Genomic DNA, 113,734 nt, shown 5'->3' with positions numbered 1-113,734 from the left:
TCGCTGACAATGTCAACCCACTCAGTACTTGCCAAATGATTCTGCTCCACCATCGGGAAACCTTCTCGTCTAAGCGCTCTTTCGGCGCGTTTGCAGTTGTGGTGTAACTTACGGATTAATCGCTATCTGCGCAATAACTTGCTGATCATTAAGTGCGATAACGCTTAATGTCCCGTCTTCATACATGCCGTAGCTTGCCGGGTTACCGCCTTTAGGAATGCTGACAGACCCGGGGTTAAAGTGGTAAAACGCCCCGCGTTTTTCCGCCACCGGAATATGAGTATGACCATAAACCAGGACATCGCCAGCGGCGAGTGACGGCAGGTTATCCGGGCCGAACAGGTGCCCGTGGGTCAGGAACAAACGGCTGTTTTCCATCAACACCTGTTGCCAGGGAGCGGTGATGGGAAATTGCAGCAGCATCTGGTCAACTTCGCTGTCGCAGTTGCCGCGAACGGCGATAATGCGCGAGGCAAAATGATTAAGTTTTTCCGCCACCTGCGCGGGAGCATACCCTTCCGGCAACGCATTGCGTGGGCCGTGGTTTAACACATCGCCCAGGATCACCAGCCATTGCGCCCCGCTTTGGGCAAACAGAGATAACACGCGTTCGGTCGCGGGCAGCGATCCATGAATATCCGACGCAAACATCAGTTTCATCAGTTACTCCTCGGGAATTCAGACTGCCCCTATCATACCTCAAGCGCCCCGTCTTATCAGCCCGCGCGCTTAGCAGAGAGTGCCAGATAGCGCTGTACCGACGCGCGTTGCCACTGGAAGGTGGCGTAATCCACCAGCAGCTGTGGGACGTCATCGCCGTTAAGGATAAGGCGATTGAGCATCAGCGCCAGATCGGTGTCGGCAATACACCACTCGCCAAACAGGTTTGGGTTACCCTGTGACAGCAGCGATGACGCGGTATCAATCAGCTTCCGGGCGCTGGATAAGCCTTCTTCGCTGAGGGCGGGCTTTATGACGCCAGCGAACACCACGTCCGTGGAGCGTTCTGTGCGAATCGGCACCAGGTCGCTACGCAGCCACGCCTGGATCTGGCGGGCGCGGGCGCGCTTTTGCAGATCGTGAGGATAGATGCGTTCCCACTCTGGTGGGGCAAAGCGGTCTTCAAGGTACTCGTCAATCGCTGAGGATTCACTCAACTCAAAACCGTCAATCTCCAGCACAGGGACACGGCGGGTGAGCGCGTAGCCCTGCCACTGAGGCTTCAGATGTTCGCCGCTGTCCAGGTCAACGGTTTTCAGACTAAAAGTAAGCCCCTTTTCTGCCAGCGCCACATAAACGCTCATGACATAAGGAGAAAAAAAGTTCGCATCGGACCACAACGTTATTACAGGCTGGCTCATAACATCCTCTTCGGCTGATCGGTTTTCACTCAACATATAATCTCTTTGCCTCGCTGTCACTTGATGAAAACTCACGATTTACAACAAGCACCTATACTGATTTTTCATGGCAACACTATTCGCACTGACAGGAGTTGAGAATGATAGATCTCTATTATGCCCCCACCCCTAATGGCCATAAGATCACCCTCTTTCTTGAAGAAGCCGAACTGGACTACCGGATCATTCGCGTGGATATCAGCAAAGGCGATCAGTTCCGCCCCGTTTTTCTGGCCATCTCGCCCAACAATAAAATTCCGGCCATCATTGATAACCTGCCTTCTGACGGGGGCAAACCGTTAAGCCTGTTTGAGTCCGGAGAGATTTTGCTTTATTTGGCAGAGAAAACCGGCAAGCTCCTGAGCGGGGAGTTGCGCGAGCGTCATCACACGCTGCAATGGTTATTCTGGCAGTCGAGCGGCCTGGGGCCGATGCTGGGGCAGAATCATCACTTTACCGCCTATGCGCCGCAGACGATCCCTTACGCCATTGAGCGATATCAGGTCGAAACCCAGCGCCTGTACGGGGTACTGAACCGTCGGCTGGAAAAATCACCGTGGCTGGGAGGTGAGCATTACAGCATCGCAGATATCGCCTGCTGGCCGTGGATCAACACCCATGAACGCCACCGGATCGACCTGGCCACTTATCCGGCGGTGAACAACTGGTTTGAGCGCATCCGGACCCGCCCGGCAACCGAACGCGCCATGCAAAAAATCCATCAGATTTGAGCCTGTGCCCCGTTGGGTGCAGGTGTTCTCCTCATGTATGATGAGGTAAAAATACTGACACGGAGAAGACCTGCAATGTCCCAGCATGACGCTATTATTCGTATAAAAAACCTTCGCTTACGTACATTCATTGGTATCAAAGAGGAAGAGATCGCGAATCGCCAGGATATCGTGGTGAATGTCGTGATCCATTACCCGGCAGACAAGGCGCGCGCCAGCGAAGACATCAATGACGCGCTGAACTATCGCACGATCACCAAAAGCATCATCCAGTACGTTGAGAACAACCGTTTTGCGCTACTGGAAAAATTAACTCAGGATGTGCTCGACATCGCACGCGAACACCACTGGGTCACTTATGCTGAAGTGGAGATCGATAAACTTCACGCCCTGCGCTACGCCGACTCCGTCTCCATGACGTTAAGCTGGCAGCGCCAGGCGTAAACCTGGAGGTTGTATGAAGATCCTGCTCACCGGCGGTACGGGGCTGATTGGTCGCCATCTCATTCCACGTTTGCAGGCGTTGCATCACGACATTACCGTGGTCACGCGCAGCCCGGAGAAAGCGCGCCAGGTGCTGGGCACCGGCGTTGAGATCTGGAAAGGCCTGGCGGAACGGCAGGATCTGAACGGCTTTGACGCCGTCATCAACCTCGCAGGCGAGCCTATCGCTGATAAACGCTGGACCGAAGAGCAAAAACAGCGTTTATGCAGCAGCCGCTGGAACATGACTGAAAAGCTGGTTGAGCTGATTCGTAACAGCGAGATGCCGCCCTCGGTGCTGATTTCCGGCTCTGCAACAGGCTACTATGGCGATCTTGGTGAAGTGGTGGTGACCGAAGAAGAGCCGCCGCACAACGAGTTTACCCATAAACTCTGCGCCCAGTGGGAGCGCATTGCCTGCGGGGCGCAGAGCGATAACACCCGCGTCTGCCTGCTGCGCACCGGCGTGGTGCTTGCTCCGAAAGGCGGTATTCTCGGTAAAATGTTGCCGCCGTTTAAAATGGGGCTTGGCGGGCCCATCGGCAACGGTCGTCAGTATCTGGCGTGGATCCATATCGACGATATGGTCAACGGTATTCTCTGGCTGCTGGATAACGACCTGCGCGGGCCGTTTAACATGGTATCTCCCTACCCCGTACGTAATGAACAGTTTGCTCACGCCCTGGGTCATGCTCTGCATCGCCCGGCGGTACTGCGCGTACCTGCGACGGCGATTCGGCTGTTGATGGGCGAATCTTCGGTGCTGGTGCTGGGCGGCCAGCGCGCGCTGCCAAAACGGCTGGAAGCGGCCGGATTTACGTTCCGCTGGTATGACCTGGAAGAGGCGCTGGGGGATGTGGTGCAGTGAATATGTTAGAGTTATACGCCATCTCTGGATGATATGGCGTAACTATGGCAACCATCACCACAACCCGGCTTCACCTCACCCCTTTCGAACCTTCTGACTGGGCGTTCTTTCGCTCTCTGCGCGAAGACCCCAACATCATGCGCTATATGGCCGCTATCATGCCTGAAAAAGAGACGCGCCGCGTATTTGCCGCGCGCCTGATGGCGGAGCATGTCTTTGTGATCCGTCTGCATAACGACGTTACGCCGCTCGGGGATATCGGCCTGCAAATCAGTGCGGCGAACCGTGAAGAGGCGGATATTGGCTACACGGTTGTGCCTGACGCGCAGGGAAAAGGCATTGCCAGCGAGGCGCTGCGGGCGGTGTGTGAGTATGCATTTAACCAGACGGGCGTGAAGGCGATAAACGCGTACGTGCTGGCGGATAACGTTGGGTCGGTGCGGGTTCTTGAGAAAGCAGGTTTTGTGCGCACGCAGGTACTGGAGAAGGCGTACGAGATTAACGGCGTACGGTATGACGACTGGGTGTATCGGCTGGAGTGTGGTGCGGTCTGAATGCCGGGCGACACTGCGTTTGCCCGGCCTACGGTTTTTGTAGGCCCGGAAAGCGAAGCGCCACCGGGCAATTGGGCGGCTCTGGGGCTGATGCCCTCACCCCGTCCCTCTCCCACAGGGAGAGGGAGAAAGGCGAAAGATTACTTCAACGAGCCTTTCAGGAACTGCTGCAAACGCGGGCTTTGCGGGTTCGCCAGCACTTCGTCCGGATGCCCCTGCTCCTCAATCTTGCCCTGATGCAGGAAGATAACGTGGTTAGAAACGTTACGGGCGAAGCCCATCTCGTGCGTCACCACCACCATCGTTTTGCCCTCTTCCGCCAGCTTCTGCATGATGCGCAGCACTTCGCCAACGAGTTCCGGATCCAGCGCGGAAGTCGGTTCGTCAAACAGCAATACTTCCGGCTCCATCGCCAGCGCGCGGGCGATGGAAACACGCTGCTGCTGTCCCCCTGACAGGTGCACCGGATATTTGATCTGCTGCCGCTCGTCGATCCCCACTTTCGCCAGGTATTTCACCGCACGCTCGCGGGCTTCCTGCTTGCTTAAGCCGAGCACCTGAACCGGCGCTTCCATCACGTTCTCCAGCACCGTCATGTGGCTCCAGAGATTGAAGTGCTGGAATACCATTGTCAGACGCGTACGCAGCAGGCGCAGCTGATTTTTATCCGCCACTTTAAGCTGACCGTCTTTATCACGGACCATGTTGATGTTCTGTCCGCTCACCACAATCGATCCTTCGCTCGGCTTTTCGAGGAAGTTGATGCAGCGCAGGAAGGTACTTTTACCCGAACCTGATGAGCCGATAATACTGATCACGTCGCCCGCGTTAGCCTCCAGCGACACCCCTTTCAGCACTTCATGTTCGCCGTAGCGCTTGTGCAAATCAATTACGTTTAATTTGTTCTCAGCCATCATAAATTCTCAGTGCGTCGACGGTTTTATATGCTGCAACCAGCGTTTTTCAGCCTTACGGAACAGGCTGATCAGGACGTAAGAAATGATCAAATAGAGCACTGCCGCAATACCAAACGCCGTAAACGGCTGGTAGGTGGCAGAGTTAATATCGCGGGCAATCTTTAACAGATCCGGCACCGTGGCGGTAAACGCCAGTGCCGTCGAATGCAGCATTAAAATCACTTCGTTGCTGTAGGCCGGCAGCGCAATACGCAGCGCCGAAGGCAGAATAATACAGCGGTAGAGCTTCACGGACGAGAAGCCGTACGCGCGCGCCGCCTCGATCTCACCGTGCGGCACAGAACGGATGGCCCCGGCGAAGATCTCGGTGGTATAGGCGCAAGTATTGAGGGTCAGCGCCAGCACCGTACAGTTCAGACCGCTGCGGAAGAACGCGTTCAGCATCTCGGTGCCTTTCACGATCTCCAGCGTGTACATTCCGGAATAGAACACCAGCAGCTGCACGTACAGCGGAGTACCGCGAAACACGTAGGTGAACAGCCAGATCGGAAACTGGATAAATTTATTATTCGACACGCGGCCAATGGCGAGAAACACCGCCAGAATGCCGCCCATGACCACCGAGGAGATCAGCAGCCACAGCGTGATCGCCACGCCAGTAAAGCGGTAGCCATCCGTCCACAGCAGGGATTTCCAGTACTCCTGAATAATCTCAATCACAGGTCAGCCCTCTTCACACCCACGGAGTAGCGACGTTCGAGCAGAAGCAGCACACCATTGGAGACGGTCGTAAAGACCAGATAGATTACGCCGCAGACTACCGCAAAATAGAACGGTTCCCAGGTGCTTTTACCCGCCAGCTGCGTGGCCTTCACCACATCTTCCAGACCCAGCAGGGAGACCAGCGCCGTTGCCTTCAGAATAACCTGCCAGTTGTTACCGATGCCCGGCAGCGCGTAGCGCATCATGGCCGGGAACATGATCCGGCGAAACGTTTGTGAGGAGGTAAAACCGTAGGCGGTCGCCGCTTCAATGTGCCCTTTCGGCACGGCCATGTAAGCGCCGCGAAAGGTCTCAGTGAAATAAGCACCGTAGATAAAACCAAGGGTAATAATACCGGCCACCATCGGGTCGATATCGATCTGATCCATGCCGATAGCATCCGTGACGCCGTTAAGTGCGATTTGCAGGCCATAAAAGATCAGCAGCATCAGCACCAGGTCAGGCACGCCGCGAATCAGCGTGGTATAGCCTTCAAATATCAGCGCCAGCGGTCTGTTGGCGGATAACTTTGCCCCCGCGCCCGCCAGGCCTATCAGCACCGCCAGCACCACGGAGCTGATAGCCAGCTCAAGGGTGACAAGCGCGCCCTGTAAAATAACGCCAGAAAATCCGTACAGCATACCGCGTGCCCTGTCGTCTCGTGAGTGGTGGAACCGTGTCTTTTCCCCTCCCGCAACGGGAGGGGCCGCACGTTATCAGACGGGGCGATTAGCCGCCGTAAACATTAAAATCGAAGTACTTTTTCGCCAGCTTGTCGTAAGTGCCGTCCGCGCGCATCTCGGCGAACGCTTTGTTCAGGGCTTCACGCAGTTCGTTGTCTTCTTTCCGCAGGCCCATACCGGTACCAACGCCAAAGAGTTTTTCGTCCTTAATGGACGGACCCCCGAACTTGTAATCTTTACCCACAGGCTGTTTCAGGAAGCCTTCGCTTGCCGCCACTTCATCCTGGAATGCCGCGTCAATACGGCCTGCCGTCAGGTCTGCGTAGATGTTTTCCTGGCCCTGGTAAGAGACAATTTCAATCCCCTTTGGCGCCCAGTGCTCGTTACCGTAGGTTTCCTGCGTCGTACCCTGCAACACGCCCACGCGTTTGCCCTTCAGAGATTCAAGGGTTGGCTGAATGTCAGAGGATTTCGCCACCACCAGACGTGAGTCAGCCGCGTAGAGTTTGTCCGTGAAGGCAATCTCCTGCTGACGTTTTTCGGTGATAGACAGGGAGGACATGATCACGTCAATTTTTTTCGCTTTCAGGGACGGGATTAGCGCGTCCAGCGGGTTTTCAACGTAGGTACATTGCGCTTTAATGCGTTTGCACAGCTCGTTAGCCAGATCGATGTCAAAACCGACCAGTTCCCCCTTCGCATTTTTCGATTCGAAAGGCGCGTAGGTTGGGTCAGTCCCAATACGAATTTTCTGCGGAATGGCTGCGAATGCTGCGGTGGCGCTGGAAAAGGCCAGTACCAGAGAAAGTGACAACACCAGTTTTTTCATATCTGTCCTCAACAAACTGTCTAAATACGAGATTTTACGACTACGGGTTGCCGTTAATGTGCCATTAATCCCCTCACTCAGGCAAAGATTAATGCCTCTGAACGGGAATTTTTGCATTTAAAATGCTTAACTATGCACACGGCGGTCCAATATGGTGCATTGTTTGCACCATACTGGAACACTTCCCCTAAAGATGCACCACATCAGTGCATCCCGTTCAGGCATTAATTACCGTAGACGTTGAAATCAAAGTATTTCTTCGCCAGTTTGTCGTAGGTACCGTCTTTACGCAGCTCGTTAAACGCTTTGTCGAAGGCGGCTTTCAGCTCGGTATCATCCTTACGCAGGCCAATACCGGTGCCGTCGCCAAAGTATTTTTTATCTTTAACTGACGGGCCGGCAAAGGCGTACTCTTTACCCGCAGGCTGCTTCAGGAAGCCTTCGCTCGCGGCAACTTCATCCTGGAACGCGGCATCCAGACGGCCCGCCGCCAGGTCAGAGTAGATCAGATCCTGGTTCTGGTAGGCGACCACATCGACGCCCTTCTCGCGCCAGTTGGCGTTCGCGTAGCCTTCCTGGGTTGAGCCCTGAAGCACGCCAACATGCTTACCTTTCAGCGAGTCGATGGTCGGCTGGATTGGGGAACCTTTCGCGGCAATCAGACGTGAATCGGCAGCGTAGAGCTTCTCAGAGAAGGCGATCTCCTGCTGACGTTTTTCCGTGATGGAGAGAGAAGAGATAATAGCGTCGATTTTCTTGGCTTTCAGCGACGGGATCAGCGCGTCAAAGTCACTGCCCACCCATGTGCATTTCACTTCCATGCGTTTGCACATCTCATTTCCCAGATCGATATCAAACCCCACGAAGTCGCCTTTCGCATCCTTGGAGGAGAATGGCGCGTAGGTTGCGTCTGTACCGATACGAACTGTCTGTGGTAGCGCTGCATAGCTACTTGCTGCTGCACTCAAGCCCACGAGCAAAGACAGAGCCAGAACCGTCTTCTTCATACATTTACCCTCAAGAACCGTGATTTTATTATGGTTTACGTTGTGTGTTGTGTGTTGTGTTGCAGGCTGCTCTTGCAGGTCTTATGCCACATTGTCGTCGGGTTAAAACTACGACGTTAAATATGTTAATAAAACGTTGCGATACTGCCTTAATGGTGAAAGATAGCAGGTCTGCCGAACGAACCGGAAAGAGAAAAAGGGAAAAAGCGAATTAAATGTCGAGGATATGATCGCGGTTGCAGTTTTGCCCTGAAACAGGGCAAACAGTCATTTCATGCACCTTGCTTGTGCACAGCTTCACGCCCCCTGCCAGCGGGTAAAGAGATCTTCCGGCAGGTCTATATCGAACTGATCCAGCACGCGGTTAACGGTCTGGTTGATGACATCGTCCAGCGTTTGTGGACGATGATAGAACGCGGGGACCGGCGGCATTATCACAGCTCCCAGTTCGGCTGCCTGCGTCATTAAACGCAGATGTCCCAGGTGTAGCGGCGTTTCCCGCACGCAGAGCACCAGAGGACGACGCTCTTTCAGCACCACGTCCGCCGCACGCGTCACCAGCGTGTCGGTATAGCTGTTTACGATACCGGAGAGGGTTTTAATCGAACAGGGCAAAATAACCATGCCGGCCGTTTTAAACGAGCCCGAAGAGATGCTGGCGGCGATATCGCGGGCATCGTGGACAACATCAGCCAGCGCCTGAACGTCGCGCAGAGAGAGATCGGTTTCAAGAGAGAGGGTCTGACGCGCCGCCTGGCTCATCACCAGATGGGTTTCTACGCCAGCAACGTCACGCAGCACCTGTAACAGCCGGACGCCATAAATCGCGCCGCTGGCACCGCTGATCCCTACAATGAGTCGTTTCATGATTTTTGCCCTTGCTGATTTCAGGGCTGACTGTGCAGGATTTTACGGGGAGTTGCAAGTGAGGGCGAGCCCCCTCACTTGCCGGAGCATTAACCTTCGTTGTGCATCTCTAAGCTTTCGAGATCGTTTTGCAGCTGGACGGCTTTCGCATCGTCGTTACGCAGAGAATCAAGGTAGTCGAGATACTGCTGGTCTACGTCTTTTGTCACGTAGATCCCATTGAATACCGAGCATTCGAACTGCTGAATATCCGGGTTCTCGGCGCGCACCGCATCGATCAGATCGTTCAGATCCTGGAAAATCAGGCCATCGGCCCCGATGATCTGGCGAATCTCATCCACTTCTCGGCCATGCGCAATCAGCTCATTAGCGGTTGGCATATCAATGCCATACACGTTCGGGAAGCGAATTTCCGGCGCTGCGGAGGCGAGATATACTTTCTTCGCCCCGGCCTCACGCGCCATCTCGATGATCTGCTCAGACGTCGTGCCGCGCACAATGGAGTCGTCCACCAGCAGCACATTCTTGTCGCGGAACTCGGCACGGTTAGCGTTTAGCTTACGACGTACGGACTTACGACGCAGCTGCTGGCCCGGCATGATAAAGGTGCGGCCAACGTAGCGGTTTTTCACGAAGCCCTGACGGTACGGCTTGTCCAGAATACGGGCAATTTCCAGCGCGATATCACAAGAGGTTTCAGGGATTGGGATCACGACGTCGATGTCGAGATCGTCCCACTCGCGGGCAATCTTCTCGCCCAGCTTCGTCCCCATGTTGACGCGCGCGCTGTAAACGGAAATTTTGTCGATGAACGAGTCCGGACGCGCGAAGTAAACGTATTCGAACAGGCACGGGTTGCTCACCGGATTGTCGGCGCACTGGCGGGTAAACAGCTGGCCCTTCTCGGTGATGTAGACCGCTTCGCCTGGCGCGACATCACGCAGGAATTCGAAGCCCAGCGTGTCCAGCGCCACGCTTTCGGAGGCAACCATGTACTCGGAACGGCCATCGCCGAGGTCACGTTTGCCGAGCACCAGCGGGCGAATGCCATTTGGATCGCGGAAGGCCACCATGCCGTGACCGATAATCATCGCCACGCAAGCGTACGCGCCACGGATCTGGCGATTAGTCGCGGCAACGGCGGCAAAAATGTTGTCTGCTTCCAGCGGATAATGGCGGAAGTTATCCAGCTCGCTGGCAAAGATATTGAGCAGGATTTCAGAATCAGAGGTGGTATTAATGTGGCGACGTTTCTCTTCAAACAGCTTTTTACGCAGCTCGTGGGCATTGGTCAGATTGCCATTGTGGGCAAGCGTGATGCCATACGGGGAGTTAACGTAAAAAGGCTGAGCCTCAGAGGCGCTGGAACTGCCAGCAGTAGGATAACGAACGTGACCGATCCCCATATTACCTTGCAGACGCTGCATATGGCGGGCTTCAAACACATCGTTTACCAGGCCGTTCGCCTTGCGTAAACGGAAGCAGTTGTTTGCATCAATGGTGATGATACCCGCAGCATCCTGCCCACGGTGCTGAAGCACCGTTAACGCGTCATAAATCGACTGGTTTACCGGCATGAAACCGGCGATACCGACAATACCGCACATTCGTCTTTTCCTCGTTAAGCCACATCTCAGGGTTTATGCCCTGGGCAAGAAACTCGACGAGCTTTGCAGATAGTCAAAGAACCATCTGATGATGAAGCTGAACTCCGGAATGAGCTGCGATTTTTGCCAGTCTTCACTTTTGGAAAACCCGGTAAAGGTATCCAGGAAGAACAGGATCGCGGCCACAATCAGCACGCCTCGCAACGCGCCGAAACAGATGCCGAGCACCCTGTCCGTTCCTGACAGACCGGTTTTCTCGACCAGCTGACCTATCACGTAATTGACGATAGCGCCGACAATCAGCGTCGCGATAAACAGCACCGCGATGGCGATTCCGTTTCGGACCAGTTCATCTTCAAAGCCCGTGAACCAGACAGACAGGTAAGTGTAGTAATGACTGGCAACAAAGAAAGCACAACCCCAGGTTACCAGCGATAACGCTTCACGAACAAAGCCACGGATCAGGCTAACCAGACAGGAAAAACCAATCACCGCAATGATGGCGTAATCAATCCAGACCATATGTGTCCCACGATTAAACGCCCTGTCATCCAGTTCGGGGCGAATTCTAACAGAAAAAGAAAACGTTTGCGTAGGGATTTCCTTCCCACGCGTAAATAAAAAAGGCGCTGAAAAAATGCTCAACGCCACCGCACCTTTGACGTTTCTGTGAACGTCTGCCTCCCCCTCACCCCGGCCCTCTCCCTCAAGGGAGAGGGAGCAAACCATCCCCTCGCCCCTTTGGGGAGAGGGTTAGGGTGAGGGGGTAATTTCTGTCAGTTTGCGCTGTAGTTCATCACCACACCGCTCAGGCCGGAGATTTGCTTCAGCTCGCCAAGCGAACCTTTGAGCTTATCTTTAGACGCATCCGGCCCCACGAGGATACGGGTAATTTTACCCTGTACCGGCGTGGTGGGTGAAGTATAAACACGGTATCCCGCGCCGCGCAGTTTACTCACAATCTCATTGACCTTATCTGCATTTTTCAATGCACCGAGCTGAACGACATAGGCTTTGCCGGTAGGGGCCGCGTCCTGTTTCGCCGGCGGTGGCGTTTCTGAAGCGGCTGCCAGTTGCTCGGCCGCTTTATCCCGCTGCGGTTTCGGCTGCGGCTTCTCCACCGGTTTCGGCTTCTCAACAGGCTTAGGCTGTTCTACCGGCACCGGATCAATCTCGATGTTATTGTTCGTCGCCAGACGCGACGGGTCAAGAGACGGCGCGGCTGCATCACCTGCGCGCACCTCTTCCGCTGCGCCTTCAGGCGGCTGGGCTGGCAGCGCCTGCGTTGCCGCTGGCAGCATATCGGGCTCGTCGCGATCGCCCGGTTTGGGTACCAGCGGAATGGCCGCAAATTCATCCTGGTAATGCTTTTTCTGCCCGTCGAGCAATCCCGGGAGAATAATCACCCCGAGCGCGACCAGCACAATGGTTCCTGTTAAACGGTTCTGAAACTTACTCGCCACCGGTTCTCCCCGCGTCCATCACTTCCATGACATGTGCCACCGTGTGGAATGACCCACACACCAGCACGGTATCTTCTGGTTTAGCCTCCGCCATCGCGGCACGCCAGGCCGAAACCACACTGCTGTAGATTTCGCCTTTGCCGAGATGTTCCATCAACTGCTCAGCAGTCGCGCCGCGCGGCCCTTCCAGAGGAGCACAATACCAGCTATCGACCACACTCTCCATGCAGGCCAGCGTGCCGCCGATATCTTTATCATGAAGCATACCGATAACCGCCAGCACGCGCCCGGTTTTTGGTAACGATTTGAGACGTCCTGCGAGGTACGCCGCCGCATGCGGGTTATGTGCAACATCCAGAATCAGACGCGGTGACTCACTCACAATCTGAAAACGTCCCGGCAGCAGTGCGTTCTGAATGCCATCGCGGATTGCCTGCTCGCTCACCGCTAACCCGCTGGCGCGCAGGGCTGCCAGCGCAGTCGCCGCGTTAGGCTGTGGCACCTGCGGCAGCGGCAGATTCTCCAGCACGCCCTGCGCATCGCTGAAGCGCCAGCCGTTGTCCTGCACCTCATACTGCCAGTCCACGCCGCGACGCAGCAGACGAGCACCCTTCTCTTTCGCCACTTCAGCGATGGTATGTGGCATGTCCGGTTCGCCAACCACGGCAGGCTTATCGGCCCGGAAAATACCGGCCTTCTCACGGCCAATGCTTTCGCGGTCGGGCCCCAGCCAGTCGGTGTGATCCAGCGCGATGCTGGTGACGACGGCGACATCCGCATCTACCATATTTGTGGCATCCAGACGCCCGCCCAGCCCCACTTCCAGGATCACCACGTCCAGCTGCGCCTGCTTAAACAGCCACAGCGCCGACAGGGTGCCGTATTCGAAATAGGTTAATGAGGTATCGCCGCGCGCGGCTTCGATAGCGGCAAACGACGCCGTATGGGCCGATTCGGCCAGCTCGGTGTTTTGCACCCGCACGCGCTCGGTGTAGCGCACCAGGTGCGGCGAGCTGTAAACGCCTACCTTATAACCGGCGGCCATCAGGACAGATTCCAGCGTGCGGCAGGTGGTGCCTTTACCGTTAGTGCCGGCCACGGTAAACACGAAAGGCGCAGGTTTCAGCACGTCAAGGCGCGCGGCAACCTGGCTTACGCGCTCAAGGCCCATGTCGATAGTTTTACTGTGCAGGTTTTCCAGATAAGAAAGCCACGCGGCCAGGGGCGACGTGGCTTGAGGAATGCTTTTATTTTCCATGATGCCCGGTTGTCATTAACGGTTTAGAAAGCAAAAGGGCAGCGCCATTTGGCCCTGCCCTTTTCAGTTATCAGGCCTCGGGTTCCTGATCCGGTACCACCACGCCTTCGCGCGGCTCGTCCGGGCTCGGCGACGGCAGATTCATCAGCTTCGCCAGGACGCTTGCCAGTTTGAGGCGCATCTCCGGGCGGCGGACGATCATGTCGATAGCACCCTTCTCAATGAGGAACTCACTGCGCTGGAAGCCCGGCGGCAGTTTCTCACGTACGGTCTGCTCGATAACGCGAGGACCGGCAAAGCCGATCAGCGCTTTTGGCTCAGCGATGTTCAGGTCGCCCAGCATCGCGAAGCTTGCAGAAACGCCGCCCATGGTTGGGTCGGTCAGTACCGAGATGTACGGCAGACCACGCTCCTGCATTTTCGCCAGCGCGGCAGAGGTTTTCGCCATCTGCATCAGGGACATCAGCGCTTCCTGCATTCGTGCGCCACCGGAGGCAGAGAAGCAGATCAGCGGGCAGTTGTCTTCCAGCGCCTGCTCAACGGCACGCACGAAACGCGCACCAACAACAGAGCCCATTGAGCCGCCCATAAAGGCGAACTCAAACGCGGCGGCAACCACCGGCATCTCATGCAGGGTGCCTTTCATGACGATCAGCGCGTCTTTCTCGCCGGTCTCTTTCTGTGCAGAGGCCAGACGATCTTTGTATTTTTTGGAGTCGCGGAACTTAAGCACATCTTTTGGCTCCAGTTCGCTGCCCAGTTCTACCAGAGAACCTTCGTCCAGCAGGCTATGCAGGCGGTTGCGCGCCGACATACGCATATGGTGGTCACACTTCGGACACACCTCAAGATTGCGTTCCAGCTCTGCGCGATACAGAACCTGGCCGCAGCTATCACACTTCGTCCATACCCCTTCAGGAATGCTCGCTTTACGCGTTGGGGTAATGTTGCTTTTAATTCGTTCAATCCAGCTCATTGATAACCTTTCTGCCTGAACCTGGTCGTATGCCAGTTTTGCTGTAAGAGGCGAATAATGCCATTTTTGCCTCCAACAGACCATGAATGTTGCACATTAAAACATAACAGCCCGAAACTTTGGATAAAAAAGTGGTCGAACCGCCAGCGTGCATTTACTTCGCTTGTTTTGCCGCCGCGCGTTTGTGACGAATAATTTCGATCACACCCGGCAGAACGGAAAGCACAATAATCGCTACAATCAGTAACTTAAGGTTTTCCTGAACCACCGGCAGATCGCCAAACATGTAGCCCGCATAGGTAAACAGCAGTACCCACAGCAGCGCGCCCACCACGTTGTACATGGCAAAATGACGATAGGACATGTGACCCATTCCCGCCACAAACGGTGCAAATGTGCGCACAATAGGCACAAAACGGGCAAGGATAATGGTTTTACCGCCATGGCGCTCATAGAACGCATGGGTCTTATCTAAATAACTGCGGCGGAAAATCTTCGAGTCCGGATTACTGAACAACCGCTCGCCAAACACCCGCCCGATAGTGTAGTTGACCGCATCACCAATAATCGCGGCGATGATCATCAGGACGACCATCAGATGGACATTCAGGTCATTCGTTGGCAGTGCGGATAACGCGCCCGCCACGAACAGCAGTGAATCTCCCGGCAGGAACGGCGTAACCACAAGGCCGGTTTCACAGAACAGAATGAGGAACAGAATGGCGTATACCCAGACGCCGTACTGCGCGACCAGCTCCGCCAGGTGAACATCAATGTGCAGGATGAAATCAATCAGAAAACGTATTACGTCCATATTGTCTAAGCCCTAATTGCGCCTTTGTTTAGTCCGCTAAAAACAGCGGGCCCATTGGCGGTTTTGGCAGGTCGAACCGGTCCGGATAATCCACCGAAACCAGATACAGACCTTCCGCTTTCGCCGTTGCTGCCGCAAGCGTTCTGTCCTTCGCTGCCAGCAGTTCTGCAATCCAGCTCTCCGGCTGGTGTCCGGCGCCCACTTCCATCAGGCTGCCTACAATATTCCGCACCATATGATGTACAAAGGCATTGGCTTTGATATCCACCACCACATACGCGCCATAACGACTGACGTTAATGTGCATGACGTTACGCCACGGCGTACGGGACTGACACTGCACCGCACGAAACGACGTAAAATCATTCTCTCCAATCAGACACTGCGCCGCACGCTGCATACGTTCTGCATCCAGCGGTTCATAAAAATGCGTCACGCCCTGGCTTAACACCGCCGGGCGCAGGCGCTGGTTGTAGATGACATAACGGTAGCGCCGCGCCGTCGCGCTGAAACGCGCGTGAAAATCATCCGGCACAGCTTTCACCCAACGCACGGCAATGTCACCAGGCAAATTCGCATTTACACCCAGCGTCCAGGCCGCGTCTTTGCGCACGGCGGTGGTGTCAAAATGCACCACCTGCCCCGTGCCGTGAACGCCGGCATCGGTGCGGCCCGCACAGAAGACGCTTATCGGTTCATTCGCCACCTGAGAGAGCGCTTTCTCCAGCTTCTCCTGGACGCTGCGCACCTCATTCTGCCGCTGCCAGCCATAGTATTTACTGCCATCGTATTCAATGCCGAGGGCAATTCTGTGGACCGGCTTTTGTTCCACATCTGACATCAGTACAGATACTCCTGCACCAGTTTTTCCGCGATTTTGACCGCCATCAGCGCGCCGCCAAAACGCACGTTGTCGGCAACGGACCAGAACTGCACCTGCTCAGGCATACCGTAATCGTTACGCACGCAGCCCACAGAGAGATGCGCGCTGCCGGTAGCGTCGCCCACCTGCGTCGGGAATTCGCTCTCTTCGGACAGGATAAGGTCCTCACCGCGGCCAAACGCGTCGCGGGCTTCTTCAGCCGCCAGCGGACGCAGGGCTTCAAACCCGACCATCTGCGCGTGGCCGTAAAAGACCGGAGACTGCACGACGTTCGCGGAGATCATCAGACCGTCATCCTGCAGAATTTTGCGTGCTTCATCGACGATACGACGCTCTTCCCGCACCGAACCTTCACGATCCGGCAGCAGCGGCAGCATGTTGAACGCCAGCTGGCGGCCAAAGAAATCATCTTCGTCGATCGGGATACCGTTCAGCAGCTTCGCGCTCTGCCCTGCCAGTGCGTCTACGGCTTTTTTGCCGTTAGCGGAGGCTGACAGCAGGCTGGTCACGGAAATACGCGACAGGCCACCGTCGTCGATCAGCGGCTTCAGCGCGGTCAGCAGCTGGCTGGTGAGGCTGTTCGGTACTGCAATGATATTGCGGTTGCGGTAGTCAGCCAGCACAAACGGGTTGACGTCCGGCACCACCAACGGCACATCCGGCTCCAGGGAGAACAGACCGCTCAGGTCGATCACCAGACAGCCTGAATTGGTCGCTTCTTCAATGTAGGATGCCGTGGCTTCCGCACCTGCGGCAAAAAACGCCAGCTGAGCCTGTGTCCAGTCAAACGCGGCGGCATCCTGCACCATCACGGATTTCCCGCCGAAACGCAGATGTTCTCCTGCGCTGTCGGTACGCGCCAGCGCGTAAATGTCGCCCACCGGGAACTCACGCTCAGCAAGGGTTTCAAGCAGGGCTTCGCCCACGGCGCCAGTGGCACCCAAAATGGCAATGTTCCAGCCTTCAGACATGGTGGTTTACTCCAGAAATAAAAAAGCGTCCCTGCCGGAATATCCGACAGGGAGCATTAAGAAGACATTAACGTGCCGGGTGGTGAACGGCGTTAAATCCCAGCTGATGCAGCAGCGCCGCCGCGGGGGCGTCATCGCACATCACATACAGGGAGGACCACTCGCGGCGCTCAAGGTAATTTTTGCGCAGCTTGTCAAACTCACCCGGAATACCCGCCACTTTACGCAGCAGCGCGTCATCGCGGCGCACATCATACACCAAATGCACCAGTCTTTTCAGCGTTGCCTCATCCAGCGGTCCATGAAGGGTAATGCGACCAAATTCCGGGGCGGGCAGCAGCGTATCCAGCGCTACCTGCTGCGGATGGCCGATAAAGGCGCTGTAAGCCTCAAACACCTGGGTTGTACCACGCGCTTTGCCTTCAAGGGTATAACCCGCGATATGTGCGGTACCCACGTCCACCTTATTCAGCAATGCGACGTTGAGATCCGGCTCTGGCTCCCAGACGTCCAGTACGACGCTAAGATCTTGTCCCTCATCGAGACATGTCAGCAGCGCCGCGTTATCCACCACCGGTCCCCGGCAGGCATTTATCAGAATAGTGCCAGCCTTCAGACGGCGGATCAGCTTTTCGTCGGCCAGGTGCAGAGTCTTGTACGGCCCTTCTTTAAAGAGCGGCGTATGGAAGGTGATGACGTCGCACTCGTCGACCAGCTCATCCAGCGTGCGGAAATCGCCCTCATCGCCGTTATCCTTACGCGGCGGATCGCACAGCAGAGTGCGGATGCCCCAGGCTTCCAGACGCTTTTGCAGACGTCCGCCCACGTTGCCCACACCCACAATCCCGACGGTGCGGTCTTTCAGCGCAAAACCATCGCGCTCGGCCAGCATCAATAGCGAGGAGAATACATATTCCACGACGGCAATGGCGTTACAGCCTGGTGCCGCGGAAAAACCAATCCCCGCCTGCTTAAGCCACTGGTCATCCACATGATCGGTCCCGGCCGTTGCCGTCCCGACAAATTTAACCCCTTTGCCGGTGAGCAGCGCCTCATTTACTTTGGTCACCGAGCGCACCATCAGTGCGTCTGCATCGTCCAGTTCGCTGACCGGAATCGGGCGGCCAGGAACAGCCTTAACCTCACCCAGGCGGCTGAACAGCTCACGGGCGTAAGGCATATTTTCATCAACGAGGATTTTCACGTCTGAGTACCTGTTTGAGAGGAAGTAAACCTGCCAAGTGTGCCATAATCTCGCCGCCGGGCATATATCTCCGCCCGGTTACGCAGAGTTTGACTTTAAGGATTTTTGACGATGCAGCCCATTTCAGGTACGCCTCCGCGCCCTCCGGGTGAAGGCCCCGTAACGCCCAACACGCCAGGCGAACAACCGCTCTCCACGCAGCAACGCACCGTACTGGAGCGTCTTATCACGCGTCTTATTGCGTTGACCTCACAGCAAAACGCAGAGGTATGGGCCGGCGTTAAGCACGATTTGGGCGTCAGAAACGATGCGCCGCTACAGTCGCGCCATTTCCCTGCCGCCGAACAAAACCTGAACCAGCGTCTTACCAGCGCACAGCAGCAACATACTACCCGCCAGATTATCTCGCAGCTGACCGAGCTGTTGGGCCAGGGGAATAATCGTCAGGCGGTGAGTGATTTTATCCGTCAGCAATACGGTCATACCGCCCTGAGCCAGCTTTCGCCGGAACAGCTGAAAACCGTGTTGACCCTGCTGCAAAGCAATCAGCTTTCTATCCCGCAGCCGCAACAGCGCCCGTCTACAGAGCGGCCATTACAGCCTGCGGAGCATAATACGCTCAAGCAGATGGTCACTAAGCTGGCTGCCGCCACCGGCGAACCGACAAAGCTTATCTGGCAATCCATGCTGGAACTTTCCGGTGTGAAAGCGGGCGAGATGATCCCGGCAAAACAGTTTACCCATCTGGTCACCTGGCTCCAGGCGCGTCAGACGCTCAGCACCCAGAGCGCTCCGACCCTGCACAGCGTACAGGCGGCACTGAAACAACCGCTGGAACCGCACGAGTTCGATATGATCCGGGATTACGCCCAGCAGAGCTGGCAGGCGACACCGCAAACCGTGCTGACCACCGCGCAGGTACAGGATTTACTGAATCAGATCTTCGTTCGCCGCGCCGAGCGGGAAGGCGGCGTGCCGGAGGTAAGAAACATTCAGCCGATCTACAACCCGCTGTTTGCCCCCGTTGTTGACACGTTCAAGACGCTTTCTGCCCGTCCGGGATTGATGTTTATCGCGTTGCTGATTGCGCTGGCGATTTTCTGGCTGGTTGCTTAAAACTGCCGGGTAGCGGCTACGCCTTACCCGGCCTACGGTTCGCGCGGTTGTAGGCCCGGTAAGCGGAGCGCCACCGGGCAAAAACTACGACCTGCGAAACGCCACCAGCGTCACCACAATCCCCACTACCGCTGACACCGCACCGGCGAGAAATACGGAAGGATAGCCAAACGACGTTGCAAGCAGCCCCGCCAGCGGCCCGGTGATGCCGTAAGAGATATCCTGAAACGCCGCATAGCCGCCCAGCGCCGTGCCGCGCACCTGCGGAGCCACGCGCTTCACCACTTCAACGCCCAGCGCCGGGAAGATCAGCGAACAGCCGCAGCCGGTTAACGCTGCACCCAGCAGCGCAACGGATGCGGACGGCGCCTGCCAGAGCAGTACCAGACCCGCGGTCTCAATGACCAGTGACGCCACCGCCACCTTCACGCCGCCAAAGCGATCCGGCATCCAGCCAAACAGCACGCGCATCAATACAAACGCGCCGCCAAAAGCCGTCAGCGTAAAGCCCGCCATCGCCCAGCCGCGGCTCATGAAATAGAGGGAGACGAAGGTACCGATAACCGCAAAGCCCACTCCCTGAAGCGCCAGCCCAAGCCCCGGTTGCCAGATTTGCCCCACCACGCTCCACAGCGAAGGACGCTCGCCTTTATGGGCGGGCACCTTGCGCACCGAACCGTTAAACGCCCACGCCAGCAGCGGTAATACCATGGTGGTGCCTGCCAGCGCCGCAAAACCAAACTGGCTGTGGATCAGCAGCCCCAGTGGTGCGCCTGCCGCCAGCGCGCCGTAAATCGCCATCCCGTTCCAGGACATCACTTTTCCGGAACGCGCAGGTCCCACCAGCCCCATTCCCCATGTCAGGGTGCCGGTCAGCAGCTGGCTTTCGCCAAAGCCGAGGATCAGGCGCCCCGCCACCAGCAGCGCGAATTTATACGCTGCATCTATCGGCAACAGCGCCGCCAGCAGCCAGGCTCCCCCCGCCAGCCCGCAGGCAAACATGCCCTGCAACGCCGAGCGTTTTGCGCCGTGCTGATCCGCCAGGCGACCGGCGTAGCCCCGGGTTAAAACCGTCGCTAAAAACTGAATGCCCACCGCAATACCGACCATGGTGTTGCCATAGCCCAGCTCCTGGTGAACGAACAAGGGGATCACCGGCAGCGGCAGACCAACGGTCATGTAGGTCAGAAACACCGCAAAGGCGATGCGGAAAAGGGAAAGGTTCCCGGAAGGAGCGCTCTTCTCAGGGGTAACAGCCGTCATGCATAACTCCGTGTTCAGGCATAAAAAAAGGGAGCCGCGTGGCTCCCTTCTACTATATCTTCAAACGCTTACGCTTTCAGCTTACGCATCACCAGCGTGGCGTTGGTGCCGCCGAAACCGAAGCTATTGGACATAACGGTCGTCAGCTCACGTTCGGTGGTTTCGGTCACGATGTTCAGGCCAGCCGCCTGCTCGTCCATCTCGTCGATGTTGATGCTTGGCGCGATAAAGCCGTTTTCCAGCATCAGCAGAGAGTAGATCGCTTCCTGCACGCCCGCCGCACCCAGAGAGTGACCGGTCATGGCTTTGGTTGCAGAGATAGCCGGACTGTTGTCGCCGAACACTTCACGGATCGCACCCAGCTCTTTCACGTCACCTACCGGCGTTGAGGTGCCGTGGGAGTTCAGGTAGTCGATTGGGGTATCAACGCCGTGCATCGCCATCTTCATGCAGCGCACCGCGCCTTCGCCGGATGGAGCAACCATGTCAGCGCCGTCAGACGTTGCGCCGTAGCCCACGATCTCAGCGTAGATGTGCGCGCCACGCGCCAGAGCGTGTTCCAGCTCTTCAACCACAACCATACCGCCGCCGCCAGCGATAACAAAACCGTCGCGGTGTGCATCATAGGTACGGGATGCTTTGTCTGGCGTTTCGTTGTATTTGGTGGACAGTGCGCCCATCGCGTCGAACTCACAGGCCATTTCCCAGCCCAGCTCTTCGCCGCCGCCAGCAAATACGATGTCCTGTTTGCCCAGCTGGATCTGCTCAACCGCATTACCGATACAGTGTGCGGAGGTCGCACATGCAGAGCTGATGGAGTAGTTCACACCGTGGATTTTGAACGGCGTTGCCAGGCACGCGGAAACCGCTGAACCCATGGCTTTGGTCACAACATATGGACCGACCGCTTTCAGGCCGCGCGGGCTGCGCATGGCGTCAGCACCGAACACCTGAGCTTTAGAGGAACCGCCGGAGCCTGCAATCAGGCCCACGCGTGGGTTGTTCTGGTAAGCGTCTTCGCTCAGACCAGAATCCTTGATCGCTTCCTGCATGGAAAGATAGGCGTAGATAGAGGCATCGTTCATGAAACGAACCACTTTACGGTCAATTAAACCGGTGGTATCCAGTTTAACGTTACCCCATACGTGGCTACGCATTCCAGAATCTTTAAACTCTTCAGAGAAAGTGATCCCGGAGCGTCCTTCACGCAGAGATGCCAGGACTTCCTGCTGGTTATTACCGATGCTGGAAACGATGCCCAGGCCAGTAATCACTGCACGTTTCATTCAATACCTCTGTAAGTCGCACTATAAAAAGTTTCGAGTCGCACAATAGCGTACACTTGTACGCCGAACAAGTCCGATCAGCGATTTTCTGTGGAAATTTGCACCGATGGGCTCACATCGCTAAGATCGTGCCACTGCCTGTCGGACGAGTAACTTACGTGAAACAAAACGCCATACAACCTGCCAACCTCGAATTCAACGCTGAGGGTACACCTGTTTCCCGAGATTTTGATGACGTCTACTTTTCTAATGATAACGGACTGGAAGAGACGCGCTATGTCTTCCTCGAAGGAAATCATCTCAGCACCCGCTTCCCTGAGCATCCGCGCAGCCTGTTTGTCGTCGCGGAGAGCGGTTTCGGCACCGGGCTGAATTTTTTGACCCTCTGGCAGGCCTTCGACCAGTTTCGCGCTGCACACCCCGAGGCTACCTTACAAAGATTACATTTCATCAGTTTCGAAAAATTTCCGCTTACCGCACACGATCTGCGGCTTGCCCATCAGCGCTGGCCGGAGCTTGCCCACTGGGCGGAACAGCTTCAGGCCCAGTGGCCACCGGCTATCGGCGGCTGTCATCGTCTGATTCTGGACGACGGACGCGTCACGCTCGACCTGTGGCTTGGCGACATTAACGACCTGACCGATAAGCTCGATGACTCAATGCATCAGAAAGTGGACGCCTGGTTCCTGGACGGTTTTGCGCCCGCCAAAAACCCTGACATGTGGAGTCCGCACCTGTTCAGCGCAATGGCACGTCTGGCACGCCCGGGCGCGACGCTTGCCACCTTCACCTCGGCGGGCTTTGTCCGCCGTGGGTTGCAGGAGGCGGGGTTTACCATGCGGAAAACCAAAGGCTTTGGCCGCAAACGCGACATGCTAGTGGGGGTGATGGAACACGATCTGGCGATCCCGGCACAGGCACCCTGGTTTGCTCGCCGCCCCAGTGCGTCGCGTGAGGTCGCCATTGTGGGCGGAGGTATTGCCAGCGCCCTGCTCTCACTGGCTCTGCTGCACCGTGGCTGGCAGGTGACGCTCTACTGCGCTGACGAGGCACCGGCGATGGGTGCATCAGGCAACCGTCAGGGCGCGCTTTATCCCTTATTAAGTTCACACGATCCCGCACTGTTCCAGTTCTTCCCGGCTGCGTTTACGTTTGCTCGTCGCCTTTACGATAGCCTGCCGGTTGCGTTCGACCACGACTGGTGCGGTGTGACGCAGTTGGGCTGGGATGAGAAGAGCCAACAGAAAATCACCCAAATGCTGTCGCTGGGGCTGCCGGAAACCATCGCCCATGCAGTGACGGCTCAGCAGGTTGCTGAGACCGCTGGCGTCGACACCGGCTGCGGGGGTATTCAGTATCCACTCGGCGGCTGGCTGTGTCCGGCTGAACTGACTTCTGCGGCGATAGCCCTCGGGCAGTCGCGTGGGTTGACAGTGCATTATGCCCATAAGGTTCAATCGCTAAGCCGCACTGCGCACTGGGAACTGCGTTTTGCTGACGGCAAAGCGTCGCAGCATGCCAGCGTTGTACTGGCCAACGGACATCACATCACTCAGTATACCCAGACAGCGTCATTGCCGGTTTATCCAGTCGGCGGCCAGGTGAGCCATATCCCGACCGCGCCCGAACTGAGCAAACTGCGTCAGGTGCTGTGTTACGACGGCTACGCGACGCCGCAAAATCCGTCCAACGGCCATCACTGCATCGGTGCCAGCTATCATCGCGGTGAAACAGATATGCAGTACAGCGAAGCGGATCAGCAGCAAAACCGCCAGCGCCTGCTCGACTGTTTCCCGAATGCGTCGTGGGCGAAAGAGGTTGATGTCAGTGAGGGTCAGGCGCGCTGCGGCGTACGCTGCGCGACCCGCGATCACCTGCCGATGGCGGGAAACGTGCCGGACTATGACGCCACGCTTGAAGTCTATCAGGATCTTGCAGACAACAAAGAAGCGGCGGTAAGTGCGCCCGTTTATCCGGAACTGTTTATGTTGGGTGGCTTAGGCTCGCGGGGATTATGCTCCGCGCCATTGCTGGCTGAAGTGCTAGCCGCGCAAATGAGCGATGAGCCGGTTCCGCTGGACAGGGTAACGCTCGCGGGGCTTAATCCGAACCGACTGTGGGTGCGGAAATTGCTGAAGGGGAAAAGGGTTAAGTAGGGTGCGGTCTGGTGCCCTCACCCTGGCCCTCTCCCCAAAAGGGAGAGGGAAGAGAAGGCGGCAACTTAGCGTTTAGCCTGCTGGAACAAATTGTCCCACATGCCCAGCACTAAAGACTGGTCTCGTGGAGACAGTTCCCCGGCCAGAATGGCTTTTTCAAGGCTGCGAGTAACTTCCGCGTGAACGGCGTCGGCAGAGTGATCGTCCCCGGCTTCCAGCGCGGCTACCGCCAGCGTCAGGTGACCACGCAGATAACCGCTGGCGAACAGCTCATCATCGCTGGCGTGTTCCACCATGTCATCAATTAACGCCAGAATGCGTGATTCAAATTCTGCGATCATCTTCTTTCCTCTGTTATAAATCTTCCGGCCACGGGAAGCATTCCGCCGTGATCTCCGGCGTATGGTAATAATTTTGTAAAGCCTCGATCAGGCGTGCCGGACGTTCCGGGATGCCTTTCTCAAGATATTCCATCACCTGCGCATGCACGCGGCGCTGGAAGACGATACGGTCTGGCTCGAAGTCGCCTTCAAGGTTGTCACAGCTGACGTTGAACGGGAAACCCGCCGCCACGCAGAACAGCCACTCCAGCGCCTGCGGTTTCACCTCCACATCTTCGAACTGCCCCTGGGTGGCGGCGTCGCGCCCGTCCGGGCAGTACCAGTAACCAAAGTCCACCACCTCGCGACGCGCTTTCCCCGCGATGCACCAGTGCGAAATCTCGTGCAAACCGCTGGCGTAAAAGCCGTGGGCAAAGACGATGCGGTTGTATGAAACCTGGTCATCAGCAGGAAGATAGATCGGTTCGTCGTCGCCTTTAATCAGACGGGTATTAAAATCATCAGCAAAACAGCTGTCGAAGATCTCAATCAGCTGTTCGTATTTATGCGTACTGTTCATTAGTTCATCCCCAACCAGGTGAGGATCTCCTGTCCATGGCTGTCATAAAGAAGTTTGGCGCTCATCACCGCCGAGACGACAACAATCATCGGGCGGATCAGCTTTTGCCCTTTGCTTAATACCAGACGCGAGCCTGCGCGCGCGCCCAAAAACTGCCCCGCCATCATCACAAATCCGGTAGCCCAGATAACCTTGCCGCCAATGATAAACAGCAGCAGACCGCCAACGTTGGAGGTTGCGTTGAGGACTTTGGCGTGGGCGGTGGATTTGGCGAGGTTGAACCCGGCCAGCGTCACGAATGCCAGCGCGTAAAACGAGCCTGCCCCCGGACCAAAGAAGCCGTCGTAAAAACCGACGCAGCCACCGGCAATCAGCGCAAACGGCAGGCCGTGCAGTCGCCGCGCCCGGTCTTCCTCGCCGAGCTTTGGCATCAGTAAGAAATAGAGGCCAATACAGATAACCAGAATCGGCAGGATCTGGCGCAGAATGTCGGACTGTACGTGCTGGACCAGCAGCGCGCCCGCCGTCGAGCCAATAAACGTCATCAGGATATTGAGCTTCTGATCGGCGAGATTCACTACTTTGCGCCGAACAAAGTAGAGCGATGAGGAGAGCGAACCGCCGCATGCCTGGAGTTTGTTGGTGGCAAGCGCCTGGGCAGGGCTCATGCCTGCCGCCAGCAGCGCCGGAACGGTGAGCAACCCGCCACCGCCCGCCAGGGCATCGATAAATCCGGCTAACATCGCAACAAAAAAGAGCACCGCCAGCAGCAGCGGTGACACCATAAACAGATCGACGAAATTATCCATTAAAGTACATGCTCATCCAGTAGCGCCTGGCAGGAAGGCGGCAACGGAGGCGGTGTCTTCTTCTCAGGCTTAGAGGTTCCAGGCTTGGCCGGTTCAAACCAGCTTTGCAGTTCGTAACCACAACCATCGCCAGGCGGTGGCAGCGGCTGATCTTCACATTCCAGGCTGTTCGCCGGGCAGCGCAGGCGAACATGCATATGCGCCCGGTGCTGGAACCACGGGCGCACTTTACGCAGCCAGTCGCGATCCGTTCCCGCATCCAGGCAAAGCTGCTGCTTGATGGCCGGGTTAACAAAGATCCGTGTGACGTCGTTATCCTCTGCCGCCAGCTTAATCATGCTGGAAATTTCCGGCGACCAGCGCGAGGCGACGACCCGTTTACCGTCGGCCGAGACCAGATCCAGCGCCTGCGGTTTCAGCAGCTGCGCTGAGCTCCAGCGCGTTTTCGGCAGTTGCAGGAAGATGTCCACATCCAGTCCGGTCTGGTGGCTGGCGTGACCGCCGTTGAAGCGACCACCTGCAGGCATCCCCATATCGCCAATCAGCATCGTCCCCAGCCCCAGGTTATGCACCTGGTTGCCAAGACGCTGAATAAACAGCACCAGGTCAGGATGGCCGAAGTAACGGCGCTGGTCGGTGCGCATCACCTGATAGGTGTCCGACTGCAGCGGAAGTTCCTGCGCGCCGACGATACACCCGTTGGAGAAAGCGCCAATGGACTGCGCGCTTCCCGCTACCGGGTGGGTGATTTTCTGCCACGGCGTGGCGGCCAGGCTTGCTCCACTGGCCAGCAGCGCCAGCAGAGCGATTGCGGTTTTTTTCATAGTTACCAGCGTGGAATGGTGGTCGTCACATCCGCATTCTGCGCCCGCTGGCGCAGGAAGTGATCCATCAGCACGATCGCCAGCATCGCTTCTGCGATCGGTACCGCGCGGATCCCCACGCATGGATCGTGCCGCCCTTTGGTGATCATCTCTACTTCATCGCCTGAGCGGTTAATCGTGTGGCCCGGCACGGTAATGCTGGACGTTGGCTTCAGCGCGATATTGGCAATAATTTGCTGCCCGCTGCTGATGCCGCCCAGAATGCCGCCCGCATGGTTGCTCTGGAAACCCGCCTTCGTGATTTCGTCGCGGTTCTGGCTGCCGCGAAGCTTAACCACGTCAAAACCGTCGCCGATTTCAACGCCTTTCACCGCGTTGATGCTCATCAGCGCGTGGGCGATGTCAGCGTCGAGGCGGTCAAATACCGGCTCACCCCAGCCAGCCGGCACACCGTCGGCCACCACGGTGACTTTCGCACCAATGGAGTCGCCCTCTTTTTTCAGGCCACGCATCAGCTCGTCCAGCGCGTCCAGCTTGTCGGCATCGGCGCAGAAGAACGGGTTAAGTTCTACCTGATCCCAGTCTTTGATTGCCAGCGGAATGTCGCCCATCTGGGTCAGACAGCCGCGGATAACGATGCCGAATTTCTGCTGGAGATATTTTTTGGCAATCGCACCTGCCGCCACGCGCATCGCGGTTTCACGCGCGGAAGAACGTCCGCCGCCGCGATAGTCGCGAAAGCCATATTTTTGTTCGTAGGTATAGTCGGCGTGGCCCGGACGGAAGACGTCTTTAATCGCGCCGTAGTCCTGGGAGCGCTGATCGGTGTTTTCAATCAGCAGACCAATGCTGGTCCCGGTGGTACGGCCTTCAAAAACGCCGGAGAGAATTTTGACCTGGTCCGGCTCGCGACGCTGCGTGGTGTAGCGAGAGGTACCCGGACGACGGCGGTCAAGGTCATGCTGTAAATCGGCTTCGGTCAGTTCGATGCCTGGCGGGACGCCATCAACGATACAACCCAATGCCAGACCGTGCGACTCGCCAAAGGTGGTCACACGGAATACCTGTCCAATACTGTTTCCTGCCATCACGGCTCCGATGTTGTTGTTTGTGTTTGAGCGTTGTGAAACGGGCCGAAGCCCGCTGGATTAATCTTTGTAAATGCTGAAGTATTCGCGTGCATCAAGCAGTTGCGTTTTGGTCAGCATAAAGACGCCGTCACCGCCGTTGTCGAACTCAAGCCAGGTGAACGGCACATCCGGGTACTGCTCTATCAGATGTACCATGCTGTTACCCACTTCACAAATCAGAACGCCATCCTCGGTCAGATAATCCGGCGCGCAGGCCAGGATGCGGCGGGTCAGCTTCAGCCCGTCAGAGCCTGACGCCAGGCCCAGCTCCGGCTCGTGACGGTACTCGTTCGGCAGATCGGACATGTCTTCGGCATCCACGTACGGTGGATTGGTGACGATCAGGTCGTATTGCAGCGTCGGCAGGTCGCGGAACAGGTCAGAGCGGATAGGCGTGACGTGATGGATCAGGCCGTGCTCTTCAATGTTATGTTCGGTGACGGCCAGCGCGTCGGTGGAGATATCGACGGCGTCCACTTCCGCTTCCGGGAAGGCGTACGCGCAGGCAATCGCGATGCAGCCGCTGCCGGTGCACATATCAAGTATGTGCAGCGGCTGATGGTTAATCAGGCCGTCAAAGTGGTTGTTGATCAGCTCGCCAATCGGCGAACGCGGCACCAGCACACGCTCATCAACATAGAACTCATGGCCGCAGAACCAGGCTTTGTTGGTCAGGTAAGCCACCGGAATACGCTCGTTCACGCGACGGATCACGCGCTCAACGATGCGGTGTTTTTCACTGGAGGTCAGGCGCGCGGTGCGCATGTCTTCCGGAATATCCAGCGGCAGGTAGAGTGACGGCAGCACCAGCTGGACGGCCTCATCCCACGGGTTATCGGTGCCGTGTCCGTACCAGATATTGGCGGCGCTGAAGCGGCTAACCGACCAGCGCAACATGTCCTGTATGGTATGCAGCTCGTTTACTGCTTCATCGACAAAAATTTTATCCACTCTTTCCTCCAGGGCATGCTCGCATAATTTTCGGCGGCTAGTTTGCCATGAAGACGGCGATAAATCAGCAATGACGCGTGTCGCTTGAGGTTAAAAAATGCGTTTAGTCGGGTACACTATCGGAAATACGAGATGAGAATGACGAATGAAAAAGAAAACATCGCTCAGCGAGGAGGATCAGGCTCTCTTCCGTCAGCTGATGACCGGGACGCGTAAAATCACGCACGACACCATTGTCCATCGCCCACAGCGTAAAAAAATCAGCGAGGTTCCGGTCAAACGGTTGCTCCAGGAGCAGGCCGATAACAGCCACTATTTTTCAGATGAGTTTCAGCCGCTGCTAAATACGCAGGGCGCGGTGAAATACGTGCGCGAAGACGTTAGCCATTTTGAACTGAAAAAATTACGCCGGGGAGATTACTCGCCGGAGCTGTTCCTCGATCTGCACGGGTTGACCCAGATGCAGGCGAAGCAGGAGCTGGGGGCGTTGATCGCGGCGTGCCGACGCGAGCATGTTTTTTGCGCCTGCGTGATGCACGGTCACGGCAAACATATTCTCAAACAACAGACGCCGCTGTGGCTGGCTCAGCATCCGCACGTAATGGCTTTTCATCAGGCACCAAAAGAGTACGGCGGAGATGCCGCATTGCTGGTGTTGATTGAAGTTGAGGAGTGGCAGCCGCCAGAGTTGCCCTGACAGGATGGCGGGAGGCACGCGGCACCCCGCCATATCGCACGTCACGTCAGATGGCTTTAGCCATCTTCAGGTTGCACGGACTCATTTGCCAGTTAAAGACCCCTTTGCCGGTTTCGTCGAGGGTGACGTTGGCAATGGCGGACGTTGTGAACATTGGTGGCGTTTCGCCCGGGCACAGCTCAGATACCAGATAGCCGACCAGCGGCAGGTGGGAAATGACCAGTGCGGAAGCGACACCTTCGTTGCACAGCGCCTGAAGGTAAGCACTGACAAGGCCAACATCGCCACACGGCGTGAGTTCAGGGAGAACATCCACACTGGATGGCAGGTTCATACACTCCCCTACCACATCCAGCGTCTGTTCTGCCCGCAGGAACGGACTCACCAGAACGCGTTCAATGTCCACTTTTTGACCTTTAAGCCATGTCGCCATCTGACGGGATTCGTCGCAGCCACAGACGGTTAAAGGACGTACTGAGTCACTGGCGGCATCGAGTGCCGCGTCGCCGTGACGCATGATAAAAACTTGCATATTGCACCGCTTTTGTTAACCAGAATCACCGGCGTTAACTACCCGCGATTAATGCTCTGAGGTAGAAAACCCGATGGCCGGGCATTGTGCCTGATCCATTCGGTGAATGAAACGCTGTTTTTTACCTCAATGGCGTAAGTATAGTCAATCTCTGTTTACAATTTCGCCAGAACAGGTTCCATCACCTCAGGATTTACCCTTCTTTGACTTCAGTTTACGCAATCAGTTTCCCTTGCGGGCCAGAATGTCTGACGCCGTTCCGCCATCTGCAATAATTCGTCACAAGGTGTAAACCGTGGACCGTATTGCGAGGCCAGACGTTGCAGGATCGCAACCACTTCACCCGCCCCGAGGGTATCCATATACCGGAACGGGCCGCCAAGGAATGGCGGAAAACCGATACCAAACACGGCACCGATGTCGCCGTCGCGCGCGCTTTTGATCACCTGCTCACCAAAGCAGCGCGCCGCTTCATTGAGCATCATCATCACGCAGCGCTCAGCACACTGAACCGCCGACAGTTTTCCCTGACCCGTGACAGGAATAAGCGCATAAACCGAAGGGTCGACCTGTTTCTTGCTTTTACGCCCTTTCGCGGCGTAAAGATAGAAACCGCGTTCATTTTTTCTGCCTTTGCGATCGTCCTTCAAAATTGCGGAAACAAAGTTTGCAGGCGGCGCAAAACGATCGCCATAAGCCGCTTCCAGCACAGGGATAATTTTAGTCCCCGTATCAATTCCTACCTCATCCAAAAGTTGGATTGGGCCGACGGGGAAACCAAACTTCACCAGGGCGTCATCGACGTGCTCAATTTTCTCCCCTTCCGTCAGCAACCGCATCGCTTCGTTAATATACGGCGCCAGAATGCGGTTGACGTAGAAGCCGGCTTTGTCCGCGACCACAACAGGAGTTTTGCCCTGTTTTTTCGCCAGCTTCACCACGGTGGCAATAGTTTGCGGGCTGGTTGTGGCATGAGGGATAACCTCCACCAGCGGCATTTTTTCGACAGGACTGAAATAGTGCAGCCCTATCACCTGCTCCGGGCGCATGGCTTTCGCCGCGATGTCGCCGATCGGCAAAGACGAGGTGTTTGACGCGAAAATGGTGTGCGGCGCGCAATGCTGTTCAACGTCCGCTACCATCTGCTGCTTAAGGGCCAGATCTTCGAACACGGCTTCAATCACCAGATCGCGGTGTGCAAACCCACTGTAGTCGGTGGCGCCAGTGATCATCGCGAGGGTTTTATCGCGATCGCTGGCCTTGATATGGCGGCGTTTCACTTTGCGATCAAGGTTCTGCCAGCTGTACTGCAACGCGTGGTTGATACCCTTTGGGTTGATATCTTTGATACGTACGGGCAATTTGCCTTTGCTGGCGGTGACAAACGCGATGCCGCCGCCCATCAGCCCACCACCCAGAACCCCAACGGCGCGCAGCGGAGCCGGTTCAGCTTCACTGCCCGGATCTTTTTTAACCTCCGTGCTGGCAAAGAAAATGCCGCGCAGCGCCTGCGACTGCGGCGTCATCGCCAGCTCGCCAAACGCTTTCGCTTCCGCGGCATAACCGCTGCTGCTGCCCTGGGATAAACCGGTTTCAATCACCTTCAGAATGCGCGTCCCTGCCGGATAATTCCCTCTGGTTTTTTGCTCGGTTTTTTTACCCACCATATTAAACAGCAGCGTGCGCCCCAGCGGCCCGGCGAGGATACGCTCACGCACCGGCAGGGGGCGTTTCGCCTGACGACCTTTCAGCGCCCGCTCAACGGCAGCCTCAAGCAAGATTGCGTGCGGAACGACCTCATCAACCAGACCCGCCTTTAACGCCTGACGGGCGCGCAGCTGTTTACCGGTTAAAATCATCTCCAGCGCAGTACTGACGCCCACCAGCCGCGGCAAGCGCTGCGTGCCACCTGAACCGGGCAGCAATCCAAGCTGTACTTCAGGCAGTCCGAGTACGGTTTTCGCATCGTCGGTACAGATGCGACTGTGGCAGGCCAGCGCCAGCTCAAGCCCGCCGCCCAGGCAAGCCCCGTGGATCGCAGCGACAACGGGTATCGACAGCGCATGGATCTCCGCCATCACCTGCTGCCCCTGACGCGCCAGATCTTCTGCTTCCTGAGCGCTTGTCGCCCGGGCAATCATGTTGATATCGGCCCCGGCAATAAAGTTATCCGGCTTTGCCGAGATAAATACCAGGCCACGTATCGCTTTGTTTTCGCGGATCTGTCTGAGCATTGCACGCACCTGAACGCCGAACTCCGCCTTCAGGGTATTCATCTTTTCGTCGGGCACATCAATGGTGATAACGGCCACGTTATCAAGGCGAACAGCAAGGTTAAATGCAGATGTCGTTTCCATTATTCAGCCTCCAGAACCATTGCTGCGCCCAGACCGCCCGCCGCACAGGCGGTAACGAGGCCAAAACCGCCGCCACGGCGACGCAGTTCGTGCAACGTCTGGGTGATCATTCTCGCCCCGGTCGCTGCAAACGGATGACCGTAAGCAATGGAGCCACCCAGCACATTGAATTTACTTTGATCCACTTCGCCTGTGGCATGTGCGCGGCCCAGCACGTCGCGGGCAAAACGTTCGCTCGCCATAAGCTGCACGTTTGCCAGCGTTTGTGCGGCAAAGGCTTCGTGCATATCAATTAGCGTGAGATCGGAGAGCGTTAGCCCCGCGCGCTCCAGCGCCAGCGGCGTGGACCAGGCCGGTCCGAGCAGCATGTCCTGCCAGACATCGATGGCGGTAAAGGCGTAGCTGCGCAAATAGCCCAGCGGTGTAATACCCAGCTCTTTCGCCCGGGATTCCGTCATCAGGATCACGGCGGCGGCACCGTCCGTCAGCGGCGTACTGTTAGCCGCCGTAACGGTGCCATGTTTACGGTCAAAGGCCGGGCGCAGTTTTGCGTAATCTGCCAGGGTTGAGGTGCCGCGAACGTTGTTATCTTCCGCGAGCGGTTCCCGGTAAGGCGGTACATAGGCGGTCATCACTTCGTTGGTCAGTTTGCCCTCCGACCAGGCTTTCGCTGCCAGCTGATGCGAGCGATGCGCCAGCGCATCCTGCTGTTCGCGGGTAATACCATAGGTTTTTGCCATCTGCTCGGCTGTATCGCCCATGCGCAGGCCGGTGGAGTATTCAGCAACGGCAGGTGGCACAGGCATGAGGTCGCGCAGGCGTAAACGCGAGAAGAGTTTAAGCTTTGCACCGGTAGTGCGAGCTTTGTTGGCATCCACCAGAATGCGGGCCAGCTGTTTGCTGACGCCGATGGGCAGCACGGAGGAGGAATCAGCGCCGCCGGCAATTCCCGCGCGAATGGTCCCCGCCATCAGGCTTTCCGCCACGTTCGCCACCGCCTGGAAACTAGTAGCGCAGGCGCGGCTGACGCTGTAGGCGTCGGTATGAACATTCATGCCGGTACCCAGCACGATTTCACGCGCGATATTGGGTGCTTCCGGCATCTGTACCACCTGGCCGAAAACCAGTTGCTCAATAACCTCTGGCGGGATCTCGCTGCGAGCCAGCATCTCCCCCACCACCATTTTTCCCAGATCGACAGCCGGTATACCGTGAAACGCGGTTGCCTGACGTGCAAACGGCGTACGTAACCCGCTGACAATGGCGATGCGGTCACCGTGTCGGGTGATAAGCGGTAATGCCTGACTCATAACACTCCCCTGTAAAAAAATTTTGCGCGCACATTAAGTGGTCTGACCTGATAATAGTCTTAACTATTTTTTTACATTGAGCCAATCGGGGAACCGAAAAATTGCGAGCTAAGGCACAGAGAAGAAAAAGAAAATGCCCAGGGTAAAAGCAAAACGGTAACCCGTAGGTTACCGTTTTTAGTGTTTGCGCCCTCTCCCGTGGGAGAGGGTTGGGGTGAGGGCACCAGACCGCAGGAATTAACGCAGGCCTAACTGGAAGATCAGCGTTTCTGCTTCGCAGGCGAACACAAAGTCGATATCCAGCTGCACGCCGCCTTCCACTTCCGTGAAGGTGGATTTGATTTCACACGGATCGGATTCGACTTCACGCGCGCGCTGGCTCAGCGCGGCCAGCGTCTCTTCCGCTTCAGCACGGTTAGGGAATACGCGGCTGTAAGAGGCGGTGCAATCGGTGTTGTCCATAATGGTGCCAACATCCATACAGCAGCAAACCGGGGTTTCATCAGCACTGCATTTACTCATAGCTCAATTTCCTCTGTATTCGCGCAGCGCGCGAGATAAACACGATGCGACTATTTTACGCCCCCGGACGAGCCCCCTCCAGCCGTTAATGGCGCAAAACCGGATAAGTGAGCAATATCACACTAAAAAATGATCTAAAACAAAATTCACCTTTTCGGATGAATCGTACTGGTCACAATTTTGCCAACCAGATCTCGTTTCATGAAACATGTTTGAAAATATTAATAAACAAACTTGCAACATCCCAGCTGGTCAGACCTATACTCTCGCCACTGGTCTGATTTGTATGTCATACCTCAGACCCTACACTTCGCGCTCCTGTTACGGTATGTAACAATTATTGAATAAAAATAACTCAATGAGGTTATGGTCATGAGCCAGAAAACCCTGTTCAAACAAACTGCTTTAGCAGTTGCAGTGGCAATCGTCTCAACGTCCGCCTGGTCAGCGGGCTTCCAGTTAAACGAATTTTCTTCCTCTGGCCTTGGCCGTGCGTATTCCGGGGAAGGTGCGATTGCCGATGACGCAGGCAACGCAAGCCGTAACCCGGCGCTTATCATGATGTTTGATCGCCCTACCTTCTCTGCCGGTGCGGTTTACATCGATCCTGATGTCAACATTTCTGGCAAATCTCAGTATACCGGCGCAGATCTGAAGGCGGATAACATTGCACCAACGGCGTGGGTGCCTAACCTGCACTTTGTTGCGCCAATCAATGAACAGTTTGGTTGGGGTGCCTCTGTCACCTCTAACTATGGCCTGGCAACGGAGTTCAATAACAACTACCCGGCCGGGGAATACGGCGGTAAAACCGACCTGACGACCCTGAACCTTAACCTGAGCGGCGCATATCGTCTGAACGATAACTGGAGCTTTGGTCTGGGCTTTGATGCTGTCTACGCTGATGCAAAAATCGAGCGTTATTCCGGGGAGCAAACTGCTGCGCTGCCGAAAAACAGCAATAAAATTGCCAGCCTGAAAGGTGACGAGTGGGGTTACGGCTGGAACGCCGGTATCCTGTATGAACTGGATAAAAACAACCGCTGGGGTCTGACCTACCGCTCAGAAGTGAAGATTGACTTCGATGGCGATTACAAAAGCGGCATCCTGAGCCCAGTCAACGGTATGGTACCGGGCGCAGGCACCACCATTCCATGGGGTACCTCGAATCAAACCGTACCGGGTTCACTGTCACTGCATCTGCCAGAAATGTGGGAAGTGTCAGGTTATAACCGCGTTGCGCCGCAGTGGGCTATTCACTACAGCCTCGCGTATACCAGCTGGAGCCAGTTCCAGGAGCTGAAAGCCACCGGCAGCAACGGCCAGACGCTGTTCTATAAAGACGAAAGCTTCCACGATGCTTACCGTATCGCACTTGGTACGACCTATTATATGGATGACAACTGGACGTTCCGTACCGGCGTGGCATTTGATGACAGTCCGGTACCGGCAGATAAGCGTTCTATCTCCATTCCGGATCAGGACCGTTTCTGGGTAAGTGCGGGGGCAACCTACGCGTTCAACGAGAATGCCTCTATCGACGCGGGCGTGTCGTACATGCATGGACAGAAAGTGACCTTCCAGGAAGGCCCTTACGAGTTTACCTCTGAAGGTAAAGCCTGGCTGTTTGGTACCAACTTCAACTACGCGTTCTAATCCCAACACGATTAAAAAAGGTGAGCATCGCTCACCTTTTTTATTTATTCCGAATCGATATCTTTTAATTCGTTCTCGATGGCTTTCGCGTTCGGATTATCTTCCGGCTTCAGCTTACCGCCGTTGGCAATAAAGTCATGGTTCTGGAAATAGGCCTCGCGGACCATGATGTACGGATCGGAAGACTGACGCAGCAGACCGTCAGAGTCCAGCAGTTGCGCACGCGTTTCAATCCCTTCCACGGTCCATTTACCAATCGACAGCGGCCAGGTGAGCCATGACAGCACCGGATACAGCGTATCTACCATGTCGCCGCCATCATCACGCACGGTAAAGCTGCCGTAGAATGGCAGGTGCACATACGGCCCATAACCTACGCCATAATGCCCCAGTGTGCTGCCGAAACGATGCGGCTGTTCACGCTGTAATTTCGGGTTCGCCATGCCTGCGACATCTATTAAGCCGCCCATACCCAGCAGAGAGTTCAGGAAGAAACGGGTGAAATGCACCATCCCCTGATACGGGTCGCCCTGGAGGAAGTAGTTCACCATCACCGCTGGCTCTTCCAGGTTACTGGTAAAGTTGCTCAGCCCGTTACGCGCTGGCTGCGGAACGTAGTCACGCCATGCCACGGCAACCGGACGAACCAGATATGGATCCAGCACATTATAGTTAAAGTTGTACATTGAACGGTTAAATCCTTCGAGAGGATCGGAGCGTCCCGTTTGCTCGCCAGAGCTGGCGCAGCCCACAAGCATCGTTACGCCCAGCGCAAGCGCCGACAGCCGAAGCTTCATATATTTCTCCCTGTTCAATATGGCTATCGTTGAATGCCATCTGTGACGGAGCCTGTGAGGCTCCGCCTGAAACGTGCAAGTGATTGTAACAGCACGCTTACCGATGTCTACGAGGACAATGACGACCCGCTCGCGTCATCACGCTAATTTCAGCATAGCCTGTCTTTAAGAATTCGTTTCGCTGGCAATTTTATATTGGCTTTGAAAGAGATGTCTCACCTTTATTGCCATTTTCAGCAATTTAAGAGCTTCCCCACGGGCAAGGCGCCAAAAGCCGCTACGCTTAAATGAGCGATTACCCCGAAGGAGCAGTTATGAAAGATATTAACGAAGAAAAAATTGGCGAGAACAATGAGGAACATGAGATTGAAAGTGAGGAGAAAGACCGGGGAGAAGAGATAGAAGTCGATGAGGATCGCCTGCCGTCGCGCGCCATGGCCATTCATGAGCATATTCGCCAGGATGGCGAAAAGGAGATGGAGCGTGATGCAATGGCCCTGCTGTGGTCGGCCATCGCAGCCGGTCTGTCGATGGGTGCCTCTCTGCTCGCCAAAGGTATATTTCACGTTCAGCTGGAAGGCGTGCCGGGCGGTTTTTTGCTGGAGAATTTAGGCTACACGTTCGGCTTTATTATCGTCATTATGGCGCGACAGCAGCTTTTCACGGAGAACACCGTCACTGCCGTACTGCCCGTCATGCAAAATCCGACCCTTGGTAATTTTGGTTTACTGATGCGCCTGTGGAGCGTCGTGCTGCTGGGGAACCTGATCGGTACGGGCGTTGCAGCCTGGGCCTTCGAGTATATGCCAATCTTTGATGAACCGACCCGCGACGCATTCGTGAAGATTGGCATGGATGTAATGAAAAATACGCCGGTTGAAATGTTCTCTAATGCCATTATCTCCGGCTGGATCATCGCCACTATGGTCTGGATGTTCCCGTCAGCGGGCAGCGCGAAAATCGTGGTGATTATTCTAATGACCTGGCTTATCGCACTCGCCGATACCACGCACATTGTTGTCGGGACCGTTGAAATCCTTTATCTGGTATTTAACGGCACACTCCACTGGAGCGACTTTTTCTGGCCGTTCGCCCTGCCTACTCTCGCAGGCAACATTTGTGGCGGAACTTTTATCTTTGCACTGCTGAGCCATGCGCAAATCCGTAACGACATGTCCAACAAGCGTAAGGCCGAACTTAAGGCTCAGGAAAAAAAGGATAAAACTGCCGAAAAATCGGCGTGAACGGCGACTCTTTGACCAGTCAGGCGGCAATGCGCTTAACGAGAAGTGTAAATAACGCTATACTCTTGCCGCTTCGTCCCCTTAGTTAAATGGATATAACGAGCCCCTCCTAAGGGCTAGTTGCAGGTTCGATTCCTGCAGGGGACACTTTTAATTTCCCCCTATAATCCCTGATTTATCAATCCGCTTTGCAATTGCCGCTTTTTTAAGCAAAAACGAGTAATAGCTCATATTGTATAACGGTGCTACATTAAGCCGCCCACCCAAGTCAGCAATGGCCAGGCAACGTCGTAAAGAACGGTAAAGCCTGCAACCATGACCTCGTCCTACGGTCTCAATGGCACGTGGTATCGCGAAGTCTGCGCTACCTTCACAGGCTTTACAAAGGTTCCACTATTTTGTCTCAATCCAAATTTCAGCGGGCGTTTCTGCACCCGCGCTACTGGTTTACATGGTTCGGCCTTGGCGTACTTTGGCTGCTGGTCCAGCTTCCTTATCCCGTGATTCGCTTCCTGGGTTCGAAGCTCGGCAGCGCATCGCGTCACTTTCTTAAGCGTCGCGAGTCCATTGCCCGAAAAAATCTTGAACTTTGCTTTCCGCATTACAATGCGCAGCAGCGTGAAACGCTGATCGCTGAAAACTTTAAATCTATCGGTATGGCGTTGCTTGAAACCGGTATGGCCTGGTTCTGGCCAGACGAGCGTGTCCGTAAATGGTTTGACGTTGAAGGTCTGGATAACCTCAAACATGCCCAGATGCAAAAACGCGGCGTGATGGTTGTGGGTGTGCATTTTATGTCGCTTGAGCTGGGCGGCCGCGTTATGGGTCTTTGTCAGCCGATGATGGCAACCTATCGCCCGCATAACAGCGCACTGATGGAATGGGTACAAACGCGGGGCCGCATGCGTTCAAATAAGGCGATGATCAGCCGTAACAATCTGCGCGGTATGGTTGGCGCCCTGAAAAAAGGTGAAGCCGTCTGGTTTGCCCCGGACCAGGACTACGGCCCTAAAGGCAGCAGCTTTGCCCCTTTCTTTGCGGTTAAAGATGTCGCTACGACGAACGGTACCTTTGTGATTTCACGTCTCTCTGGCGCCTCGATGTTAACGGTGACCATGGTCAGAAAAGCGGATAAGTCAGGCTATCGTCTGCATATCTCACCGGAGATGGCGAACTATCCTGAGGATGAGAGTGAAGCCGCGACCTTTATCAATAAGGTGATTGAGTTTGAGATTATGCGAGCACCTGAGCAGTATCTGTGGATGCACCGCCGCTTTAAAACCCGCCCTCTGGGCGAAGCCTCACTTTATATCTAACCCCTTTCGAAGGTTAGTTTCGCTAAGAAACTAACCTTTTCAAGCACCTGTAATCGCAGTGCGTAACGGCTTTTTTCGACCGTCGCTCAACAGGCATTTATTGCGTACCGAAATCAAACTGTCGCCGTTCCACGACACTCGTAAGTATCGGAAATTATTTAAAAAAATGCCTCTTGTCACTCCTGAAATTTAGGCGTACATTAGCGCCGTCTGGCGACAGGAAAGCACAGAATTCAGAGCTGAAGTTAGCGACGTAACGGGATAATTCCGATTTCCCCTTTCGCATGATTTCAACTCTCTATACTCAGTTGGACTCTGTTTTTTTAATGCGTACCGGAAGATACGCGGAGCGATGAAACGTGAAATATTTCTTTATGGGCATTTCGGTTATTGTTTTAGTTTGGGCCGGAACGTTTGCTCTGATGATCTAGTTAAGAAAATGCAGTCAAAAAAACAGGCGCCGTTGGCGCCTGTTTTTTTGGTGTCCGTTACGACTCGGGTTGTTCCACGACGCTCTTAACTGCAAGCAGGCCATCCGCGCGGAACATGCTTTTAATCCCCCGCACAGCCTGACGGATACGGTCGCTGTTTTCGATCAGCGCGAAACGCACATGCGTGTCACCGTAGTCACCAAAGCCAATGCCTGGAGAAACGCAAACCTTCGCGTCCTGAAGCAGTTTTTTGGCAAATTCCAGAGATCCCATCGCCGCATACGGCTCGGGGATTTTCGCCCAGACGTACATGGAAGCTTTAGGCATTTCAACCATCCAGCCCGCTTCGTGAAGCCCTTTTACCAGCACATCACGGCGGCGTTTGTACTGGGCGGCAATATCAAGCACGCACTGCTGATCCCCTTCCAGCGCCGCGATGGCCGCGACCTGCAATGGCGTAAACGTACCATAGTCATGGTAACTTTTAATACGCGCCAGGGCGCTCACCAGCGTTTTGTTTCCCACCATAAATCCAATTCGCCAGCCCGCCATGTTGTAGCTTTTCGACAGGGTGAAAAACTCAACCGCCACATCACGGGCACCCGGTACCTGCATAATTGACGGCGCTTTCCAGCCATCATAAACGATATCAGCATAGGCGAGATCGTGTACCACCAGCACGTCGTAACGCTTAGCCAGCGCGACCACTTTCTCAAAGAATTCGAGTTCGACGCATTGTGCCGTTGGGTTGGACGGGAAACCGAGGATCATCATTTTCGGCTTCGGATAGCTTTCACGAATCGCCCGTTCCAGCTCGTTGAAGAAGTCGACGCCTTCCACCAGTGGGACAGAACGCACCTGCGCGCCAGCAATCACCGCCCCATAAATATGAATTGGGTAGCTCGGATTCGGCACCAGGACTGTATCGCCGTGATCGAGCGTCGCCAGCATCAGGTGGGCCAGCCCCTCTTTGGAGCCAATGGTCACAATCGCTTCGCTTTCAGGATCGATATCCACCTGATAACGATCCTGATACCAGCGGGAGATCGCCCGACGCAAGCGTGGAATGCCGCGTGAGGTTGAATACCCATGGGTATCGGGACGCTGGGCAACTGTGCAGAGTTTCTCAACGATATGCGGCGGCGTTGGGCCGTCAGGGTTACCCATACTGAAATCGATAATGTCTTCACCGCGCCGACGCGCAGCCATTTTCAGTTCAGCAGTGATATTGAAAACATAAGGGGGGAGACGATCGATACGCGTAAAACGGCGTTCAGGACTGAATTCAGCCATAGATTCCTCAGAGTCACGTTAGCGCCCGGACCGTCCGAGCGACGCTGCCACCCGTGTGGCATGCTTAGAAAATAACCTGAAGAAAAAGACGCTGTCGAGGGGATAACGGCAAAACAATATATTGCGCTAAAACGGGAATGCGATTGCAGTGAAAAGCGGAACTCTTATCGTGATCAGGCAGTTTTAAGCGCTGCGATTTAACACAATATTTTCAGTATCGTTACCCGACGCTTCTCCCCAAACGAAAAAGCAGCGACTTTCAGTCAAAAGCCAGCAATCCCCTTTGAGAATTATGGTTTTTCCCCATTTGATAAATCTGATGGATAGCTGGTCATCTGGCCCTATGTTTTCTATCATAGATTTTTCCCGTTTTCCCAGGCCTGACCGTGCACGAAATCTTCAATATGCTCCTGGCGGTGTTCGACCGCGCGGCATTAATGCTGATCTGTCTCTTTTTCCTTATCCGCATCCGCTTGTTTCGCGAACTGTTGCATAAATCTGCCCACTCGCCAAAAGAGCTGCTGGCCGTTACGTTTATCTTTTCGATGTTTGCCCTGTTCAGCACCTGGTCCGGCGTGCCGGTAGAAGGCTCGCTGGTGAACGTGCGCATCATCGCCGTAATGTCAGGCGGGATCCTCTTTGGTCCCTGGGTCGGGATTATCACAGGCATTATCGCCGGCACCCATCGATACCTGATTGATATTGGCGGCGTGACGGCAGTCCCCTGCTTTATCACCAGCATTATTGCCGGGGTACTCTCCGGCTGGATTAACCGCAAAATCCCGAAAAAACAGCACTGGCGTGCGGGGATAATCGCGGGGATGGTCTGCGAAACGCTGACCATGATCCTGGTCGTCGTCTGGGCACCGACCACTGCGCTGGGGCTGGATATCGTCTCGAAGATCGGTATTCCGATGATCCTCGGTAGCGTCTGTATAGGCTTTATCGTGCTGCTGGTGCAAAGCGTGGAAGGCGAAAAAGAGGCCAGCGCCGCGCGTCAGGCGAAGCTGGCACTGGATATTGCCAACAAAACGCTGCCGCTTTTCCGACACGTTAACACCGAATCTTTACGTCAGGTTTGCGATATCATCCGCCGGGATATTCACGCCGATGCGGTCGCCATCACCAATATTGACCACGTGCTGGCCTATGTTGGCGTCGGTGAGCACAATTATCGCGACAGCGACGATACCATCAGCCCGACCACCAGACAGGCGATTAACTACGGAAAAATCATCATTAAAAACAATGATGAAGCCCACCGGACGCCAGAGATCCACTCAATGCTGGTGATCCCGCTGTGGGAAAAAGGCGTGGTCACGGGGACGCTGAAAATTTACTACTGCCATGCGCACCAAATCACCTCCTCGCTCCAGGAGATGGCGATTGGCCTGTCGCAGATTATCTCCACCCAACTCGAAGTTTCGCGTGCGGAGCAGTTGCGCGAGATGGCAAATAAGGCAGAGCTGCGTGCCCTGCAAAGCAAGATCAATCCCCATTTCCTGTTTAACGCGTTGAACGCTATCTCCTCTTCCATTCGTCTTAATCCGGATACCGCGCGGCAGCTGATTTTTAATCTGTCGCGCTATCTGCGCTACAACATTGAGTTAAAAGACGACGAGCAGATCGACATCAAAAAAGAGCTGTATCAAATCAAGGATTACATCGCGATTGAGCAGGCACGCTTTGGCGATAAGCTGACGGTCATTTACGATATTGATGAAGAGGTCAACTGCGTGATCCCAAGCCTGCTGATCCAGCCGCTGGTGGAAAACGCCATTGTTCACGGCATTCAGCCGTGTAAAGGAAAAGGCGTGGTCACGATTAGCGTGACGGAAAGCGGTAACCGCGTGCGAATCGCCGTGCGCGATACCGGACACGGCATCGATCCAAAAGTGATCGAGCGCGTCGAATCAAACGAAATGCCGGGAAATAAAATCGGGCTCCTGAACGTACACCACCGGGTCAAGCTGCTGTACGGTGACGGGCTGCACATTCACCGCCTTGAGCCGGGCACCGAGATTGCTTTTTATGTCCCGAACGAACGAACGCCCGTTAATGCCCCCATATCCTTGTTGCCGTAGGCCGGAGTAACAGATGAAAGTCATCATCGTAGAAGATGAAATTCTGGCTCAGCAGGAGTTGAGCTGGCTTATCAAAACCCACAGCCAGATGGAGATTGTTGGCTGTTTTGAGGATGGTCTGGACGTGCTGAAATTTTTGCAGCATAACCGGGTCGACGCGATTTTTCTCGATATTAATATTCCGTCTCTGGACGGCGTTCTGCTGGCGCAAAATATCAATCAGTTCGCCCATAAGCCGTTTATTGTGTTTGTCACCGCGTGGAAAGAGCATGCCGTGGAAGCCTTCGAGCTGGAGGCGTTTGACTATATTCTCAAGCCGTATCAGGAGTCACGTATTATCAGCATGCTGCATAAGCTGGAAGCCGCATGGCAGCAGCAGTCGCTGCCCACCAGTGCCAGTCCGGTAGCGCGTGAAAACGACACCATTAATCTGGTGAAGGACGAACGGATCATCGTCACGCCTGTCGACGATATTTACTATGCTGAAGCGCACGAAAAAATGACGTTTGTCTATACGCGGCGTGAGGCCTACGTAATGGCGATGAACATCACCGAATTTTGCAACAAACTCCCGTCAGCGCACTTCTTCCGCTGCCACCGCTCGTTCTGCGTCAATCTGAACAAGATCCGCGAGATCGAACCCTGGTTTAATAACACCTATATTTTGCGTCTAAAGGATCTGGATTTTCAGGTGCCGGTAAGCCGCAGCAGAGTGAAAGCGTTCCGCCAGCTCATGCACCTGTAGCGCGTTCCCTCTCCCGCAGGAGAGGGAGACGGATGTCAGAGGATCTGGCCAAGTACCTGACGCAGATGCGCCCCGGAGCCAAGCAAGCCCGGATTGTCGTGGACAATCAGGTAAACCGGAATGTCCTGCACGTAACTTTTGAAGCGGCCTTTGTCTTCAAAGCCACCACGGAAACCGGAGGCGGTAAAGAAATCGAGGAAGCGCGGCACGATCCCGCCCGCAATATAGACCCCGCCAAAGGTGCCGAGATTCAGGGCCAGGTTGCCGCCGAAACGCCCCATAATGACGCAGAACAACGACAAAGCACGACGGCAGTCAATACAGCTGTCGGCCAGCGCGCGTTCGGTCACATCTTTAGGCTGCAGATTTTCCGGCAGACGACCGTCTGATTTTACAATCGCCCGATACAGGTTCACCAGACCCGGACCAGAAAGCACGCGCTCGGCCGACACGTGACCAATCTCGGCGCGTAGCTCCTCAAGAATAATGCCCTCTTCTTCGCTGTTCGGCGCAAAATCCACGTGGCCGCCCTCACCCGGCAGGCTGACCCAGCGTTTGTCGACGTGGACCAGGTGCGCCACCCCCAGACCGGTTCCGGCACCGTAAACAGCAATGGGTTTGCCTTCAACCGGGGCCGTACCGCCGAACTGAATCAGATGCTCAGGTTTAAGCATTGGGATAGCCATGGAAACCGCAGTGAAATCGTTGATAATTTCAAGGTGCGAGAAGCCGAGGTTTTTCCGCATTTCGGCAATTGAAAAGGCCCACGTGTGGTTGGTCATCGCCACCCAGTCGCCGGTGATCGGACAGGCGATGGCGATACAACCGTCTTCAACGCTCACTTTATGCTCTTCAAGATAGACGCGAACTACCGCTTCCAGGCTTGGGTAATCCAGCCCTGAATAGGTTTTCGCCTGAGAAATTTCACCGCTGTTTACATCGCACAGGGCAAGGCGCGCGTTGGTGCCGCCTACATCACCTACCAAAGCATACTTTGTCATTCTTCTACTGCTCCGCTAAAGTCAGAATAAATCTTTGGGACACTGTAAATTCAAGGCGTGATAACAACAACGACCAGAAGGTGACTGCCCATGGATTATCGATCTTCGTCACATAATAACTTTACCGTTTCAGCACCTTTTGCACTATTGCCACAATGCTGATTGTGCAAAGTAACGTTAAGCCGTTTTGTACAAGGAAATCATCATGCTCCATCCGCGAGCCAGAACCATGCTGTTATTGGCTGTCCCGGCGCTAATTATTGGCGTAGCGTCGAGCCTGGTGCTCATCGTCGTCATGAAAGTAGCGGCAGTGCTGCAAACGATTTTATGGACCGCGCTGCCGGTTAAACTTGGCATCAGCACTGACTCGCCAGGGTGGATCATGATGATGCTGACCCTGACCGGAATTGCCGTAGGTCTGGTGATCCGCTATAGCCCGGGCCATGCCGGGCCGGACCCGGCACTGGAACCCTTGATTGGTGCGCCAGTATCTCCCTCTGCTCTGCCGGGGCTTGTTATCGCGCTGATTATCGGTCTTGCGGGCGGCGTAAGCCTCGGGCCTGAACATCCCATTATGGCGGTTAATATCGCGCTGGCGGTCTTTCTGGGAGCGCGTCTTTTCCCGCGCGTTGGCGCGCTGGACTGGACGATTCTGGCTTCCGCCGGTACCATCGGGGCACTGTTTGGTACCCCAATAGCGGCTGCGCTCATCTTTTCGCAAACGCTCAGCAGCGACAATGATGTGCCGCTGTGGGATAAACTCTTTGCGCCATTGATGGCCGCCGCAGCAGGGGCCCTCACGACCAGCCTGTTTTTCCATCCTCATTTTTCACTCCCCATCCCCCACTATGGCCAGATGCAACTCACCGATATTGTCAGCGGTGCCGTCGTCGTCGCGATAGCCATTGCGCTGGGAATGATCGCAGTGTGGTGTCTTCCGCGCCTGCATCGTCTGATGCACAGGCTGAAGCATCCGGTGCTGATTCTGGGTATGGGCGGTTTTATTCTGGGCGTTTTAGGCGCTATCGGCGGGACGGTTACGCTGTTTAAGGGTCTGGACGAGATGCAGCAGCTGGCCTTCAGCCAGGTCTTTGGCGTCTCCGATTATCTGCTGTTCGCGCTGGTAAAACTGGCGGCGCTGGTGATCGCTGCAGCCTGTGGTTTCCGGGGAGGACGGATCTTCCCGGCGGTATTTGTTGGCGTCGCGCTGGGGCTGATGCTGCATGAGCACGTCGACGCTGTCCCTGCGGCGATTACCGTCTCCTGCTCCATTCTGGGGCTGGTACTGGTGGTAACGCGCGATGCATGGCTGAGTCTGTTTATGGCGGCCGTTGTTGTGCCGGATACCACGCTTCTGCCGCTCCTTTGTATCGTGATATTGCCCGCCTGGCTCCTGCTGGCGGGCAAACCGATGTTGATGGCATGGCGAAACGACAGGTAATCAGGCGTTATTGCGCGCCTCCAGCGCTTTGGTCAGCGCGCTCAGCAGCGGCGGAATATCGGCTTTCGGCAGCATCACCTCGATCAGCGATAGTCGCTCGTGGTGTGCTACTTTATCCAGCACCTCAGCCAGTGTTTCCGCTTCGCTGACGCGCCAGCATTCTGCCTCTGGCGCCAGGCTCAGCGCCTGCGGGATCTGCGTCCAGTTCCAGAGGGCAATATCGTTATAGCGCTGCTCCGGCCCGTGGATGGCTCTCTCAACCGTGTATCCCTCGTTGTTAAGCACCAGAATAATCGGGCGCTGCTTGTCGCGCAGCATCGATCCCAGCTCCTGAATGGTCAACTGCGCGGCACCGTCACCCGTCAGGACAATCACGCGTCGGTTCGGACACGCTGTTTGCGCGCCAAACGCCGCCGCGAGCGTGTAGCCGATCGATCCCCAAAGCGGCTGGACGATAAAGTTCACGTCTGCCGGTAAACGCAAATCGATAGCGCCGAAAGCAGACGTCCCCTGATCAGCCAGAATAATGTCTCCGGGGCGAATAAACGTTTGCAGGGTACGCCAGAAGCTCTCCTGAGTCAGCGCCCCTTCGATAGTGGGGAAAGAAGAGCTGCTGTGATCAGATGGCGCTCGCGTATCACACACATGCGTTTTACACAGCGCTGTCAGCGTTTCAATGGCCTCCCTCATCGGGATACCCGTAAACCAGACGTCGCCGACGCGGGACGCGTGGGGCTGAACCTCTATCGTCTGATCTGGCGTCAGCTGGTGGGTAAACCCGGCTGTGAGCGTATCGGTAAAGCGCGTGCCAATGCACAGCACCGTATCAGCCCCCTCGATTGCCTCTTTGACCGCCGCGGCGCTCGCCGATCCGCTGTAGGTGCCATAAAAACCGCTCTGTCGTTCGTCAAAAATGCCCTTGCCCATCAGCATGGTGGCGTGTGCCATCGGCACCTCTTTCACCCACGTCTGAAGGGCCGCGCGCAAACCGTGGCGCAGCACCAGGAAGTCCGCTAACAGCGCGGTGCGTTTGCTCGTTAACAAACGCTTTTCGGCAGCCTCACGGAACGCTTGCATGCAGGCTGAATCGGCCGGTGCGGAGTTAAGAGTGAGAGCGCTTACAGGGGGCGTAGCGGCTTTTTTCGCCACATCGGCGGGCAGCATCAGGTAGCCCGGACGGCGCTCCCGCAGCATGGTGGTCAGGACTCTGTCAATTTCATAGCAGGCGTTTTGTTCGGTAAGCACCGCCTGTGCAACGGTGATGGGTTCGCTCATGTGGTAGAAATGGCGGAACTCGCCGTCGCCTAAGGTGTGGTGCAGTAACTCTCCTCGCTGCTGCGCCGCCATACCCGGAGCCCCCACAATATGGAGCACGGGGACATGTTCGGCAAAGCTGCCCGCCACACCGTTCATGGCGCTTAACTCCCCAACGCCGAAAGTCGTCAGGAGTGCGGCAAATCCCTTACAGCGGGCATAGCCGTCTGCGGCGTAAGACGCGTTCAGCTCGTTGGCGCAGCCCACCCAGCAGATGTCCGGGCTGTCTATCACATGGTCGAGAAACTGCAGGTTATAGTCGCCCGGCACGCCAAACAGATGATCGGCACCGCAATCTGTTAGTCGGTCCAGCAGGTAATCGGCGACGCAATAGGGGGTACGCATATTATAGGTGTCCTTCTGACGTTGACCTCACTCTGAGTATTAAATAAGCGTGAAGGGTGTCCAGAATTGGCGACATTCAGGGGCTGGAAAGAATGCTTTACGAAAAAAGCTGAGCTATGCTCATTTTCTTCAGGTTAGTGTAAACGCATACACTGATTTTTCTTTCCAGCGCCAGAGGTCTCGCTCATGGGTTATCAACCTGACAAAAATCGTTACCAGACAATGCAATATCGCCGCTGTGGACAAAGCGGCCTCAAGCTTCCCGCCATCTCGCTGGGGCTTTGGCATAATTTTGGCGACGCGACGCTGCTCGAAAACAGCCGTCAACTTTTACAGCGCGCCTTCGATTTGGGTATTACACATTTTGACCTTGCCAATAATTACGGCCCACCTCCTGGTTCAGCCGAACGCAACTTCGGGCGCATCCTGCAGGAGGATTTCCTGCCCTGGCGCGATGAGCTAATCATCTCCACCAAAGCGGGCTACACCATGTGGGACGGGCCTTACGGCGACTGGGGCTCGCGTAAATATCTGATTTCCAGCCTGGACCAGAGCCTCAGGCGTATGGGGCTGGAGTACGTTGATATCTTCTATCATCACCGCCCCGATCCACAAACGCCGCTGCGTGAAACGATGAAAGCGCTTGACCATGTGGTGCGCCAGGGCAAAGCACTGTACATCGGCCTGTCCAACTACCCGGCGGAACTGGCGCGGCAGGCGATTGAAATACTGGAGGATCTGGGCACGCCCTGTCTAATCCACCAGCCGAAGTACTCCATGTTTGAACGTGCGCCTGAAGAGGGGTTGCTGGACGTGTTGCAGCAAAATGGGGTGGGATGTATCCCCTTCTCTCCCCTGGCGGGCGGACAGTTGACCGATCGCTATCTGAACGGCATCCCGGCAGATTCTCGCGCAGCAAGCGGCAGTAAGTTCCTTAATCCGGAACAGGTCACCGACAAAAAGCTGGAAAAGGTACGCAAGCTGAATGCGCTGGCGGAAAAACGGGGGCAAAAGCTTTCGCAAATGGCACTGGCCTGGATCCTGCGCCACGATGCGGTGACATCCGTGCTCATCGGCGCAAGCAAGACCGGACAAATTGAAGATGCTGCAGGCATGCTTGAAAATCGTCATTTCTCCGCAGAAGAGCTGAAGACGATAGAAGCGATCCTGTCCAGTTCAGATTAAAAACACTTTTAGCAAAAAGTGCTCTCGTTCATGATTTAGGAGTTGAGGCGATGAAACGAATGTTTACCAACTCGTAAAATTGCGTTAACAGGTCGCACAGCGGCCCCGATCGTGAAGGAGAAAGAGTATGTTCAGGTCACTGATTCTTGCAGCGGTACTACTGGCTTCGGCCCCGCTGGTCGCCAATGCGGGCGAAATCACCCTGTTGCCATCGATTAAATTACAAATTGGCGATCGTGATGACTACGGCAGATACTGGGACGGTGGCTACTGGCGCGACCGTGACTACTGGCACCGACATTATGAGTGGCGTAAAAACCGCTGGTGGAAACACGATAACGGCTATCACCGTGGCTGGGATAAGCGTAAGGCCTACGAGCGCGGCTACCGCGAAGGCTGGAACGATCGTGACGACCGCCGTGGCGGCAGGGGTCACGGAAAAGGCAGAGGTCACGGTCACGGCCATCACCATTAACAGCAAAAAGGAGCCTCACGGCTCCTTTTTCTTTTACAGGCCTGCGGCTGTGCCTATCAGCAACCACATGTTTAACGCCACCACCACGACCACAATGGCCCACCCGGCGCGTTTCACCCACGTCGAATTCACCAGATCGCCCATCAGCGATTTGTTGCTGGTGAATATCAGGAGCGGCACCAGCGCCAGCGCAATACCGAAACTCAGCAGCACCTGACTCATCACCAGAATGCGGGTCGGATCCAGCCCCATCAGAATTACAATAAAGGAAGGCAGCATCGTTACCGAACGGCGAACCCACAGTGGAATATGGAAACGTACGAACCCTTGCATCACCACCTGCCCGGCCAGTGTCCCCACAACCGTAGAGGAAAGTCCCGCAGCAACCAGGCTTAAACCAAAAATAGTGGCAGCGGCATGGCTCAGCAACGGCTCCAGCGTCAGGTACGCCTGGTCGAGATCGGCAACCCCGGTATGCCCGTTAAAGTGAAACGCGGCGGCGGCAGTCGCCATCATCGCCAGATTCACAAATCCGGCAATGGTCATCGCAATTGCCACATCCCATTTCGAGGCGGAGTAGCGCTCTTTACTCGTCCCGCCGTGCAGATTTTGGGTTAAAGAAGAGTGCAGATAAATTACGTGCGGCATAATGGTCGCCCCCAGGACCCCGGCGGCCAGAAATACGGCTTCAGAGGTGGGTAACGACGGGATCACCATCCCTTTCGTCAACTGCACCAGATTCGGCTGGGAGAAAATCAACTCAACAATATAGGCGGCAGCGACGAACAGCAGCAGGCCGCCGATGACTTTCTCCAGCGGTTTTTGTCCCCGCCTCTGGAGCATCAAAATAAGGAACGTGGCGATACCGGTCAGCACGGCGCCCTGTAGCAGGGAGACGCCCAGAATAAGCTTAAAGCCGATCGCCGCCCCGATAAACTCGGCGAGATCGGTGGCCATGGCGATAATTTCCGCCTGGACCCAGTAAAACCATACCGCCGGACGCGGATAGTGATCGCGGATTTGCTCCGCCAGGTTTTTCCCGGTGGCAATACCCAGCTTCGCGGAAAGCATCTGAATCAGCATCGCCATCAGGTTGGCCCACACCACAACCCACAGCAGCTTATAGCCGAAACTGGCCCCGGCCTGAATATTGGTCGCAAAATTACCCGGATCGATGTAGCCAATCGCGGCAATGAATGCAGGTCCCATTAATGCGAACCGCAGCTTGCGTGCCGCCCTGCCGCTGCTACTCTCTACGCGACTATTCGTCATTTCTGCCTCTGGAAATATAGCCTGTGCTATGTTTTATGCTATCAAAATGAGAATGATTATCAAGTTCATTTGTAATGGTTAACATGATTACTCTGATAGCCAGGGACAATGGACAGGCAGGTGGAGCAAGGTCACAGAATGTGAAAATGCGCAGACATTTGTGAAGCGTAGCACACAAACTTAACTTTTCACTCATTTACCTAACATAACAAAAATGTATTGTTGATCACTATTTTTGAGACTCGTCACAGGATGTAACTATAGTGTGGGCTTGATCTCGTTTTCTTTGTGCTTGTTACATAGAATGTGCACGGAAATTAAACCTGCCTCATATTTGGAGCAAATATGGACCGCGTCCTTCATTTTGTCCTGGCACTCGTTGTCGTTACTGCACTCGCATTGCTGGTCAGCACTGACCGCAAAAATATTCGTATTCGCTATGTTGTCCAGCTGCTGGTCATTGAAGTTTTACTTGCGTGGTTCTTCCTGAACTCCAACGTAGGCCTCGGCTTCGTGAAAGGCTTCTCCGAAATGTTCGAAAAACTGCTCGGATTTGCCAACGACGGGACTAACTTTGTCTTTGGCAACATGAACGATCAGGGTTTGGCCTTCTTCTTCCTGAAAGTGCTCTGCCCTATCGTCTTCATCTCTGCCCTGATCGGGATCCTCCAGCACATTCGTGTTCTGCCGGTGGTTATCCGTGCAATCGGCTTCCTGTTATCGAAAGTTAATGGCATGGGCAAGCTGGAATCCTTTAACGCAGTCAGCTCGCTGATCCTGGGTCAGTCTGAGAACTTCATTGCGTATAAAGATATCCTCGGCAAGATGTCCCGTAACCGCATGTACACCATGGCGGCGACAGCAATGTCTACCGTTTCCATGTCTATCGTGGGCGCGTATATGACTATGCTGGAACCTAAATACGTGGTTGCAGCGCTGGTTCTGAATATGTTCAGCACCTTTATTGTTCTTTCGCTGATTAACCCGTACCGCGTGGATGCCAGCGAAGAGAACATTCAGATGTCAAACCTGCACGAGGGACAGAGCTTCTTCGAAATGCTGGGTGAATACATTCTGGCGGGTTTCAAGGTTGCGATTATCGTTGCCGCGATGCTGATTGGCTTTATCGCACTGATCGCTGCGCTGAACGCCCTGTTTGCGGCCGTACTTGGTATTTCGTTCCAGGGTATTCTGGGCTATATCTTCTACCCGGTCGCCTGGGTAATGGGTGTGCCCGCTCACGAAGCGTTGCAGGTGGGCAGTATCATGGCAACGAAACTGGTATCCAATGAATTCGTGGCGATGATGGATCTTCAGAAGATTGCCAGCACGCTCTCCCCGCGTGCGGAAGGGATCCTGTCCGTCTTCCTGGTCTCCTTCGCGAACTTCTCTTCCATCGGTATTATCGCTGGTGCGATTAAAGGCCTGAACGAAGAGCAAGGTAACGTCGTTTCTCGCTTTGGCCTGAAGCTGGTTTACGGTTCAACGCTGGTGAGCGTCCTGTCTGCCTCTATCGCAGCATTGGTGCTGTAATCCATACCGCTCAATGAAAACCGGGAGCCATCGCTCCCGGTTTTTTTATGTCTCCAGCGCCGTCAGGGGCAGTGGTTTACCAATCAAATAGCCCTGCAAATAATCAACGCCGTATCGCAGCAACATCTCGCGTTGTTCAGCCGATTCCACATATTCAGCCACCACACAAAGCGATTTCGTTTTTGCCATGTTGCAAATGGACTGCACGATCATCGCATCCATGCTGTCGGTGCAGATATCTTTCACGAAGCAGCCATCGATCTTAATGATATCGGCCTCCAGTCGCTTCAGGCGCTCAAAGTTGGCATAGCCGGTACCAAAGTCATCGATAGCAATGCGGAAGCCATAATCCCGCAGCTGCTGGATATTGTTGATGCTGCTTCCCGAGTCAGAGAAAGCCTGTTCCTCGGTGATCTCAATGACGATATCTTGCGGTGCAACGGCGTAGCGTTCAAAAAGCGCGATGATCTCAGCTGCAATCTCGTTCTGCATCAGCGTCAGCGGCATCAGATTAACGGAGAACCGCGTTCCGGCCCGTCCGGATGGATGACTGCGCATCCACATCAGCAATTTTTCCACCACGTTCAGGTCGAATCGGTGGCTCAGGTTGAACTGAGCAATCAGCGGAATAAAGCGGTCAGGGGTGATGATCTCACCATCACTTTCAAGACGCGAAAGGATTTCAAAGTACCCTTCTCCGCGCGCGTTGTGAATTGGCTGCGCGTAAAGATGGAGACCACCGATATCAAGGGCGCGTTTTATACGGGCCAGCATTAGCACCCTGTCAGTCGTATGACCAGAAACATCATCCAGACTGTTGGTTAACGCAAGGACGTTATGCCCGGAACAGGACTGCTCGGACAGCCAGCTCAACTGACCCAGCGTGTGATGCACGCTTTCTCCATTTGGCACTTCCCCCCAGGAGGCACCAAACTCAATGTCGAGCTCAGTCTTGTTCCAGATAATTTTACGGCTGTTCAGATGGTCAACCATAAATTGCAGACGTTCAGCCGTGCCCGGTCCCAGCAAGACCAACATCAGTTCACTGCCTGGTAACTGGAAGAGCTTCTCGTCTTTTTGCAATAACGGCTGCAGCGACGCGGTGATCATCTTTTTACAGTGCACGCGCATGAGGATGCCGTAGTGACGGCTCAGGAATTCCAGATTATCCAGACGCAAGCAGCAGACTTTGGCCTCAGGATGATGCTGTAGAAAAACTTCCAGCGCACGAATGTTAGGCAGACCGGTGAGCGGATCGGTAAGCGCCCTCTCCTGCCACCCCTGTTTCAGCCATTCACTTTTCTGATAGATCTGCGACATGTAAAGCAGGCAGATAGCGAAAGAGATGAGTACCGACAGAATAAAGGAGAGCGAGTGGCCCGATTCAACGCCATTGAGAAAATTATAATTATAGGTCAACAACATGAGCGCTGAGGCTGCCCAGAATAAAGAGATGAGCGCATAGCTCAAACGACCAATACCCAGGGTAAAAAGAATGAAAACGGTCGGCATCAAATAACCCGCAATAAACTGCGACTCAAAAGGCGCGCATAAAATAGCGATCATTGAGACCAACAGCATCAGCCACACAACGATAAATAACGCTTTTTTGTTGCAAAAGAGGGGCTTCACGCTTCGCCGCCAGAATGTTCGGGCATAGCGAGGATTAATAATCATTCTTAATGGATAATAGAACATCATGGTGAAAATCAGGGCGGCGCAAATCAGACTCTGAATATCGATAACGTTATAAATTGCAGAGCCTTCGCCGAAATAGGAGGAGATTGTTACCGGGAAATCAAATAAATACCCCGCCAGATACATCGATAATTTGATGCCCACAGGCACCATAAATCCGAGCCATAAAATACGTATACCAATGTACTTATTCGGCATGCTGTGGCGCCAGCGCTTGCCCAGCATCAAACGGATAACGCCACAGGCGGCGAAGACGGAAAACGTCTGACAACATAATAAAACGATAGATTGTAGCGGGGCTAAATCAAAGTAATAAGCATTAGTAACACTAAAACTTAGCAACAAAGGAATGATTGCCCGTCGTCCAAATAACAACACGATGGCGAGCATGGCGCTTAAGGGCAGCCACGCTAAATAAACATCATTTTCGTTAACGATAGCGCGCGGAGAGATATAACGGGAAAAGGGGATCGCAATCAGGCTTAGCGCCAGGGCAATCATAAATATTTTTACATTATTGTAAATTTTTCTATTCATTAATCCGGGTAATCTATTTAACCATCGTCTTATTGACCGGATCGATAATAAGTTTATTAATTGGACGAATCAAGTTTAGGTCTATTTATGGACTTATTTATTGATTTGGATTGAGGTGAGGTATAGAAAATGACGTTAATTGCAACAAAAACAGTCTAAATATTTTACAAGATATAAAAAACCCCCGTCTGACGACGAGGGTTTAAATTTTGGTGGAGCTAAGCGGGATCGAACCGCTGACCTCTTGCATGCCATGCAAGCGCTCTCCCAGCTGAGCTATAGCCCCACATGTTTCTTTACCTACCGTACTCTGTTGGGTTCAGAGTTTGGTGGAGCTAAGCGGGATCGAACCGCTGACCTCCTGCATGCCATGCAGGCGCTCTCCCAGCTGAGCTATAGCCCCATCGTAAAGCTGTCATGTTGACGGGCGGCATAATATGAATTCCGCCGCACAGTGTCAACGGCAAATTCAACCTCAGCCTTTCAACCGCCGAAAAATCATGCAAATGAATCACTTTGCGAGTCTGCTCGCAGCCAGGAGTTAAGCTTGTCACGTTTTCACGTAAAACGGTGCTATAAAATGAACCACTAATTAACCCCACAGATATTCAGGAAATTGTATGATCAAGGAACGAATGACGCCAGAAGAGTTAGCCCTGCTGACTGGCTATAGCCGACAGACCATCAATAAATGGGTACGCAAAGAGGGTTGGATTACATCGCCAAAACCAGGCGTTCAGGGCGGCAAGGCGCGTCTGGTACACGTCAATGAAAAAGTGCGCGACTTTATTCGCAGCGCACGCAGGGTAACAGAGTCGCCGGAAATGCCAGAAAAGGCGTACCACGAAGGCTCGCTTCACGCCCTGCTCCTGACGCTGGCGAATGAAATGACGCCGGATGAGCAAAAGCAGATGACATCTCTGTTACTGCGGGAAGGGATTACCGGATTGTTACAACGCTTAGGGATTCGCGACCAACGCTAATATGAAAAGATTACGCAGCAAAATGACCACGGAAGAGCTGGCGGACAGTCTGGGCGTCGCCCGACAAACCGTTAATCGCTGGATACGACAGAAAGGATGGAAAACGGAGGGTATCAACGGTGTAAAAGGCGGAAGAGCGAGGGTGATATGTATTGATGCGCACGTTAAGGAGCACATCATTAGCCTTCCCGCCATTCGTAACAGTCGGGCTGTTTACCATGTGGCAGAAAGCCCTTCACTCTATGGCGTGGCGACCTCATCCAGCCTGCTTCCACAAATTATCGACTCGCTGGAAAACATGACAACTGTCGAACAGGAACGTTTGCACAAGCTGCTCGCTCGCGAAGGTTTGCAGGGTTTTCTCACGCGTCTTGGTATTGCTGAATAACAGACATAAAAAACGGCAGGTTACCCTGCCGTTATTTGTATTTACGAGCATTACTGCTGGCTTTCGCGCTCAGCAATAAAGCCCAGCGCCTTGTTGATACGCGCAACGCTACGTGATTTGCCAATGGCGTGAACGGTCACGTCCAGCGCCGGAGACTGGCCTGCCCCCGTCACCGCAACGCGCAGCGGCATACCGACTTTACCCATGCCAATTTCCAGCTCATCAGCGGTTGCCTGAATCGCGTGGTGAACATTTTCTGCAGTCCATTCGGTAATGGCTTCGAGTTTATCTCGCACCACTTCCAGCGGCTGACGCGCAACCGGACGCAGGTGTTTCTTGGCCGCGTCGGCGTCGAACGCGTCAAACTCTTCATAGAAGTAACGGCAGCTCTCGGCGATCTCTTTCAGCGTTTTGCAACGCTCGCCAAGCAGCTTCACCAGATCCGCCAGTTCAGGGCCCGTACGGGTATCGATGTTTGCCTGCTCAATGTGCCATTGCAGATAAGTCGCCACATACTCTGGCTGCATGGTATTGATGTAGTGATGGTTCAGCCACAGCAGTTTGTCAGTGTTGAACGCGCTGGCTGATTTGCTTACCGAGTTCAGAGAGAAAAGCTCGATCATCTCTTCGCGGCTGAAGATCTCCTGGTCACCATGAGCCCAGCCCAGACGCACCAGATAGTTCAGTAGCGCTTCCGGCAGATAGCCGTCATCACGGTACTGCATCACGCTCACCGCGCCATGACGTTTGGACAGCTTTTTACCGTCGTCACCGTTGATCATCGATACGTGCGCATACACCGGTACAGGCGCGTTCAGCGCTTTCAGAATGTTGATCTGACGCGGGGTGTTATTGATATGGTCTTCACCACGGATCACGTGAGTGATTTCCATATCCCAGTCGTCCACAACCACGCAGAAGTTATAGGTTGGCGAGCCGTCAGTACGACGAATGATGAGGTCATCCAGCTCCTGGTTGCTGAATTCGATCGGGCCACGGATCTGGTCATCAAAGATAACAGAGCCATCCTGCGGGTTAGCAAAACGCACTACGCAAGGCTCATCAGCAGCATGCTCGCTGTGGTCATGACGGCAACGACCGTCATAACGCGGTTTTTCGCCTTTTGCCATTTGCTCTTCGCGCAGCGCATCCAGACGCTCCCTTGAGCAGTAGCACTTATAGGCCGTGCCTGCGACCAGCATCTCGTCAATTACGGCGTTATAGCGGTCAAAACGTTTGGTCTGGAAGTATGGGCCTTCGTCCCACTCCAGATTCAGCCAGTTCATCCCATCCATAATGGCTTCAATTGCTTCCGGCGTTGAGCGCTCCAGATCGGTGTCTTCAATACGCAGCACAAACTCACCTTTGTTGTGGCGTGCGAAAAGCCAGGAGTAGAGAGCGGTACGTGCACCACCGACATGCAGATAGCCTGTCGGGCTCGGCGCGAAGCGAGTTTTGATTTTCATGAAATGGCCTTACGTTATAAAGATGCCGGTAATCGGCAAATCCTGGGAAGAAAACAATGGGCAATATTCTATCACTGTGGGCCGATTCCTCAATGTCGATCACTTTATCCGGTTCGAGATTGCTGTTTTTGTTTAGAAATCATGCACCACAGTCCATTTTGCGATCGTTTTGACTAATTTTACGACGAACGAATAAAAACTTTAGAAAATGCGTTGACTCATTTTCAACTCTCCCTATAATGCGACTCCACACAGCGGGGGTGATTAGCTCAGTTGGTAGAGCATCTCCTTTACACGGAGGGGGTCGGCGGTTCGAGCCCGTCATCACCCACCATCTACTTCGATAGACTCGCAGTGTAGATAAGAATTGAGATTGGGCGATTAGCTCAGTTGGTAGAGCATCTCCTTTACACGGAGGGGGTCGGCGGTTCGAGCCCGTCATCGCCCACCATTCTCACCTTATCGTAGCAGTTCCGAAATGGGCGATTAGCTCAGTTGGTAGAGCATCTCCTTTACACGGAGGGGGTCGGCGGTTCGAGCCCGTCATCGCCCACCATTTCGGGTCGTTAGCTCAGTTGGTAGAGCAGTTGACTTTTAATCAATTGGTCGCAGGTTCGAATCCTGCACGACCCACCAATGTAAAAAAGCGCCCTAAAGGCGCTTTTTTGCTATCTGCGATATAGCACATCCCCATTACAGCCAAACCGCTTGTTTTACTCAAGCTCACGCCTTCTTTGCCGATACCTCTATTTTATGGCGAAAAGGATCTCAATATGACAACTCTTAAGTCCGTTTCTCTGTCGGCGATGGAAATCGGCAGCGTAGATAACAGCTCCGGCGGAAACGACATTGCTTCCCAGATCACCCGTCTGACCAAACAGATAACGAAAGTCACTCAGCAACTTAAAGAAGTCGCCATGGGTGATGCCACAGCGGAAGAAAAGCAAAAGCAGCAAGAATTGCTCGAATCTCAGCTGGCTATGTTGCAGGCACAGCTGGCGCAATTGCAGCGTCAGCAGGCAGAAGAGGCGATGCCAAAACAGGAAAGCGGTCAGGCCGTGGCGGAAGGCGTCAATAAACCCTCCGCAGAACATCAGATTGATATCTATATCTGATCATTGGTTTCGTTAAAAAGTGGATCGCGCGTGCGGGCCTCCATCAGACGCCTGGCCTGCATACGCACCACATCCCAGCAGGCATGAGCCGCGCCGGAAAGAGACCTGTTTTTACGGCGTACCAGCATCAGCTGGCGTTCAATACAGGGCAGGAAACGCTTCACCGTTAAACGACTTCCCTGCGGCAGTGGAAGCGCCAGCGCAGGCAGAACGCTGATCCCAATCCCCGCTTCGACCATGGGGAAGAGCGTGGCAGGATGCCCAATCTCCTGCACAATGGTTGCCTTTACGCCTTGTGCGGCCAGTGCGGCATCTATAAGCGGGCGGCTACCTGATGCATAATCCTGTAACACCAGGTTTGCCCCCTGTAAGGCTTGCCAGGCCACCTGCGACAGCGATGCCAGAGGATCATCATCGCGGCAGAGCAATAAAAAGGGTTCCGAGAGTACCACTTCACATTCCAGGTCGCTTACCGCTCCGGGATCGATAACAATCCCGAAATCCACATCCCCCTGACGAATACTCTCCAGTACCCACTGCTGCGGCCTGTCGTGCAAAACAAAATCGATATCCGGATAGCGGTGATTACTTTCAGCGATGCACTGGGGAATAAGATGCGCCGAAATCGTCTGGCTCGCCGCCACTCTCACGGTACCGGAAAGCTGTTGTCCAAGCCGTCCGACGTCCCTCAGCGTACTGTTCAGTTCATCCAGCAGCCTTTCCAGACGCGTTGCCAGCTGATGTCCCGCTTCGGTGAGCACCACTTCGCGCGTCGTGCGGTCGAGCAGTTTCACGCCGGTTTGAGTTTCCAGCTCTTTCACGCTATGGCTCACCGCCGACTGGCTGAGGCCAATCATCTCCCCTGCCCGACTGAAGCTGTGGGCCTGCGCGACGGTGACGAAAACACGAAGCTGACGTAGTGAATAATTCATCTGTTTAATTCATGAATGGATGCAATAAATCAATTTTATTTCTCAAAGGGAAGAAAGCACAATAGCGGCATCTGTTTTCAGGAGTGATTATGAAACTTTTTCGTATCCTTGATCCGTTTACGCTGACCCTGATTGGTGTCGTCTTGCTGGCCTCGTTCTTCCCGGCGCGGGGCGGTTTCGTTCCGGTCATTGAAGGGCTGACCACGGCAGCCATTGCCCTGTTGTTCTTTATGCATGGCGCCAAACTCTCCCGGGAAGCCATTATTGCAGGCGGTAGCCACTGGCGACTGCACCTCTGGGTAATGTGCAGCACCTTTATCCTCTTCCCTGTTCTGGGCGTGCTGTTTGCCTGGTGGGCGCCGGTGAATGTCGATCCGGCACTCTATACCGGTTTCCTTTATCTGTGCATTTTGCCGGCCACCGTGCAGTCTGCTATTGCCTTTACCTCGCTGGCGGGCGGCAACGTCGCGGCGGCGGTCTGTTCTGCTTCGGCTTCCAGCCTGCTCGGGATCTTTGTTTCACCGCTGCTGGTCGGTCTGCTGATGAACATGCATGGTGCAGAAGGTAATCTGGAGCAGGTGGGTAAAATTTGTCTGCAACTGCTACTGCCGTTTGTGCTCGGACACTTATCCCGCCCCTGGATTGGGGCGTTTGTGGCGAAACACAAAAAATGGATCGGGAAAACGGACCAAAGCTCCATTCTGCTGGTGGTTTACACGGCCTTCAGCGAAGCCGTGGTGAACGGCATCTGGCACAGGGTGGGCGCAGGATCGCTGCTGTTTATTGTGGTGGTAAGCATTGTTCTGCTGACCATTGTGATCGCGGTTAACGTCTTTGTGGCCCGCAAATGCGGCTTCAATAAGGCCGATGAAATCACCATCGTATTCTGTGGATCGAAAAAGAGCCTGGCCAACGGGATCCCGATGGCCAATATTCTGTTCCCGACGTCGGTCATTGGGATGATGGTACTACCGCTGATGATTTTCCATCAGATCCAGCTGATGGTGTGTGCGGTACTGGCGCGGCGTTACAAGGCACAGATTGAAAAGCTGGCGCAGGAAGAGACCCGCGCCGCGAAAGTTTAAGGACGTTTCAGGGGCTGCACCAGCTGGGTCAGCCCCTCTGTTTTGATCAGTAATGTGATAGCCATCAGCTCGCCAAGACGCCCGGCAGGAAACTCATCCTTACGGGCAAACCACAGCAGATATTCTTCCGGTAAATCAATCAGCCTGCGGCCCTTATATTTACCGAACGGCATCTCCGTATTGGCGATCTCAACGAGCTGCTCTTTTTCCACATCACTCTCCTAAAAGGCGCATCATTTCCGCTTCATCGATCACCTCGATGCCGAGCTCCTGCGCTTTTGCCAGCTTCGAACCGGCCGCTTCCCCGGCGATCACCAGGTCGGTTTTCTTTGACACGCTTCCCGCCACTTTTGCCCCAAGCGCCACCAGGCGCGCTTTCGCGTCATCACGCGAGAGCTGGCTCAGACTGCCGGTCAGCACCACCGTTTTACCGGCAAACGGGCTGTCGATCTCTTCTGCATTAACCACTACCGGTGCGGGCCAGTGAATGCCCTGTTCCAGTAATTTACCGATCACTTCACGGTTGCTCTCTTCGGCGAAGAAGTTGAAGACGTGGGTAGCGACCACTATACCAACGTCAGGGACTTTCTGTAGTTCGTCGATGGTGGCTTTCTCAAGAGCCTCCAGCGTGCCGAAATACGCCGCCAGCCCTGCCGCCGTCGCCTCTCCGACTTCACGAATGCCGAGCGCGTAAAGGAAACGGGCAAAGGTAGTATTTTTGGCCGCCTCGAGCGCATTGACCACGTTCTGGGCAGATTTCGGCCCCATACGATCAAGACCGGTCAGCTTACCTGCCGTCAGGGTAAAGAGGTCCGCTGGCGTATGGACATACTCTTTCTCAACTAGCTGGTCGATGATCTTGTCACCCATTCCGTCGACGTCCATCGCCCGGCGGGAGACAAAGTGCTTCAGGGACTCTTTACGCTGCGCGCCGCAGATTAACCCGCCCGTACAGCGCGTTACCGCTTCACCTTCCACGCGCTCAACGTCCGAACCACATACCGGACAATGGGCAGGAAACTCGATGGCACGGGTATCGGCAGGACGTTCTGATTCCACTACGTTAACCACCTGCGGGATCACATCGCCCGCGCGGCGAATCACCACTTTGTCACCAATTCGCAGCCCCAGACGGGCAATTTCATCGGCGTTATGCAGCGTAGCGTTACTGACCAGCACGCCAGCCACCTGCACAGGCTCCAGACGCGCCACAGGCGTAATCGCACCCGTACGTCCTACCTGAAATTCCACGTCGCGAACGAAGGTCATCTGCTCCTGCGCCGGGAACTTAAAGGCCACTGCCCAGCGTGGCGCCCGGGCAACAAAACCCAACTGTTCCTGCAATGCCAGGGAGTTAACCTTGATCACTACGCCATCAATATCAAACCCAAGCGTGGGACGATCTTCTTCAACCTTGTGATAGAACGCCAGCACCGCCTCTGGAGAGTCGCAAAGCTGCACGCGGTTGCTTACCGGCAAACCCCACTCTTTGAACTGCATTAAACGACCCAGGTGGGTATCCGGCAGGTCACCGCCTTCCAGGATCCCGACGCCGTAGCAGAAGAAAGTAAGCGGTCGCTTCGCGGTGATACGCGGATCGAGCTGGCGCAGCGAACCTGCCGCCGCGTTACGCGGGTTTGCAAACACTTTACCCCCGGTCCGACGCGCTTCTTCATTGATCTTCTCAAACCCCGCCTGCGGAAGGAAAACTTCCCCGCGCACTTCCAGCCGCGCAGGAATGTTATCGCCACGCAGCTTCAGCGGGATCGCACGAATGGTGCGCACATTGGTGGTGATGTCTTCCCCGGTGGTGCCGTCGCCGCGCGTTGCGGCACGTACCATCACGCCGTTCTCATAAAGAATGCTGACGGCCAGACCATCCAGTTTTAGCTCGCAGCACCAGCTAAGATTGTCGACGCTCTTCAGGCGATCCTGCACGCGCTTGTTGAAAGCCAGAAAACTCTCTTCATCAAACACGTTATCCAGCGACAGCATCGGCACTTCGTGGCGCACCTGGCTGAAAGCACCCAGCGGTTCCGCGCCGACGCGCTGCGTTGGGGAATCGGGCGTAATCAGTTCGGGGTGCTGCGCTTCCAGCTCGCGCAGTTCACGCATCAGGCGGTCATATTCCGCATCCGGCACTTCCGGTGCGTCCATAACATGATAGAGATATTCATGATGGCGAAGCGTGGTTCGCAGTTCAGTAAGTTGTTGTTCGATTGAGTCCATATCGCACCATCAATGAGAAAAACCCCCGACAGGCGGGGGTTGAGGAGGAGTTGAAGTAAACGCGACGATTACGCGTTAGCTTCCTTAACTTCGCGGATGCGGTCCTGATATTCGCGCAGTTTCTGCGGCGTCATCATACGACGCTGATCGTCGAGCACCACACCGCCCACTTCGTCGGCGATGTGCTGAGCGGACTGTAGCATCAGCTTAAAGTTTTGCAGCTCGTCACCGTAGGACGGCACCTGCATAAAGATCGTAACCCCAGGCGTGACGAAATCACCGGTCATTTCCGGGTCAAACGTGCCTGGATTGACCATATTGGCCAGGCTGAACAGCGCCGGACCGCTGCCGTCAGGACTCAGGTGGCGATGGAAAATATTCATGTCGCCGAACTTGAAGCCTGCCTGTTGGATGCTGTTAAGCAGCACGTCACCGTTCAGATGGGTGCCATGATGAGCAGCCACATTCATGATGATTACCGCTTCTTTACGCTGCGGCTTTTCAACAACCGGTTCTGGCTCAACAACAGGCTCTGGCTCAACGCGCGGAGCGGGCTGTGGCGCAGGCGGTGCAGATTCAGGCTGCGGTTGTTCTACCGGCTGCGGCTGTTGCACTGGCTGTGGCTGATGCACTGGCTGTGCAGGCTGTTGCACAGGTTGCTGCTGTACAGGCTGTGGCGCAACGGGCTGCTGTTGCACAGGCTGCTGCGACGGATGACGAACAGGTTCTTCCACTGGCGGCGGCGCTGGCTGGCGCGGCTGGGCAGAGGCATACGGTGGTTGATACTGGTGCTGCGGAGCGCGGGGAGCTTCATGCTCTCCATGCGCTGCGCCGGGCGCAGTATTGACCCGATGAACACGAACTTCACCCACACCGTCGTCGTCAAGACCGTCGATGTCGTCTTCAACGTCATCGTCTTCGCGACTGGACTTCATGCGCTTCAGTGGACGATCGCGAAACATAGAGGAACGCTCTTTACGGCTGGTCCAGAAACCATGTACCAGTAAAGCGATTATGGCGATCGCGCCAACAATGATTAATATCAGACGCAAATCCTGCATCATTATATTCTCTGTTGTTCTAACACCTTGCCACCACGGCAAACATTTACTCACTAAGAGTATTTGCCGTTTACGTCAAGTGCAAGTGTATGCAGAGCATTCACAGCATAAAGATGAACTAAATCGTGCTTTTTGCTGGTTTTTCGAACATTTCCGAACTGGTCATTGGCCCGTAACTGGATAATATAGGCGGGCAATTCCACTGGTTGTGTAAAAAGGAGTACAGCCTGGTATGGTTTCAACATCTTCTTCTGCCCCACGTAGCGGGGTCTGGTACTTTTCTCAGGGCTGGAAACTGGTCTCCCTGCCGGGCATTCGACGCTTCGTTGTTTTGCCGTTACTGATCAACATTATTCTGATGGGGGGCGCGTTCTGGTGGCTGTTCACCAGACTGGAAAGCTGGATCCCTTCCCTGATGAGCTATGTGCCGGACTGGTTACAGTGGTTGGACTACCTGCTCTGGCCGATTGCGGTTATCTCCGTGCTGCTGGTTTTCGGCTATTTCTTTTCGACGATAGCTAACTGGATAGCCGCGCCGTTCAACGGTCTGCTGGCCGAACAGCTGGAAGCGCGCCTGACCGGTGCGGCGCCGCCTGACACGGGCGTACTGGGGATCGTGAAAGATGTCCCCCGCATCATGAAGCGCGAATGGCAGAAGTTTGCGTGGTACCTGCCGCGGGCGATTGTGCTGCTCATCCTTTATTTTGTACCCGGGATCGGCCAGACGGTCGCACCCGTGCTGTGGTTTCTGTTCAGCGCCTGGATGCTTGCTATCCAGTACTGTGATTATCCGTTCGATAACCACAAAGTGCCGTTTAAAGAGATGCGCACTGCCCTGCGCACTCAGAAGGTTGCCAATATGCAGTTTGGTGCCCTTGCCAGCCTGTTCACCATGATCCCTTTCCTGAATCTGTTCATCATGCCCGTTGCCGTTTGCGGCGCGACGGCGATGTGGGTGGACTGCTACCGTGCTAAGCACGCGTTATGGAAGTAATGCAAAAATGTGTAAAAGAGGGGTGGCTTATGCCGCCCCTTATTCCATACTGATCCCCATTATTTCCTTGCAGCATATAGATATGCGATTTCCTTACTTCCCCATACTTGCTCAACAGGTATGCTGGGTCGGTATCCCAATTTCATACAGTTAAGGACAGGCCATGAGTAAGATTTATGAAGACAACTCGCTGACTATCGGTCATACGCCCCTGGTTCGACTGAACCGTATCGGTAATGGACGCATTCTGGCGAAGGTCGAATCTCGTAACCCAAGCTTCAGCGTTAAATGCCGTATCGGTGCGAATATGATTTGGGATGCTGAAAAGCGTGGCGTGCTGAAACCTGGCGTTGAGCTGGTTGAACCCACCAGCGGCAATACCGGTATCGCCCTGGCCTATGTTGCGGCGGCGCGCGGCTATAAGCTGACGCTGACTATGCCTGAAACCATGAGTATTGAGCGCCGTAAGCTGCTGAAAGCGTTGGGTGCGAATCTGGTCCTCACGGAAGGCGCGAAAGGCATGAAGGGCGCGATTCAGAAGGCCGAAGAAATCGTCGCCAGCGATCCTGCAAAGTATCTGCTGCTCCAGCAGTTCAGCAACCCGGCCAACCCGGAAATTCATGAGAAAACCACCGGCCCGGAAATCTGGGAAGATACCGACGGTCAGGTTGATGTGTTTATCTCCGGCGTAGGCACCGGCGGTACGCTGACCGGGGTGTCTCGCTATATTAAAGGCACGAAAGGTAAAAAAGATCTGATTACCGTTGCCGTTGAGCCAACCGACTCGCCGGTTATCGCTCAGGCGCTGGCAGGCGAAGAGATCAAACCAGGTCCGCACAAAATCCAGGGTATCGGCGCTGGCTTTATTCCAGGCAACCTCGATCTGAAGCTGATCGATAAAGTGGTCGCAATCACCAATGAAGAAGCCATCTCCACGGCGCGTCGCCTGATGGACGAGGAAGGCATTCTGGCGGGTATCTCTTCCGGTGCGGCGGTTGCTGCTGCTCTCAAACTGCTGGAAGACGAAACCTTTACCAACAAGAATATTGTGGTTATCCTACCGTCTTCGGGTGAGCGTTACTTAAGCACAGCACTGTTTGCCGATCTGTTCACAGAGAAAGAACTGCAACAGTGATGCCAGTATGTTAAAAACGCGTAAAAAAGCACCTTTTCAGGTGCTTTTTTGTGGCCTGCTTCAAAGTTTTACCCCTCCTGGCATTGCTTCACCCCGTTGGGTCTGGTATTTAAACCAGCAATTATTTTGATGCGCGAAATTAATCGGTGAACGAAATAGCGCTGCTGAATCGATTTTATGATTTGGTTCAAGTCTTGCTTTCACTGCATAATGTTTAATGACGATTGAAACGTCAGCGCTAACTATACAGGCTAAAGTTAAGTCGCCAGGCTAGACTTTAGTTCCACAACACTAAACCTATAAGTTGGGGAAATACAATGTTCCAGCAAGAAGTTACCATTACCGCTCCGAACGGTCTGCACACCCGCCCTGCTGCTCAGTTTGTTAAAGAAGCGAAAGGCTTCACTTCTGAAATCACTGTGACTTCCAACGGCAAAAGCGCTAGCGCAAAAAGCCTGTTCAAGCTGCAAACTCTGGGTCTGACTCAGGGTACCGTTGTTACCATCTCCGCTGAAGGTGAAGACGAGCAGAAAGCAGTTGAGCATCTGGTTAAGCTGATGGCTGAACTCGAGTAAGTTTACCGGGTTCTTTTCAATATCAGTCACAAGTAAGGTAGGGTTATGATTTCAGGCATTTTAGCATCCCCGGGTATCGCTTTCGGCAAAGCATTGCTGCTGAAAGAAGACGAAATCGTCATTGACCGGAAAAAAATTTCTGCCGACAAGGTTGATCAGGAAGTTGAACGTTTTCTGAGCGGTCGTGCCAAGGCATCTGCGCAACTGGAAGCGATTAAAACTAAAGCTGGCGAAACTTTCGGTGAAGAAAAAGAAGCCATCTTCGAAGGGCACATTATGCTGCTCGAAGATGAGGAGCTGGAGCAGGAAATCATAGCCCTGATTAAAGATAAAGGCATGACGGCCGACGCGGCTGCGCATGAAGTTATCGAAGGTCAGGCAACTGCCCTGGAAGAACTGGACGATGAATACCTGAAAGAGCGTGCGGCTGACGTACGTGACATCGGTAAGCGCCTGCTGCGCAACATCCTGGGTCTGGCCATCATCGATCTGAGCGCGATTCAGGACGAAGTCATCCTGGTTGCCGCTGACCTGACCCCGTCTGAAACCGCACAGCTGAACCTGAACAAGGTGCTGGGTTTCATTACTGATGCAGGTGGACGTACCTCCCACACCTCTATCATGGCGCGTTCTCTGGAGCTGCCAGCCATCGTGGGTACCGGTAGCGTCACCTCGCAGGTGAAAAACGACGACTATCTGATTCTGGATGCCGTAAACAACGTGGTTTACGTCAACCCAACTAACGATGTGATCGAGCAGCTGCGTTCCGTTCAGGAGCAGGTTGCTACCGAGAAAGCGGAACTCGCTAAACTGAAAGATCTGCCAGCCATCACGCTGGACGGCCATCAGGTTGAAGTGTGCGCTAACATCGGTACCGTACGTGACGTTGACGGCGCTGAGCGCAACGGTGCGGAAGGTGTAGGTCTGTATCGTACTGAATTCCTGTTCATGGACCGCGACGCCCTGCCAACGGAAGAAGAGCAGTTTGCAGCGTACAAAGCGGTTGCGGAAGCGTGCGGCTCGCAGGCCGTTATCGTCCGCACCATGGATATCGGTGGCGACAAAGAGCTGCCGTACATGAACTTCCCGAAAGAAGAGAACCCGTTCCTGGGCTGGCGTGCCGTACGTATCGCCATGGATCGCAAAGAGATCCTGCGTGACCAGGTTCGCGCTATCCTGCGTGCATCCGCTTTCGGTAAGCTGCGCATCATGTTCCCGATGATCATCTCTGTTGAAGAAGTGCGTGCACTGAAGAAAGAGATTGAAATCTACAAGCAGGAACTGCGTGACGAAGGTAAAGCATTTGACGAGTCAATCGAGATCGGCGTGATGGTGGAAACACCGGCAGCCGCGACCATTGCACGTCATTTAGCCAAAGAAGTTGATTTCTTTAGTATCGGTACCAATGATTTAACGCAGTACACCCTGGCAGTTGACCGTGGTAATGATATGATTTCACATCTCTACCAGCCAATGTCGCCGTCTGTACTGAATTTGATCAAGCAAGTTATTGATGCTTCTCATGCAGAAGGTAAATGGACTGGCATGTGTGGTGAGCTTGCAGGCGACGAACGTGCTACACTTCTGTTGCTGGGTATGGGTCTGGACGAATTCTCTATGAGCGCCATTTCCATCCCGCGCATCAAGAAGATTATCCGTAACACGAACTTCGAAGATGCGAAGGTATTAGCAGAGCAGGCTCTTGCTCAACCGACAACGGACGAGTTAATGACGCTGGTTAACAAGTTCATTGAAGAAAAAACAATCTGCTAATCCACGAGATGCGGCCCAAATTACTGCTTAGGAGATAAGTCTAATGGGTTTATTTAGTAAACTGTTCGGTGACAAAAGCAATAGCGACTCCGGAACTATTGAGATTGTTGCTCCGCTCTCCGGCGAGATCGTCAATATCGAAGACGTGCCGGATGTAGTGTTTGCTGAGAAAATCGTTGGTGATGGCATTGCTATCAAACCAACTGGCAACAAAATGGTTGCTCCAGTTGACGGTACCATTGGTAAGATTTTTGAAACCAACCATGCGTTCTCTATCGAATCCGATAGCGGTATCGAACTGTTCGTTCACTTCGGTATCGACACCGTTGAACTGAAAGGCGAAGGCTTCAAACGTATCGCGGAAGAAGGCCAGCGTGTTAAAGTTGGCGACCCTGTAATTGAATTCGATCTGCCACTGCTGGAAGAAAAAGCGAAGTCTACCCTGACTCCGGTTGTTATCTCCAACATGGACGAAATCAAAGAGCTGATCAAACTGTCTGGCAGCGTTACCGTGGGTGAAACCCCGGTTATCCGCATCAAGAAGTAATTCTTGCCGCACGGTAAAATGGCGCCTTCGGGCGCCATTTTTGTTTATGCAGGCAGAATAAGCTCGTCGTAGCCTTTCGACTGCGTATAGATCATCACGTCAGTCACCCTGTCGCCCGCCATGCGAATGGCGTCGGCCACGGTTTTACCGCCGACGATACCGCTCACCAGCTCCGAACAGAACAGATCCCCCGTCCCTTTCAGGTCCGTCTCAACGCGCGGGTGTGCGCTTACGGTAACGCCCTCCTCGCTCACCAGCACGACGTGGATATTTTGCGGATCGTCAGCCACTGGCGCGCTGGTGATCGCCACCCATTTAAGCGTGTCAGACAGCAGCCCCTGCGCGGCGGCAATGGCGCTCTCCGGCGTACGGCACGGTTTGCCGCTCAGCACTTCCAGCTCAAACACGTTGGGCGTAATGCCCTGGGCCAGCGGGAGCAGGTGCTCACGGTAGGCTTCAGGAATATCCGGCTTCACGTACATCCCGCTGTCGATGTCTCCGATTACCGGGTCGACCAGCACCAGCAGATCGGGATGTTGCACTTTGATCGCCTTCAGCCACTGCGCCAGCAGCACGATCTGGCTGGCGCTGCCCATATAGCCGGTAGTGACTGCTTTTAGCTCGCGCAGGATCTCGCGCTCTTCCAGCGCCTTCAGGTAGCCGCTGAACCACTCGTCCGGGATCACCCCGCCGTAGAAGGTGTCGTAGTGAGGCGTATTGCTGAACAGCACCGTCGGCACGGCGGTAACGTTCAGTCGATGGGTGCGAATATTTGGCACCGCGATGCTGTTTCCCACACTGCCGTACACCACCTGCGACTGAACGGCGACAATATCGGTTTGCTGCGCCCGGGTGTTATCCCGGAATAAAATCATCTCCATGACGCTTAAATCCCCGCCCCCTGCGAATAACTCTCTTCACCAAAGACGCCGGTCGACAGGTAGCGATCGCCGCGATCGCAAATAATCGCTACCACTACTGCACCCGGGTTTGCCTTAGCCACCCGAATCGCCCCCGCTACCGCGCCACCCGAACTGACGCCGCAGAAGATGCCTTCACGCACGGCCAGCTCACGCATGGTATTTTCCGCCTCGCGCTGATGAATATCCAGCACCTGGTCCACAAGCTGCGCATTAAAGATGCCCGGCATATACTCCGCGGGCCAGCGGCGAATGCCCGGAATACTGCTTCCCTCTTCCGGCTGGAGGCCGACAATCGTCACCGGCTGCTCCTGCTCGCGCAGAAAACGTGACACACCGGTGATCGTGCCCGTGGTCCCCATGCTGGAGACAAAGTGGGTGATGCGCCCGCCGGTTTGCTGCCAGATTTCCGGGCCGGTGGTGGTGTAGTGCGCGTACGGGTTGTCCGGGTTATTAAACTGGTCGAGCAGCTTGCCTTCCCCGCGCTCCGCCATCGCTAACGCTAAATCTCGCGCCCCTTCCATACCCTGCTCTTTGCTCACCAGAATCAGCTCGGCCCCGTAGGCACGCATGGCGGCACGGCGCTCCTGGCTCATGTTATCCGGCATCAGCAGCTTCATACGATAGCCTTTCAGGGCGGCTATCATCGCCAGTGCGATACCGGTGTTACCGCTGGTGGCTTCGATCAGCACGTCGCCGGGCTTTATTTCGCCGCGCTTTTCGGCCTGAACAATCATCGACAGCGCCGCCCGGTCTTTCACCGACCCCGCCGGGTTATTGCCTTCAAGTTTGACCCAGATTTCGCTGCCGTTGTCACACCCCATGCGCTGAAGTTTGACCAGAGGGGTGTTGCCGATGGTGTGTTCGAGTGTATTCACGTTTTTTACTCAATAAAAAGCCCGGTAAGCATCACGCCACCGGGCGAAAAACATACTCAATAACCTATCAGGCTGACTCCGCCAGAGCAATATCCTCGCGCGTCTCGATGCGCTCGTTGCCGTGATAAATGCGCGCGTGTTGCAGCCCCACAAACAGGCGTTCCCCACGGTGCGGCGGCTCGTCGTCACGCATAACTACGGTTAGCGGCTCGGTGTACCAGCCCAGGGGCTGTACCACTAATTGGGTGTAGTGACCTTTAGGGCTAGCTTCCAGCACCTGCACCGGAAGCGGTGAGTCCAGGCTGGTACGGCGGCTGACGTCCACTTCCCACGGGCGCAGGAACAGATCCACCGGTCCCTGGTGCGCGGAGGTATACCCCAGCGGCCAGCGGTGCGCGCCAACGTGGAACTGACCGCCGCGAATAGTACCCTGAAGGCGGTTTACTTCCCCCATAAACTCCAGCACAAAGCGGGTCGCCGGTTCACGCCAGAGTTGCTCTGGCTCGTCAACCTGCTCAATGTTGCCCTGACTCATCACCACCACGCGGTCGGCTACTTCCATCGCCTCTTCCTGATCGTGGGTCACGAAAACGCTGGTGAACTGGAGTTCCTCATGAAGCTGACGCAGCCAGCGGCGCAGCTCTTTTCGCACCTGCGCATCCAGCGCGCCAAACGGTTCGTCCAGCAGCAGGATTTGCGGTTCAACGGCTAACGCACGCGCCAGCGCCACGCGCTGCTTCTGCCCGCCGGAAAGTTGAGCCGGAAAGCGGTCCGCCAGATGCGCAAGCTGCACCATCTCCAGCAGTTTGGTCACTTTCGCTTTGATAGCGGCGGCATCCGGACGCTCACGACGCGGCAGCACGGTCAGGCCAAACGCAATGTTGTCGAATACCGTCATGTGGCGGAACAGCGCGTAATGCTGGAATACAAAACCCACTTTACGGTCGCGGGCATGCAAACGGCTTACGTCCGTACCGTGGAAGCGGATATGTCCGCTGGTCTGGTGCTCAAGCCCGGCGATAATACGCAGCAGCGTGGTTTTACCGGAGCCAGACGGCCCCAGCAGCGCCACCATTTGTCCGGAAGGGATATCCAGCGAGATATCATTCAGCACCTGGGTGCGACCAAAAGACTTCTTAATATTGGCAATCTCAATGCTCATGATTTCCCTCCTGATGCTGACGTTTTTCCTGATTCTCTAAACGCCACTGCACCACACTCTTCAAAAACAGGGTCAAAATCGCCATCAGCGTCAGCAACGCTGCGGCAGTAAAGGAACCGACGGTGTTGTAGTCCTGTTCCAGTAATTCAATCTGTAACGGCAGCGACAGGGTTTCGCCGCGAATCGAGCCGGATACCACCGACACCGCGCCAAACTCACCGATCGCACGGGCGTTGGTCAGCACCACGCCGTAAAGCAGTGCCCAGCGGATATTCGGCAGCGTGACGCGGCGGAACATCTGCCAGCCGGAAGCGCCGAGCAGCACCGCGGCTTCATCTTCATGGCTGCCCTGGCTGAGCATCACCGGCACCAGCTCGCGTACCACGAACGGACAGGTGACAAAGACGGTCACCAGCACCATCCCCGGCCAGGCGAACATGATCTGCAGGTCGTGTTCATCCAGCCAGCCGCCCAGCGGGCCATTGGAACCGTAGAAGAGCAGATAAACCAGACCCGCCACCACCGGTGACACCGCAAACGGGATATCCAGCAGGGTCAGCAGCAGCTGACGCCCCGGGAAGTTAAAGCGCGTTACCAGCCAGGCCAGCAATACGCCAAACACCAGATTCACCGGGACGGTGATCAGGGCAATCATGACCGTCAGCCAGATGGCGTGGAGCATGTCCGGATCGGCCAGGTTTTGCAGCGCGGGCATAATCCCTTTGCTGAAGGCCTGAACGAAGATGTACACCATCGGCACGACGAGAATGAATGCGGAGACCAGCACGCCGGTACCAATCAGAAACCATTTGCCCCAGTTGATGCGGGGCGCGTCATAGCGCTTCAATTGCGTAACTTCCGCCATCAGTGACCTACCACACGTCGACCAAAGCGACTTTGCAGAGTGTTAATCGAGAACAGCAGTAGCAGCGACGCGGCAAGGATCACCGAGGCAATCGCACTCGCGGCCGGATAATCAAACTCCTGCAAACGGACAAAAATCATCAGCGAGGTCACTTCGGTTTTCCACGCGATGTTCCCGGCGATAAAAATGACCGCGCCAAATTCACCGAGGCTGCGGGTAAAGGAGAGCGCGATACCCGCCAGCAACGCCGGAGAGAGTTCCGGCAGCACGACCTTGCGAAAACTCTGCCAGCGCGTGGCGCCGAGCGTTTCTGCGGCCTCTTCGTATTCGGGTCCTAACTCTTCCAGCACCGGCTGCACGGTACGTACCACAAACGGGATGCTGGTAAAGGCCATGGCCACCGCGATACCGAGCCAGGTATAGGTCACTTTGATATCAAACTTAGCCAGCCACTCACCGTAAAAGCCGTTCACGGAAAACAGCGACGCCAGCGTCAAACCGGCAACCGCCGTCGGCAGGGCAAACGGCAGATCCATCAGCGCGTCGAGCAGGGTGCGGCCCGGGAAGCGATAGCGAGTTAAGATCCACGCCATCAGCAGGCCAAACACGCCGTTAAAAATCGAGGCCACGAACGCAGACAGCAGGGTGACCTTGTAGGCCGCCACCACCTGCGGGTTAGTAATCACTTCCCAGTACTGGGACCAGCTCATCTCAGCGAGCTGCATCACCAGCGCGCTGAGCGGTAATAACAAAATCAGACAGACGAACAGCAGGCTGGTCCCGAGGCTTAAGGTAAAGCCCGGCAGCACACGTCTGGAGGACACTGCAAACATTACTTACGCCCCGCTGCCAGCAGTTTGTCCAACTCACCGCCGCTGACAAAATGCGTTTTCATGACCTCAGGCCAGGCGCCGAAATGATCTTCCACGCGGAACAGCTCGGTCTGCGGGAATTTGTCTTTCAGCTTGCTCATCACGTCCGGGTTGTTGACACGGTAGTAGTAGTCGGTGATAACGGTCTGCGCCTGCGGGCTGTACAGATAGTTCAGGTAGGCTTTCGCCGCCTTTTCTGTGCCGTTAGCCTTAACGTTTTTATCCACCCACGCCACCGGGAACTCGGCCAGAATGTTCGTTTTCGGGATAACCACTTCGAAGCCCTGCGCTTCGTACTGTTTACGAATATTGTTCACTTCGGATTCAAAGCTGATCAGTACGTCGCCCAGCCCGCGCTCGGCGAAGGTGGTGGTTGCGCCACGACCGCCGGTATCAAACACCTCGACGTTTTTCAGGAACTGGGTCATAAACTGTTCGGTTTTCGCTTTATCGTTACCGTCAGCTTTGTCCGCCGCGCCCCACGCCGCCAGATAGGTGTAACGTGCGTTGCCGGAGGTTTTCGGATTCGGGAAGATCAGCTTTACGTCTGAACGCACCAGGTCGTTCCAGTCGTGGATGTTCTTCGGGTTGCCCTTGCGCACCAGGAAGCCCATGGTGGAGTAAAATGGCGAACTGTTGTTCGGCAGGCGGCTTTGCCAGTTCGCCGGGATCAGTTTGCCTTTGTCGTGCAGGATCTGCACGTCCGTGACCTGGTTGTAGGTCACCACGTCCGCTTTCAGCCCCTGCAAAATGGCCAGCGCCTGCTTAGATGAGCCAGCGTGCGACTGCTTGATGGTCAGCTTGTCGCCGTTGTTCTCTTTCGCCCACTGCTGCTCAAATGCGGGATTAAGGGCGGCAAACAGCTCGCGCGAAACATCATAAGAACTGTTCAGCAACTCGGTTGCCTGCGCCTGCGCCACCAGCAGTAAACCTGCCAGTGCCAGCGATCCTTTTTTCAGTACAGTAACGGCCATTGCGCACCCTTATAAATGTGATGACTATCTTATAGTCATAATATTTATAACGGAGTCTAAAGGAGTAACGGTTTTATATACCGTTTGGTGATTTAGAAGCAGAAAAGGGAATAAGAGGTGCGGGAGAAATTGCCGGGTGGCGCTCACGCTTACCCGGCCTACGAATGGAGAGCGATTTACAACGCCAGCAGGCGCTCAACGGACGGCGCAAAGTAGTAGCCGCCGGTCACCGGGCGGGTGAAGCGCAGCATGGCGTCACGCTTACCGTCGGTATCGCCAAACATGCTCAGCAGCTGCTGTTCGATGTTGTAGAGGCGTGCGCAGTAAGCGCAGAAGTACAGGCCGTGCGTACCGCTCGCGGTGCCGTACGGCAGGCTCTGGCGAACAATCTTCAGCCCCTTACCGTCTTCTTTAAGGTCAACGCGGGACAGGTGGGAAGTGACCGGACGCGCATCGCCGTCAATCTCTTCATTGGCATCTTTGGTACGGCCAATCATCATCTCCTGGTCATGCACGCTCATGCGGTTAAGCTGCCTGAGGTTATGCTCCCAGCGCTGGACGAACACATAGCTGCCGCCCGCGTCCACGCCATCCTTGATTACAGCCACCTCGCGACGCGTCTCTTCCCCGGCCGGGTTTTCGGTGCCGTCGACGAAGCCGCTCAAATCGCGCTCTTCCACCCAGCGGAAACCGTGGATCTCTTCCTGCACGTCGATACTGTCACCAAAGGCCTCAATCGCAGCCTGAGCGACAGAAAAGTTCACGTCGTGACGCAGGGAGAGGATATGGATCAGAACGTCATACTGGGTGGCGGGCGCAAGACCTTTGCCATAAGGAATAAAGTCTTTCAGCTCTTCTGCGCCTTCGCCGCCGCTCAGATGACGCCAGACGGTGCTGCCAAAGGCGACCACCGCGCCCAGATGGGCTTCGGGGAATTTGGCCTGGAAGGTGGCCAGTTTATCAACGAATACTTTGCTGGCCGCGCGCAGGGCATCCACGTCCCCTTTGACGTTGGCTTCAATCCAAATCGCCGCCCGGCAATGTTCTGGCAAAATGCCACTCTGAACCTGAGACATCGCTCCTCCTGAAATAAAGATGCCACGACAGCGTGGCATTGATGGCGGCTATTATACCCGGATTTCAGCGAGGCGGCTTGCTCAGGCGCAAATTACTGCTGCCAGATAATTTTGCTCACTTTCCACTTTTTCAGGGTGTCGTCAGACGGCATTAACCCTTCCGGACCGTTCCAGGTGCCGCTGAACACATAGCTAATATGCTGGCTGCCGTCGGCCTTACACTCGACCGCCACGCTCTCCTCCGATGGCACACTGGCGCAGTGGCCAAACGCTTTCTGATAGAGTTCGCCAAACGGCGTTCCCACCTTCACGCCACCTGAGGTCGGGATCTCTTCATCCATCACCGCAATGCGGTTGACCGTACCTTTATCGCCGTTGATGACCATTGCCACCTTGTCATCTTTCAACGCTTCGAAATAGCGCACGATGTTGCCGTTCTCGGTTTTCATGCCGCTGCGCAGGCGATAATCACTGCCGATGGCATCCTGAATGGCATCCTGATCCAGCGCCGTCGAGGCGGTGATTTTGCCCACGCCCTGCTCGGTCACTTCCATTGAGGAGCCAAACCAGTTCCACGGATAGGCCGCAGACCAGTTGATGGATGAGAGCGTGGAACAGCCGGTTAACGCCAGCGGGAGAGCGCATAAAAGTAAACGCAGCGATTTCATTGAGACGTCCTTACGTAGTAAATCAACGCTTGTTGGAGTGCAGTATCGGCAAAAAGTGCCGTTTTAATCTGGCTCTTGCGTAAAACAGGCGCGTAAACGGTGATTCGTGACCAGCCACAGCAGCGCGACGATATCCGCCACCACCAGTGCAATCCCGATACCCGAAAGCGGCTCGCCGTACAGCCAGAGCAAGGGTTGCCAGACCAGAAGCACAAACTGCGCCAGGATTAACAGCCAGCGAAGCGCGCGCCAGAAGCGCGGAATGGCTTGCCGCCGTCCGCTGCACAGAAACGCCAGGACCGCCGGTACGCCCGGCAGTAACCCCAGCCAGAACGCATCGTGATCGGGATAAAAGAGATTCAGTAACGTATCGCCCTGCCCGCGCGACGCGCCAGCCATCACGAACAGCACCCAGGTGCGGGCCTGCAACAGCAGAACGCACCAGAACAAAAAAGGCAGACGCAGACGACCGTGAACGTCGTAGTCGCCAGGGTGGAACTCAGTACTCTTCATCTTCGATCAGGCGCTTACCCAGCGTCAGTACATCCGCGTGCTCGTAGCCCAGACGTTCATACATGCCCAGCACCACGTCGTTATCTTCCCGGACCATAATCTGGATTTTCGGGCAGCCACGGGCGATCAGTTTCTTTTCCAGACGGTTAAGCAGCGCGTTGGCGATGCCGCGCGCGCGGTATTCCGGGTGCACGCCCAGATAGTAGGCCGAGCCGCGGTGGCCGTCGTACCCACCCATCACCGTCCCGACCACTTCGCCGTTGACCTCAGCGACCAGAAACAGACTGACGTCGTGATTCACCTTCCGTTCGATGTCCATTTCCGGATCGTTCCACGGACGCAGCAGATCGCAGCGCTCCCAAAGGGTGATCACCTCTTCGAAATCTTCCTGGCGAAAAACGCGTATCTCCATGGTATTAACCGCCTTTTCGGGTTTAAAAACAGTGATTATGGCGTGAACAGGGCGTTTAGCCAATAACCGGGGAAAAACTCGCCAAAATTTGGCATAATGTCACTTTGTCACGTATTGAAATGAAAAGTAAAACAATTCTCAATAAGGACTGTCGTAACGGGAAACACGATACGATATAACACCAGGACCCCAATTTTTACAATTCAGGCCGCATGAGCACATTCAAACCATTAAAAGCACTCACATCGCGTCGTCAGGTTCTCAAAGCGGGGCTGGCGGCCTTAACGTTATCGGGTATCGCAAAGCAGGCTCAGGCAAAAGAAGAGAGCACGCTTAAAACCAGTAACGGACACAGCAAGCCGAAAACCAAAAAAGCTGGCGCAAAGCGTCTGGTCATGCTCGATCCGGGCCACGGCGGGATCGACACCGGCGCCATTGGCCGAAACGGGTCGAAAGAAAAACACGTCGTGCTGGCAATTGCAAAAAATGTGCGCGCAATTTTACGCAGCAACGGTATTGACGCCCGCCTGACGCGCACGGGCGACACGTTTATCCCGCTGTACGATCGCGTGGAGATTGCCCACAAGCACGGCGCAGACCTGTTTATGTCCATTCACGCGGATGGCTTCACAAACCCTTCCGCCGCAGGCGCCTCGGTATTTGCGCTCTCCAACCGTGGCGCCAGTAGCGCCATGGCGAAATACCTCTCCGATCGCGAAAACCGGGCGGATGAAGTGGCCGGGAAAAAAGCCACCGACAAAGACCATCTGTTACAGCAGGTTCTGTTTGATCTCGTGCAGACCGATACCATCAAAAACAGCCTGACGCTCGGCTCGCATATCCTCAAACGGATTAAACCCGTGCACCGTCTGCACAGTAAAAGCACCGAGCAGGCCGCGTTTGTGGTGCTGAAGTCACCGTCTATTCCGTCCGTGCTGGTGGAAACCTCGTTCATTACCAACCCGGAAGAAGAGCGTTTACTCGGCACTAAGGCGTTTCGTCAGAAGATCGCGAACGCCATCGCCTCCGGGGTCATCAGTTATTTCAACTGGTTCGATAATCAAAAAGCGCACTCCAGGAAACGTTGATGAAACCGAATGCACAGCTGGTCAAAACTTTCCTGATGCAGCTCCAGGACGCGATTTGCCAGAAACTGACCGCCGCAGACGGCGGTGAATTCCAGGAAGACACCTGGCAGCGCGAAGCGGGCGGCGGCGGGCGCAGTCGCGTGCTGCGTAACGGCGGTATTTTTGAACAGGCCGGGGTCAACTTCTCCCACGTCCACGGTGATGCAATGCCAGCGTCCGCCACGGCGCATCGGCCTGAACTGGCGGGCCGCAGCTTCGAGGCCATGGGCGTCTCGCTGGTGGTGCATCCGCATAACCCGTTTGTGCCAACCAGCCACGCCAACGTGCGCTTTTTCATCGCGGAAAAACCGGGGGCCGATCCGGTCTGGTGGTTTGGCGGCGGTTTCGACTTAACGCCTTACTATGGCTTTGAAGAGGATGCCGTGCACTGGCACACCACCGCGCGCGACCTCTGCCTGCCGTTTGGCGAAGACGTTTACCCGAAATACAAAAAGTGGTGCGATGATTATTTCTATCTGAAGCATCGCGACGAGCAGCGCGGCATCGGCGGGCTGTTCTTTGACGATCTCAACACGCCGGATTTTGATACCGCGTTCAGCTTTATGCGCGCGGTGGGTGAAGGCTTTACCGACGCCTATCTTCCGATTGTCGAACGCCGCAAAGACACCGACTACGGCGTGCGCGAGCGTGAGTTCCAGCTCTACCGTCGCGGGCGCTACGTGGAGTTTAATCTGGTGTGGGATCGCGGGACGCTGTTTGGCCTGCAAACCGGCGGGCGCACGGAGTCCATTCTGATGTCGATGCCGCCGCTGGTGCGCTGGGAATACAGCTACGCGCCAAAAGAAGGCAGCTCGGAGGCTGCCTTGAGTGAGTTTATTAAGGTTCGGGACTGGGTTTAACCCTTACCCCTCACCCCGGCCCTCTCCCCAAAGGGGCGAGGGTGAAAAGACGGCTCAGAGCAGTCCCCTCTCCCCTATGGGGAGAGGGTTAGGGTGAGGGGCGAGGGCAATAAATTACAGCGGCTGCGTCTGCGCCTCAACCACCGCCAGCGCCACCATGTTGACGATACGACGCACGGAGGCAATCGGCGTTAACACATGCACCGGTTTTGACACCCCCATCAGCACTGGCCCTACGGTCACCCCTTCAGAACTCGACACGCGCAGCAGGTTATAGCTAATACGCGCCGCTTCCACGTTCGGCATAATCAGCACGTTCGCCGAGCCTTTCAGCGGACTGTCCGGCATACGTTCATTACGAATACTCTCCACCAACGCGGCGTCGCCGTGCATCTCGCCGTCGATCATCAGCTCCGGCGCACGCTCGCGCACCAGGTCCAGCGTCTGGCGCATTTTGCACGCCGCCGCGGATTTGGATGACCCGAAGTTTGAGTGCGACAGCAGCGCCACTTTCGGCTCGATACCAAAGCGGCGCACGGTTTCCGCCGCCATCACGGTGATTTCCGCCAGTTCGTCCGGGGAGGGATCGTCGTTGACGTAGGTATCGGCGATAAAGGTGTTACCGCTTGGCAGCAGCAGCGCGTTCATTGCGCCGGCAGTATGGACGCCCTCGCGATAGCCGAAGATCTCCTGTACCACGCTGAAATGCTCATGGTACTCGCCGATGGTGCCGCAGATCAGCGCATCCGCCTCACCGCGATGAACCATGATCGCGCCGATCACCGTGGTGTTGCTGATCACCGCCCGCTGCGCCTGCTCCTGGGTGATCCCGCGACGCTTCATGATCGAATAGTATTCGTTCCAGTACTCTTTGAAGCGCGGATCGGATTCGTTGTTAACGATCTCAAAGTCCACGCCCGGCTTTATTTGCAGGCCGAGCTTCTGAATACGCATCTCGATCACGCTCGGACGACCAATCAGGATCGGTTTCGCCAGCCCTAAGGTGATCAGCTCCTGCGTGGCATGCAGCACGCGCGCCTCTTCCCCTTCCGCCAGCACCACGCGCTTCGCGTCGGCGCGCGCCTGGGAGAAGATCGGCTTCATAAACAGGTTGGTTTTGTAAACGAACTCGGTGAGCTTATCGACGTACGCGTCGAAATCCTGAATCGGACGCGTCGCCACGCCGGAGTCCATCGCCGCTTTGGCCACCGCTGGCGCGATCTTCACGATCAGACGCGGGTCAAATGGTTTAGGGATGATGTAGTCGGGGCCGAAGCTCAGATCCTGATCGCCGTAGGCGGAGGCCACCACTTCGCTCTGCTCGGCGTGCGCCAGCTCTGCGATAGCATGAACGGCAGCCAGCTTCATCTCTTCGTTGATCGCCGTGGCGCCGACGTCCAGCGCCCCGCGGAAGATGAACGGGAAGCAGAGCACGTTGTTCACCTGGTTCGGGTAGTCCGAACGTCCGGTGCAGATGATAGCGTCTTCACGCACCGCCTTCGCCAGCGGCGGCAGAATTTCCGGCTCCGGGTTCGCCAGGGCCAGGATCATTGGCGCGCGCGCCATCTTCTGCACCATCTCCTGGGTCAGCACTTTCGGGCCTGAACAGCCGAGGAAAATGTCAGCACCGTCAATCACGTCTTCAAGCGTGCGCTTGCCGTCGTCTTCCACCGCATAGGCCGCCTTGGTTTCCGCCATGTTTGGCTCGCGGTCTTTGTAGATCACGCCCTTGGAGTCGCAGACCACAATATTGTGCTTCTGCATGCCCAGCGCCACCAGCAGGTTCATACAGGCGATGGCCGCGGCGCCTGCGCCGGAGACCACCATGCGCACGTCGGAGAGATTTTTCTCCACCACGCGCAGGCCGTTCAGAATGGCGGCGGTACTGATAATCGCCGTGCCGTGCTGGTCGTCATGGAACACGGGAATGTTCATACGCTCGCGCAGCTTCTGCTCGATATAGAAACATTCCGGCGCTTTGATGTCTTCCAGGTTGATGCCGCCGAAGGTCGGCTCCAGCGCCGCCACCACGTTGATGAATTTATCCGGATCCAGTTCGTCCACTTCGATATCGAAGACGTCGATACCGGCAAATTTCTTAAACAGAACGCCTTTCCCTTCCATCACCGGCTTACCAGCCAGCGCACCGATGTTCCCTAACCCCAGCACCGCCGTACCGTTAGAGATAACGGCCACCAGGTTGCCGCGCGCGGTGTATTTGTACGCTGCCAGCGGATCTTTTTCGATTTCCAGGCACGGAGCAGCCACGCCCGGCGAGTAGGCCAGCGCCAGATCGCGCTGGGTCGCCAGCGGTTTGGTCGGGGATACCTGGATTTTACCCGGAACAGGAAACTCGTGAAAATCGAGAGCGCTTTGTTTTAACTGATCATCCATCTTGTTATTCCTTTCACGTTTCGGTCAAAAAGGGTGATGTCGACGTTCCTATGCACACCCTGGTGTGCCGCATAGTATCGCCGCAGGCAGGCTCCTAAACTTTGAAGGCTGCCAAACTCTCACCATTGCAGAATAAAAATTGTTATCAATTTATAACAGCCATGTTACCCGTCTCAGAAAGCAATGCCTCCCCCGTCTGCTATGCTTTTTTGTTAAGTCCATCATGATTTTCTCAGAAGTGTGAACTAACGCACTCGACTAACTCTTTTATTTCCAAGGAGTAATTATGAACCAGCTAGACGGCATCAAACAATTTACCACCGTGGTTGCAGACAGCGGCGACATCGAGTCGATTCGTCACTACCAGCCGGAAGACGCGACCACCAATCCCTCTCTGCTGCTCAAGGCGGCCGGTCTTGCGCACTTTAGTCATCTGATTGATGACGCCCTTGCCTACGGCAAACAGCGCGGGAAAACGCAGGAACAGCAGGTCGCCGAAGCCAGCGACAAGCTGGCGGTCAATATCGGTGCGGAAATTCTTAAAAGCATACCGGGGCGCGTCTCTACCGAAGTGGACGCCCGCCTCTCGTTCGACCAGGAAAAAAGCATTAACAAGGCCCGCCGCATAGTGGAACTCTACCAGGAGCAGGGGATCGATAAGTCACGCATTCTGATCAAGCTTGCGTCTACCTGGGAAGGCATCCGCGCGGCGGAAGTGCTGGAGAAAGAGGGGATCCACTGCAACCTGACGCTACTGTTCTCCTTCGCCCAGGCGCGTGCCTGCGCCGAAGCGGGCGTGTTCCTGATTTCACCGTTTGTCGGGCGTATCTACGACTGGTATCAGGCGAAACAGCCAATGGATCCGTACGTGGTGGAAGAAGATCCTGGCGTAAAATCGGTGCGTAATATCTACGATTATTACAAGCAGCATCGCTACGAGACCATCGTGATGGGAGCCAGCTTCCGCCGCACCGAGCAGATCCTGGCGCTCGCGGGCTGTGACCGTCTGACCATCTCTCCTGACCTGCTGAAAAAGCTTCAGGAGAGTGAAGAGACGGTGATCCGCAAGCTGGTACCGACCTCTACCGTTCTGCCCAAACCGAAACCCATGACCGAAGCGGAATTCCGCTGGGAGCACAATCAGGATCCAATGGCCGTGGAAAAACTGGCAGATGGCATCCGCCAGTTCGCCGTCGACCAGCGCAAACTCGAAGATCTTCTCGCCGCCAAACTTTAACCTTGCCACGGAGTGAACTATGTCCCGTAAAGAGCTCGCCAACGCCATTCGCGCCCTCAGCATGGATGCCGTACAAAAAGCCAATTCCGGCCACCCTGGCGCCCCCATGGGTATGGCTGATATTGCCGAAGTGCTGTGGAACGACTTCCTGAAGCACAACCCGACCGATCCGACCTGGTACGATCGCGACCGTTTTATTCTCTCCAACGGTCATGCCTCGATGCTGCTCTACAGCCTGCTGCACCTTTCCGGCTACGACCTGCCGCTTGAGGAGTTAAAAAACTTCCGCCAGCTGCACTCCAAAACGCCGGGCCACCCGGAGATCGGCTATACGCCGGGTGTTGAAACTACTACCGGCCCGCTGGGCCAGGGGCTGGCAAATGCCGTCGGCCTGGCGATTGCAGAGCGTACGCTGGCCGCGCAGTTCAACCAGCCCGACCACGAGATTGTCGATCACTACACCTATGTCTTTATGGGTGATGGCTGCCTGATGGAGGGGATCTCCCACGAGGTCTGCTCGCTGGCGGGCACCCTGGGGCTGGGCAAGCTGATTGGCTTCTACGATCACAACGGTATCTCCATTGACGGGGAAACCGAGGGCTGGTTTACCGACGACACGGCAAAACGCTTTGAAGCCTATCACTGGCACGTGGTTCACGAGATCGACGGTCACGATCCTGAGGCGGTGAAAAAAGCGATTCAGGAAGCGCAGAGCGTAAAGGACAAACCGTCCCTGATCGTCTGCCGCACCACCATCGGCTTCGGCTCGCCGAACAAAGCGGGTAAAGAAGAGGCGCACGGCGCGGCGCTGGGTGAAGAGGAAGTGGCGCTGACCCGCCAGAAACTGGGCTGGAAACACCCGGCCTTTGAGATCCCAAAAGAGATCTACAGGGCCTGGGATGCTCGCGAAACAGGTGAAAAAGCGCAGCAGGCCTGGAACGAGAAGTTTGCTGCCTACAAAAAAGCGTATCCGGAGCTGGCGGCCGAATTTAACCGCCGCATGAGCGGTGGCCTGCCGGAAGACTGGGAAGAGAAAACTCAGGCGCTGATTGAAAACCTGCAATCTAACCCGGCGAAAATTGCCACCCGTAAGGCGTCACAAAACACCCTGAACGCGATTGGCCCTGTCCTGCCCGAACTGCTGGGCGGCTCGGCGGATCTGGCGCCAAGTAACCTCACCATCTGGTCTGGCTCTAAATCCCTGAAGGAAGACATTGCCGGGAACTATATCCACTACGGCGTGCGCGAGTTCGGGATGACCGCCATTGCCAACGGTATCGCCCACCACGGCGGCTTCGTGCCGTACACCGCCACCTTCCTGATGTTTGTCGAATATGCCCGTAACGCGGCGCGTATGGCGGCCCTGATGAAGGCGCGGCAAATCATGGTGTATACCCACGACTCCATCGGACTGGGTGAAGATGGGCCGACGCACCAGGCGGTAGAGCAGCTGGCGAGCCTGCGCCTGACGCCAAACTTCAGTACCTGGCGTCCGTGCGATCAGGTTGAAGCGGCTGTGGGCTGGAAGCTGGCCGTAGAGCGCCATAACGGACCCACAGCGCTGATCCTGTCGCGCCAGAACCTGGCGCAGATCGAGCGCACGCCGGAGCAGGTGAAAAATATCGCCCGCGGCGGGTACATCCTGAAAGACAGCGGCGGTAAGCCGGACGTGATCCTGATTGCCACCGGTTCAGAGGTGGAAATCACGGTAAAAGCGGCCGAGAAACTGACCGCCGAGGGTCACGCGGTGCGCGTGGTTTCCCTGCCTTCAACGGATATCTTTGATGCCCAGGATGAGGCGTACCGCGAATCGGTGTTGCCTTCAAACGTCGCGGCGCGCGTGGCGGTTGAAGCTGGCATTGCCGACTACTGGTACAAATATGTGGGGCTGAAAGGGGCGATTGTCGGCATGAAGGGTTACGGTGAATCCGCCCCGGCCGATAAGCTGTTCCCGTACTTCGGCTTTACCGTTGAGAACGTGGTGGAGAAGGCGCTGAGCGTGCTGTAGTGCAGTCTTCGTGCCCGGTGGCGGCTACGCCTTACCGGGCCTACAAATCGCTAAAACGTAGGCCGGGTAAGCGACAGCGCCCTACCTTGTGATCCACAGCGTGGGCCAGGCATCTGGCCCATTCCAGTTATCGCAGCTTGGCTCTTCCGCGTAGCGCACCAGGCGGAAGCGCTGGCCGTTAAAACGCCAGCGGGTCTGGATCCCACAGTCGCCAATCCCGCGTCCCAGTGCCAGCGTGGTCAGCTCGCGCGTTTTTTCATCGAAGCTGGCATTCATCAGCTCCATGTCGCTACTCTGGCTGGAAGGGGTAAACGGCAGGCGCAATCTCACGCTTCTGGCAGCAAACGGTTTTTTACGCGACACCAGCCACGCCAGATCGACGGTGTTGTACGCCCCCGCCTCACAGCTGATGATCATCAGCGCTTTGTCATCGGTCAACGCGGTCACGCGCACTTCACGCCGGTTCGGATCGAGGGAGCACTGGCTGTGGTTCATGCGCCAGGTACCGTAATCCAGCAGATCGTTGAGTTCGTTATGCGTCAGCGGCGTTGGCGTGGGGTTCACCACTGCCACCTTTTTTAATGCCGGCGCAGGCGGCACGCTCAGCGGTGGACTATCTCCTTTTTTAATCCATGCCGTTTCACTTCCGACGCGTTTTTGCTGGGCATCAATAAACAGCAGCGCCGCTTTCAGACCGGCCAGAGAGATTGTCTGCTTCCCCCCGCGCAGGGTCAGCGCCTGCCCCTCCTGAATGGTTTTCAGAAACGTGGTGATGGTGCCCGTATCGTCTGTTTTAAGATGCCAGGGGGTTAACTGCCAGTGTTGCGACGTGAGCTGAAGCGGCACATTGTCGAGCAGCAGGCGCGGGGCAATGTCAGGCTCTTTCACCGAAGGCGTCGAAAGACCGCCGAGATCGATGCGCAGGCTGGCGTCCGTTTTTGCCCCCGCACTGCGGCTCAGCGTCATGACCAGACCGCGATGCTCGCCGGTGTTGCGCGCTACGCAGAAATTCTGGTTATTGCAGGTCACCTGCCAGTCTGAAAAAGACTGCTGCGCAGGCGCAGCCCACACCAAAGGCGCGGGAAGCACGCAAATGAAGAAGAGAAGAAAAACGCAGTAGCGCATGAACGGCACAGCCCCGGAAACGAATAGGTCAATCTGGGGCGTATCTTCGTGCCCTGGGCGGGCTGGCTCAATCGGATTTATCGGATAGATTTATCTGAAATACAACTTATCACGCTACCGCCGCAGCATTCATCAAACCGCTGGTTTGCAGATACTGCAACAGGATCACCGCTTTACCGTCGCGGATCTCGCCGCTTTTCACCATGTCGACAGCCTGAGCGAAAGGCATTTCCAGCACTTCAATGTCTTCATCGTCCACGCCACCGCCCCGGTGCGTGCGCTGGGCATCGGTGTACTCCGCAATGAAGAAGTGAACCAGCTCGGTAACCCCGCCAGGGGACATAAACAGCTCAAAGACTTTCTGCACCGCCCCCACCTCAAAGCCCGTCTCTTCAATGGCTTCTTTGCGGATACACACTTCCGGCTCATCGTCGTCCAGCAGACCTGCACAGGTTTCAATCAGACGTCCGTCCGCGTTGCCATTGACCCATGTCGCGATGCGAAACTGGCGGATCAGCACCACGCTTTGCTTTTCACGGTTATACAGCAGAATGGTTGCACCATTGCCCCGGTCGTAGACTTCGCGTTTATGGCGAATGACGTCCCCGCTCTTACGGGTGAGATCGTAAGTGATGTTACGCAGGACAAAGTAATTTTCAGAAAGGATTTTGTCTTTAATAACGGTAATGTTCAGGGACATACGGGCTCCACGGCAAAATGAGTCTGTTTATACTACGCCGTGATGCCCGCTTTGTCGCCCGTCTGCGTTAATGCATGTTGCGCGGCGGCACGCCAAGCCAGTCCATGATCCCCTGCGCGGCATGGCGCCCTTCCGCCATCGCGGTGACCACCAGATCCGCACCACGTACCGCATCACCGCCAGCAAAAATCTGCGGATTCGAGGTCTGGTAGCGGTAACGGCTCTCCACGGAAGCCCTGATGCGCCCCCAGTCGTCGGTTTCAACGCCCTGCGCCTGAAGCCACGGCATGGCGTGCGGATTAAACCCAAACGCCATGATCACCGCATCCGCTGGCATGACAAACTCACTGCCCGCCACCGGGACAGGACGACGCCGCCCCTGCGCATCCGGCTCGCCCAGACGGGTGCGCAGCATCCGGATACCCTTGACCTTCCCGTCGTCATCCAGCGTGAGCTCAACCGGCTGGACATTAAATTCAAACGCCGCGCCCTCTTCTTTCGCGTTTTTAACCTCTTTCTTTGAGCCCGGCATGTTGGCCTCGTCCCGCCGATAGGCGCAGGTTACTTTCGCCGCGCCATGTCGCAGCGCGGTGCGCACGCAGTCCATCGCCGTATCGCCCCCGCCCAGCACCACCACGTTTAACCCCTGCGTGTCGATAAACGGCTCGTCTGCGGCAGGGTCAAGACCCATCACGTTCCGCGTATTTGCCACTAAAAACGGCAGCGCGTCGTACACGCCCGGCGCGTCTTCATGAGGGATACCTGCTTTCATGGAACGATAGGTCCCTACGCCGATGAACAGGGCATCGTAGTCGTTTTGCAGTTGGACCATCGACACGTCTTTTCCCACCTCGCAGTTCAGCTCGAAGCGGATACCCATCGCGCTGAATATCTCTCTGCGCCGCGCTAACAGGGATTTATCCAGCTTGAAGGCCGGAATACCAAAGGTCAGCAATCCGCCGATTTCTGGATGGCGATCGTAGACCGTCACACCGATGCCGCTGCGCACCAGTACGTCGGCACAGGCCAGCCCTGCCGGACCGGCACCAATGATGGCGACGCGCTTACCGACCGGTGTAACGTGGCTGACGTCCGGCGTCCAGCCCATCGCCAGCGCCCGATCCGAGATATATCGTTCGATATTACCGATGGTTACCGCCCCTGACGCATCCCGCAGGGTGCAGGCGCCTTCACATAATCGATCCTGTGGACAGACGCGGCCGGTAATTTCCGGTAAACAGTTAGTCTGGTGAGAAAGCTCAGCCGCACCGATGATATCCCCCGCCCTGATCCGCTCAATCCACTGCGGAATATGGTTATGCAGCGGGCAGGTCCACTCGCAAATGCTGTGGTCGCCACATTTCAGGCACCGGGATGCTTCGCGCTGCGCCTGTTCCGGGCGAAACGGCAAGTAGATCTCGTTAAAATGGCCGGCGCGCGCGTCGGGGCTGAGCTTATCCGGCTCACCGCGCGCCGGGGTGTTTTGCATCTGTTGCCGTTTGGTTTGCGGAGGGGCTGATTGAACCGCCTCGCTGTGCCACGGCAGCGCGTCCAGCCTTGCGCTGCGCTGTCGGCGCTGTTTAACCAGCTTATCCAGCACGGCTGGGGTGGCGAGCGTAAGCACCTCCGCCGGGCAGTTTTCAACGCAGGCCGGGCCTTGCGGCCTTTCCAGGCAGAGGTCGCATTTGTGCGCCGAGGCCTTTACGCTGTCGTTTTCAAGCGGGGTGATCAGCATGTCCATCGTGCCAAACGGGCAGGCCACCACGCAGGCTTTACAGCCAATGCATTTTTGTTGATTGACCTGTACGCTGTCGCTGTGTTGCGTGATGGCTCCGTTCGGGCAGCTTTGCGCGCAGGGCGCATTTTCACAGTGGTGGCAGGTCACTGGGCTTTTTCGCAAGCCAGAGGTAAGGACCGTAATGCGGGGATGAAAATGGCGCTCGCTCAGCGCGTGCTGCTCCCCGTTGTGCGCCATCACACAGGCAACTTCGCAGGCGCGACAACCGATACACTGTTGAGCGTTGGCCATAATAAAACGATTCATAACAACACCTGTTTTTGGTTCAATAACCTTATTCTTTATATTGTTATCGTATTTACCCACAGTGGCATGGCGACGCAATGTTCAAATGCCCAGGAAGGCGAACTATTTCCAGTGAACCTGTGGCAGATCAATTTAATTCAGGAAGCTGATGAGTGACCGTTAAACGCCCCGTATCGGGAAGCCTGGCTCGGGCTTTCTTTTCGATGATTGTCTTGTCCGTTCTGATCAGCGCCATTGCGCTGGTTACACTCGCCAGCAGCCAGCGCGACGCCGAGGCGATTAACATCGCCGGATCGCTGCGCATGCAGAGCTACCGCCTGGGCTACGAAATGCAGCGCGCCAGCCCGTCACTGGCAGAGCACCGCGCGGTCTGGCAGAAAACGCTGAGCGCGCCTGCGTTGCAGAAGCTAAACCGCTGGTATGTGCCAGAGGACGTCAAACAGCGTTACCAGCAGTTGCAGCTTGGCTGGCAGGAGATGGACACGCGTATCGCCAGCGGCGATACCGGGTGGTATCAGAGCCACATAGAGGATTTCGTGGGCCGGATAGATGCCTTTGTGCTGGCGCTACAGCACTACACCGAACATAAGATACAGCTGGTGATTTTCATGTCGCTGACGGGCGGCCTGGGCATCCTGCTGCTGGCGGTGATGACCCTGCGGCGCATCCGCCGTCAGGTTGTGCTGCCGCTGAATAATCTGGTGGCAGCGAGCGAGCGTATCGAACAGGGGCAGTTCGATACCCCCGCGCCGGATATTATGCTTCCCAACGAGCTGGGCCAGCTTTCCCGCGCCTTCAACCATATGTCGGCGGAATTACACACCCTGTACCGTTCCCTGGAGCACTCCGTTGCCGAAAAAACCCGCCACCTGAATGAAGCGCATCAGCAGCTTGAAATGCTGTTCAAATGCTCACAGGCGTTGAATACCGGGCAGATAGACAGCCACTGCTTCCGGCATATTTTGCAAATTGTGCATGACTATACGCAGATGAATTACCTGCAATTGCGCACCAGTGACGACTGGCAGCTTTACGAAGGACAGGAGTCCCCGGGCGAGAAAATGCACAATTTACCGGTATTAATGCAGGACACCCTGTACGGCGAACTGCGCTGGCAAAGCGCGACCGGGGATGTTCCGCTGCCGCTCATGGAAAGCGTGGCGACGATGCTGGGCCGGGGACTCTATTTCAATCAGGCGCAGAAACATTATCAGCAGTTGCTGCTGATGGAAGAGCGCGCCACCATCGCGCGTGAGCTACATGATTCTTTGGCGCAGGTGCTCTCCTATTTGCGTATTCAGCTTACGCTGCTGAAGCATGCCGTGCCGGGCGACAATGCCCCGGCGCAGACCATCATTACGGACTTCTCCCGCGAGCTGAATAACGCCTGGCATCAGCTACGCGAGCTGCTCACCACCTTCCGCCTGACGCTCAACCACGCCAATCTTCCTGCCGCGCTACAGGAGTCTCTCGACGGTTTGCAAAGCCAGACCAGCGCGAAGCTGGTGCTTGACTGCCGTCTCTCATCGCTTGCGCTGGACGCGCAAAAACAGGTGCACCTCTTACAGATTGTGCGTGAGGCAGTGCTGAATGCGATTAAACATGCCGACGCCAGCGAGATTGTGGTCAGCTGCGTCACCACCGCGGACGGTACTCACACGGTCACGATCCGCGACAACGGTATTGGTATCGGCGACGCCAGTGAACCGCCGGGGCATTACGGGCTGAATATCATGCGCGAACGCGCGGGACGGCTCGGCGGAACATTACACTTTTCTCAGCCGCCACAGGGCGGTACACAGGTCAGCGTGACGTTCCGGACACCTGCGGCGCAGGCTGAAAAATAGCGGGAAAGAAGGCGCGCTGAAAAAAGCGCATGATAATTTACATTATCTCCTTTATTTCTCCACGTTTGACCTGGGCCTTACCGCTAAAGTTAGGCGGGCAATAAACAATAATGACGTGCAGCAAAACGAGGTCACATTTTAATGGCGAATTTTTTCATCGATCGCCCCATTTTTGCCTGGGTGCTAGCAATCCTGTTGTGTCTGACGGGTGTCCTGGCGATTACTTCCCTTCCTGTTGAGCAATACCCCGACCTCGCCCCCCCTAACGTGCGTATCACGGCGAACTACCCTGGCGCCTCGGCACAGACGCTGGAAAATACCGTCACGCAGGTTATCGAGCAGAACATGACGGGTCTTGATAACCTGATGTACATGTCCTCGCAGAGCAGCGCCACGGGCCAGGCGACGGTAACCCTGAGCTTTACGGCGGGCACGGATCCGGACGAAGCGGTGCAGCAGGTGCAAAACCAGCTGCAATCGGCCCTGCGTAAACTGCCTCAGGCGGTGCAGAACCAGGGGGTGACCGTGCGTAAGACCGGTGACACCAATATTTTGACCATCGCGTTTGTTTCAACCGATGGCTCGATGGATAAGCAGGACATCGCGGACTACGTCGCCAGTAATATTCAGGACCCGCTCAGCCGTATCAACGGCGTGGGTGATATCGACGCCTACGGCTCGCAGTATTCCATGCGTATCTGGCTGGATCCCAACAAGCTGAACAGCGTGCAGATGACCGCCAAAGATGTCACCGACGCTATCGAATCGCAGAACGCTCAGATTGCCGTGGGGCAGCTCGGTGGTACGCCGTCCGTGGATAACCAGGCGCTTAACGCCACCATCAACTCCCAGTCGCTGCTCCAGACGCCTGAACAGTTCCGCAATATCACTCTGCGCGTGAATCAGGACGGTTCGGAAGTGCGTCTGGGGGATGTCGCCACCGTGGAAATGGGGGCGGAAAAATATGACTACCTGAGCCGCTTTAACGGCAATGCTGCGTCCGGCCTGGGGGTGAAACTGGCCTCCGGCGCTAACGAAATGGCGACCGCGCAGCGGGTGTTAGAGCGTCTGGATGAGCTGTCGCATTACTTCCCGCACGGACTGGAGTACAAAGTCGCCTACGAAACCACCTCATTCGTAAAAGCCTCCATCGAAGATGTGGTGAAAACCCTGCTCGAAGCTATCGCGCTGGTGTTCCTCGTGATGTACCTGTTCCTGCAAAACTTCCGCGCCACGCTGATCCCCACCATTGCGGTGCCGGTGGTGTTGCTGGGAACCTTTGCGGTGCTGTATGCCTTCGGTTACAGCATCAACACCCTGACCATGTTTGCCATGGTGCTGGCCATCGGCCTGCTGGTGGATGATGCCATCGTGGTGGTGGAAAACGTCGAGCGCATCATGAGCGAGGAAGGGCTTTCGCCCCGCGAGGCCACGCGTAAATCGATGGGGCAAATTCAGGGTGCGCTGGTCGGTATCGCCATGGTGCTGTCGGCGGTATTTATCCCGATGGCGTTTTTTGGCGGCACTACGGGCGCGATTTATCGCCAGTTCTCGATCACCATCGTCTCTGCGATGGTGCTCTCCGTACTGGTGGCGATGATCCTTACCCCTGCTCTGTGCTCGACGCTGCTCAAACCGCTGCATAAGGGCGAACACCACGGTCAAAAAGGCTTCTTCGGCTGGTTTAACCGCATGTTTAACCGAAATGCGGCGCGCTATGAAGCGGGCGTGGGTAAAGTACTGCACCGCAGCGTGCGCTGGATGGTGGTTTATGTCCTGCTGCTCGGCGGCATGGTCTTCCTGTTCCTGCGGCTGCCAACCTCGTTCCTGCCGCTGGAAGATCGCGGCATGTTTATCACCTCCGTACAGTTACCCAGCGGCTCGACCCAGCAGCAGACCCTGAAAGTGGTGCAGAAGGTTGAGAACTACTTCCATACTCAGGAGAAAGATAACGTGGTCTCCGTCTTCTCCACCGTCGGCTCTGGCCCTGGCGGTAACGGGCAGAACGTGGCGCGTATGTTTGTGCGCCTGAAAGACTGGGACCAGCGCGACAGCGATAGCGGCTCCTCCTTTGCCATCATTGAACGTGCAACTAAAGCGTTCAACAAAATCAAGGAAGCGCGCGTTTTCGCCAGCAGCCCGCCCGCTATCAGTGGCCTGGGCAGCTCAGCCGGATTTGATATGGAGCTTCAGGATCACGCGGGTGCCGGGCATGACGCGTTGATGGCAGCTCGCGATAAACTGCTCGAGCTGGCCGGGAAAGATCCGCAGCTTACCCGCGTTCGTCATAACGGTCTGGATGACAGCCCTCAGCTACAGGTGGATATCGACCAGCGTAAAGCGCAGGCGCTGGGCGTCTCCATCGACGACATTAACGACACCCTGCAAACGGCATGGGGCTCAAGCTACGTGAATGACTTTATGGATCGCGGTCGCGTGAAAAAGGTCTACGTTCAGTCTGCTGCCAAATACCGCATGCTGCCGGACGATATCAACCGCTGGTATGTGCGCAATAACACCGGCGGCATGGTGCCGTTCTCGGCGTTTGCGACGTCACGCTGGGAGACCGGTTCGCCGCGTCTGGAGCGTTACAACGGCTATTCGGCGCTGGAGATTGTCGGTGAAGCCGCGCCTGGCGTCAGTACCGGTACTGCAATGGACATTATGGAAAAACTGGTTCAGCAGTTACCGACCGGCTTTGGCCTGGAGTGGACGGCGATGTCCTACCAGGAACGGCTTTCCGGCGCGCAGGCGCCTGCCCTGTATGCCCTGTCGCTGCTGGTGGTGTTCCTCTGCCTGGCGGCGCTGTATGAAAGCTGGTCAGTGCCGTTCTCGGTAATGCTGGTGGTGCCTCTCGGGGTCATCGGCGCGCTGCTGGCAACCTGGATGCGTGGCCTGGAAAACGATGTCTATTTCCAGGTCGGACTCCTCACCGTAATCGGATTGTCGGCGAAAAACGCCATTCTGATCGTCGAATTTGCCAATGAGATGAATGCCAAAGGTCACGAACTGATGGCCGCCACGCTGCACGCCTGTCGTCAGCGCCTGCGCCCGATCCTGATGACTTCTCTGGCGTTTGTGTTTGGCGTCCTGCCGATGGCCACCAGCTCCGGCGCAGGCTCCAGCAGCCAGCACGCGGTGGGAACGGGCGTTATGGGGGGAATGATTTCCGCGACGATTCTGGCTATCTATTTCGTACCGCTGTTCTTTGTGCTGATACGCCGTCGTTTCCCGCTGAAGGATAAGCCGGAATAACCCGTTGAAATAAAAAAAAGGCGGCTTTACAGGCCGCCTTTTTATTGTGTGATTCTTTCACACTATGGTTATTTTAGTTAATTAAGTGCTCTTGCATTTCTTACCGGAAATTCATTTACGAAGCATGCCTTCGATAAAATCTTTCCAGTTCCCCAGTTCATGTTCAATCATAACAACCTCTCTTATTATTATGTGCATTCTACGAAAACGTATCATCATTGTGAAGCCACTTTAACCGATTGCTGTGATTGAGCCTCGCTGTGCAGGTAGGTTTAGGATCACTATGAGCGTTGCCGGGTAAATTTTATGTGACCTACAGCAATATTTTGAAATAGTCAGAAAAATGACAGCATTTTTAATTTCCCCCTGAGTTTATTGGCAATTTATACAGAGTGGACAACTATGCTTAAAAGATGGAACACTATTCAGCGTACAGCTGTTCGTTGAATTATGGAGAATTGTAAATCACGAAAAATTCCGAATATGTTATATTCCACTTAAGGATATATCTTCGAAAATATTGAACATTTAATCCACACAAGAACAAAAGGATTCACTATGGTTGTGATGTACGGCATTAAGAATTGCGATACGATTAAAAAAGCCCGCCGCTGGCTGGAAGCACACAACATCGACTATCGCTTCCATGATTACCGTACCGACGGGCTTGACCCCGCGTTTCTCCATTCCGCCATCAACGAACTGGGCTGGGAAGCGCTGCTGAACACCCGCGGGACCACCTGGCGAAAACTGGATGAATCTCTCCGGGCCACGATCAACAACGCCGACAGCGCAGCCAAACTGATGCTTGAAATGCCGGCAATCATCAAACGCCCATTGCTCTGCAAGCCAGGTCAGCCTATGCTGCTGGGTTTCAGTGAAACCCTTTATTCAGATTTATTCGTTGAGGTGTAGTCTATGTCATGCCCGGTCATTGAGCTGACTCAGCAGCTTATTCGCCGTCCTTCCCTTAGCCCGGACGACGCAGGTTGTCAGGCATTAATGATTGAGCGCCTGCGTGCCATCGGTTTTACCGTCGAGCACATGGATTTTGGCGATACGCAGAACTTCTGGGCATGGCGCGGTCAGGGGGAGACGCTGGCGTTTGCCGGACATACCGACGTAGTTCCCGCAGGCGACGCAGACCGCTGGATCAACCCGCCTTTTGAGCCAACCATCCGCGACGGCATGCTTTTCGGACGAGGCGCTGCGGATATGAAAGGTTCCCTGGCTGCGATGGTCGTGGCGGCAGAGCGTTTCGTCGCCCAGCATCCGAACCATAAAAACCGTCTTGCGTTTTTGATTACCTCCGATGAAGAAGCCAGCGCCCACAACGGCACCGTGAAGGTCGTTGAGGCGCTGATGGCGCGCAATGAACGTCTGGACTACTGTCTGGTGGGCGAACCGTCCAGTACCGAAGTGGTGGGCGATGTGGTGAAAAATGGCCGCCGTGGATCCCTGACCTGCAATTTGACCATTCATGGCGTGCAGGGCCACGTTGCCTATCCGCACCTGGCGGATAACCCGGTACACCGCGCCGCGCCGATGCTGAACGAACTGGTGGGCATTGAATGGGATAAAGGCAACGAATTTTTCCCGCCAACCAGCATGCAAATAGCCAACATCAAGGCCGGCACCGGCAGCAACAACGTCATTCCCGGCGATCTCTTCGTCCAGTTTAACTTCCGCTTCAGCACCGAACTGACCGACGAGATGATAAAAGCGCGCGTGATTGCGCTGCTAGAGAAATACCAGCTGCGCTATACCCTCGACTGGTGGCTGTCTGGCCAGCCGTTCCTGACGCAGCGCGGTAAACTGGTGGATGCGGTAGTGAACGCCATTGCGCACTATAATGAAATTAAGCCACAGCTGCTGACAACGGGCGGCACATCTGACGGACGCTTTATTGCCCGCATGGGCGCACAGGTTGTCGAACTGGGTCCGGTTAACGCGACGATTCACAAAATCAATGAATGCGTGAACGCTGCCGATTTACAACTGCTGGCCCGCATGTATCAACGTATTATGGAGCAGCTCGTCGCCTGACGGGTGCTTAAAGAGGATTAGCGAATGGACTGGCTTTCAAAGTACTGGTGGATTCTGGTGTTGGTATTTCTGGTAGGCGTGCTGCTTAACGTGATTAAAGATCTCAAGCGCGTTGACCACAAAAAGTTCCTTGCCAACAAACCGGATCTTCCGCCGCACCGTGATTTTAACGACAAGTGGGACGATGAAGACGACTGGCCGAAGAAGGACCAGAAGAAGTAATCGCTTTGTTTACCCTCTCCCTAGGGAGAGGGGAAACCTCACATAAACTCGACGATATCATCGTCATTCGGCTTACCGCCGCTGAGCGCTTCATCAAAGTAGTGCTTAGGTACGGTATAACGCAGATGATTGAGCGCGAACTGCATGCTGCGATCGTCAATGGCATGCCCCAGATCGTCCACGATATCCAGCGTCACATCCCCGCCCTCGCGCATCAGCGTCTCCTGGGCTGCAACCGCATGCGAAAGCTCAATTACCCGGTCTTCACCCCCATGAATGAGATGGATCGTGGTCTGCGTGGTCGCGCTTTGCGGTAACGTCGCAAAACGCCCGTTGAAGGCAATCACGCGGGACACCAGTCCGGGCTGCGCTTTTACGCTTTCCAGCGACATGATTGAGCCCTGAGAGAAGCCAATCAGCGCTGTTGCATTGGCACCTACGCCGCTCTGCTGCTGCCAGTAACGCACGGTATTGATAAAAGCTGGCATAACGGTATCAATACGCGCCTGACGATTTTCCTCCGTCACGCCCTCGACGGAAAACCACTGCCGCCCGTCCGGACCGCAGGGCTCCACGCCGCCGATACTGACGATCAGCGCGTGTGGGAAAACGGGTGCAAACCAGCTGCCAATCTGTCCCATATTGACGGCATTGTCGCCCACGCCATGAAACAGAAGCAGTAGCTGTTTAGCAGGTGTATCCGGGCTTTGCACAACAAAATGGTCATGTTTCATGGCGATCTCCTTAATTGTTAAGCAGGATTTTACGCCTCTGCGGGGTAATGACCATGCCACTTTACTGAAGAAGTCATTGAAAAAATTGCCATTGCAAAATGTCGGCTTTCAGCCGCTGGCTACGAGAGTAATCAAGCCTTTCAAGCGCGTGAGCGGTTTCCTCGCGTAGCTTCGCCAGCAACGCTTTGCGCCCGAAATCGTGCGTATTCCCTTCCATTTTCCCACGCAGCGCCGGGAGCGGCATTTCCACGGCAAACAACAATCGCGTTAGCGCCGCAACCGAGGTTGAAAACGCCCGGTGCGCAAAGGCAAACCCCGCCAGCTCCAGCCAGTCGTCACTATTAAGGGTAGCTTCCCATGCATCCATCACCGGGATCTTTTCGCCATTCCAGGCCGACAGGACGCGCATATCACGACATAAACGCTGATGCGCCTCTTCGCAGAGCTGATGCCCCGCCTCGCTCAGCGGCAGCAACGCCATCGCCGTATAGCACCCGCTGCTGGCCTCCCGGTGGCTGCCCATTCGCACCAGCACAAACCCGCACTGCCGCCAGAAACGCCACAGCTCGTCGGTATAGCCAAAGCTGACCGAGAGATAATCTTCTCCGCTGGCACTGCGGATCAGCCCCTGGCCGATGCCTTCCCGCTGGCGATGAGGATGAACCGCAATACGGCTGACGCGTCGGCCTTTCAGCGTCGCCGCGAGAGGCGAACCGCCGTGCGCCGCCAGCGATTGTGCCACCAGATTTCCACGCGGCCGACGAAACCCCGCCCATACTGCGCGGCTAAGTTCAGGGGGTAATCCCCCCTCCTCCACCAGCCAGAGCGCGCCAGCGATCTCCGCGCCCGCATGAGCAACAGCAAAGTGCTGGCCGGGGGCGTCCATCATCCGGCGTAAATCGAGGGGGGACGTCCGGTAGTGCGCGGCACACAGCAGTTCATACACGCCTGCCCCGCGCGCCGGATCACTCTCCCACACCCCGGGCTCCAGCGACGTTAAACTTACCTCCCCTGCCGGTTTGCGATCGATAAGCGCATCGTCGAACAGCAGCGCGTTCGCCACGATTCGCTCAAGAGGACATCCGGCAGCCCAGCGTACAGGAGTTGATAAGGTATATCGCCGCAGACCGCTGAACCGGGCGCAGAACTTCAGCAGGAATCCCCTGCCCGTGCCTTCATAACCCTGCACCGTAGTGGTCAACAACACGCGGGGAAAGCGCATCGTCAGTTTCTCGAGCAGCGGGCCGGGGATGGCGGCCGCCTCATCGACAATCAGCCAGTCAGCTTCTGTTGTGGAGGCCAGCAGCGCATCCGGGGCCATAAAGTGAAAATGTTCCCCGGCGAAACGCGCGATGACATCCGTCGCCCCTTTTGCCGGTGCGGTCACTACAGCACTACCCTGAATGCCGTTGAGCAACATGCCCGCCAGGGCGGACTTTCCTCGTCCGCGCGGGGCCGTCACGGCAGCCACGCCAGCAGGCATGGTCAGAAGCGCGTCGAGGATCGCAGCCTGCTCGCGCTGCGGTTCACCGCTGGCGGGCTGCCAGGCGGGTAAATCTGGCGCAACGGGAAGGCACAGAGGACGATGTTGATGCCAGACGATAGCATCTGAATCGGCGGCCAGCGTCCGGCAAAAATGGTAAACAAAGTGCGGGGTGGCGATCGGCTCGGCGCTGTCGCTCCAGCGTAGAGAATCCGCGTCGGGCCTGTTAGCCCAGACGGAGAACGGCGGCACCAGCAGCACCAGAAGGCTTCCGGCGCGCAGGGTCCCGCTGAGGGCGGCGAAGGCCGAGACGTCAAACCCGCGACGCGCGTCAAAAACGGCGTGCAGATATTCACGTCCCAGCAGGCCGCTGATGGCCTTAGAGGGGTTTTCCTCCAGCCACAGCCAGTCTCCTGGTAACGTATCGCGCAGGATGGTCGCCTGGCTCAACGTCCACGCTTCATCGCCGCTAAGCACCACCAGCCGGCGGTGCCCGGTACGCTGAAGCTGGTTAACCAGCTGTTCAACCCCCAACATCACATAGCTTTGCCGAAGGTATTACACTGCGATGGGTTGCCGCTGTCAAAGCCACGCTTAAACCAGCTGTAGCGCTGCTCTGAGGTGCCATGGGTAAAGCTGTCCGGCACAACGCGCCCCTGGCTTTGCTGCTGCAAGCGATCGTCACCAATCGCCTGTGCGGCATTCAGGGCCTCTTCCAGATCGCCTGTTTCCAGCACGCCCTGCTGCTGCATGCTGTGTCCCCAGACGCCAGCGAAGCAGTCGGCCTGAAGCTCCATGCGTACGGAGAGATGATTCACCTCCGCCTGAGACGCATTCTGCTGCATCTGACGCACTTTAGGTTCAATGCCGAGGAGCTTCTGCACATGGTGGCCGACTTCATGCGCGATCACGTAGCCCTGGGCAAAATCGCCGTCGGCGCCCAGCTTGCTTTTCATGTCGTCATAGAAGGAGAGATCGATATAGACGGTGCTGTCCGCCGGGCAGTAGAACGGCCCCATAACGGACTGCCCGGTGCCGCAGCCCGTGCGGGTTGCTCCCCGGTACATCACCAGTTTTGGCGGCTGATAAGTCCGCCCCATTTTCTCGAACTGCTGACCCCAGGTATCTTCGGTCGTCGCGAGAATAACGGAAGTAAATTTCGCCGCTTCATCTTCATTCGGGCTGATGGAGCGCTGAGAATACTGCTGCTGTTGCCCGGTTTCACCGGTCATCAAACCGGTCAGGTCGACACCGTAGTAGCCCGCTACCAGCACGACGACCAGCAGAATAATACCGCCCTTGCCGCTGGGTAACCGGAAACCTGGCCCGCCCATAGACGGACCACCGCCACCACTGCTGCGTCTGTCTTCTACGTTGTCACTTTCACGACGCCCTTGCCAGCGCATAAACACCTCGAACTATTCCATTTATAATAGCTATGATCGTAGGCGGTTAATGAAAGGATTACCATAGTAAACAAGGATAAGACGCCAAAGGATGCCAACATCCTTTGGCAAATGCGCAGTTTAGTCGAGCTTAACGCCTAAACGGTGAGCAACCGCTTCGTACGCTTCGACCACGCCACCCAGACTCTGGCGGAAACGGTCTTTGTCCATTTTATCCAGCGTCTCTTTGTCCCACAGGCGGCTGCCGTCAGGAGAGAACTCGTCGCCCAGCACCACTTCGCCTTTGTACAGACCGAACTCCAGCTTGAAGTCGACCAGGATCAGGCCCGCGTCATCAAACAGCTTTTTCAGCACGTCGTTGGCTTTGTAGGTCAGTTCCTGCATGCGCGCCAGGTTCTCTTTGCTGACCCAGCCGAAGGTTTCGCAGTAGGATTCGTTGACCATCGGGTCATGCATGGCGTCGTTTTTCAGGAACAGATCGAACAGCGGTGGATTCAGTTCGATACCCTCTTCAATGCCCAGACGCTTCACCAGGGAGCCTGCGGCACGGTTACGGATCACGCACTCAACCGGCACCATATCCAGTTTTTTTACCAGACATTCCGTATCGGACAACAACGCTTCCATCTGAGTCGGGATACCGGCTTCGGCCAGTTTGGTCATAATGAAGTGGTTGAACTTGTTGTTCACCATGCCCTTACGATCGAACTGCTCAATGCGTGCGCCGTCTCCTGCTGACGTATCATTGCGGAATTCGAGCACCAACAGATCCGGGTTTTCCGTGCTGTATACGGTTTTCGCTTTGCCACGATACAACTCAGCTTGCTTCTGCATCTTCATTACTCCTGGTGTGATGATTTGTATTCAAAACTGGCTATATTATGCCACGCACACGTTTGCGTGGCACGAAAATAAAAAGGGCTGGATCAACCAGCCCTCACTATTATTTGCTGAATGCGGCCTGGAAGGCAGCGACCAGCGCATCGTTCTGCGCCTGGGTCAGCGTGTGTCCTTTCGGATCGATAAACTGCAGGCTGCTGCGGTTATCGAGGTCGCCGACCTGGATTTTGTAGTCACCGGAAGGCAACTGTGGATCGCTTGCCCCCAGCTCCTGCCAGGCACTTTCAGACAGCGGCTTATAGGTCGCTGTGATGCTGCCCGTTGAACGGGTGCTGTCGGTCACCTTCATGCCCACTTTTTCCAGCGTGGCTGGCAGACGCTGCCAGGTCTGGTTAAACGGCGCACGCACCACCAGCATTGGCAGGCCGGTATCGTCTGCACCGCTCTGCACGTCAAACGTTGAGCCGTTACGGTTCTGCGCGGCGTTTGCGGCATCAGCAGCGTTCTTATCCAGACCCGCTGCAATCACGTTCAGCATTTCGGTACTGTAGCGCTGCATGGCGGACGGATCGGCAACCGGTTTACCTGCCTGCTCAAGATTCAACAGCTTAACGGTAACCGCCTGCTGATAACCCTGCGGCTTAACGGAGACTTGATAACGACCACGATACTGCTGGTCTTCATCGAGACGGTTCCACTCAATCCAGTCGGTGGTTAAGGTCTGGCTGGCGTCGTCGCGTTTATCAATCGTATAGTTTTTCGACTGAATGACGCTCACAACCTGCGGCCACAGCGTGGTACCGCGTGCGCTTTCCACCAGCAGAGAAGCTGTATCACCGGTGAACTGCGTGCGTGCGCCACTCACCAGCGCCAGAGGCTGAGCTGGCGGACGAATATCGAGCGCTTTACCCACCAGGCCGCTGCCGTTGGTAACCGGAATATTATAATCACCGTTCTGGATCGGCAGGATCATGCCGGCAGGCGCGTGAAGTTCAGCAAGCGGCGGCGCATCCAGATAGGATTCATCACCGCTCACCTGGCGCTTGTAGCGCGAGTCTGAACTACAGGCAGCGAGGAGCATAACAAGCGAAACACCCGCAACCTTGGCCAGGCGCGACTTCTGTACTGAATAAGCCATCAAATCTCCCTAAACTTTACAGCAAACCGGCATGCTTCAGCGCGCCAGCGACAATTTCACGACCATGGTCGGTAATCGGTGTCATTGGCAGACGCAGCGTGTCGGTTGCTACAAGCCCCAACTCCTTACATGCCCATTTCACTGGGATCGGATTGGGTTCGACAAATAATTTATTATGCAACGGCATCAGACGCTGATTAATCACGCGAGCTTCATCAAAGTGACCGGCTGCGGCCAGTTTGCACATGTCAGCCATATCACGCGCCGCCACGTTCGCCGTCACGGAAATCACGCCGTTACCACCGAGCTGCATAAAGTCCAGTGCGGTCGCATCATCACCGCTCAACAGGATAAAGTCGTCTGAAACCAGCTCTTTGATCTGATGAACGCGGCTTAAGTTCCCTGTCGCCTCTTTAATCCCGATAATATTTTTTACTTTCGAGAGACGGCCAACGGTTTCCGGCAGCATATCGCAACCGGTACGGGACGGCACATTATACAGAATTTGTGGCAAGTCAGTATGTTCAGCGATGGCTTTGAAATGCTGGAACAAACCTTCCTGAGTTGGGCGGTTGTAGTAAGGGGTCACCGTCAGACAGCCAACAATGCCGCTGTCGTTAAAACGCTGAGTCAGGCTAATGGCCTCTGCCGTTGCGTTTGCGCCCGTACCCGCGATGACCGGAATACGCCCGTCCGCCAGTTCCAGGGTCAGCATCACAACGTCGCCGTGCTCTTCGTGGCTCAGCGTGGCGGATTCACCGGTAGTCCCTACCGAAACGATCGCCGAGGTTCCATTGGCGACATGGTAATCAATGAGCTTCTTCATGCTTGACCGGCAGACATTACCTTTTTCATCCATCGGTGTAACAAGCGCGACAATACTTCCCGTGAACATGAGCCATCCTCTGTGCGAACAAGAGCCTCAATGTTACGTTTGGAACTGTAATAAAAGCAAGCGACCTGAGGCTCTCAGGCGGTTGTATGCATGTTTTTTTTATGCTTTCCTTAGGAAGACTTAACCACGCAAAGGAAGAACAGGTTTGACAACCTCATCACAACATTACCTGGTTATCACTGCGCTGGGTGCTGACAGGCCGGGTATCGTGAATACCATCACTCGCCACGTGAGCAGCTGCGGCTGCAATATCGAAGACAGCCGGCTGGCTATGCTTGGCGAAGAGTTCACGTTCATCATGCTGCTTTCCGGAACATGGAATGCCATTACCCTCATCGAATCTACCCTGCCGCTGAAAGGCGCAGAGCTGGATTTACTGATTGTGATGAAGCGCACCACCGCGCGCCCGCGTCCGGCTCTGCCTGCCACAGTCTGGGTACAGGTTGAAGTGCCTGATTCACCTCATCTGATTGAACGTTTTACGGCACTGTTTGACAGCCATCAGATGAACATTGCCGAACTGGTTTCCCGCACGCAGCCTGGCGATGAAAACGCCATCCCGACGCTGTTTATTCAAATTACCGCCCACAGCCCTGCCTCGCAGGATGCGTCAAATATCGAGCAAGCGTTCAAAGCCCTCTGTACAGAATTACACGCGCAAGGCAGTATAAGCGTCGTCGATTATTCGCAGCACGAACAGGATGGAGTTGAGTAATGAACCCACTGAAAGCCGGTGATATCGCACCGAAATTTAGCTTACCGGATCAAGACGGCGAGCAAGTAAATTTGACCGACTTCCAGGGACAGCGTGTTCTGGTCTATTTCTACCCGAAAGCCATGACCCCGGGCTGTACCGTACAGGCCTGCGGTTTACGCGACAACATGGATGAGTTGAAAAAGGTCGGTGTGGAAGTGCTGGGCATCAGCACCGATAAACCAGAGAAGCTGTCACGTTTTGCGGAAAAAGAGCTGCTGAACTTCACGCTGCTTTCCGATGAAGACCACCAGGTTTGCGAGCAGTTTGGCGTCTGGGGTGAGAAGTCCTTTATGGGCAAAACGTACGACGGTATTCACCGCATCAGCTTCCTGATTGACGCTGACGGTAAAGTTGAGCACGTGTTTGATGATTTCAAAACCAGCAACCACCACGACGTGGTGTTGAACTGGCTGAAACAAAGCGCCTGATAAACAGCAAAACGGCAACCCAGGTTGCCGTTTTTAGTGTTTGCCCCCTCTCCCCGTGGGCTGAGGGTTCCCCACAAATTAATGCGAGCACTGAGCAATCCCCTCGTCCCTCCGGGGAGAGGGTTAGGGTGAGGGGAACATACGGCGGTGGTGGTCATTCCGTTCACTTTATGTTCCTTGCTACTCTGTAACGATATGACCGGTGAACGTGCCAGGGTGGCTCAGTCGCCACCACCCTGGCGACCCGGGCTCCCGGCGGTAAATCGCCGCTTCGCGGTGCCCTCGGCTTATTCCTTCCGGCTTATCGGGTACGGGCGGAGGCAACGTCCCTGTAAAGCCGCCCTCTCGGCGCATCCCTGCGCCTCGCCCCGGCCGGAAGGCAAACGCCTCAGCGATTTACAGCCGGACCAGAGCATCGCTGACAGCCCTCAGTCATTTAGAAAGCAACTTTATTGCTTCTGCATAAAAAAATTACTGGGGATCCCTCAGCCCCGTGGGAGAGGGTTGGGGTGAGGGCATCAGCCCGCACTAAATCTACTTCTCTTCCACCGCCGGCACATCCGGCCACGCGTGGACCACGGCTTTAATCAGCGTCGCCAGCGGAATGGCGAAGAACACGCCCCAGAATCCCCACAGCCCGCCGAAAATCACCACTGACAGGATAATCACCAGCGGATGCAGGTTAACTGCTTCTGAGAACAGCACCGGTACCAGCAGGTTCCCGTCCAGTCCCTGAATAATCAGGTATACGGCGAAACAGCTCCAGAACTCCGTACCCAGACCAAACTGGAACAGCGCCACACCGACTACCGGAATGGTCACCACAAACGCGCCGATATACGGGATCAGAACCGAGAATCCGACCAACACCGCCAGCAGCAGCGAGTAGTTCAGCCCGAAAATCACGAAGCCAATCCAGGTCGCCACGCCCACCACAATCATCTCCAGCACTTTACCGCGAATGTAGTTGGTGATCTGCTGGTTCATCTCCTGCCAGACCTGACCGGCGAGACCGCGATTGCGCGGCAGCACGCGGCGCACCGCGTTCAGCATCTGCTCTTTATCTTTGACCAGGAAAAACACCATTAACGGCACGAGAACAAGGTAAACCGCCAGCGTCAGCAACCCCACCAGCGAGGCCAGAGAGTATTTCACCACCGAGTCACCCATGGTCATGATGCGGGCGCGCATGTTTTCGGCCATCGCATCGATGATCCCGGCGTCCATCAGCGCAGGATAGCGGCGCGGCAGCGTGGCGGCAAAATCAGACAGTTTATTCAGCATGCCGGGCATGTCGCGGATCAGGTAGATCCCCTGTTGCCAGGCGATGGGCATCACCACGAAGGACATCAGCAGCAGAATGCCGACAAACAGCACCAGGACAATGCTGGTCGCCCAGCGTCGGGAACAGCCGATATGTTCCAGACGCGCGGTGGGCCACTCCAGCAGATACGCCAGCACAATCGCCACCAGAAGCGGTGCCAACAGGCCACTAAAGAAGAACAGGATACCGAATCCGGCAACCAGAATGACCAGCAAAGCAATGGCTTCCGGATCGCTAAACCGACGCCGATACCACTGCATTAACATTTCGAGCATACAACCCTTCCCTGAATCGAATGGCGGGAGTGAGACGGTGAATTGTATCTAACTGTCACAAAAAAGACTTTCCTTTTTGTTTCACTGTCAGGTTTCGCAAAACCCTGATGAATGGGATTTTCTTCATCTCTTAACACGGCTACACTCGCAGAGCAGCGGAGATGAACGTTATGCGGGTTCATCGGTCAAATTAGCACATCCAACATACAGGACAGTGGTTATGTTCAGGCAGTTGAGAAAAACACTGGTTGCGACACTGATTGCCGCCGTGACGGTGGGTCAGGTGTTGCCCGCTTTCGCTGACTCGTCCGATTCATTGCCGGACATGGGCACCACGGCAGGAAGCACGCTCTCCATCGGGCAGGAGATGCAGATGGGTGATTATTACGTACGCCAGCTGCGCGGCAGTGCTCCGCTGATTAACGACCCTTTGCTGGTGCAGTACATCAACGGTCTGGGGATGCGACTGGTGGCGCACGCAGACTCGGTAAAAACGCCCTTCCACTTCTATTTAATCAATAACGACGAAATCAACGCCTTCGCCTTCTTTGGCGGGAACGTGGTGCTGCATTCGGCGTTGTTCCGTTATTCCGATAACGAAAGCCAGCTGGCGTCCGTCATGGCGCACGAAATTTCGCACGTCACCCAGCGCCATCTGGCGCGTGCGATGGAAGATCAGAAGCGTAACGCCCCTCTGACCTGGGTGGGCGCGCTGGGCTCTATTCTGCTGGCGATGGCCAGCCCGCAGGCCGGGATGGCGGCGCTTACCGGGACGCTGGCGGGAACGCGTCAGGGGATGATCAGCTTTACCCAGCAGAACGAGCAGGAAGCAGACCGCATCGGCATTCAGGTTTTACAGCGTTCCGGCTTTGACCCGCAGGCCATGCCGAGCTTCCTGGAAAAACTGCTCGACCAGGCACGCTACTCGTCGCGCCCGCCTGAAATTCTGTTGACCCACCCGTTGCCGGAAAGCCGTCTCTCGGATGCGCGTAACCGTGCTAACCAGATGCGTCCGGTCGTCGTGCAGTCCTCGCAGGATTTCTACATGGCCAAAGTGAGAACGCTTGGCATGTACAACTCCGGACGTAATCAGCTCACCAGCGATCTGCTGGACGCGCTGGCGAAAGGCAACGTGCGCGAGAAGAACGCCTCGCAGTATGGTCAGGCACTCCAGGCGATGGAAGCAAGCAAGTACGATGAAGCGCGTAAAGCGCTACAGCCGCTGCTGGCGTCGGCGCCTGACAATCCGTGGTATCTTGACCTCGCAACCGATATCGATTTAGGACAGAAAAAAGCGACCGATGCGATCAACCGTCTGAAAGGGGCGAAAGACATTCGCAACAATCCGGTATTGCAGCTAAACCTGGCGAACGCCTACTTACAGGGCGGCCAGCCCGGCGAGGCGGTGACCATTCTGAACCGCTATACCTTTAACAATAAAGATGACCAGAACGGCTGGGAGCTGCTCGCCCAGGCCCAGGGGCAACTGGGTAATCGCGATCAGGAGCTGGCCGCGCGTGCGGAAGGTCTGGCGCTGGCGGGGCGCCTCGATCAGGCCATATCCCTGCTAAGCAGCGCCAGCTCACAGGTGAAGCTCGGCAGCCTGCAACAGGCCCGCTACGATGCGCGAATCGACCAGCTGCGTGGCCTGCAACAACGCTTTAAGCCGTACGAGAAGATGTAATAAAGGAGAAGTCATGACAGACGCGGTAAAAATTTACCATAACCCTCGCTGCTCCAAGAGCCGCGAGACTCTGAATCTGCTGAAGTCTAACGACATCGAGCCGGAAGTGGTGTTGTATCTGGAGACGCCCCCGGACGCGCAGACGATCCGCCAGTTGCTGAAGATGCTGAACATGGGCAGCGCACGCGAGCTGATGCGTCAGAAAGAAGATCTGTATAAATCGCTCAATCTGAACGATACCAGTCTCACTGAAGATCGGCTGATTCAGGCGATGGTCGACAATCCTAAGCTGATTGAGCGCCCGATTGTCGTGGCGAACGGCAAGGCGCGTATCGGCCGTCCGCCGGAAGACGTACTCGGGATCGTCTAATCGTTACGCCGCAGCGCTTCCAGAAACGCCTGCGGCGTACTCTCCCCCAGCTTTTTCTGCGCTTTTCCCCGGTTGAAAAATTCACACAGCTGGATCAACAGTTCTCCCGCCGGTTCACTATTCACGCGCGGAATGATCTCACGTAACGGCACGGCGACCTGAAGGGCAAGATAATACTGTGAATGCACTTTTACGATGACGTTATGCTCCGGCAAGTTCACTTCTAGCCCAAAAGTCTCAATAGATTGAATATCAGCCGGACAGGCAGCCAGCACCTCGTTCGTCCAGCGGGTCAGCAACTGCGGCGAGACACCGGCATAAAGCCGGGCGTAGCACCAGCCGCTGACGGGTTCACGCGCCCAGAGCAGGTGTTGCTCCCCACCGTCGTCCATATGCAGCGATAGCGGCTGATGATGCAGAAGTAGCTTCTGCGGCATGATACCGGCCTTCAGCGCCTTTTTGCCCTGCAACGACGCCCCCTTTTGTCTTACCGAAGCCGGTTTGAGGTAGCGGTTCAGGGTCGCGCGGGAAACGGCGATCCCGAGTCCGTCATTCACCAGCAGCAGCAGTTCATCCAGCGGTGCCCCAGTGATATCCCGCAGGGCATTTATCAGTGCCGCCTGCTCTTGTCTCAATGCTTTGTGTATCACTTTTGGCGTTGTGTGGTTATCCGAAACCTGGTCGCGGTTGCGCCAGCGCCTGACGGTGGTGACCGAGATCCCCAGTTCAACAGCTAGCTCTCTGTCGCTTTTATCTGACTGCTGAAGATAGCGACGGATACGCGGTGTGGTGGTGGCGTTAGCATGCAGTTTGATTTCCATCGCGTCTCTCTCCGCAACTAATCTTATGAGATTTATAGTAGAACAGCGAATGCTTTGTGACCGATTTCACCTTTCGCTCGCCGCGCTTCACTGATAATCCACAGACATAACATAAACAACACCTCTCAATCTTGTACGGAGTTCACAATGAACAATGTTCTGGGATTTCTTGAAGCAAAACTGATGCCGCTGGCGGCGAAAACGGCCCAGCAGCGTCATCTTGGGGCCATTCGTGGGGCCTACGTTTCATTCATGCCGTTTATCATCGTCGGCTCCATCCTGCTGGTGATCTCCTCCTTCCCGAATCAGGCCTATCAGCAGTTTATGTCTCAGGCCTTTGGTGAGAGCTGGAGTGCGATTATAGAGATTCCATTCAACGCGGTATTCTCAACCATGTCGCTGTTTATCAGCTTCCTGGTGGCCTACCGCCTGGCTGAGCATTATGGCGAGGACCGCATCTCCTGCGGCATCCTGGCGCTGGTTGCGTTTCTGATCCTGACGCCCTTTATCAAAGTGGCGGAAAACGGCGGCATTACCGTGATGCCAGTGGAGTGGATTGGCAGCAAAGGGTTGTTTGTGGCGATGATCGGTTCCCTGCTGTGGACGGAACTGTTCTGCTGGCTGAAGCGCAAAAAGCTGGTCATTAAAATGCCGGACGGCGTACCACCGGCGGTGCAGGAGTCGTTCGCGGCGCTGATCCCGGCCCTGCTGGTGATGATTCTGGTGCTTATTATCCGCATCATCTTCGAAAACACCCACTACCACACCATCCACCAGTTTATTTATGAAGTGGTTGCCACCCCGGTGCGCCACTACGGTACCTCTTATTTCGGTGCGCTGATGACCGTATTCAGCATCACCATTCTGTGGTCAGTGGGCATTAACTCCGGTTCGATGATCAACGGCATTATTCGCCCGCTGTGGATGGAAAACCAGACCGACAACATCGCCGCGATCCAGGCGGGAACGACGCCGCCGCACATCATCACCGAACAGTTTTTTGACATGATCTGGATGGGCGGCGCGGGCGCCACGCTGTCGCTGGTGATAGCGATGCTGATTTTCGCCCGCAGCAAAAACATGCGAGAGGTGGCGCGCCTCGGCGCAGGAGCCTCAGTGTTTAACATCAACGAACCGATCCTGTTTGGCCTGCCGGTGATCATGAACCCGATCATGCTCATTCCGTTTAATCTGGTGCCGCTGGTGCTGGTCACCGTGCAGTATGCGGCGATGAAAATTGGCGCGGTCGCCGTCACCACCGGGGTGTTTATTCCCTGGACGCTGCCGCCGGTTATCAGCGGCTTTATCGTCACCGGGCACCTGAGCGGCAGCGTGATGCAGCTGATCAACCTGCTGATTGGCGCCATACTGTACCTGCCTTTCATGCGTATCCTGGATAAACAGTACCGCGCCGCGGAGCTGACTACCGCTACGCAACCCGACACCACCCTTGCAAAACAGGAGTAAAGCATGTGGGGAATTATCGCAACCTGGCGAATGGCACTTGAAGGGGTAACGGAATCCGCGTCTGCCCTGGCGGCGGGAAAACCGGTCGCTTCGGCGGTGGTCGATGCCGTCGCTGCCGTGGAAGACTTTCCGCTGTATAAATCCGTCGGCTACGGTGGCCTGCCGACCGAGAACGGCGAGGTGGAGCTGGACGCGGCGTATATGGACGGCGACACGCTGGCGTTCGGCGCCGTGGGGAATCTGGTGGATATCGCCAACCCGGTGCGCGTGGCGCACGCGCTCAGCCGTCAACGCTATAACAGCCTGCTGGTCGGCCAGGGCGCGCGCGAATGGGCGCTGAGCCAGGGCTTTGCCGACAAAACTATGCTCACGGATCGCGCCATGCAGCACTACCGCAAGCGCTGCCGCGAAACGCTGGATAAGGGGTTAAGCCCCTACGACGGACATGACACCGTCGGCATCATTGGCCTTGATAAACAGGGTTCGATGAGCGTCGCCACCTCCACCAGTGGCCTGTTTATGAAAAAACGTGGTCGCCTCGGTGACTCACCCATCATCGGCTCCGGCTTTTACTGCGACAGCGAAACCGGCGCGGCCACCGCCACAGGCGTCGGTGAAGACCTGATGAAGGGCTGTACCAGCTACGAAATCGTTCGCCGGATGGCGCAAGGGATGACGCCGCAGCAGGCGGCGGATTCAGTCGTATTCGAACTGGAAGACAAGCTGATGTCGCGCTTCGGTCGCGCGGGCGATCTCTCCGTGGTGTGCATGAACAGCAAAGGAGAATTTGGCGCCGCGACCAACATAAAAACCTTCTCGTTCGTGGTAGCGACGGCTCGCCAGCCCCTCACCGTTTTTCGTACTGAACGCCTCCGGGAGAAAACGCACTATCATGCGGTAGATGAGGAGTGGATGCAGGCCTATGCCGCACGGATCCGCGCGCCGATTGAGGAATCATGATGATCACTTACCAGTTTATCAACGCGCTTTCAGACGCGAAGCCGAACAGCCATTTGATCGCGCGCGCTGACAGTTCCCTGTTACCGGATAGCGCTCTTGTCGCTGAAATGCGCCAGCAGAGCACCGTCGCGGACGCGCGCTTTGGCTGCGCGCCGTTTGCGCGCATTACTCTGTTGCCGGACACGATCTGGCATGACGCCCTGACCGAAGGGTTGCTCACCGCCCTGCGACCGCTGCTTACCGCCCCCGCCAGCGCCGATATCGTGCTGGACGTGACGGATATCGACGAGGTGGTGCTGGCGCAGGTGCTGCGATTTCTCTTTAATCAGGCCCACAGGCTGAGCGATCTGAAGCTCAAGAAAACGGACGACGCGGTGCGTCTTACGTGCATCACCGCCCTCTGCCTGCCGGAACAGAGGGCGAAGCTGGAGACGATCTTCCGCCAGCAGCAGGCTATTGCCCTCGGAATGGTCGCGGCGCGGCGGCTGGCGGATATCCCGTCTGACCGCTGTACGCCGCAGTTTGTGGTCGAAGAGGCGCAAAAACTGTGTGCCGCCTACCCTGCCCTGCGCTGCGAGGTGCTGAATGAAAAGGATATTGTTGAGCAGGGTCTTGGGCTGCTGCACGCGGTTGGCAAAGGGGCGGCCTGCCCGCCGCGTCTGCTGGCTATTCATTATGATGGTGCCAACGACGGCCCGATGCGCTGCTACGTGGGAAAAGGCATTACCTTTGACACCGGCGGCCTGTGGCTGAAGGAAGGCGCGGGCATGTACACCATGAAATATGACATGTGCGGCGCGGCCAACGTACTGGGGCTGATGCTGACAGTTGCGGAGCTGAAATTACCCGTGCGCATCATGGGCGTGCTGGCGCTGGCGGAAAACGCCATCGGCCCCGACGCCATGCAGCCCGGCACGGTGGCAACAGCCTGTAACGGCACCACCGTTGAAATCAATAATACCGATGCCGAGGGCCGGCTGGTGCTGGCTGACGCCATTGCCTGGGCCAGCCAGCGGTACCCGCAGGCCCGCTACATCATTGATATGGCGACTTTAACGGGCGCAGTGGTGAAAGCGCTGGGGTATGAGCTGAGCGGGCTGATGACCCAGGATGAACCGCTGCGCGCCGCGTTGACGCAGGCAGGGAAACGGAGCGGTGACGAGGTGTGGTCTCTGCCGCTGGACGCACGGCTGAAAAAGCAGACCGACAGCGCGATTGCCGATCTGTGCAACACACCGACTAACAATGCAGCGATAAGCGCCTCGGCGGCGTGGCTGCTGCATCACTTCTGTCCGCCGGCGATCCCATGGGCACATCTGGATATCAGCGGGACGGCGCTGTGGCGTGAGAACGGCAGAAGCGTGGCGTCGGGAAGACCGATTCCGCTGCTGGTTGAGCACCTGATGGGGGATCTTTAGCCCGGTGGCGCTGCGTTTACCGGGCCTACGGGTGCCATATGTAGGCCGGGTAAGGCGCAGCCGCCACCCGGCATAACTACAGCTTAAGAATATCTTTCACAAACGGAATGGTCAGCTTGCGCTGGGCGGTGATGGAGGCGCGATCGAGCTGATCGAGCGTATCAAAGAGCGTGCGCATCTCCCGATCCAGACGCTTGAGCAGGAAGCGCCCTACGTCTTCCGGCAGTTCAAATCCGCGCAGTCTGGCGCGCAACTGAAGTGCCTGGAGTTTGTCTTCATCCGACAGCGGTTGCAGCTTGTAGATTTGCCCCCAGTCCAGACGAGACGCCAGATCCGGCAGCCCCAGATTGAGCTGACGCGGCGGACGATCGCCGGTGATCAGCAGCCGGGTTTTGCCCGACTCCAGAATGCGGTTGTAGAGGTTAAAGATCGCCATTTCCCACGGCTCGTCTCCCGCCACGCATTCAATATTATCGATGCAGACCAGGGAGAGATGTTCCATGCCCTCCAGCACTTCAGGCACAAACCAGGTGCGTTTATCCAGCGGCACATAGCCTACCGCGTCACCGCGCGCCGAAAGTTCCGCACAGGCGGCATGCAGCAGGTGGCTGCGTCCCGCGCCTTCGCGTGACCAGATATAGATGTATCCGCTGTGTTCCTGGCGCAGCACGTTTTGCAGTGCAGCCAGTAAAGAGGGGTTATCACCCGGCCAGAAACTCGCGAAAGTTTCATCGTCAGGGAGATAAAGTGGCAAAGAGAGCTGTGCCGGTCCGTTCAGAAATACCTCAACCAGAGATCTTACATAAAATCGGAATGGAGTTTAACACGGAACCAGCAAGGAGAGAACCGGGCGGATCGTCCGCCCGGTTAAAGGATCAATGTGGTGCTTTTTCGCTATCGTCAGCGTCCAGGATTTCTTCTTCCGGACGAATGACCGAGATCAGCTTGAAAATCAGGCTCAGGCCCACGCCGACGATGGTCGCCAGCGCCATCCCCTTCAGCTCTGCCGCGCCGATGTGCACCTTCGCGCCGCTCACGCCGATGATCAGGATAACGGAGGTCAGGATCAGGTTCTGCGCCTTGCTGTAATCCACTTTGGATTCAATCAGCACGCGAATACCGGACGCACCGATCACCCCGTACAGCAGCAGGGAAACGCCGCCCATCACCGGAACCGGGATAATCTGGATCGCCGCCGCCAGTTTGCCGACGCAGGAGAGCAGAATAGCGATGATCGCCGCGCCGCCTATAACCCAGGTGCTGTAGACGCGGGTGATCGCCATTACGCCGATGTTCTCCCCGTAAGTCGTGTTAGGCGTGGAGCCGAAGAAACCGGAGATGATGGTGGAGAAACCGTTGGCAAACATGGAGCGATGCAGGCCCGGGTCGCGGATCAGGTCACGCTTCACGATGTTCGCCGTCACCACCAGGTGGCCAACGTGCTCAGCAATCACCACCAGTGCAGCAGGCAGAATGGTGAAGATAGCAAACCATTCGAAGCGTGGGGTGTAGAAGGTCGGCAGCGCGAACCAGTGTGCCTCGGCAATCGGTGTGGTATCCACAACGCCCATCACGAAGGAGAGTGCGTAACCCGCCAGCACGCCGATCAGGATCGGGATAATCGCCATAAAGCCGCGGAACAGGACGGAACCGAAAACCGTCACGCCCAGCGTCACCAGCGAAATAATAATGGTTTTAGAATCCGGTGACTGACCGTCCGCAGGCAGCAGGCCAGCCATGTTAGCCGCC

Annotated in this window: 108 protein-coding genes and 7 tRNA genes (2 of these 115 running past the window's edge); 47 read left to right on the top strand and 68 right to left on the bottom strand. The window is 55.7% G+C overall.

What is annotated here, in order from left to right:
- The 3 genes in view from yfcD to yfcF are tightly spaced (at most 56 nt apart) and all read right to left on the bottom strand, a layout consistent with a single transcriptional unit that may run on beyond the window.
- On the bottom strand, positions 1-53 hold the beginning of the coding sequence (gene yfcD, locus ACOT1A_RS03670) for an NUDIX hydrolase YfcD (protein WP_023300632.1). 514 nt of this gene lie to the left of the window's left edge; 53 of the gene's 567 nt are visible here — the first part of the coding sequence; it begins with the start codon at positions 51-53; its stop codon lies off the left edge, out of view.
- Between the two features lie 55 nt (positions 54-108).
- Positions 109-660, bottom strand: coding sequence for a phosphodiesterase (yfcE, locus tag ACOT1A_RS03665; protein ID WP_023300633.1), 552 nt, complete (start codon positions 658-660; stop codon positions 109-111).
- A 56-nt stretch (positions 661-716) separates the two neighbouring features.
- Positions 717-1,361 carry a glutathione transferase gene (yfcF, locus tag ACOT1A_RS03660; protein WP_154051464.1) on the bottom strand — a complete coding sequence of 215 codons (645 nt, stop codon included), beginning with the start codon at positions 1,359-1,361 and terminating at the stop codon, positions 717-719.
- Positions 1,362-1,501: 140 nt separating this feature from the next.
- On the opposite strand from yfcF, the gene yfcG reads away from it, so the two are divergent.
- The 4 genes from yfcG (at position 1,502) to ACOT1A_RS03640 (ending at position 4,036) form a co-directional block, all read left to right on the top strand.
- Complete coding sequence (yfcG, locus tag ACOT1A_RS03655; RefSeq protein ID WP_022648841.1) at positions 1,502-2,131, top strand: GSH-dependent disulfide bond oxidoreductase; 630 nt, start codon at positions 1,502-1,504, stop codon at positions 2,129-2,131.
- A 75-nt stretch (positions 2,132-2,206) separates the two neighbouring features.
- On the top strand, positions 2,207-2,575 hold the full coding sequence (gene folX / locus ACOT1A_RS03650) for a dihydroneopterin triphosphate 2'-epimerase (RefSeq protein WP_003861432.1): 369 nt from the start codon (positions 2,207-2,209) through the stop codon (positions 2,573-2,575).
- A 13-nt stretch (positions 2,576-2,588) separates the two neighbouring features.
- The gene (locus ACOT1A_RS03645) at positions 2,589-3,482 is read left to right on the top strand and encodes a TIGR01777 family oxidoreductase (RefSeq protein ID WP_032623851.1); all 894 of its coding nucleotides are present in this window, start codon (positions 2,589-2,591) and stop codon (positions 3,480-3,482) included.
- 44 nt (positions 3,483-3,526) lie between these two features.
- Positions 3,527-4,036 carry a GNAT family N-acetyltransferase gene (locus ACOT1A_RS03640; RefSeq protein WP_038416458.1) on the top strand — a complete coding sequence of 170 codons (510 nt, stop codon included), beginning with the start codon at positions 3,527-3,529 and terminating at the stop codon, positions 4,034-4,036.
- A 140-nt stretch (positions 4,037-4,176) separates the two neighbouring features.
- Here ACOT1A_RS03640 and hisP read toward each other — a convergent pair whose 3' ends face one another.
- The 15 genes from hisP to pdxB form a co-directional block, all read right to left on the bottom strand.
- Positions 4,177-4,950 carry a histidine ABC transporter ATP-binding protein HisP gene (gene hisP, locus ACOT1A_RS03635; RefSeq protein ID WP_003861426.1) on the bottom strand — a complete coding sequence of 258 codons (774 nt, stop codon included), beginning with the start codon at positions 4,948-4,950 and terminating at the stop codon, positions 4,177-4,179.
- A 9-nt stretch (positions 4,951-4,959) separates the two neighbouring features.
- Positions 4,960-5,673 (bottom strand): ABC transporter permease, encoded by a 714-nt coding sequence (locus ACOT1A_RS03630; RefSeq protein WP_003861424.1) that lies wholly within the window; start codon positions 5,671-5,673, stop codon positions 4,960-4,962.
- Complete coding sequence (locus ACOT1A_RS03625) at positions 5,670-6,356, bottom strand: histidine ABC transporter permease HisQ (protein ID WP_006811404.1); 687 nt, start codon at positions 6,354-6,356, stop codon at positions 5,670-5,672. The genes ACOT1A_RS03630 and ACOT1A_RS03625 overlap by 4 nt, the downstream gene beginning before the upstream one ends.
- A gap of 88 nt (positions 6,357-6,444) precedes the next feature.
- Positions 6,445-7,227 (bottom strand): histidine ABC transporter substrate-binding protein HisJ, encoded by a 783-nt coding sequence (gene hisJ / locus ACOT1A_RS03620; protein ID WP_003861421.1) that lies wholly within the window; start codon positions 7,225-7,227, stop codon positions 6,445-6,447.
- 224 nt (positions 7,228-7,451) lie between these two features.
- Entirely contained in the window at positions 7,452-8,234 is a 783-nt protein-coding gene (gene argT / locus ACOT1A_RS03615; protein ID WP_276169886.1) for a lysine/arginine/ornithine ABC transporter substrate-binding protein ArgT, read from the bottom strand.
- Between the two features lie 297 nt (positions 8,235-8,531).
- Entirely contained in the window at positions 8,532-9,101 is a 570-nt protein-coding gene (locus tag ACOT1A_RS03610) for a UbiX family flavin prenyltransferase (protein ID WP_015572254.1), read from the bottom strand.
- An 89-nt stretch (positions 9,102-9,190) separates the two neighbouring features.
- The gene (purF, locus tag ACOT1A_RS03605) at positions 9,191-10,708 is read right to left on the bottom strand and encodes an amidophosphoribosyltransferase (protein ID WP_008502595.1); all 1,518 of its coding nucleotides are present in this window, start codon (positions 10,706-10,708) and stop codon (positions 9,191-9,193) included.
- Between the two features lie 33 nt (positions 10,709-10,741).
- Positions 10,742-11,230 (bottom strand): colicin V production protein, encoded by a 489-nt coding sequence (cvpA, locus tag ACOT1A_RS03600; RefSeq protein WP_000262116.1) that lies wholly within the window; start codon positions 11,228-11,230, stop codon positions 10,742-10,744.
- 254 nt (positions 11,231-11,484) lie between these two features.
- Positions 11,485-12,171, bottom strand: coding sequence for a cell division protein DedD (gene dedD, locus ACOT1A_RS03595; protein WP_023300639.1), 687 nt, complete (start codon positions 12,169-12,171; stop codon positions 11,485-11,487).
- Entirely contained in the window at positions 12,161-13,429 is a 1,269-nt protein-coding gene (gene folC / locus ACOT1A_RS03590) for a bifunctional tetrahydrofolate synthase/dihydrofolate synthase (RefSeq protein WP_063138125.1), read from the bottom strand. The genes dedD and folC overlap by 11 nt, the downstream gene beginning before the upstream one ends.
- A gap of 70 nt (positions 13,430-13,499) precedes the next feature.
- Entirely contained in the window at positions 13,500-14,405 is a 906-nt protein-coding gene (gene accD, locus ACOT1A_RS03585; RefSeq protein WP_022648854.1) for an acetyl-CoA carboxylase, carboxyltransferase subunit beta, read from the bottom strand.
- Positions 14,406-14,559: 154 nt separating this feature from the next.
- Positions 14,560-15,219: a DedA family protein gene (locus ACOT1A_RS03580; RefSeq protein WP_276169887.1), complete on the bottom strand. Its 660-nt coding sequence runs from the start codon at positions 15,217-15,219 to the stop codon at positions 14,560-14,562.
- A 28-nt stretch (positions 15,220-15,247) separates the two neighbouring features.
- Positions 15,248-16,060: a tRNA pseudouridine(38-40) synthase TruA gene (truA, locus tag ACOT1A_RS03575; protein ID WP_001286071.1), complete on the bottom strand. Its 813-nt coding sequence runs from the start codon at positions 16,058-16,060 to the stop codon at positions 15,248-15,250.
- Positions 16,060-17,073 carry an aspartate-semialdehyde dehydrogenase gene (locus tag ACOT1A_RS03570; protein WP_276169888.1) on the bottom strand — a complete coding sequence of 338 codons (1,014 nt, stop codon included), beginning with the start codon at positions 17,071-17,073 and terminating at the stop codon, positions 16,060-16,062. The genes truA and ACOT1A_RS03570 overlap by 1 nt, the downstream gene beginning before the upstream one ends.
- Positions 17,074-17,140: 67 nt before the next feature.
- Positions 17,141-18,277 carry a 4-phosphoerythronate dehydrogenase PdxB gene (pdxB, locus tag ACOT1A_RS03565; RefSeq protein ID WP_023306650.1) on the bottom strand — a complete coding sequence of 379 codons (1,137 nt, stop codon included), beginning with the start codon at positions 18,275-18,277 and terminating at the stop codon, positions 17,141-17,143.
- A 111-nt stretch (positions 18,278-18,388) separates the two neighbouring features.
- Here pdxB and flk point away from each other — a divergent pair, with 111 nt between their 5' ends.
- Positions 18,389-19,393 carry a flagella biosynthesis regulator Flk gene (gene flk / locus ACOT1A_RS03560; protein ID WP_045621148.1) on the top strand — a complete coding sequence of 335 codons (1,005 nt, stop codon included), beginning with the start codon at positions 18,389-18,391 and terminating at the stop codon, positions 19,391-19,393.
- An 84-nt stretch (positions 19,394-19,477) separates the two neighbouring features.
- Here the strand turns inward: flk and ACOT1A_RS03555 are convergent, their stop codons facing one another.
- Both ACOT1A_RS03555 and fabB read right to left on the bottom strand, forming a co-directional pair.
- Positions 19,478-20,656, bottom strand: coding sequence for an MFS transporter (locus ACOT1A_RS03555; protein WP_045621150.1), 1,179 nt, complete (start codon positions 20,654-20,656; stop codon positions 19,478-19,480).
- A 68-nt stretch (positions 20,657-20,724) separates the two neighbouring features.
- Positions 20,725-21,942, bottom strand: coding sequence for a beta-ketoacyl-ACP synthase I (gene fabB / locus ACOT1A_RS03550; RefSeq protein WP_022648859.1), 1,218 nt, complete (start codon positions 21,940-21,942; stop codon positions 20,725-20,727).
- A 158-nt stretch (positions 21,943-22,100) separates the two neighbouring features.
- Here fabB and mnmC point away from each other — a divergent pair, with 158 nt between their 5' ends.
- Entirely contained in the window at positions 22,101-24,098 is a 1,998-nt protein-coding gene (gene mnmC / locus ACOT1A_RS03545) for a bifunctional tRNA (5-methylaminomethyl-2-thiouridine)(34)-methyltransferase MnmD/FAD-dependent 5-carboxymethylaminomethyl-2-thiouridine(34) oxidoreductase MnmC (RefSeq protein WP_276169889.1), read from the top strand.
- A gap of 65 nt (positions 24,099-24,163) precedes the next feature.
- Here the strand turns inward: mnmC and ACOT1A_RS03540 are convergent, their stop codons facing one another.
- From ACOT1A_RS03540 to prmB, 6 genes are read right to left on the bottom strand one after another with little or no spacing between them, the layout of a single operon-like run.
- Positions 24,164-24,439: a YfcL family protein gene (locus ACOT1A_RS03540; RefSeq protein WP_022648861.1), complete on the bottom strand. Its 276-nt coding sequence runs from the start codon at positions 24,437-24,439 to the stop codon at positions 24,164-24,166.
- Between the two features lie 13 nt (positions 24,440-24,452).
- Positions 24,453-24,998, bottom strand: coding sequence for an elongation factor P hydroxylase (locus tag ACOT1A_RS03535; RefSeq protein ID WP_276169890.1), 546 nt, complete (start codon positions 24,996-24,998; stop codon positions 24,453-24,455).
- The gene (locus ACOT1A_RS03530; protein ID WP_022648863.1) at positions 24,998-25,807 is read right to left on the bottom strand and encodes a sulfite exporter TauE/SafE family protein; all 810 of its coding nucleotides are present in this window, start codon (positions 25,805-25,807) and stop codon (positions 24,998-25,000) included. The genes ACOT1A_RS03535 and ACOT1A_RS03530 overlap by 1 nt, the downstream gene beginning before the upstream one ends.
- The gene (gene mepA, locus ACOT1A_RS03525) at positions 25,807-26,631 is read right to left on the bottom strand and encodes a penicillin-insensitive murein endopeptidase (RefSeq protein WP_003861385.1); all 825 of its coding nucleotides are present in this window, start codon (positions 26,629-26,631) and stop codon (positions 25,807-25,809) included. The genes ACOT1A_RS03530 and mepA overlap by 1 nt, the downstream gene beginning before the upstream one ends.
- A gap of 2 nt (positions 26,632-26,633) precedes the next feature.
- Positions 26,634-27,719: a chorismate synthase gene (aroC, locus tag ACOT1A_RS03520; protein WP_023306656.1), complete on the bottom strand. Its 1,086-nt coding sequence runs from the start codon at positions 27,717-27,719 to the stop codon at positions 26,634-26,636.
- A 60-nt stretch (positions 27,720-27,779) separates the two neighbouring features.
- Positions 27,780-28,712, bottom strand: a complete 933-nt coding sequence (gene prmB, locus ACOT1A_RS03515) for a 50S ribosomal protein L3 N(5)-glutamine methyltransferase (protein WP_276169891.1) — start codon at positions 28,710-28,712, stop codon at positions 27,780-27,782.
- Between the two features lie 145 nt (positions 28,713-28,857).
- On the opposite strand from prmB, the gene smrB reads away from it, so the two are divergent.
- The gene (smrB, locus tag ACOT1A_RS03510; RefSeq protein WP_022648866.1) at positions 28,858-29,409 is read left to right on the top strand and encodes an endonuclease SmrB; all 552 of its coding nucleotides are present in this window, start codon (positions 28,858-28,860) and stop codon (positions 29,407-29,409) included.
- Positions 29,410-29,455: 46 nt separating this feature from the next.
- Here smrB and sixA read toward each other — a convergent pair whose 3' ends face one another.
- From sixA to ACOT1A_RS03490, 4 genes are all read right to left on the bottom strand, one after another.
- Positions 29,456-29,941, bottom strand: coding sequence for a phosphohistidine phosphatase SixA (sixA, locus tag ACOT1A_RS03505; protein WP_003861375.1), 486 nt, complete (start codon positions 29,939-29,941; stop codon positions 29,456-29,458).
- 209 nt (positions 29,942-30,150) lie between these two features.
- A complete protein-coding gene (gene fadJ, locus ACOT1A_RS03500) occupies positions 30,151-32,298 on the bottom strand; it encodes a fatty acid oxidation complex subunit alpha FadJ (RefSeq protein WP_276169892.1) in 2,148 nt (715 codons plus the stop codon).
- Positions 32,298-33,608 carry an acetyl-CoA C-acyltransferase FadI gene (gene fadI / locus ACOT1A_RS03495; RefSeq protein ID WP_022648868.1) on the bottom strand — a complete coding sequence of 437 codons (1,311 nt, stop codon included), beginning with the start codon at positions 33,606-33,608 and terminating at the stop codon, positions 32,298-32,300. The genes fadJ and fadI overlap by 1 nt, the downstream gene beginning before the upstream one ends.
- A gap of 237 nt (positions 33,609-33,845) precedes the next feature.
- Positions 33,846-34,130 (bottom strand): YfcZ/YiiS family protein, encoded by a 285-nt coding sequence (locus ACOT1A_RS03490; RefSeq protein ID WP_003861368.1) that lies wholly within the window; start codon positions 34,128-34,130, stop codon positions 33,846-33,848.
- A 372-nt stretch (positions 34,131-34,502) separates the two neighbouring features.
- Here ACOT1A_RS03490 and fadL point away from each other — a divergent pair, with 372 nt between their 5' ends.
- On the top strand, positions 34,503-35,786 hold the full coding sequence (gene fadL / locus ACOT1A_RS03485; protein WP_022648870.1) for a long-chain fatty acid transporter FadL: 1,284 nt from the start codon (positions 34,503-34,505) through the stop codon (positions 35,784-35,786).
- A 44-nt stretch (positions 35,787-35,830) separates the two neighbouring features.
- Here the strand turns inward: fadL and mlaA are convergent, their stop codons facing one another.
- Entirely contained in the window at positions 35,831-36,583 is a 753-nt protein-coding gene (gene mlaA / locus ACOT1A_RS03480) for a phospholipid-binding lipoprotein MlaA (RefSeq protein WP_022648871.1), read from the bottom strand.
- Positions 36,584-36,897: 314 nt separating this feature from the next.
- On the opposite strand from mlaA, the gene ACOT1A_RS03475 reads away from it, so the two are divergent.
- From ACOT1A_RS03475 to ypdK, 4 genes are all read left to right on the top strand, one after another.
- Positions 36,898-37,827: a formate/nitrite transporter family protein gene (locus tag ACOT1A_RS03475; protein ID WP_022648872.1), complete on the top strand. Its 930-nt coding sequence runs from the start codon at positions 36,898-36,900 to the stop codon at positions 37,825-37,827.
- 75 nt (positions 37,828-37,902) lie between these two features.
- Positions 37,903-37,974: transfer RNA gene (locus ACOT1A_RS03470), tRNA-Arg, on the top strand.
- Positions 37,975-38,222: 248 nt separating this feature from the next.
- Entirely contained in the window at positions 38,223-39,143 is a 921-nt protein-coding gene (gene lpxP, locus ACOT1A_RS03465; protein WP_168713920.1) for a kdo(2)-lipid IV(A) palmitoleoyltransferase, read from the top strand.
- Between the two features lie 359 nt (positions 39,144-39,502).
- Complete coding sequence (ypdK, locus tag ACOT1A_RS03460; protein ID WP_099458937.1) at positions 39,503-39,574, top strand: membrane protein YpdK; 72 nt, start codon at positions 39,503-39,505, stop codon at positions 39,572-39,574.
- Between the two features lie 57 nt (positions 39,575-39,631).
- Here the strand turns inward: ypdK and alaC are convergent, their stop codons facing one another.
- A complete protein-coding gene (gene alaC, locus ACOT1A_RS03455; RefSeq protein ID WP_023300650.1) occupies positions 39,632-40,867 on the bottom strand; it encodes an alanine transaminase in 1,236 nt (411 codons plus the stop codon).
- 386 nt (positions 40,868-41,253) lie between these two features.
- On the opposite strand from alaC, the gene ACOT1A_RS03450 reads away from it, so the two are divergent.
- Complete coding sequence (locus ACOT1A_RS03450; RefSeq protein ID WP_022648926.1) at positions 41,254-42,951, top strand: sensor histidine kinase; 1,698 nt, start codon at positions 41,254-41,256, stop codon at positions 42,949-42,951.
- A 13-nt stretch (positions 42,952-42,964) separates the two neighbouring features.
- Positions 42,965-43,696, top strand: coding sequence for a LytR/AlgR family response regulator transcription factor (locus tag ACOT1A_RS03445; protein ID WP_023300652.1), 732 nt, complete (start codon positions 42,965-42,967; stop codon positions 43,694-43,696).
- A 35-nt stretch (positions 43,697-43,731) separates the two neighbouring features.
- On the opposite strand, the gene glk is transcribed toward ACOT1A_RS03445, so the two are convergent.
- Complete coding sequence (gene glk, locus ACOT1A_RS03440) at positions 43,732-44,697, bottom strand: glucokinase (protein WP_022648928.1); 966 nt, start codon at positions 44,695-44,697, stop codon at positions 43,732-43,734.
- A gap of 205 nt (positions 44,698-44,902) precedes the next feature.
- On the opposite strand from glk, the gene ACOT1A_RS03435 reads away from it, so the two are divergent.
- Complete coding sequence (locus ACOT1A_RS03435) at positions 44,903-46,138, top strand: ion channel protein (RefSeq protein ID WP_276169893.1); 1,236 nt, start codon at positions 44,903-44,905, stop codon at positions 46,136-46,138.
- Here the strand turns inward: ACOT1A_RS03435 and ipdC are convergent, their stop codons facing one another.
- Entirely contained in the window at positions 46,139-47,797 is a 1,659-nt protein-coding gene (gene ipdC / locus ACOT1A_RS03430) for an indolepyruvate decarboxylase (RefSeq protein ID WP_276169894.1), read from the bottom strand.
- Positions 47,798-47,983: 186 nt separating this feature from the next.
- Between ipdC and mgrA the strand changes: the two genes are divergently transcribed.
- Together mgrA and ypeC are read left to right on the top strand one after the other, a co-directional pair.
- Positions 47,984-48,982 carry an L-glyceraldehyde 3-phosphate reductase gene (gene mgrA / locus ACOT1A_RS03425; protein WP_045308677.1) on the top strand — a complete coding sequence of 333 codons (999 nt, stop codon included), beginning with the start codon at positions 47,984-47,986 and terminating at the stop codon, positions 48,980-48,982.
- A gap of 127 nt (positions 48,983-49,109) precedes the next feature.
- Positions 49,110-49,457, top strand: a complete 348-nt coding sequence (ypeC, locus tag ACOT1A_RS03420; RefSeq protein WP_022648932.1) for a DUF2502 domain-containing protein YpeC — start codon at positions 49,110-49,112, stop codon at positions 49,455-49,457.
- Positions 49,458-49,490: 33 nt separating this feature from the next.
- Here the strand turns inward: ypeC and ACOT1A_RS03415 are convergent, their stop codons facing one another.
- Positions 49,491-50,729 (bottom strand): Nramp family divalent metal transporter, encoded by a 1,239-nt coding sequence (locus ACOT1A_RS03415; RefSeq protein ID WP_023300656.1) that lies wholly within the window; start codon positions 50,727-50,729, stop codon positions 49,491-49,493.
- A gap of 345 nt (positions 50,730-51,074) precedes the next feature.
- On the opposite strand from ACOT1A_RS03415, the gene nupC reads away from it, so the two are divergent.
- The gene (gene nupC, locus ACOT1A_RS03410; RefSeq protein ID WP_022648934.1) at positions 51,075-52,262 is read left to right on the top strand and encodes a nucleoside permease NupC; all 1,188 of its coding nucleotides are present in this window, start codon (positions 51,075-51,077) and stop codon (positions 52,260-52,262) included.
- 45 nt (positions 52,263-52,307) lie between these two features.
- Here the strand turns inward: nupC and ACOT1A_RS03405 are convergent, their stop codons facing one another.
- From ACOT1A_RS03405 to ACOT1A_RS03395, 3 genes are all read right to left on the bottom strand, one after another.
- Complete coding sequence (locus ACOT1A_RS03405; RefSeq protein WP_022648935.1) at positions 52,308-54,497, bottom strand: EAL domain-containing protein; 2,190 nt, start codon at positions 54,495-54,497, stop codon at positions 52,308-52,310.
- Between the two features lie 210 nt (positions 54,498-54,707).
- Positions 54,708-54,783: transfer RNA gene (locus ACOT1A_RS03400), tRNA-Ala, on the bottom strand.
- 41 nt (positions 54,784-54,824) lie between these two features.
- A tRNA-Ala gene (locus tag ACOT1A_RS03395) sits at positions 54,825-54,900 on the bottom strand.
- A gap of 217 nt (positions 54,901-55,117) precedes the next feature.
- Here ACOT1A_RS03395 and ACOT1A_RS03390 point away from each other — a divergent pair.
- Positions 55,118-55,480, top strand: a complete 363-nt coding sequence (locus tag ACOT1A_RS03390) for a YfeC-like transcriptional regulator (protein WP_022648936.1) — start codon at positions 55,118-55,120, stop codon at positions 55,478-55,480.
- Position 55,481: 1 nt separating this feature from the next.
- Complete coding sequence (locus tag ACOT1A_RS03385; RefSeq protein WP_032622330.1) at positions 55,482-55,868, top strand: YfeC-like transcriptional regulator; 387 nt, start codon at positions 55,482-55,484, stop codon at positions 55,866-55,868.
- Positions 55,869-55,918: 50 nt separating this feature from the next.
- Here the strand turns inward: ACOT1A_RS03385 and gltX are convergent, their stop codons facing one another.
- Positions 55,919-57,334 (bottom strand): glutamate--tRNA ligase, encoded by a 1,416-nt coding sequence (gene gltX, locus ACOT1A_RS03380; protein ID WP_022648938.1) that lies wholly within the window; start codon positions 57,332-57,334, stop codon positions 55,919-55,921.
- Positions 57,335-57,592: 258 nt separating this feature from the next.
- Here gltX and ACOT1A_RS03375 point away from each other — a divergent pair.
- The 5 genes from ACOT1A_RS03375 to ACOT1A_RS03355 all read left to right on the top strand — a co-directional run bounded on the left by ACOT1A_RS03375 (position 57,593) and on the right by ACOT1A_RS03355 (position 58,449).
- Positions 57,593-57,668: transfer RNA gene (locus tag ACOT1A_RS03375), tRNA-Val, on the top strand.
- Positions 57,669-57,709: 41 nt separating this feature from the next.
- A tRNA-Val gene (locus ACOT1A_RS03370) sits at positions 57,710-57,785 on the top strand.
- A gap of 29 nt (positions 57,786-57,814) precedes the next feature.
- Positions 57,815-57,890, top strand: a tRNA-Val gene (locus ACOT1A_RS03365).
- Positions 57,891-57,894: 4 nt separating this feature from the next.
- Positions 57,895-57,970, top strand: a tRNA-Lys gene (locus ACOT1A_RS03360).
- A gap of 137 nt (positions 57,971-58,107) precedes the next feature.
- Positions 58,108-58,449 carry a FlxA-like family protein gene (locus tag ACOT1A_RS03355; protein WP_126492915.1) on the top strand — a complete coding sequence of 114 codons (342 nt, stop codon included), beginning with the start codon at positions 58,108-58,110 and terminating at the stop codon, positions 58,447-58,449.
- Here the strand turns inward: ACOT1A_RS03355 and ACOT1A_RS03350 are convergent.
- The gene (locus tag ACOT1A_RS03350; RefSeq protein ID WP_032676151.1) at positions 58,440-59,381 is read right to left on the bottom strand and encodes a LysR family transcriptional regulator; all 942 of its coding nucleotides are present in this window, start codon (positions 59,379-59,381) and stop codon (positions 58,440-58,442) included. The two genes, ACOT1A_RS03355 and ACOT1A_RS03350, sit on opposite strands and share 10 nt — an antisense overlap.
- 89 nt (positions 59,382-59,470) lie before the next feature.
- Here ACOT1A_RS03350 and ACOT1A_RS03345 point away from each other — a divergent pair, with 89 nt between their 5' ends.
- Positions 59,471-60,466 (top strand): bile acid:sodium symporter family protein, encoded by a 996-nt coding sequence (locus ACOT1A_RS03345; RefSeq protein WP_276169895.1) that lies wholly within the window; start codon positions 59,471-59,473, stop codon positions 60,464-60,466.
- Here the strand turns inward: ACOT1A_RS03345 and ACOT1A_RS03340 are convergent.
- The 3 genes from ACOT1A_RS03340 to zipA form a co-directional block, all read right to left on the bottom strand.
- Positions 60,463-60,678 carry a DUF3820 family protein gene (locus ACOT1A_RS03340; RefSeq protein WP_003861328.1) on the bottom strand — a complete coding sequence of 72 codons (216 nt, stop codon included), beginning with the start codon at positions 60,676-60,678 and terminating at the stop codon, positions 60,463-60,465. The two genes, ACOT1A_RS03345 and ACOT1A_RS03340, sit on opposite strands and share 4 nt — an antisense overlap.
- A 1-nt stretch (position 60,679) precedes the next feature.
- On the bottom strand, positions 60,680-62,695 hold the full coding sequence (gene ligA / locus ACOT1A_RS03335) for an NAD-dependent DNA ligase LigA (protein WP_032623825.1): 2,016 nt from the start codon (positions 62,693-62,695) through the stop codon (positions 60,680-60,682).
- Between the two features lie 68 nt (positions 62,696-62,763).
- Entirely contained in the window at positions 62,764-63,759 is a 996-nt protein-coding gene (gene zipA / locus ACOT1A_RS03330) for a cell division protein ZipA (RefSeq protein ID WP_022648943.1), read from the bottom strand.
- Between the two features lie 229 nt (positions 63,760-63,988).
- On the opposite strand from zipA, the gene cysZ reads away from it, so the two are divergent.
- The 5 genes from cysZ (at position 63,989) to crr (ending at position 68,780) form a co-directional block, all read left to right on the top strand.
- A complete protein-coding gene (cysZ, locus tag ACOT1A_RS03325; RefSeq protein ID WP_199160385.1) occupies positions 63,989-64,750 on the top strand; it encodes a sulfate transporter CysZ in 762 nt (253 codons plus the stop codon).
- 163 nt (positions 64,751-64,913) lie between these two features.
- Entirely contained in the window at positions 64,914-65,885 is a 972-nt protein-coding gene (gene cysK, locus ACOT1A_RS03320; RefSeq protein WP_006811453.1) for a cysteine synthase A, read from the top strand.
- Between the two features lie 317 nt (positions 65,886-66,202).
- Positions 66,203-66,460, top strand: a complete 258-nt coding sequence (gene ptsH / locus ACOT1A_RS03315) for a phosphocarrier protein Hpr (protein ID WP_000487600.1) — start codon at positions 66,203-66,205, stop codon at positions 66,458-66,460.
- A 45-nt stretch (positions 66,461-66,505) separates the two neighbouring features.
- Positions 66,506-68,233, top strand: coding sequence for a phosphoenolpyruvate-protein phosphotransferase PtsI (gene ptsI / locus ACOT1A_RS03310; RefSeq protein WP_022648945.1), 1,728 nt, complete (start codon positions 66,506-66,508; stop codon positions 68,231-68,233).
- 43 nt (positions 68,234-68,276) lie between these two features.
- Positions 68,277-68,780: a PTS glucose transporter subunit IIA gene (gene crr, locus ACOT1A_RS03305; protein ID WP_022648946.1), complete on the top strand. Its 504-nt coding sequence runs from the start codon at positions 68,277-68,279 to the stop codon at positions 68,778-68,780.
- 44 nt (positions 68,781-68,824) lie between these two features.
- On the opposite strand, the gene pdxK is transcribed toward crr, so the two are convergent.
- From pdxK to ACOT1A_RS03255, 10 genes are all read right to left on the bottom strand, one after another.
- Positions 68,825-69,661: a pyridoxine/pyridoxal/pyridoxamine kinase gene (pdxK, locus tag ACOT1A_RS03300; protein WP_022648947.1), complete on the bottom strand. Its 837-nt coding sequence runs from the start codon at positions 69,659-69,661 to the stop codon at positions 68,825-68,827.
- A 5-nt stretch (positions 69,662-69,666) separates the two neighbouring features.
- Positions 69,667-70,578 carry a cysteine synthase CysM gene (gene cysM, locus ACOT1A_RS03295; RefSeq protein WP_022648948.1) on the bottom strand — a complete coding sequence of 304 codons (912 nt, stop codon included), beginning with the start codon at positions 70,576-70,578 and terminating at the stop codon, positions 69,667-69,669.
- Between the two features lie 67 nt (positions 70,579-70,645).
- A complete protein-coding gene (cysA, locus tag ACOT1A_RS03290; RefSeq protein WP_032659702.1) occupies positions 70,646-71,740 on the bottom strand; it encodes a sulfate/thiosulfate ABC transporter ATP-binding protein CysA in 1,095 nt (364 codons plus the stop codon).
- Positions 71,730-72,605 (bottom strand): sulfate/thiosulfate ABC transporter permease CysW, encoded by an 876-nt coding sequence (gene cysW / locus ACOT1A_RS03285; RefSeq protein ID WP_003861305.1) that lies wholly within the window; start codon positions 72,603-72,605, stop codon positions 71,730-71,732. The genes cysA and cysW overlap by 11 nt, the downstream gene beginning before the upstream one ends.
- Positions 72,605-73,438 carry a sulfate/thiosulfate ABC transporter permease CysT gene (gene cysT / locus ACOT1A_RS03280; RefSeq protein ID WP_022648951.1) on the bottom strand — a complete coding sequence of 278 codons (834 nt, stop codon included), beginning with the start codon at positions 73,436-73,438 and terminating at the stop codon, positions 72,605-72,607. The genes cysW and cysT overlap by 1 nt, the downstream gene beginning before the upstream one ends.
- Complete coding sequence (locus tag ACOT1A_RS03275; protein WP_022648952.1) at positions 73,438-74,451, bottom strand: sulfate ABC transporter substrate-binding protein; 1,014 nt, start codon at positions 74,449-74,451, stop codon at positions 73,438-73,440. Before ACOT1A_RS03275 ends, cysT begins: the two co-directional genes overlap by 1 nt.
- A gap of 176 nt (positions 74,452-74,627) precedes the next feature.
- Positions 74,628-75,527, bottom strand: coding sequence for a Dyp-type peroxidase (locus ACOT1A_RS03270; RefSeq protein WP_022648953.1), 900 nt, complete (start codon positions 75,525-75,527; stop codon positions 74,628-74,630).
- Between the two features lie 92 nt (positions 75,528-75,619).
- On the bottom strand, positions 75,620-76,195 hold the full coding sequence (locus ACOT1A_RS03265; protein WP_022648954.1) for an RpoE-regulated lipoprotein: 576 nt from the start codon (positions 76,193-76,195) through the stop codon (positions 75,620-75,622).
- Between the two features lie 63 nt (positions 76,196-76,258).
- Positions 76,259-76,708, bottom strand: coding sequence for a DUF2919 domain-containing protein (locus ACOT1A_RS03260; RefSeq protein ID WP_276169896.1), 450 nt, complete (start codon positions 76,706-76,708; stop codon positions 76,259-76,261).
- A complete protein-coding gene (locus ACOT1A_RS03255; protein ID WP_003861292.1) occupies positions 76,695-77,120 on the bottom strand; it encodes a GNAT family acetyltransferase in 426 nt (141 codons plus the stop codon). The genes ACOT1A_RS03260 and ACOT1A_RS03255 overlap by 14 nt, the downstream gene beginning before the upstream one ends.
- A 212-nt stretch (positions 77,121-77,332) precedes the next feature.
- On the opposite strand from ACOT1A_RS03255, the gene amiA reads away from it, so the two are divergent.
- Together amiA and hemF are read left to right on the top strand one after the other, a co-directional pair.
- Positions 77,333-78,208, top strand: coding sequence for an N-acetylmuramoyl-L-alanine amidase AmiA (gene amiA / locus ACOT1A_RS03250; RefSeq protein ID WP_023306670.1), 876 nt, complete (start codon positions 77,333-77,335; stop codon positions 78,206-78,208).
- Positions 78,208-79,107 carry an oxygen-dependent coproporphyrinogen oxidase gene (hemF, locus tag ACOT1A_RS03245; RefSeq protein WP_276169897.1) on the top strand — a complete coding sequence of 300 codons (900 nt, stop codon included), beginning with the start codon at positions 78,208-78,210 and terminating at the stop codon, positions 79,105-79,107. Before amiA ends, hemF begins: the two co-directional genes overlap by 1 nt.
- Positions 79,108-79,221: 114 nt before the next feature.
- Here the strand turns inward: hemF and maeB are convergent, their stop codons facing one another.
- Positions 79,222-81,501, bottom strand: a complete 2,280-nt coding sequence (maeB, locus tag ACOT1A_RS03240; RefSeq protein ID WP_058647009.1) for an NADP-dependent oxaloacetate-decarboxylating malate dehydrogenase — start codon at positions 81,499-81,501, stop codon at positions 79,222-79,224.
- A gap of 286 nt (positions 81,502-81,787) precedes the next feature.
- Between maeB and tal the strand changes: the two genes are divergently transcribed.
- Positions 81,788-82,738 carry a transaldolase gene (gene tal / locus ACOT1A_RS03235; RefSeq protein ID WP_022648959.1) on the top strand — a complete coding sequence of 317 codons (951 nt, stop codon included), beginning with the start codon at positions 81,788-81,790 and terminating at the stop codon, positions 82,736-82,738.
- Positions 82,739-82,757: 19 nt separating this feature from the next.
- On the top strand, positions 82,758-84,746 hold the full coding sequence (tkt, locus tag ACOT1A_RS03230; RefSeq protein WP_022648960.1) for a transketolase: 1,989 nt from the start codon (positions 82,758-82,760) through the stop codon (positions 84,744-84,746).
- Between the two features lie 81 nt (positions 84,747-84,827).
- Here the strand turns inward: tkt and ACOT1A_RS03225 are convergent, their stop codons facing one another.
- The 3 genes from ACOT1A_RS03225 to aegA all read right to left on the bottom strand — a co-directional run bounded on the left by ACOT1A_RS03225 (position 84,828) and on the right by aegA (position 88,615).
- Entirely contained in the window at positions 84,828-85,871 is a 1,044-nt protein-coding gene (locus tag ACOT1A_RS03225) for a DUF1176 domain-containing protein (RefSeq protein WP_058647010.1), read from the bottom strand.
- Between the two features lie 109 nt (positions 85,872-85,980).
- Positions 85,981-86,571: a GDP-mannose pyrophosphatase NudK gene (nudK, locus tag ACOT1A_RS03220; protein ID WP_048965538.1), complete on the bottom strand. Its 591-nt coding sequence runs from the start codon at positions 86,569-86,571 to the stop codon at positions 85,981-85,983.
- A gap of 67 nt (positions 86,572-86,638) precedes the next feature.
- Positions 86,639-88,615: a formate-dependent uric acid utilization protein AegA gene (gene aegA / locus ACOT1A_RS03215; protein WP_276169898.1), complete on the bottom strand. Its 1,977-nt coding sequence runs from the start codon at positions 88,613-88,615 to the stop codon at positions 86,639-86,641.
- Positions 88,616-88,767: 152 nt separating this feature from the next.
- On the opposite strand from aegA, the gene narQ reads away from it, so the two are divergent.
- Together narQ and acrD are read left to right on the top strand one after the other, a co-directional pair.
- Positions 88,768-90,462, top strand: a complete 1,695-nt coding sequence (narQ, locus tag ACOT1A_RS03210; RefSeq protein ID WP_032623807.1) for a nitrate/nitrite two-component system sensor histidine kinase NarQ — start codon at positions 88,768-88,770, stop codon at positions 90,460-90,462.
- Positions 90,463-90,603: 141 nt separating this feature from the next.
- Complete coding sequence (acrD, locus tag ACOT1A_RS03205) at positions 90,604-93,717, top strand: multidrug efflux RND transporter permease AcrD (RefSeq protein ID WP_022648965.1); 3,114 nt, start codon at positions 90,604-90,606, stop codon at positions 93,715-93,717.
- Between the two features lie 111 nt (positions 93,718-93,828).
- Here acrD and ypfM read toward each other — a convergent pair whose 3' ends face one another.
- On the bottom strand, positions 93,829-93,888 hold the full coding sequence (gene ypfM, locus ACOT1A_RS03200) for a protein YpfM (protein ID WP_100181659.1): 60 nt from the start codon (positions 93,886-93,888) through the stop codon (positions 93,829-93,831).
- Between the two features lie 387 nt (positions 93,889-94,275).
- Between ypfM and ACOT1A_RS03195 the strand changes: the two genes are divergently transcribed.
- Genes ACOT1A_RS03195 through ACOT1A_RS03185 form a run of 3 tightly spaced genes read left to right on the top strand, consistent with a single transcriptional unit; the run spans position 94,276 to position 95,985 of the window.
- Entirely contained in the window at positions 94,276-94,632 is a 357-nt protein-coding gene (locus ACOT1A_RS03195; protein WP_048965543.1) for an ArsC family reductase, read from the top strand.
- A gap of 3 nt (positions 94,633-94,635) precedes the next feature.
- Complete coding sequence (gene dapE, locus ACOT1A_RS03190; protein WP_017383496.1) at positions 94,636-95,763, top strand: succinyl-diaminopimelate desuccinylase; 1,128 nt, start codon at positions 94,636-94,638, stop codon at positions 95,761-95,763.
- Positions 95,764-95,787: 24 nt separating this feature from the next.
- Positions 95,788-95,985, top strand: coding sequence for a YpfN family protein (locus ACOT1A_RS03185; RefSeq protein ID WP_000383991.1), 198 nt, complete (start codon positions 95,788-95,790; stop codon positions 95,983-95,985).
- 38 nt (positions 95,986-96,023) lie between these two features.
- On the opposite strand, the gene ypfH is transcribed toward ACOT1A_RS03185, so the two are convergent.
- From ypfH to dapA, 6 genes are all read right to left on the bottom strand, one after another.
- Positions 96,024-96,719, bottom strand: a complete 696-nt coding sequence (gene ypfH, locus ACOT1A_RS03180; RefSeq protein ID WP_046619012.1) for an esterase — start codon at positions 96,717-96,719, stop codon at positions 96,024-96,026.
- A 73-nt stretch (positions 96,720-96,792) separates the two neighbouring features.
- Entirely contained in the window at positions 96,793-98,739 is a 1,947-nt protein-coding gene (locus tag ACOT1A_RS03175; protein ID WP_276169900.1) for a tRNA(Met) cytidine acetyltransferase TmcA, read from the bottom strand.
- Positions 98,739-99,608, bottom strand: a complete 870-nt coding sequence (locus tag ACOT1A_RS03170) for a neutral zinc metallopeptidase (RefSeq protein ID WP_022648970.1) — start codon at positions 99,606-99,608, stop codon at positions 98,739-98,741. The genes ACOT1A_RS03175 and ACOT1A_RS03170 overlap by 1 nt, the downstream gene beginning before the upstream one ends.
- 120 nt (positions 99,609-99,728) lie before the next feature.
- Positions 99,729-100,442, bottom strand: a complete 714-nt coding sequence (gene purC / locus ACOT1A_RS03165; RefSeq protein WP_001171626.1) for a phosphoribosylaminoimidazolesuccinocarboxamide synthase — start codon at positions 100,440-100,442, stop codon at positions 99,729-99,731.
- Between the two features lie 109 nt (positions 100,443-100,551).
- Positions 100,552-101,586 (bottom strand): outer membrane protein assembly factor BamC, encoded by a 1,035-nt coding sequence (bamC, locus tag ACOT1A_RS03160; protein ID WP_022648971.1) that lies wholly within the window; start codon positions 101,584-101,586, stop codon positions 100,552-100,554.
- A gap of 16 nt (positions 101,587-101,602) precedes the next feature.
- Positions 101,603-102,481 carry a 4-hydroxy-tetrahydrodipicolinate synthase gene (gene dapA, locus ACOT1A_RS03155; RefSeq protein ID WP_003860542.1) on the bottom strand — a complete coding sequence of 293 codons (879 nt, stop codon included), beginning with the start codon at positions 102,479-102,481 and terminating at the stop codon, positions 101,603-101,605.
- 145 nt (positions 102,482-102,626) lie between these two features.
- Between dapA and ACOT1A_RS03150 the strand changes: the two genes are divergently transcribed.
- Both ACOT1A_RS03150 and bcp read left to right on the top strand, forming a co-directional pair.
- On the top strand, positions 102,627-103,196 hold the full coding sequence (locus tag ACOT1A_RS03150) for a glycine cleavage system transcriptional repressor (protein WP_000213743.1): 570 nt from the start codon (positions 102,627-102,629) through the stop codon (positions 103,194-103,196).
- Positions 103,196-103,666, top strand: a complete 471-nt coding sequence (gene bcp, locus ACOT1A_RS03145; protein WP_022648972.1) for a thioredoxin-dependent thiol peroxidase — start codon at positions 103,196-103,198, stop codon at positions 103,664-103,666. The genes ACOT1A_RS03150 and bcp overlap by 1 nt, the downstream gene beginning before the upstream one ends.
- 534 nt (positions 103,667-104,200) lie before the next feature.
- Here bcp and ACOT1A_RS03140 read toward each other — a convergent pair.
- Positions 104,201-105,265, bottom strand: coding sequence for an AI-2E family transporter (locus ACOT1A_RS03140; protein ID WP_003860546.1), 1,065 nt, complete (start codon positions 105,263-105,265; stop codon positions 104,201-104,203).
- Between the two features lie 220 nt (positions 105,266-105,485).
- Here ACOT1A_RS03140 and bepA point away from each other — a divergent pair, with 220 nt between their 5' ends.
- Complete coding sequence (gene bepA, locus ACOT1A_RS03135) at positions 105,486-106,949, top strand: beta-barrel assembly-enhancing protease (RefSeq protein ID WP_058676999.1); 1,464 nt, start codon at positions 105,486-105,488, stop codon at positions 106,947-106,949.
- Positions 106,950-106,962: 13 nt separating this feature from the next.
- A complete protein-coding gene (gene arsC, locus ACOT1A_RS03130; RefSeq protein ID WP_023300673.1) occupies positions 106,963-107,319 on the top strand; it encodes an arsenate reductase (glutaredoxin) in 357 nt (118 codons plus the stop codon).
- Here the strand turns inward: arsC and ACOT1A_RS03125 are convergent.
- Positions 107,316-108,140, bottom strand: coding sequence for a homeodomain-like domain protein (locus ACOT1A_RS03125; protein ID WP_032623803.1), 825 nt, complete (start codon positions 108,138-108,140; stop codon positions 107,316-107,318). The two genes, arsC and ACOT1A_RS03125, sit on opposite strands and share 4 nt — an antisense overlap.
- Before the next feature lie 147 nt (positions 108,141-108,287).
- On the opposite strand from ACOT1A_RS03125, the gene celB reads away from it, so the two are divergent.
- From celB to ACOT1A_RS03110, 3 genes are read left to right on the top strand one after another with little or no spacing between them, the layout of a single operon-like run.
- Positions 108,288-109,607, top strand: coding sequence for a PTS cellobiose transporter subunit IIC (celB, locus tag ACOT1A_RS03120; protein ID WP_368958411.1), 1,320 nt, complete (start codon positions 108,288-108,290; stop codon positions 109,605-109,607).
- 3 nt (positions 109,608-109,610) lie between these two features.
- On the top strand, positions 109,611-110,567 hold the full coding sequence (locus tag ACOT1A_RS03115) for a N(4)-(beta-N-acetylglucosaminyl)-L-asparaginase (RefSeq protein ID WP_023306684.1): 957 nt from the start codon (positions 109,611-109,613) through the stop codon (positions 110,565-110,567).
- On the top strand, positions 110,567-111,985 hold the full coding sequence (locus ACOT1A_RS03110; protein ID WP_276170125.1) for a leucyl aminopeptidase family protein: 1,419 nt from the start codon (positions 110,567-110,569) through the stop codon (positions 111,983-111,985). The genes ACOT1A_RS03115 and ACOT1A_RS03110 overlap by 1 nt, the downstream gene beginning before the upstream one ends.
- Before the next feature lie 76 nt (positions 111,986-112,061).
- Here the strand turns inward: ACOT1A_RS03110 and ACOT1A_RS03105 are convergent, their stop codons facing one another.
- Both ACOT1A_RS03105 and uraA read right to left on the bottom strand, forming a co-directional pair.
- Entirely contained in the window at positions 112,062-112,763 is a 702-nt protein-coding gene (locus ACOT1A_RS03105; protein ID WP_211482948.1) for a DnaA inactivator Hda, read from the bottom strand.
- Positions 112,764-112,860: 97 nt separating this feature from the next.
- Positions 112,861-113,734, bottom strand: the 3' portion of a protein-coding gene (gene uraA / locus ACOT1A_RS03100; RefSeq protein WP_022648978.1) for a uracil permease. The gene runs 416 nt beyond the window's last position; only the last 874 of its 1,290 coding nucleotides appear in the window; the start codon falls outside the window, past its right edge; the stop codon is at positions 112,861-112,863.

The organism is Enterobacter cloacae complex sp. SYL003, assembly GCF_049236925.1.
GTDB classification, from domain to species: Bacteria; Pseudomonadota; Gammaproteobacteria; order Enterobacterales; family Enterobacteriaceae; genus Enterobacter; species Enterobacter intestinihominis.
Note: the sequence above shows the minus strand (reverse complement) of the source record. Positions and strands in the feature narration are given on the sequence as shown.

Excerpts from the sequence above, each read along its gene's own strand:
- ACOT1A_RS03625 (WP_006811404.1), bottom strand. The coding sequence starts at position 6,356 with ATGCTGTACGGATTTTCTGGCGTTATTTTACAGGGCGCGCTTGTCACC.
- hemF (WP_276169897.1), top strand. The coding sequence starts at position 78,208 with ATGAAACCGAATGCACAGCTGGTCAAAACTTTCCTGATGCAGCTCCAG.
- sixA (WP_003861375.1), bottom strand. The coding sequence starts at position 29,941 with ATGCAAGTTTTTATCATGCGTCACGGCGACGCGGCACTCGATGCCGCC.
- ACOT1A_RS03490 (WP_003861368.1), bottom strand. The coding sequence starts at position 34,130 with ATGAGTAAATGCAGTGCTGATGAAACCCCGGTTTGCTGCTGTATGGAT.
- fabB (WP_022648859.1), bottom strand. The coding sequence starts at position 21,942 with ATGAAACGTGCAGTGATTACTGGCCTGGGCATCGTTTCCAGCATCGGT.
- dapE (WP_017383496.1), top strand. The coding sequence starts at position 94,636 with ATGTCATGCCCGGTCATTGAGCTGACTCAGCAGCTTATTCGCCGTCCT.
- ACOT1A_RS03385 (WP_032622330.1), top strand. The coding sequence starts at position 55,482 with ATGAAAAGATTACGCAGCAAAATGACCACGGAAGAGCTGGCGGACAGT.
- ACOT1A_RS03115 (WP_023306684.1), top strand. The coding sequence starts at position 109,611 with ATGTGGGGAATTATCGCAACCTGGCGAATGGCACTTGAAGGGGTAACG.
- ACOT1A_RS03640 (WP_038416458.1), top strand. The coding sequence starts at position 3,527 with ATGGCAACCATCACCACAACCCGGCTTCACCTCACCCCTTTCGAACCT.
- ACOT1A_RS03350 (WP_032676151.1), bottom strand. The coding sequence starts at position 59,381 with ATGAATTATTCACTACGTCAGCTTCGTGTTTTCGTCACCGTCGCGCAG.
- ACOT1A_RS03170 (WP_022648970.1), bottom strand. The coding sequence starts at position 99,608 with ATGCGCTGGCAAGGGCGTCGTGAAAGTGACAACGTAGAAGACAGACGC.
- ACOT1A_RS03345 (WP_276169895.1), top strand. The coding sequence starts at position 59,471 with ATGAAACTTTTTCGTATCCTTGATCCGTTTACGCTGACCCTGATTGGT.
- ACOT1A_RS03225 (WP_058647010.1), bottom strand. The coding sequence starts at position 85,871 with ATGCGCTACTGCGTTTTTCTTCTCTTCTTCATTTGCGTGCTTCCCGCG.
- ACOT1A_RS03355 (WP_126492915.1), top strand. The coding sequence starts at position 58,108 with ATGACAACTCTTAAGTCCGTTTCTCTGTCGGCGATGGAAATCGGCAGC.
- hisP (WP_003861426.1), bottom strand. The coding sequence starts at position 4,950 with ATGGCTGAGAACAAATTAAACGTAATTGATTTGCACAAGCGCTACGGC.
- bcp (WP_022648972.1), top strand. The coding sequence starts at position 103,196 with ATGAACCCACTGAAAGCCGGTGATATCGCACCGAAATTTAGCTTACCG.
- nupC (WP_022648934.1), top strand. The coding sequence starts at position 51,075 with ATGGACCGCGTCCTTCATTTTGTCCTGGCACTCGTTGTCGTTACTGCA.
- alaC (WP_023300650.1), bottom strand. The coding sequence starts at position 40,867 with ATGGCTGAATTCAGTCCTGAACGCCGTTTTACGCGTATCGATCGTCTC.
- yfcF (WP_154051464.1), bottom strand. The coding sequence starts at position 1,361 with ATGAGCCAGCCTGTAATAACGTTGTGGTCCGATGCGAACTTTTTTTCT.
- ypfH (WP_046619012.1), bottom strand. The coding sequence starts at position 96,719 with ATGAAACATGACCATTTTGTTGTGCAAAGCCCGGATACACCTGCTAAA.
- cysZ (WP_199160385.1), top strand. The coding sequence starts at position 63,989 with ATGGTTTCAACATCTTCTTCTGCCCCACGTAGCGGGGTCTGGTACTTT.
- ypeC (WP_022648932.1), top strand. The coding sequence starts at position 49,110 with ATGTTCAGGTCACTGATTCTTGCAGCGGTACTACTGGCTTCGGCCCCG.
- celB (WP_368958411.1), top strand. The coding sequence starts at position 108,288 with ATGAACAATGTTCTGGGATTTCTTGAAGCAAAACTGATGCCGCTGGCG.
- glk (WP_022648928.1), bottom strand. The coding sequence starts at position 44,697 with ATGACAAAGTATGCTTTGGTAGGTGATGTAGGCGGCACCAACGCGCGC.
- bepA (WP_058676999.1), top strand. The coding sequence starts at position 105,486 with ATGTTCAGGCAGTTGAGAAAAACACTGGTTGCGACACTGATTGCCGCC.
- ACOT1A_RS03610 (WP_015572254.1), bottom strand. The coding sequence starts at position 9,101 with ATGAAACGACTCATTGTAGGGATCAGCGGTGCCAGCGGCGCGATTTAT.
- maeB (WP_058647009.1), bottom strand. The coding sequence starts at position 81,501 with ATGGATGATCAGTTAAAACAAAGCGCTCTCGATTTTCACGAGTTTCCT.
- cvpA (WP_000262116.1), bottom strand. The coding sequence starts at position 11,230 with ATGGTCTGGATTGATTACGCCATCATTGCGGTGATTGGTTTTTCCTGT.
- folX (WP_003861432.1), top strand. The coding sequence starts at position 2,207 with ATGTCCCAGCATGACGCTATTATTCGTATAAAAAACCTTCGCTTACGT.
- mepA (WP_003861385.1), bottom strand. The coding sequence starts at position 26,631 with ATGAAAAAAACCGCAATCGCTCTGCTGGCGCTGCTGGCCAGTGGAGCA.
- gltX (WP_022648938.1), bottom strand. The coding sequence starts at position 57,334 with ATGAAAATCAAAACTCGCTTCGCGCCGAGCCCGACAGGCTATCTGCAT.
- ACOT1A_RS03175 (WP_276169900.1), bottom strand. The coding sequence starts at position 98,739 with ATGTTGGGGGTTGAACAGCTGGTTAACCAGCTTCAGCGTACCGGGCAC.
- pdxK (WP_022648947.1), bottom strand. The coding sequence starts at position 69,661 with ATGGAGATGATTTTATTCCGGGATAACACCCGGGCGCAGCAAACCGAT.
- aroC (WP_023306656.1), bottom strand. The coding sequence starts at position 27,719 with ATGGCAGGAAACAGTATTGGACAGGTATTCCGTGTGACCACCTTTGGC.
- purC (WP_001171626.1), bottom strand. The coding sequence starts at position 100,442 with ATGCAGAAGCAAGCTGAGTTGTATCGTGGCAAAGCGAAAACCGTATAC.
- amiA (WP_023306670.1), top strand. The coding sequence starts at position 77,333 with ATGAGCACATTCAAACCATTAAAAGCACTCACATCGCGTCGTCAGGTT.
- ACOT1A_RS03435 (WP_276169893.1), top strand. The coding sequence starts at position 44,903 with ATGCTCCATCCGCGAGCCAGAACCATGCTGTTATTGGCTGTCCCGGCG.
- hisJ (WP_003861421.1), bottom strand. The coding sequence starts at position 7,227 with ATGAAAAAACTGGTGTTGTCACTTTCTCTGGTACTGGCCTTTTCCAGC.
- folC (WP_063138125.1), bottom strand. The coding sequence starts at position 13,429 with ATGGAAAATAAAAGCATTCCTCAAGCCACGTCGCCCCTGGCCGCGTGG.
- ptsI (WP_022648945.1), top strand. The coding sequence starts at position 66,506 with ATGATTTCAGGCATTTTAGCATCCCCGGGTATCGCTTTCGGCAAAGCA.
- argT (WP_276169886.1), bottom strand. The coding sequence starts at position 8,234 with ATGAAGAAGACGGTTCTGGCTCTGTCTTTGCTCGTGGGCTTGAGTGCA.
- ACOT1A_RS03125 (WP_032623803.1), bottom strand. The coding sequence starts at position 108,140 with ATGGAAATCAAACTGCATGCTAACGCCACCACCACACCGCGTATCCGT.
- ACOT1A_RS03110 (WP_276170125.1), top strand. The coding sequence starts at position 110,567 with ATGATCACTTACCAGTTTATCAACGCGCTTTCAGACGCGAAGCCGAAC.
- ptsH (WP_000487600.1), top strand. The coding sequence starts at position 66,203 with ATGTTCCAGCAAGAAGTTACCATTACCGCTCCGAACGGTCTGCACACC.
- yfcE (WP_023300633.1), bottom strand. The coding sequence starts at position 660 with ATGAAACTGATGTTTGCGTCGGATATTCATGGATCGCTGCCCGCGACC.
- arsC (WP_023300673.1), top strand. The coding sequence starts at position 106,963 with ATGACAGACGCGGTAAAAATTTACCATAACCCTCGCTGCTCCAAGAGC.
- ACOT1A_RS03195 (WP_048965543.1), top strand. The coding sequence starts at position 94,276 with ATGGTTGTGATGTACGGCATTAAGAATTGCGATACGATTAAAAAAGCC.
- tkt (WP_022648960.1), top strand. The coding sequence starts at position 82,758 with ATGTCCCGTAAAGAGCTCGCCAACGCCATTCGCGCCCTCAGCATGGAT.
- cysT (WP_022648951.1), bottom strand. The coding sequence starts at position 73,438 with ATGTTTGCAGTGTCCTCCAGACGTGTGCTGCCGGGCTTTACCTTAAGC.
- tal (WP_022648959.1), top strand. The coding sequence starts at position 81,788 with ATGAACCAGCTAGACGGCATCAAACAATTTACCACCGTGGTTGCAGAC.
- mlaA (WP_022648871.1), bottom strand. The coding sequence starts at position 36,583 with ATGAAGCTTCGGCTGTCGGCGCTTGCGCTGGGCGTAACGATGCTTGTG.
- truA (WP_001286071.1), bottom strand. The coding sequence starts at position 16,060 with ATGTCAGATGTGGAACAAAAGCCGGTCCACAGAATTGCCCTCGGCATT.
- ACOT1A_RS03390 (WP_022648936.1), top strand. The coding sequence starts at position 55,118 with ATGATCAAGGAACGAATGACGCCAGAAGAGTTAGCCCTGCTGACTGGC.
- ACOT1A_RS03475 (WP_022648872.1), top strand. The coding sequence starts at position 36,898 with ATGAAAGATATTAACGAAGAAAAAATTGGCGAGAACAATGAGGAACAT.
- smrB (WP_022648866.1), top strand. The coding sequence starts at position 28,858 with ATGAAAAAGAAAACATCGCTCAGCGAGGAGGATCAGGCTCTCTTCCGT.
- cysW (WP_003861305.1), bottom strand. The coding sequence starts at position 72,605 with ATGGCGGAAGTTACGCAATTGAAGCGCTATGACGCGCCCCGCATCAAC.
- purF (WP_008502595.1), bottom strand. The coding sequence starts at position 10,708 with ATGTGCGGTATTGTCGGTATCGCCGGTTTCATGCCGGTAAACCAGTCG.
- cysK (WP_006811453.1), top strand. The coding sequence starts at position 64,914 with ATGAGTAAGATTTATGAAGACAACTCGCTGACTATCGGTCATACGCCC.
- ACOT1A_RS03260 (WP_276169896.1), bottom strand. The coding sequence starts at position 76,708 with ATGAAGAGTACTGAGTTCCACCCTGGCGACTACGACGTTCACGGTCGT.
- ACOT1A_RS03185 (WP_000383991.1), top strand. The coding sequence starts at position 95,788 with ATGGACTGGCTTTCAAAGTACTGGTGGATTCTGGTGTTGGTATTTCTG.
- ACOT1A_RS03645 (WP_032623851.1), top strand. The coding sequence starts at position 2,589 with ATGAAGATCCTGCTCACCGGCGGTACGGGGCTGATTGGTCGCCATCTC.
- flk (WP_045621148.1), top strand. The coding sequence starts at position 18,389 with ATGCAGCCCATTTCAGGTACGCCTCCGCGCCCTCCGGGTGAAGGCCCC.
- crr (WP_022648946.1), top strand. The coding sequence starts at position 68,277 with ATGGGTTTATTTAGTAAACTGTTCGGTGACAAAAGCAATAGCGACTCC.
- aegA (WP_276169898.1), bottom strand. The coding sequence starts at position 88,615 with ATGAATCGTTTTATTATGGCCAACGCTCAACAGTGTATCGGTTGTCGC.
- ACOT1A_RS03535 (WP_276169890.1), bottom strand. The coding sequence starts at position 24,998 with ATGAACAGTACGCATAAATACGAACAGCTGATTGAGATCTTCGACAGC.
- ACOT1A_RS03530 (WP_022648863.1), bottom strand. The coding sequence starts at position 25,807 with ATGGATAATTTCGTCGATCTGTTTATGGTGTCACCGCTGCTGCTGGCG.
- mgrA (WP_045308677.1), top strand. The coding sequence starts at position 47,984 with ATGGGTTATCAACCTGACAAAAATCGTTACCAGACAATGCAATATCGC.
- ACOT1A_RS03265 (WP_022648954.1), bottom strand. The coding sequence starts at position 76,195 with ATGAAATCGCTGCGTTTACTTTTATGCGCTCTCCCGCTGGCGTTAACC.
- ACOT1A_RS03255 (WP_003861292.1), bottom strand. The coding sequence starts at position 77,120 with ATGGAGATACGCGTTTTTCGCCAGGAAGATTTCGAAGAGGTGATCACC.
- acrD (WP_022648965.1), top strand. The coding sequence starts at position 90,604 with ATGGCGAATTTTTTCATCGATCGCCCCATTTTTGCCTGGGTGCTAGCA.
- ACOT1A_RS03445 (WP_023300652.1), top strand. The coding sequence starts at position 42,965 with ATGAAAGTCATCATCGTAGAAGATGAAATTCTGGCTCAGCAGGAGTTG.
- accD (WP_022648854.1), bottom strand. The coding sequence starts at position 14,405 with ATGAGCTGGATTGAACGAATTAAAAGCAACATTACCCCAACGCGTAAA.
- bamC (WP_022648971.1), bottom strand. The coding sequence starts at position 101,586 with ATGGCTTATTCAGTACAGAAGTCGCGCCTGGCCAAGGTTGCGGGTGTT.
- ACOT1A_RS03540 (WP_022648861.1), bottom strand. The coding sequence starts at position 24,439 with ATGATCGCAGAATTTGAATCACGCATTCTGGCGTTAATTGATGACATG.
- nudK (WP_048965538.1), bottom strand. The coding sequence starts at position 86,571 with ATGTCCCTGAACATTACCGTTATTAAAGACAAAATCCTTTCTGAAAAT.
- ACOT1A_RS03580 (WP_276169887.1), bottom strand. The coding sequence starts at position 15,219 with ATGGACGTAATACGTTTTCTGATTGATTTCATCCTGCACATTGATGTT.
- dapA (WP_003860542.1), bottom strand. The coding sequence starts at position 102,481 with ATGTTCACGGGAAGTATTGTCGCGCTTGTTACACCGATGGATGAAAAA.
- cysA (WP_032659702.1), bottom strand. The coding sequence starts at position 71,740 with ATGAGCATTGAGATTGCCAATATTAAGAAGTCTTTTGGTCGCACCCAG.
- ACOT1A_RS03415 (WP_023300656.1), bottom strand. The coding sequence starts at position 50,729 with ATGACGAATAGTCGCGTAGAGAGTAGCAGCGGCAGGGCGGCACGCAAG.
- fadL (WP_022648870.1), top strand. The coding sequence starts at position 34,503 with ATGAGCCAGAAAACCCTGTTCAAACAAACTGCTTTAGCAGTTGCAGTG.
- ipdC (WP_276169894.1), bottom strand. The coding sequence starts at position 47,797 with ATGCGTACCCCCTATTGCGTCGCCGATTACCTGCTGGACCGACTAACA.
- ACOT1A_RS03275 (WP_022648952.1), bottom strand. The coding sequence starts at position 74,451 with ATGGCCGTTACTGTACTGAAAAAAGGATCGCTGGCACTGGCAGGTTTA.
- fadI (WP_022648868.1), bottom strand. The coding sequence starts at position 33,608 with ATGAGTCAGGCATTACCGCTTATCACCCGACACGGTGACCGCATCGCC.
- zipA (WP_022648943.1), bottom strand. The coding sequence starts at position 63,759 with ATGATGCAGGATTTGCGTCTGATATTAATCATTGTTGGCGCGATCGCC.
- ligA (WP_032623825.1), bottom strand. The coding sequence starts at position 62,695 with ATGGACTCAATCGAACAACAACTTACTGAACTGCGAACCACGCTTCGC.
- ACOT1A_RS03570 (WP_276169888.1), bottom strand. The coding sequence starts at position 17,073 with ATGTCTGAAGGCTGGAACATTGCCATTTTGGGTGCCACTGGCGCCGTG.
- ACOT1A_RS03140 (WP_003860546.1), bottom strand. The coding sequence starts at position 105,265 with ATGCTCGAAATGTTAATGCAGTGGTATCGGCGTCGGTTTAGCGATCCG.
- ACOT1A_RS03270 (WP_022648953.1), bottom strand. The coding sequence starts at position 75,527 with ATGTCTCAGGTTCAGAGTGGCATTTTGCCAGAACATTGCCGGGCGGCG.
- fadJ (WP_276169892.1), bottom strand. The coding sequence starts at position 32,298 with ATGGAAACGACATCTGCATTTAACCTTGCTGTTCGCCTTGATAACGTG.
- yfcG (WP_022648841.1), top strand. The coding sequence starts at position 1,502 with ATGATAGATCTCTATTATGCCCCCACCCCTAATGGCCATAAGATCACC.
- ACOT1A_RS03405 (WP_022648935.1), bottom strand. The coding sequence starts at position 54,497 with ATGAATAGAAAAATTTACAATAATGTAAAAATATTTATGATTGCCCTG.
- ACOT1A_RS03555 (WP_045621150.1), bottom strand. The coding sequence starts at position 20,656 with ATGACGGCTGTTACCCCTGAGAAGAGCGCTCCTTCCGGGAACCTTTCC.